The following is a 115,343-nucleotide window of genomic DNA, read 5'->3' as shown; positions in this document are numbered from 1 at the left end:
GGCAGTGCCACATCCTTGATCTCCACCCGATCGATGTGCACGCCCCAGCCGAGCGCCGGGCTGTCGATCATCAGCTCCAGACCCTTGTTCAGCTCCTCGCGATTGGACAGCAGGCTGTCCAGGTCGCTCTTGCCGATGATCGAACGCAGCGACGTCTGCGCCACCTGCCCGACGGCGAACAGGTAGTTCTGCACCTCCACCACCGCGAGCACCGGGTCGAACACCCGGAAGTAGACGACGGCGTCCACCCGCACCGTCACGTTGTCCCGGGTGATGCCCTCCTGCGCGGGCACCGGCATGGTGACGATCTGCGTCGACACCTTGCGCATCCGGTCCACGAACGGAATCAGCAGGCGCAGCCCCGGTTCCCGGGTGGAGACCACCCGGCCGAACCGGAAGATCAACCCCTTCTCGTACTGCGCGACCACCCGCGCGCCGGCGGCGGTCAGCACACCGCCGACGACCGCGCCCACCCCCAATATGCTGCCGAGAACGGCGAGTAGGTCCATGCCTGGCCCCCAAGCGCGCCCGAGTGCGGCAGAGGCGGGCGCCTGGGCGCTCCGGCCCCGCGGCTACCTCCATGATGGCACCGCGGAACCGGTTGTGGCAGAAGATCAGACTGCCATTATTTCAATGTCAGCCGCTTGACGGCGGTGCCGCTCTCCAGGCTCTGCTGATTGTCGCCGGTCACCAAAGTGCTGAACACCCGGACGGTTTCGCCCGCCGCGGGACTGAACGGCTCGGCGTCCGGGATCTTCGTGGCCGTGACGGACACGGTCTGGCGTTCGGTGTTGCACGTCGCCTTGGCGGTCGCGCCGATCGTCTGCTGCGCGCCCTCCCCCGTGCTGCGGACGAACACCTGCAACGTCACCGTCTTGCCGGGCGCTTCGCACTTGTAGGCCACCGAGACATCCACGCCACCGCCGCTCAGTTCGGCGCCGGTGATGTCGACGTTGGTCGTAGGGGGCTTCGCCGGGGTGGTGGTGGTCGGTTCCGCGCCCGCGAAACCGGCGCAGACGACGGTGGCCAGAGCAGCCGCCGACGCGAGGACCCCCGCGCGACGCAGCATGGTGTGAACGTTGATGACGATCTCCTAGCAGTCGATCCCGCGGCGGCCCCGAATCGGGCACACCGCACAAAACCTCGACCGACAATGTACTGGTATCCGATGCGTCCCGGTTGTCCCAATCATCTGGCCACAGAGTCGATCTCGGCTGTTAACCCGGAGTTCGCCGGGAGAGCCCCGGCGGGCGGACGAGTTGGCCTGTAAGCCGGATCCTGTCCCCGGTTCGCACCGGGGGGCGACCATCCATCTGGACACACCGTTGCCGGGTGCCTCGAGCGGTCCACCCGCAGGCTCGGGCGAGCAGCCCTCGAACACCTGCGCAGCCGCACCGCGAACGGTGCGACCTTTGACCTTGCTCCGGGCGGGGTTTACCTAGCCGCCCCGGTCACCCGGGGCGCTGGTGCGCTCTTACCGCACCGTTTCACCCTCACCACACGACCCGAGGGTCGTGGGCGGTCTGTTCTCTGTGGCACTGTCCCGCGGGTTGCCCCGGGTTGCCGTTAGCAACCGCCCTGCTCTGTGGAGTCCGGACTTTCCTCGGCGCCGGGCGGCGGCACACATGTGCCCGTTCCCGATGCCGCGGTCGCCCGGCCAACTCGTCCGCCGTATCAGAGTACTGGTCACCACCCACGCCACCAGGGTGCGACCCCCGCCAACACAGTACGGTTGGGTTCCATGGAACGTGTCGAGGTCGGCTTCCCTTCCGGAAGCGAGCAGTGCGCCGCCTGGCTCTACCGTCCGGATGGTGCGCCCAAGCCCCGTCCGCTCGTCATCATGGGGCACGGCCTAGGGGCGAATCGGGAGATGGGGCTCGACCGGTACGCGCGGCGCTTCGCCGCCGCGGGCATGGCGGTCCTGGTGTTCGACTACCGGCATTTCGGCGCGAGCCAGGGTGAGCCGCGGCAGGTGATCCGGATCGGGCGCCAGCGCGAGGACTGGCAGTCCGCCATCGCCTACGCGCGCACCATCCGCGGCATCGACGCGACCCGGATCGCGTTGTGGGGCACCTCGTTCAGTGGCGGACACGTGCTCGCCGTCGCCCCGCACGACGACTACCTGGCCGCGGTCGTCGCACAGGTTCCGTTCACCAGCGGTTGGTCCTGCGCGATGGCCAAGGGCCCGATCAGCATGACCAAGGTGACCGCCATCGCCGCCACCGACCTGCTCATCGGCCCCTTGCGCCGCAAGCACGTCGGCATCCGGTTGGCCGGACGCAAGCGCTCCGCGGCCCTGATGAGCGCGGCCGACGTGCCCGAAGGCAACGGCAGGCTGGCCGAGGAAAGCGAGCACTACAAGCCGAAAGTAGCTGCCCGCATAGCCTTCTCGGCCCTGTTCGACTCCCCCGGCAAACGCGCTAAATCCCTCAAGATGCCCGTCCTCTACGCACTATGCGACAACGACTCCATCACCCCGATCAAATCCGCCCTGCGGGCCGCCGAACGCACCAAGCACGCCGTCGTAAAGCGCTACCAAGCAGGCCATTTCGACATCTACTTCGACGACGTCTTCGAAAAAGCCGTCTGGGACCAAACCGAATTCCTGGTCTCCATCCTGCGCCCGTAGGTATCCCGCTCACTCGCGTCGAAACATCATTGGCCTTTTGTAGGTGACGCGGCAGTGCGGGGCGCGATCGACCTTTCGGCGAAAGGACCGGGGGCTCATCGCGGTTCGGCGAGGAGTTCGCGGGTGAGCGCGCGCTCCCACCATTTTTCGACGCGGGCCGGGGGCCAGTGGCGTTCGACGGTGAGTTCGGTGTAGACGTCGATGTTGCAGAGGGCGGCGTAGATGTCGAGGGCGGTTTCGAGGTCTATGTCGGGGTGGAGGGTGTGGGGTGGCCAGGTCGAGAGGACCTGGCGGTGGGCGTCGTCGGCGCGGATGCGGGCGTCGCGGTAGGCCTGGGCCAGTTCGGGTTCCGTGCGGCAGGCCTCGCGCAGTAGGACGATCACCTCGCCGGCGCGTTCGAACAGGCGGCGGTCGTAGGCGATCATCACGGCGAGTTGCCGGGGTGGTTCGGGGGTTGCTTCGAGTTCGGTGAGTAGGCGTGCGACGTCCGCGGACAGGTCTGCCGAGTCGGCCAGTGCCCAGGTCAGTCCGTTCTTGTTGCCGTAGGCCGCGTAGACGGTCGGCACCGAGACGCCGGCTTCGCGGGCCACGTCACGCACGGTGGTCGCGGCCCAGCCCTTCGCGACGAACAAAGTGCGCGCGGCGCGGGCGATGTCGGCGCTGGTCTGCTGCGCCTGGGCCGTGCGGCGCAGCGAGTCATAGCGGCGACGCGCCGGTTCCTCGGTCACAGGGGTTCCTCTTTCAGTTTTCGCTACTTATATTCAATATATGACAGATAAGACAGAGCGGGTGACCGCCTGGCCGTTCGCCCGGATCGGTGGGCTTGCCGCCCTTGGTTTCGCCGTCGGTATCGTCGGCGCGAATCTGATCCTGCAACCGGCGGGGCTGCCCGTGGTCGGCGCGGACATCGGCGAGGTCGATACCTTCTTCACCGCGAAATCCGGTCCCGCGGGGTTCGCCGCCGGTTTCATGCCGTTCGCTTGGGTGTGTGCGATCGTGTTCGGGGCCGCCGCGGTCGCCGTCATCTGGCCGCGTGAACGGGCCGAAGGTTCGGCCTGGTCGCTGGTCGGCCTCGCCGGACTGCTGCTGCAAAACGCAATCTTCGTCGGGGTCGGCGCGGTTCGCCTGGCTCTCAGCGCCACGTCCGACCACACACCCGCCGGTACCGCCGGACTCTGGGCGTTCCACAACGCGCTGTTCTCGCTCAACGGCGCCTTCCTCGCCACCGCCCTGGTCGGATTGTCCATCGGCGGCCTGCGTACCGGGCTCATCCGCCGCTGGCATGCCATCATCGGGTTGGTCGCGGCCGCAGGCCAATTCGTGGCCGCCACCATCACCCCGTTGATCATCGACCACGCGAACCCGCTTGCTTTGATCAGCCTGGTCAGCTGGCTGTTGTGGGTGGTCTGGATCGTCACCTACGGCGTCACCCTCCTCCGTCTGCAACCTGATCGCCGGATCGTCGCCGCCTGAACCACACACCCTTTGCGTAAGCCGCACACCTTGTTCGAAGGATGTGCGGCTTACGCAAGGGGTGTGCGGGGTCTACCCGCGTGCGACAACCAGAACGGGTGCGCGACAAGGTGTTCACGGCGCACGTAGATTGTGGGAAACCCTCCGGAATCGAGGAGCCCGCGATGATCGATCCGCTGATCCTGGAAGCCCGGCGCGCCCACCTACTCGACCAACTGCGCGAACTTCGGCGCGGCGTGACCGAGCTGGCCGAGGGCTACGGCACGCTACAAACCTCGGGCCTGCTCATCGACACCGAAGGTATCGGCGCACTCACCACCCCCGCCTACTGCGTGGCCGGCGCCCGAGAAGTCTTCGAGGAGACCACGATCGAACTCGACGCCGCCGTCGACGCGCTCGACCGTGCGGGCATGTACACGACCCGACTCCGCGCGGTCGTTCTCGACTGAAACGCCGGCACAGCGGCCGAGTTCTCCCGCAGCGGCAGCCTGTCGGTGCCCGCCGCTACAGTCTCCGGCTATGAACCCCGCGACTGCCGTCGTCGCCGAGATCGTGAGTGGCATCGATCCCTTCGATGCGCTCGAACAGGAGCACCTCGACGAGACCCTGGCCTGGCTGGCCGCCACCGATGACGTGTACCGCCGCGTCAAACCGGCAACGCCGCCACGACATCTGGTCGCCTACGTCGTGCTCGTCGACCCGGACGCCCGAGCGGTGCTCCTAGGTCACCACCGCCTCGCCGAACTGTGGCTGCCGACGGGCGGCCACGTCGACCCCGGCGAACACCCGCTCGACGCGGCCCGCCGCGAGGCCACGGAGGAAATCGGCATCCAACCCGACTTCACCGTCACCGGCCCCGTCCCCTTCTTCCTCACCATCACCACCACCAAAGGCACCGACAGTCACGAAGACGTCAGCCTCTGGTACCTCATCCACGGCACCCGAACCCAGCCCTACACCCTCGACCCCCGCGAGTTCAGCGCCGAACACTGGTGGGACATAGACAAATTCGCCCTCCCGGACTCCGACCCCCACTTCCCCCGCTTCCTGGCCAAGCTGGACACCGCACTCGCCTGACCCCTGTCGGCGGCCACCCCGCAACACTGATTGCACACGGGCAGTCAGATCTGCGAGAAACCGCGATTCGGCAAATCTCGCTTGCTGGTCAGCCCGCGACGGGTGCGGCTACTCGCCACACGATCGGTCGATGTCAGAGCTAATCGGTCGATCTGCCAGTCGAATACCAGCCTCTCGCGGTCGCGGTCGAAACTTGCCGCGTCGCGCAGTCGGCGCCGGTAGACCGTCCGGGCTGGCTGCGGCAAGATATAAGTCATATCGTTCGTGATGGGGGTGGGTATGCGCGAGCAATTGGCGCGGGTAGTCGGTGTTCTGCGGTTAGCGGCCGTCGCATCGGTGGTGCTGGCCGGGACCGCTTGCGCGGGAACCGATGACAGGCAGGAAACCGGGCTGGACAAGTTCTATCGGCAGACTTTGCAGTGGAGTTCGTGCGCGGAGTTTCCAGGCGGGGGTGAAATCGCCGAGGCGGGGTTCCAGTGCACGCGTGTGCAGGTGCCGTTGGATTACACCAAACCCGATGGTGCTACCGCGCAGATCGCGATCTCGCGACGTCCGGCCAGTGGTGAGCGGGTCGGATCGCTGCTCACCAATCCCGGCGGCCCGGGATCCCCTGGTCTGGGATTCGCCGCCTACTTGGCGAAAACGTCGATCGCGCAACGCTTCGACCTGATCGGCGTCGACGTGCGTGGGCTCGGCGCGTCCACGCCGAAGGTGACCTGTTTGACAAAGCAGGAATTCCAAGCCGAACGCAACGATCTCGACGTCGACATGTCCCCCGCCGGCATCGCGCAGACCGAACAGGAGAACCGGGACTACGTCGCCAAATGCGTCGAACGCACCGGCCTCGAGGTGCTCGGCCACGTCGGAACCGCCGATGTCGCACGGGATTTCGATGTCATCCGCGCGGTACTAGGTGACCCGAAGCTGAACTACCTCGGCGGGTCCTACGGCACGCGACTCGGCTCGACCATCGCCGAGCTGTTCCCGGATCGCATCCGCGCGATGGTGCTCGACGGTGGCGTCGACCCGGCGACGAACATGATCGATCCGATCGGCATGTCGATCGGATTCCAGCACGCGTTCGAGGCGTACGCCGCCAATTGTGCTGCGGCACCTGACTGTCCGCTCGGCGCCGATCCCGCGCAGGCGCGCAAAGCGTTCCGGGCGCTGATCGATCCGCTGATCGATCACCCGGCCGCCACCGCCGACCAACGCGGACTCGGCTACAACGACGCGCTGAGCGGAGTGATCAATTCGCTGTACAGCCCGCTCTCCTGGCCGGGCATCACCCAGGGACTCACCGAACTGACCCAGGGACGCGGCGACACCCTGCTGGCCATCGCGGACATCATCGCCTCGCCGCAGGTGGTCGAACGGGACGTGCAGGCTGCCGTGCTCTGCGGCGAAGAGATCCGGGTGACCGATCGCGCCGTCGCGGCCGATCTCGACCGCCGAACCCGCGCTGCCGCACCGGTATTCGACGACGGCCGGGCGACCGGGCAGGCACCGCTGGACGTGTGCGCCTTCTGGCCGCTGCCCACCGCGTCGCAACCGCACACACCCGACGTGCCCGGATTGCCGCCGGTGGTAGTCGTTTCCACCACCGGCGATCCCGCCACGCCCCATCAGGGCGGGATGAACCTGGCTCGCGACCTGCACGCCTCGCTGATCACCTACGAGGGCGTGCAGCACGGCGTGGTCGGCCAGGGTGTGGCCTGTGTAGACGAACCGGTGCTCCGGTATCTGACCGATCTGACACCGCCCGCAGCAGATCTGCGGTGCGTCGCCGCGGGGTAACGCACGCCGGCAAACGCAAGCGGAAAAGCGGTGATTTCGCTGATAGCGCAACCAATTCCCGGAACGCCGCCGCAGACCTACGGTTAGCGCATGCAGTCACCGATCATAGGCACCGCGGCCGGCGTTCCGTTCACGGCATTGCCACCGGCGGGCGACGGACCCGCGCCGTTGATCATCACCTGGCACATGCTGGACGCGCCGCGCACGGACACCGCGTTCGCCGCCGCGCTGCCGATGCACGACCTGCCCGCGTGGCGGGTGCATCTCGGCATGCCGATGTGCGGGGCGCGCATGGTCAACGGGACCACGGACGCCGTCGTAGAGCTGATCACCAAGGATCCGCTGATGCTGTTCCTGTCCCCGTTCGTCCGCCAGGCGACCGAGGAATTCCCGGCCGCGCTCGCCTCGATTCGCGAGCAATTGCCCATCGACGACGGCCCGATCGGCATCCTCGGCGCCTCCTTGGGCGGTGCGGTCGCGCTGCGCGTCCTCGCCGAAACCGACACCCCCCTCTTCGCCGCCGCCCTCGTGAACGCCGCCGTCCGCACCCGCTCGGTCGTAGACCTGTTCCCCGGCCCCTACCCCTACGACGCCGAATCCGAGCGAGCCGTCAACGACCTCGACTTCGTCGCCAAGGCAGACGCCATCACCGGCCGAGCACCACTCCTGGTCATCAGCGGCGAACTGGACCACCCCGCCCTGCGCGCCGACGCATCCGACCTCGTAGCCGCGGTAGGCGAAGGTGCCGAACTACTGACCATCCCCGACCTGGCACACCCGCTCGCCGACGAACCCGGCCTCGAGCCCGCACCTCAGTCACCCCAGGCCCGCGCGGTAGACGCCGAACTCACCGCATGGTTCAGCCGTCAGCTCACCGCCGCGAGCAGCTAACGCTCTGCATGCCCCTGTCTCACGCCGATTCAGCGGCAACGTAACGCCCACCGCTGACACAACCGACGATGCGCCACAACAACACGTCCTGACAAGCGGGCCCGCCACCCCACCGGACCGAATGTTGTTGCCGCCAAACTCAGAACCTTCCAACCTGTCCGCCAGCCAGCGAACTCGCCTCAACAACCGAACCGACCAGCACACCGACTCACGAACATCGCAGCCGGGTCCAAGCCACACCTGACGCACGAACCGTCCTCTCGACTGATGTTGCAGCATTCGTCAGGAGGGTGTTTCGTACGTCAAGTCAGTTGAACAACCGTTGCCGGGGCGCGGCATGTGCTGTGTCGCCTGAGTACGCGCCGCGCCGACACGACGTGGGTGCTGCTGTTCTGGGCAGGGTGCCGCACAGCGGGAGTGCGGATTCGGCCTCGGTGGATTGAACCGTGTCGGGAATAGCGTGACCGCTCATTCCCTCGTCTGGATACCGTTGGCAGGCAGTCGATGTGGGCATCGACTGTGTCTTCGCCGCACACGCCGGACCCTACTAGCGGCGACGCACAACCCGCCACAGGATGAACGCGCCCAGGACGGCGAGCGCAGTGGCGGGCACTGGCTGGCGGCGGGCGGCTCCGATGAGTGAGTGCACTTGTCCAGCAACGGGTTCGGGTGCGGCAGATCCAACGCGTTCGGTGGCGGCGCGGGCATTCGCTGTTGCCTGGCCGGTTCGTTCGGCGGCCCGGCGGATCGCTTCGGCAGCCTTTTCCCTTGCTGCTGAAGTCTTTTCCTCGACTTCGTACGGCGTCTCGGCCGCGTTACGCGATTCCTCGGCGGCTTTAGCTTCCGCACGGCGGGCAACGTCGGCGGCCTTTTCCTCGGCGATCCGGCGCACTTCCACGATCTTCTCCTCCGCGCGATGTTCGGCCTCGGCTGCCTTTTCACGGGCAGCGTCGGCTACCTCGTTGAATCTGTCGCGCTCCGGACGTCCTGTCTGACTCATCATTTCCTCCTGTCTGCTGCGGCGTCGTCGGCCAGTGTTGCGCCGTGTTCTTCAGCGCCACTGTGCTTTTCGGCTTCCTCATCGGACATCCAGCGAGTGTCACGGGGTGGCAGGAACGGTTCCTCGTCCTCGGGCCAGCCTTGTTCGATGCGCCGGCCGCGGGCGAGTTCGGCGTCGAACTCCGCGCCGAGCAGGACCGCGACGTTGGAGATCCACAGCCACACCAGGAAGACGGCAACGCCGCCGAGGGATCCGTAGACCTTGTTGTAGGAGCCGAAATTGGCCACGTAGACGGCGAATCCGGCGGACGCGGCGATCCACAGCAGCACGGCGAGCACGCTGCCGGGACTCAGCCAGCGGAAGCCGGGTTGCTGCGCGTTGGGTGCGGCCCAATACAGCAGCGCGAATGCCAAGCTGACCAGCACCGCGAGCACCGGCCATTTCGCGATGTCCCACACCATCACCCCGGCCGACCCGACACCGATCCACCGGCCGAGACGTTCGGCGATCGAACCCGTGGCCACAACACCGATGGCGCACAACGCAAGTAGCACCACCATCGTCGCGGTCAAACCGACGCGCACCGGAATGGTCTTCCAGATCGGCCGTCCCTCTTCGATGTCGTAGATGGCGTTGGCGGCCCGCATGAATGCGCCGATGTATCCCGACGCCGTCCACAAAGCGGTGCAGAGACCGATGATCGCGAACGGACCGGCCAGTTGCGGCGAATCGTGCAGCTGGTTGATCGCGTCGACGAGAAAGGCTGTGCCACTGCCGGGTCCGATCTCCCGGATGGTGTCGACCAGCGACTCGGTGGCGGACGGACCGAGCGCCCCCAGGATCGCGGTGAGCACGATGAGCCCGGGGAAGATCGACAGCACGCTGTAATAGGTAAGTGCCGCAGCCCAATCCATGAGGTTGTCGTCCAGGAACTCCGTCACGGTCCGCCGCAGGACACCCCACCAGGAGCGCCAGCGCAGCACCGACGGACCCTTCGACCAATCGATCAAACGGTGTACGCGCCGCCCCGCGGCCTGCTTCGGCATGCCCGTCACCTCCCGATCGGGGAGCGGATACCCGGGTGCCGGGCAGGCAAACTCGACGCGCTACAGGTTGTGCACCATCTCGAATTCCAGTCCCGGTTCGCCCGGCCGGACGAACCCGCTCACCCCGGTGCGCACGAATCCGTGCCGCAGATATAGCCGTTCGGCCACGGCGTTCCCGTCGGCGACCTCCAGCCGTACCACCTGGTGCCCGCCCGCGACGGCCCAGTCGAGGACCGCGCGGACGAGCAGGTCCGAAACCCCGGTGCCCCGCGCCTCCGGCGCGACCCACATCGAAATCAGGTGCACACCATCACGTTCGAAGTCCGGCATACCGGCGACCGTGCCGAGTTCGACTCCCTCGGCGCTGGCGACGAACTGCGCCCGATCCAGCAGCGCCGCCCGCCAATCCGCCTCGGTGCGCGCCTGCGCTTCGGCCAACGTCGACCCGAAGAACTGCGGGGTGTCGGCCAGCGCCCGCAACCGGACCCGCCGGAACACTTCCCACTCGTCGGCGGTCAACAGCCGGAGGTCGATCGTCGAGATGTTCACCCAATTTTTGTACGTGCCGGGCCCCTGCCAGCGCAAACTGTTTTGGCGAGGGTCAGTCCCGCCTGCCCGGCACGGTCAGGGCGACAGCGGGTATCAGCGTGAGCAATCCGATGCCGATCGGAATTGCCGGATCGTCGTAGGCGGGGGTCAGCGCGGCGGAAACGTTGACCATGGCGTGCAGCAGGATGGGCGCGAGCACACCGCGATCGGTCCGGTTGTGCAGGCTGACGATGATCATCCGGGCGGCCACCGTGCCGAGGAACCACCCGGCGATCCAACCGACGCTGTGACCCACTTGCAGTAGCGGCACCAGATGCCATACCGCCCAACAGATTCCGAGAAACACCCCGGTCGCGGTCGCGCCCCGCCGCGCTTGCAGCGGATCGGTGGCGTAAGCGGTCCAGCCCAATTCCTCGCAGGCAGCGGCAATCAGCGTTGCTACCAACAGCACTGGCAGCAACGCGAGCGAGGTCGAGAAGTCCGCGTCGACCCAGCCGGAGACCCGGGCGATGACATACGCGAGTGCCGCGACAGCCGACGGAATCACTAGCGCCGCCAGATACCAGACACGTTGTGCCGCTGAATAATCCAACGCGCTACGGAGCAACCTGCGCAGGCCGCCCCGGCCCGCTTCTCGATAGGTGAGGATCGCGGCGGCGATACCGGGCAGCACGAACATCACCGCACTGGCCGGCAAGTCGACCGCCCCGACGCGGATCGCCCCGAACACCGCTCCCAGCACGAAGAACGGCAGCGAAAGTACCGCGAGCAGAATCAGGAATGCCAGCGGAGTTCGCGTCTGAATCGCCGGAGGATTCACGATCATGGCTCTCCCAGTGCCGATGAACTTGATACTTGAGACACGATATCCCAAGTTTGTTAACCTCGACAACGTGAGTTCCCCGCCCCCGAGCACCGGCTTGACCCGTCGCCGCCAACGCATTTCCGACCAGGAAACCGAGCAGCGCATGCTGCAAGCCGCACTCGCCATGGTCAACCGCGCCGGATTGACGGTCAGCCTCGACCACATCAGCTTCGAAGACGTGATCCGCGAGGCAGGCGTCGCCCGCAGCGCGGTCTACCGCAAATGGCCGTACAAAGACCTGTTCTTCAGCGACCTGCTGAAGGAACTCGCCACCGGGGCAACCCCCGCCATCGCAGGCAACAACCCGGAGTCGACCGCGGCAACCACCCGCGCCCTGCTCGACCACCTCGACTGGCTACGCACCCCCGATCTGCGCCGCGCCCTCGCCGCCGAAGCATTACGCCAAGGCGCACTCACCGAGTTCCAGACCTTCGACCAATCCCCCGAGTGGCGAACCTATTTCGCGCTGCAAGCCACCTTCCGCAGCCTCCCCGAAAGCGAATTACGCGACGAGATCCAGCACGCGTTGACCGAGGCGGATCACGCCCTCATCACTCGGCTCGCCGCGACCTACCAAGCGGTGAGCCATCTCCTCGGTCTACGCCTGCGACCCGAAATCGACACCGGCTTCGACACTCTCGCCACCCTGGCCAGCGCCACCATCCGCGGCCTGATCCTGATGGCCCCGACCCACCCCGCCATCGCGTCAGATCGCTTCCAAGCCAACCCTTTCGGCGCACCAGCTCCCGCCGAATGGACCCAGCCCGCCCTCGGCATCGCCACCATGATCCTCAGTTTCCTAGAGGTAGACCCGGACGTCGAGTGGACCGACAAGCGGATAGCCGACATCCGATCGACCCTCCACTCCGGCAACTGGGCACCGCGATAACCGAAGCCGCGCAATCTGATCAGTACCCCGCGCGCCGCAGACCGCTGAACTCGACCGCGGCGAAGGTCGCGACCACCGCCGCTCCGATGAGCATGAACGCGACGCCGAGACCGGTCAGATCGATCAGCCCGGACAGCGTGAGCACGACCATCCCGACCGCCGACAGCGCGTTCACCGCGACCACCCCGCCCGCCTGGCGGAACGGGATCTCCGGCGAACCCGCGATGAGCAACAACGCGAGCGCCCCACCGAGCATGGCCACACCGAACGGAATCGACCAGGCCGTGGGCAGGCCGAGCGGGTCACGCAGCACCACCGCGCCGGCCAGCATGACCACTCCGAAGGCACCGGTGCTCCAACCGTCGACCCGCAGCGCAGCGCGCAGGAAATCGGTGCTCAGCGCGGGTTGAGTGGCTTGGCAGGTCGTGCTCATGTCCAGCTCCTGGTCTCGAGTCGGCGGGGCCGATCGGCTCCCGGCACCCACCTTGCCGACGTGAGGTGAGCGTCTCAATAACCTCTGAGGTCATGGCCGCGCGACACGGCCGGTGATTAGCCTGCTCAGGTGGCACAACCTCGACTGGAAACCCGTTCGCACGCTGGCCGGCTGCTCCGCGAGTGGCGGCAGCGGCGCAGGCTCAGCCAGCTCGACCTGGCCTTGCTGGCGAATACCTCGGCCCGGCATCTGTCGTACCTGGAGACCGGCCGCGCCAAGCCGAGCCGAGCGATGGTGCTGCGCCTGTGCGAAGCGCTGGAAGTGCCACTGCGCGAACGCAATACGCTGCTGCTGGCCGCCGACTACGCACCGGCGTATCGGGAGAGCAGCCTCGACGACGCGAACCTGATCTCGGTGCGAAGCGCACTGGAGACGATGCTGACCGCGCACGAGCCGTACCCGGCGGTGGTCGTCGATCGGCTGTGGAATGTGGTCACCGGCAATGCGGCGATGGGCGTGCTCATGCACGGTGTCCCGGAGCATCTCCTGCTACCGCAACCGAATGTGTATCGCCTGGTGCTACACCCGGAAGGACTTGCCGCGCGACTGGCGAATCTGAGCCAGGTCCGAGAGTTGTTCTTGGAGCGCCTGGTCCGGCAGGTCAGCGCGAGCGGCGACCCGCAGCTGACCGCGCTCTACGACGAGGTGAGCCGCTATCCGCTGCCACCCGGTCCCCCGGACGAACCGAAAACCGAAGCCGCGCAACCGAGCCCGTTCGAGGTCCCGATCCGCATCCGCACCCCGATGGGCGAGATGTCGATGTTCAGCACGATGGCCACCTTCGGCGCACCCGCCGACGTCACCCTCTCCGAGCTGGCGATCGAATTGTTCTACCCCCTGGACGAATTCACCGCGGCCGCCCTGCGTGAGCTGGCGGCCGCGGCGAATCCCCGATCCGACTAGATGGGCCGGAAGCCCGCCCCGACGCCACCCTGGGCGTTGATCGCGGCGAGGATGACCACGATCGGCTGGAAGAACGCGGGCGAGTGCAGCGGGTTGGCGGCCGTGGTGCACGGCACGTCGAAACCGACCGGGCCGATGCCGGTGAGCCGGCCCTGGTTCATCCCGACCAGCCGATCGCCGACGACGACCGGACCACCGGAATCGCCCGGCTTCGAGCAGTATTGGTTGATGCTGGTGCCGTCGAGCTGACCCCACACGACGCCGCAGTCGGTGCCGCTGGTGCGGCCGCTCGAGCACACGGTGGCGCCGGCGCCCGGAGCGTCGGCGACGCCCGCGATAGTGGTCGGGCCGACGGTGCGCACCGGGGTGATCTTCGCCGGATCCAGTTCCAGCACCGCGTAATCCAGGGTGTTGCCGTCATCGGAGAACGCGACCTTGCCGAGCACGCCGGCCTCGGGCGTGCGCTCGGACACCAGCCGGGAACCGGTGGGCGCGCAGTGGCCGGCGGTGATGCCGACGAGCCGGCCCGCGCTGTCGTGACCGATCGTGGTCAGCGAGCACACGGAGTTGTTCTCGAAGGCGATGCCGGAGCTGCCGCCGAGCACGGCCGTCGGTGCTGCCGACGCGGTGCCCGCGGCACCGACGACCACGGATGCGATGGCCGCCGTCGCGAGCGCCATCGACCTGAATCTTGTTGTCACTTCTCTCCTTTTCGAAAAAGCGAGCACGGCACTGACTGCCCTGCTCGCCAGGACCGGGGAGGGAACCGCCCCCGACACAATCTGCGGTCGCCGGATCAGCAAGCGAATTCGCCTGCGCAGAGGAATTTCATCAACGCTGGTTACCTACTGGCTAACTCAGCATTGACGTGCGGCAGGCGGGTTCGCAACAGACCTGTGCGCTGCGCCACAATCGATCCCCGAGTGAGACCCGAGCCACACGATGGCAGATCGGCTCTGAAAAACGTTCGCCCGAACTGACTTTCACCCTCACCCAACCCCAGCTGCGGCCGAATTGCCCGGCCGACGAGACTCAACTGTTATACGCTGCGCACCGCCGCACCGCGAATCCGGACGCAAACCTCCAGGCCGACCGGAGCTCGCGAGTCGCGACCACCTCATCCTCGGCAGATGCTGGCACAGCAGGATGACCGTTGCCGAGCTTGCGGCGACGGGTAGGTGAACACGGATCGTCGAGCACGTGGCGCGACCCGAATATGTTGGAACAACGGACAATTCGCCCAGCGACTACAGGTAGGAAGTGTCGTTCACCAGACGCACCGACGAGCCGCCGTCCGGATAGAACTCCGCGATCGACAGCGACGCCAGATCCAGATGCAACCGGTACAGCAACGACGGCCCGACCCCGAGCGCCAGCTGCAACAGCGTCTTGATCGGCGTCACATGGCTGACCACCACCAGGTTCGCGCCCGGATACAGCCCGACCAGGTCGCGCCGGGCCGCGTCCACTCGCTCTCGGACCTGGTCGAAGCTCTCCCCGCCCGGGGCGGGCAGCGACGGATCGCCGAGCCAGCGACCGTGCAGTTCCGGATCGCGCTCGGCGGCCTCGAGGAAGCTGAGGCCCTCCCAGTCACCGAAGTCGGTCTCGATCAAGCCGTCCATCACGGTGAGCGGCGCGCCCAGGGCGGTGGCCGCGGCCTCGGCGGTGTCGCGAGCACGGCTCAGCGGCGAGGTCACCACGGCGGAGATATCGCCCTTGGCGGCAAGCATTTTCGCGGCGCGCGCGGACTGTTCCCGGCCGAGTTCGGTCAGCGGCGGGTTGCCGCGGCCCGAATAGCGGCGCTGCACAGAGAGTTCGGTCTGGCCATGGCGCAGGAGCAGCAACCGGGTCGGGCGACCCGTGGCTCCGGTCCAGCCGGGCGCGGGTTGCGCGGCGACGGCCGAGACAACCGGATCCGCTGCGGGCTTGGGCTTTTCGGCCTCGCGGGCGGTGCGCACCTCGTCGACCAGGGTGCCGTCGTCCATCGCCTCGTTCGCGAGCCGGTCGGCGTGCGAGTTCTCGGCGCGCGGAATCCAGGTGAAACTCACGCGTTCGAACCCGGCGACGAGCCTGCGGGCCCGGTCGGCGAGCGGAATCATGGCCGCGTGCTTGACCTTCCAGCGGCCGGACATCTGCTCGACGACCAGCTTGGAATCCATCCGCACCGCGACGATCTCGGCTCCGAGTTCGGCCGCCGCCTCCAGACCGGCGATGAGGCCGCGATATTCGGCGACATTGTTGGTCGCGATGCCGATGAACTCGCGCCGTTCCGCGAGCACCCGCACATGGTCGGCGGCGAAGACGACCGAGCCGTAACCCGCCGGTCCCGGATTGCCGCGCGAACCACCGTCGGCCTCGACGATCACCTCGCGTTCGGTCACCGCAGGGCCCGCCCCGCGCGGGCGATCACAGCCCCGATTCCTTGGTGCGCACGAGGATCGCCCCGCACTCCGGGCACCGCACGACCAGCTCGGGAGCGGTCTTGGCGATTCTGGCGATCTCGCCGCGATCCAGTTCGATCCGGCACGCGCCGCACCGGCGGGCCTGCAACAGCGCCGCGCCGACACCGTGCTGGGCACTCTGCCGGTCGTAGATCGCCATCAGGTCGGCCGGGAACAGCGAGATCAGCTTGGACCGGTCCGCGTCGCAACGCCCCTGGGCCACCTCGAGATCGGCGAGGGCCTCGTTGCGCTGGGTCAGCGCGTCGGCCAGCTCCTGCTCGGTCTTGTCCAGCCGGGCGCCCGCGTGCTGGTAGTCGTCGGCCGAGGCCTCGCGCTTCTCCATCACCTCGAGCAGCTCGTCCTCGAGCACCGAGCGCCTGCGCTCCAGGCTGCCGAGTTCGTGCTGGATCTCCGAAAGCTGTTTGGCGTTCACCGATCCGGCGGTCAGCATGCCCTTGTCGCGCTCCTCGCGCTTACGGACGGCGTCCACCTCGCCTTCCAGCTTGCGGATGTCCCGATCGAGGTCGTCCAGCATGATCTGCACGGCGACGGCGGCATCCTTGTGTGCGTTGCGCTCGGCCTCCAGCCGGGCCACCTCCTGCTGTTCGGGCAGCACGGTGCGGCGGTGCGCGATCCGCGTCAGCTCGGCGTCGACAGCGGCGAGCTGTAGCAGCTTGGCCTGGATCGGTGGGTCAACATTCAACGCGGACAAACTCCTGGACGCTGTGGATGGGTCGGTGTTCAACCGTACCCCGCCGACCCGGCCCCGCTGACCGACGCCGCACCAATCGGTGCGGCCGGCGCGGTTGCCCGGGCGTGGCCGCGGTCACGGGCAATGTCGCGGCTACGCGCGGGCCCGGTTAAGCGGGCGCGCGGGTCTTGATCGCGTCCCTGGAGACGAAGACGTCGTATTCACCGGGGACGGCGATCACCGCGTTGCCGTACGCGGAGCGCACGAACGGCTCGGTCCACCAGCGGCCCTCCCGCATGTCGGTGAAGAAGTCCTGGTCACCGTCGTTGAGGAAGATCTGATGCTGGGTGGGCGACACGCCGTCCAGGCGCTGGCCGTAGAGCCGGCTGATCTTGTAGCCGGAGTGGAAGCCGAGCGCGTTCACCCAGGGTTCCAGCTCGACGATGCCCGACTGCAACACCCACATGTCGCCCTCGACCTGGTACTTCAGGTGCTGGTCGTCGTGTTGGTCGTCGCCGTAGAGGGTGAGGTCGACGTCGAGCAGGTGTTCCTGGCCCGGTACCTGCTTGGCCACCACGTGCGCCGCCTTGATTTCGCCGGTCAATCCGAGATAGGTCTGCATCAGCGTGGCCAGCCACAGCAGCAGCACCGCGACCAGCAACAGCACCAGCCCGCTGCCGCCGCGCGCGACCAGCGCCCGCATCCCGACCCGGCGCGCCCGCAGCAGCCCGGACACGAGCAGCGCGACGCCGACCAGAAGGATCAGGATCAATCCGACCTGAACGATGCCGAAGTTCACCGGGAAATTCATGCGGTAGTTGTACCCCCGGAACGCCGGTCGACTCGCGGAAACCACCCTCCGCGCAGCCCAATCCGGCAGACACGCCACGACACGCCGTAGCGCGGTATGGTCTGCTGGGTCACAATTCGAATGTTCGGGGGTTTTGCATGTTGATCTGGGGTTGGCGTCGGTACGTCACGCGGCTGGCCGTACTCACCTTGGTGTGCGGGAATTGTGGCAACCCGGCCGCGCACACGCTGCACAAGCTGGTCACCAAGTTCACGCTGTTCTTCATCCCGCTGATTCCGTTGAGCCGCAAGTATTCATTGCAGTGCACCTGGTGCGGCGTCGAGTCGAATCTGGTGCAGCAGCAAGCCACCGAGTTGCAGGCGCAAGCACAGACACAGCACATGCAGGGTGCGCAGCAGCCCGCGGATCCGTCCTGGCAGGGGCAGCCGCCGCGTAACTACTAGACCGATCGCTCGGCGCGCGATTGGCCGACACCAGATCAGCCGAACGCGGTCCGCCGTGAGGTGATCAGCCCGGCGCGATCACCCGAAAGGTGATCAACTCAGCACACCGACCGTCCACGGGTCAGTGCGCTGGGTCGATACGCGCGTTTCCAGATCGGGCAGGGCGGTTTGGACGACGCGTTCGGCCTGTGCGCACCAAGGGAATTCGGTGGCCCAGTGGGCGGCGTCGATGAGAGCGGGGCCGCCCTTGCGGAGGTGTTCGTCGACCGGGTGGTGGCGCAGGTCCGAGGTGACGTAGGCGTCTACGCCGTGGCGGGTTACCGCGTTCAGGTAGGAATCGCCTGCGCCGCCGCAGACGGCGACCTTGTAGATGGAGCGGTCCGGGTCGCCGGCCGCGCGGACGCCCCACACGGTCGGCGGCAGGGCGGCGGCTACTCGATCGGTGAAGGCGCGCAATGATTCTGGGGCGGGCAGGGTGCCGATGCGGCCGATGCCGACGGCCGAGGGCAGCGTGGCACGTTCGGTGATGTGGTAGGCCGGGTCCTCGTAGGGGTGGTCGGCGCGCAGGGCGGCGAGGATGGCGGAGCGGGCGGCGGGTGGGGCGATCAGCTCGAGGCGGTCCTCGTCGATCTGCTGGAGTTCCCCGATCGTGCCGATGGATGGATTCGCTTGGGCGACGGGGCGGAACTGTCCAACCGCGGGGACGCGGAGGGCGCAGTCGCGGTAGTCGCCGCTGCCGCCTGCCCCGGCGGCGAACAAAGCGGCGAGAACCTCTTCGGTGTGCGAGCGCGGCACTTGCACGACCCAGTTATCCACGGAGGCTTCGGGTTTCGCGTCGATCGGGCCGGTAACGGTGAGGCCGATGGCGGCCGCCAGCGCATCCGAGACGCCCGGGTCGGCCGAATCCGCGTTGGTGTGCGCGGAGAACAGAGCACAGCCGGAGCGGATGAGCCGGTGCAGCAGTGCGCCTTTCGGCGTATCCGCCGCGACGGTGTCGACCCCGCGCAGCAACAGCGGGTGATGCACCACCAATGCCTGTGCCCGCCAGTCGATTGCCTCGTCGACCACGTCGGCCGTCGCGTCGACCGCGAACAACACTCTGGTGACCTCGTCCCCCGGATCACCCGCGACAAGCCCGACCGAATCCCATGACTCGGCCAGTTTCGGCGGGTAAGCCGCGTCGAGCACCTCGATGAGATCCGCCAGCGTGGTCATCGTTCGCTCTCCTCTGTTCCAGGCACCACGGGTCGTGATCGGGACTACCACAGCGCCGCCGTTCGAATCGCGGCGATCAGTTGATCCACTTCGGCGGCGCCGCGCACCGCTACCCGCAGGTGGTTCGGGCCTAGACCGGGGAACGTATCGGCGCGACGGACGGCGATGCCCTTGTCTGCCAGGTGTTTTCGGAGTAGGTCGCCGTCGGGGACATGGAGCAGCAGGAAGGGGGCCTCGGCCGGGGTGTGGACATGCACACCGAGTTCCGTGAGGCGGTCGATCATCGCGTGGCGTTCGGCGGCGATGGCCTGGGCGCGCTGTTGTTCTTCCGCGATGGCGGCTGGTTCGGCGGTGGCGGTAATCGCTTCGAGTTGCAGGGTGCCGAGGGGCCAGTGCGGGCGGCCCTGGTTCAGGCGGGCCAGGAGTTCGGGGGTGCCGAGGAAGTAGCCGCAGCGGAGTCCGGCGAGGGCCCAGGTTTTGGTGAGGCTGCGCAGGACCAGTAGGTCGGGGCCGGCAGAGCCGGCGAGTGATTCGGGTTCGCCGGGGACCGCGTCGGCGAACGCCTCGTCCACGACGATGATCCGGCCGGGGGCGCGCAGTGCGCGGATGGCTTCGGCGGGGTGCAGGACCGAGGTGGGGTTGGTCGGGTTGCCGAGCACGACCAGGTCGGCTTCGGCGGGGATCGCGGTCGGGTCGAGGATGTACGGGGGTTCGAGCAGCACCCTGGTCACCTCGATGCCGGCCTCGCGCAGCGCGAGTTCCGGTTCGGTGAAGGACGGGTGGATCACCGCGGCCAGGCGTGGTGCGAGACGGGGCAGCATGGCGAAGCCCTCGGCGGCGCCGGCCAGCAGGAGGACCTCGTCCGGACGGCGGCCGTGTCGGGCCGCGACCGCGCACCGGGCGGTGTGATCTTCCTCCGTGCTCGGGTAGCGGCCGAGGGTGTCCAGCCGGGCCGCGAGTCGTCGCCGCAACCAGGCCGGCGGGGCGCTGCCCTGCACGTTCACCGCGAAATCGAGCATGCCGGGGCGGGCGTCCACGTCGCCGTGGTGGCGCAGTTTCGCGTGATCGACGCTGTCCTCGGGCACGAGATCACACCCTACGTGGCGGGCCCGTAGGTCGACCGGCCAGAATGGCAGTCGTGGGTGAGCTGCATGTGTCGTTCGTCTGTACCGGCAACATCTGCCGTTCGCCGATGGCGGAGAAGATCTTCGCCACGCATCTCCTCCGCGCGGGACTGGCCGATCGGGTGCGGGTGAGCAGCGCGGGCACCGATTCGTGGCACGTCGGCGACGAGGCGGATTCGCGCACGAACGCGACATTGCTGAAGTACGGCTATCCGACCGGGCATGCGGCCGCCGCCCTCGGCGCCGATCATCGCGACGCGGATCTGTTGATCGCGCTGGACACCGGGCACGAGCGGGAGCTGGCCCGGCGCGGTGTGCCGTCGGATCGACGCAGGTTGCTGCGCAGTTTCGACCCGGCCGCCGACGGGGCCGATGTGCCGGATCCCTACTACGGCGACATCGCGGACTTCGAACTGGTCCGGGATCAGCTCGAAGCGGCGATGCCCGGCCTGCTCGACTGGGTGCGCGACGCGCTCGGCGAGCCCCGGCCCGACGGGCGCGGCTGATGCGCAAGCTGACCTTTCTGCTGCGGCCGAGCTGGGTGATCCTCGCCGCGGTGGTCGCGGTGTTCGCGTATCTGTGCTTCACGGTGCTCGCGCCGTGGCAGCTCGGTAAGAACACGACCACCTCGCATCGCAACCAGTTGATCGCCGACTCGGTCGGGGCCGCGCCGATCGACATCACCACCGTCCTCGGGAGTTCGCCCGACGACGACTCGCATACCGAATGGCGCAAGGTCACCGCCGCCGGCACTTTCGTTCCCGACTCCACGGTGCTGGTCCGGTTGCGTCATCTCGACGGTGCTCCCGGCTATTCCGTACTTACCACGTTCCGGTTGGACGACGGACGCGTCCTGCTCATCGATCGCGGACTGGTCGCGGCGGTGGACGGGTCCCGCCCGCCGCCGATCCCCGACCCGCCCACCGGACCGCAACGGCTCGAGGCCAGAGTCCGGATGTCCGAAGGGATCACGCCCGGCAAGGACCCCTCCGTCCAAGACGGCTACCGGCAGGTCTACTCGATCGACACCACCCAGGAAGCCGCCTTCCTGCAGCAGCCCCTCACCCCCATCCCCACCGGTGAACGCGGCGGCTACCTCCAACTCGACGAAAACCAGCCCGGAGTCTTCACCCCCACCCCGCTCCCCCAGCTAGACGCAGGCCCCTACCTGTCCTACGGTCTGCAATGGCTCGCCTTCGGCATCATGGCTCCACTCGGTCTCGGCTACTTCCTCTATGCCGAGCTGCGCGAGCGTCGCCGGGAAAAGGGAAGCCCCGCAACCCAACCGGCCGAAGTTGTCGCCGCCACCGCCCCGCCTACTCCGGCGGGCACCGAATCCCCCACCACCGCACCAACTCCGGCCGCTCCGCCGACAACCGAAGCGCGCCTGGCCGACCGGTACGGTCGCGGACGCGACTGACCCGGCTCGATTTCTTTGAGCGCAACCGCAACCCGATAACCACGCCGGAACTCGCGCGTTGCCCAAACCGACTGCAAGAGCAGGTCGGGTACGGCACACCTGACGTGCTTGAGCACTACTCCAGTGAAAACCTGGGTAGGTCTTCAGAACCATCGCCCAGTTCCCACTAAACATTGCCCGGACAGGCGCACCTACCTAGCCCTAGTAGGGGCCCAGCGCGGAATCTGGGTGTAGCGCGGGGTTTCCCGGCTCGCGGCGCGACCGGCGACCGGGGCACGGCGGGGAGGTACCCCGAAGGGACTTCCCAACAGGACCTGGCACTCGAAAACTGAATACCTACCCAGGTTTTCACTGGAGTAGTGCTGAGCACGTCGTGCCGTACCCGGCTACCTCCGCAGTCAGGCGCGCGGTCTCGCGTTCCAGCGTGGTCATTGGGCTGTGGTTGCGTCACAAACGCTTTGGACAAGAGATGGTCGGTCAGCGGCGGCTTTCGTGATAGTTCGGGCAGTCTCCACGGTGAACCTGCCTGCGAAGGTGACCCACCAGCCGGTCTCCCCGAATCCGCACTCCCTCTCGGGATCCGCACCGAGAATAGGGCCCTATTCTCGGTGCGGATCCCGAGTTAGGGTGCGGATTCTATTGTCAGATGGGATATCGGACCTGCCTCCCGCAGTCGGTATGGGCAGCGCATGGTCGACCGCTATGGTCGCGGGCGGGAGTGACTCGGCTCGACCAGCTGTCCTTTTGGTCAAGGCGGTCTCGACACGCGAAGTGCGCCAAACGTCGTGACTGTGAGGCCTAGCGGCGGAGGGCTGACCAGAGGGCGGCGATTAGGACTGAGGCGAGTTGTACGGACTCTGACATGTGTACGGCGCGATGGAGATCCGCGACGGTGGGGGCGGGGCCGTCGCCGAGGGTGGGGCGGAGTTCGGTGCCGTGGCGGTATTGGGTGCGGCCGCCGAGGCGGACGCCGAGGGCGCCGGCCATGGAGGCTTCGACTACGCCGGCGTTGGGGCTGGGGTGTTTCGCGGCGTCAGTGCGCCAGGCGTGCAGGGCGGCGGCGCGGCGGCCACCGACGACCGGGGCGAGGGCGACGGTGAGCAAGCCGGTGAGGCGGGCGGAGAGGAGGTTGGCCAGGTCGTCGGTGCGGGCCGCGGCCCAGCCGAAGCGGTTGTAGCGGTCGTTGCGGTAGCCGATCATGGCGTCGAGGGTGTTGATCGCGCGGTAGCCGAGCAGGCCGGGGACGCCGGCGATGGCGCCCCACACCAGCGGCGCGACCGTGGCGTCGGAGGTGTTCTCGGCGATGGATTCCAGTGCGGCGCGGGCCAATCCGTCGGCGTCGAGCACCTCGGGATCGCGGCCGCACAGCGACGGCAGCAGCGCCCGCGCGCCGTCCAGATCGCCCGCCTCGAGCCGATCGGCCATCGCACTACCCGCCCGCGCCAAGCTGCGACCACCGAGCACCGTCCAGGTCGCCAGCGCGGTCACCGGCAGTCCGAGCCCTCGAACCCCGACCCCCAACCCGACCACACCGCCCACCAACAACACCTCGTGCAACACCCCCGCACTACGCCGATCCGCATACGTCACCGATTCGAGCGCACTTGCCGCCGACCCGAACCCAGCCACCGGATGCCACCGCCGCGGATCCCCCAACACCCGATCCAGCACAAACCCAAGCACCAGCCCAGCCGCCGTAGAGGTCCCCTTCTGCACCCGCCGAGCGTATCCGGTCCAGTCCCCCACCCACCCCTGATCCCCAACGGGACATGATCGCGCTCCCTCTCGCACAACGCCACCACCATGTCCCGCTCGCGACGAGATGCTCTGCCGGGCGACAAGCCGACGCCAGTCCAGCGGCCCGAACAACCCTCGAGCGGTCCACCGAACTCTGTCGACTCGTGTAGTGGCCACCGCGCACGCTTGTTCGGCTGCGCGCGAAACTACCCGCTGCTTCGTGCACCAAGCTGATCCATTCGCGGCGAACGAAGCAGCCAACTTTCATGGGTGGTCGACCACGCTAGTGACGCGGGCCTCGCTGGTGGTTGGGGGTGGCGTGTCGGCGGTGATCGGCGTGTCACACTCTGGTTCTCTGCGTCGTCAACCTGGTGACGCACTCATAGGACTCACGCCCCGGCGGGGCGGAACGATCGAACGGCGAACAGCAGTGACTTCGGAACAGCCTTCTACTCCGGAACCCCTCGACCAGGCCGAACTGGCTCGGCGGTTCGAGGAGCACCGGTCGTATCTGCGCAGGCTCGCCTACAGCACGCTCGGCAGTCTCACCGATGCCGACGACGTGGTGCAGGAGGCGTGGCTGCGGTTGCAACGCCAGTACGAGGCGGGCACCGCGGGGCAGATCGAGAACCTGCGCGCCTGGCTCAGCACCGTCACCGGGCGGCTCGCGCTGGATCAGCTCGGGTCGGCCCGTGCGCGTCGCGAGCAGTATGTCGGCGAGTGGCTGCCGGAGCCCGAGGTCACCAGCTGGGACGATCCGGCGGACCGGATCACCCAGGACGAGCGGGTGACCACGGCGCTGCTGGTCGTCCTCGAATCGCTGTCGCCGGCCGAGCGCACCGCGTTCGTCTTGCAGGACGTGTTCGGTATGACCGGTCCGGAGGTCGCCGAGGTGGTCGGCCGCACCCCGGCCGCCGTGCGGCAGCTCGCCTCCCGCGCCCGCAAGCGGGTCGAGGACGGCACGCCGCGCTTCCCCGCCTCGGCCGACGAACAGGAGAAGGTCGTCTCCGCGTTCGCGGTCGCCTGGCGTTCGGGTGATCTCAGCGCGCTGCTCGGCGTGCTCGACGCCAACGTCAGCCTGACCGCCGACGGCGGCGGCAAGGTTCCCGCGATCCGGCAGCCGGTGCACGGCGCCGAGCTCATCGCGAAGATGCTGCTCGGTTGGTACCACGCACCGTCCGCGGCCAACGGCTGGGGACGCGCGGTGCTGGTCAACGGCGCGCCCGGCCTCGTCGTCTTCGACGGCAACCACACCGGCGTGTTCGCCTTCGTCATCGACAACGGCCGCATCGTCGCGATCAACGTCGTCCGCAACCCCGACAAGCTGCGCGACCTCCCCACCACCGGCGAGCCCGACTGGTACCTCGGCGCCAGTGCCAACGAGGACGAATAGTCCACGCACACAACGCTTGTGTCAGCCGCTCAGCAACTGGCTGTGCGGCTGACACAACGGGCTCAGCCAGACAATGCCGTTCGCGGCCGTCGGTGTCCGAGCGGTCCACGGACGAGCCGCACGGGTCTTGATTTCCCGCACCTGGAATTGCATGCGGATTCAGGTGCGGGAAATCAGAGGGCGTGCGGCGCGGTGCGGGCGCATCGTAGGGTGCCGTGCGGTTGGTAGGTCAGCCTGCTAATCCGACGGGGTGGGATGTTGTGTATCCATGTGCCGCAGCGACTTCCGCGGATAGCAACCGGCCCGAGTCGGCGGTCAACCCGTGGGCTAGATCGGGGTGCGTGGTGCAGGCTGCTTTCCAGCCGAGGTCTGCGATGGCGCGGACGTATGGCAATGTGGCGTTGGTGAGGGCGACCGTGGCGGTGTGGGGTACGGCTCCTGGCATGTTCGCGACGCAGTAGAACAGCGAATTGTGCACGTGGAAGGTGGGATTCGCGTGGGTGGTGGGGTGGGAGCCGGCGAAGCAACCACCTTGATCGATGGCGATGTCGACGAGTACCGAGCCGGGACGCATCTGCGCGACGAGGTCGTCGGAGACGAGTTTCGGAGCGCGGGCACCGGGCACCAGGACCGAGCCGATGACCAAATCGGCGGACGAGACCGCGCGCTCGATCTCGGCGGTGTTCGACGCGACGGTGGCGATCCGCCCGTCGAACCGCGCATCCAAGTCGCGCAGTCGAGGCAAGTTGGTGTCCAGCACCGTGACTCGCGCCCCCATACCGGCGGCGACCGAGGCCGAATTCGACCCAGCAACACCTCCGCCGAGCACCACCACATCGGCCGCCCGCACCCCCGGCACACCGCCGAGCAACATCCCTCCACCACCCAACGGCGCCATCAGGTGATAGGCGCCGACCTGACTGCCGAGCTTGCCGGCCACCTCGCTCATCGGCGCGAGCAACGGCAGTGAACCGTCCGCGGCACGCACGGTTTCGTATGCGATAGCGGTGATCCCGGAACGCAGGATGGCATCGGTGCACTCCCGCGACGCCGCCAGATGCAGATACGTGAACAGCACCTGTTCCCGCCGCATCCGCGGATACTCCTCGGCGATCGGCTCCTTCACCTTCAACACCAGATCCGCCTCCCACCAGACCTGATCGACGGGCACCAACCGCGCCCCCACGCCGGCATAATCGGCGTCCGCAAAGCCCGACCCGACGCCCGCCCCCACCTCGATCAGCACCTGATGCCCCAGCGCGGCCAGCTCCCCGGCCCCCGCCGGCGTGAGGGCAACCCGGAACTCCTGCGCCTTGACCTCGCGCGGCACTCCGATCTTCATAACGCCATCGTGAACCCCGCACCGGCCGCACGCCACGAACGACGCGCGGATATCACACGATGATCACGAGACGGCCCGGTCACCGACCCTTTCTGCGCAAGTTGATCAGCACGCCGACGGCGGCCTGGACAATCGGTACTTTCCAGCCGGTTGCGACGAGTGCCCTGCGCGTTATGATCTTCGGTTCCGCGCGAGTGCGCGGGTGCTCGAGGGCTGAGCGTTCAGCTGGTGGGGGAAGATCGTGCAAGACCAGTGGTACAACCATGTCGATCCGGCCGCGGGCGGCGGCCCCGGCGATCGGCAAGCTCCGAATGTCGGAGCGCAAACCGGCGAGTCGTGGCCGGACAACCAATGGGCAGCGCAGGAAGTGCCTGCCGCACAACCGATCCCCGAAACCACCGCCGGAGAATTCGGTGCGCACACCGGCGGACCTTCGACGAGTGCTCACTGGGTGTCGCCGGCAATGCCTGGCGCGCAACCGGATTCGATGCCCGAAGGGCGATCGCGCCGGAAGTGGGTGTGGCTCGCGCTGACCTCGGTACTGGTGTTGATCGGGTCACTGCTGACTGGCGGTTACTTTCTGCTCCGCCCGGAGCCGATCGCCTTGGCGGTCGGCGACTGCGTCTCGCTCGACGTATCGGGACCGATCGAATACGGCTGCGCGGACGGAAAAGCGTTGTACCGCATAACCGCTCGTGAGTCGGTGGTGTGGCCTTTGGAGTCGGCGTGCATGAAGTATTCGGACGTGACCAAGGCTGTCGGCGACGTCCCGAGCACGAATCCCGGCATCGTGCTCTGCCTGACCCCGACCCGATTCAACACCTCCGACCCGGGCGCGCTGCAAACCGGCGACTGCATCGAGGTCACCGGCGCGGGTGACACGGTGAATCGAATTCCCTGTGCGGTCAACAAGGGAACCAAGGTGCTCAGCACCGAGTTGCATCGCCAGGTTCCGGTCACCGACCAGGCGTGCCGCGATCAACCGCAAGCCCGGCAGGCGTTCGCGCAGGCCTCGCTCGGCGGACGCGCCATCGTGCTGTGCACGTTCATCACCGACCCGCAGAACATCGACTCGGCACAGGTCAACGACTGCACCAACAAGGACCTGCGCAAAATCGTGCGGTGCGACTCCGCTGAAGCCAACCTGCGCGTGCTGACCATCCGCGCACTGCATCAACGGCCGGCGAAGCCACAGTGCCCAGATGTGTTCGGCGCGAACGCCTTTTCGATGACCCACAACGAGAAGACAGATCTGGTACTGGCGATCTGCCTGGGCCCGTCGGACGACAGCTCCGTCATCTACGCGAAGGTCGGCGACTGCGTCGTCTCCGGCGGCAACGGCCCCGCCGGCCGCTCACGCCGCACCGACTGCTCCGACCCCGCCGCCACCCACGAGGTGATCGACCGTCACGAGTCCAACGACGGCAACTGCCCGGCAACGTCACCCGCCTGGATCACCTTCGATCCAGGCGTCACCAACGGAGCGACCATCTGCCTCGCCCGCCGGTAGCGCGGGCGAGGTCGCCGGTGGATGCGATCACACCACCCGCCGCGTCGCGATTGCGAACGGCGTCCTACGCTCCCGCAGTTGCGGCGGTTGCGGCACTCCCCGCGGTTGCGGCACTCCCGAGGTTGCGGCGCGGCGATTTTCACCGGTGTCGACGCGGGAATCGTTGACGCCGTAGTTCATTCACCGCCGCGAACAGGCGCTCGAGTGAAGACCAGCGCGGACGTGTCCGCCTGGTCTCAGCCCAGCGTGACCACCTTGGCGGTGCCGGAGATCACGGTGTCGGCGTGGTCGACGAGAGCGGCACGGACCTGGACTGTCTGGCCGGGGCCCAAGGGTGCGCCGTTCAGGGTGACCACGGTGGTTTGCTGGTCACCGGTGCAGGCGACCTCGGTCTGCTCCCCGATAGCTGAGGGGCCATCAGCTTCAGGTGCACCGACCATCACCTTGACGGCAGCTACTTCGGCACGGTCGTCGCAGCTGTAGTTGACCTGCACGTTCACCGGGCCGAGGCCGCCGACGTCGATGGAGTTGGCGGCGAGCGCGGGGGCTGCGGTCGAGACAACGGCCAGCGTCATTGCGCCGAGGGCGGCTGCGACGAGGGCTGGGCGGCGGTAGTTCCGGGTGGTGACCATGGATCTTCATCCTCCTGAGTAGTGGAAGCAGATCGCGGAACACAATCGGTGGGGATCTCGTACCGGATGCCCATGTTGCCGTATGGCTAACCATCAGCAAAGGGTTTCGGGGTGAATACACCCGGTTCTGCCGTCCGGCGGTCTTGATCAGCCCCGGTCAGGCAGTCATCGAGGGGCCACTTCGGCGGGGAGATTCCGGAAGCTATCGAGGTTCTCGGTCAGAAACGATTCGAGGGTCCGTGGGGGTTTGCCGAGGATGTCGGCCACGGTGTCGATCGGGTGTTCTGGTTGGGCGATTGCCAGTTGCTGGATTTCGACGATGTGGGTGGCCAGCCAGGGCGGGAGGCCGGATTGTTCGGTGAGGTGTCGACGGAAGTCAGCGGGTGATAGGTCGGTGTAGTGGATCCGGGTGTTGAGCAAGGAAGTCAAGAGGGCTGCCAGTTGTGGGTAGCTGTGAGTTTCGGAACCGGTGAGAAAGTATGTGCCACCGACGATTTCGGCTCGGGTCAGAGCTGCGGCGGCGACTTCGGCGATGTCCCGGCAGTCGATGTAGTTACAGGCCGCCGCACCCATGGTGCCGACGATGGTGCGCCGGGTTGCCACCTCAGGAGCTAGGCGGAGCAGCTTCTGCATGAATGCATAAGGGCGCAGGATCGTTTGGTTCAGGTCGGCGGCACGTAGGGCCTCTTCGATGGTGTGATGCCAGCGTGCGATGGCCACCGGGGAGTTCGAGGCGACCGCCGGGGCGGAGAGTTTGACGATGTGTTCGATACCGCACTCTGCCGCGATTTCGATTGCCCGCGTTTCGAGTTCGACCTGGGCAGGACTGTTCGTCATGGTGAGGAAGAGTTGAGTCACGCCTTGGAACGCGGCCCGCAGTGACCCCGGGTCTGCTGCATCGGCGTACCGAACCTCGGCTTCCCGCAAATGCTCCTTGGCGCGCAAGCGATTCGGATCTCGGCTCAAGGCCCGGCAGGGCACTCCGAGGTCGATGAGGTGGGTCAGGAGTGCGTTACCGGTCGCGCCAGTGGCTCCCATAATGACGATCATGCGTGCACCTTTCGTTGGACCGCGCACCAACGCCACGTGGTGATCGTGGCGGCCAGTGCGGCGGCGACCGGGAAGTCGAGCTGAATTCGATCGGGTAATGACGTTGTGGTGGTGAGGATTTGAGCGACCACGGCGGCACCTGCGGCCGCACCCAGCCCGAATGCTGTAGCACGGAAGACAGAAGACGCTCGCCGCACACGATGAATCCGAATTCCGCCGTACCGCAACCACATCCCCAGCAGAAGCGCTACGAGCGCGGATGTCCCGGCGATCGACGTCACCGCGGCGAGCAGCAGATCCGCTCGCCCGGTTACCAATCCGCCCGCACCCGCACACACCGCCGGGGCCAGGTAGGCGAACAGCACCTCTTGCCACAGCACGAATCGAGGAGGCGCGACAGTCGTGTTCATCTAATTAGGTCCCTAACCATATGGTCATACTTGAACCGCCGACCAGAGATCGGCGGTCAGTCTTCCGTCAGCGCACCCATGCCGTGGCCGATACGCTCGAGCAGATCGAGGAAGACCGCACGTTCGTCACGGGTCAACCCCCCGACCATCGACTGCAACCGCCCGAAATGGTCGGCCGCCATATCGCGCAGCTTCTGCACGCCGCGAGCGGTGAGCACCACCACCACGGCGCGACCGTCCTCCGCCGAAGCCCGTCGAACCACCAGCCCCTGCTGCTCCAAGCCATCGATCAGCCCGGAAATCGTTGCGCGCGTTACCCCCATACTCGCCGCCAATTGCGAAGGCGACTTCTCCCCGTCCGCGTCTTCGAGGTCGGCCAGCAACCGATACCGCCCGGTGGACAGCCCGAACCGCGCGAAATGCGTCTCGGTCGCCTGCCCCAGCCGCGCCCCCACCGCCAGCAGCCGCACCGCGACGAGCACCGCCTGCGGATCGACTTCGGACTCCAGCCCATAGCGCCGCAACTGCGTCCGCGCTTGACCCAGAGTGGGAGCCTCCAGGCCTTCCGGATCCGTCGTCATGAAACTAATATGGCACCTAACTACCTAGCCGTCAACGTCGCCCGGTCACGATTGGCCGCTTGGCACATCCGGTCCGAGAATGCGGTCGAGGAGGTGGTCTACGAGGACCAGGGCGGAGTCGGCGGTGCCGTAACCCTGGAGCATGCCTTGGGCGAGGCCGCCGATGGCCATGGTGATGAGTTGGGCGTCGAGTTCTGGGTCACCGGGGGGCGCGGGGTGAGTTCGGCGGAGTTGATGGGCGACGATGGTGACCAAAGCTCTTGGGGCGGCGAAGGTTTCCTCGGCGGCGATGCCTTGGCCGGTGATCGCGGCCCAGCCGAAGGCGCCGAGGACGATTGCTTCGGCTCGGCGTCGGTCGTCGAGGGGTAGCAGTTCGGTCAGGACGGCGCGGATGGCTTCGCGTGGAGTCGGGTCGATACCTAGGGCTGTCCAGCGTTGAGTGAAACGAGCGCCGGCATCCTCCATGACCGAACGATGGGTGGCCAGCAGGAAGTCCTTTTTGGTACCGAAGTAGTACTGCACCAGGCGGACCGAGATCCCGGCTTCCGCGGCGACGGTTTGGAAGGTGACGGCTTCGAGTCCACCGCTGACGATGACCTTCCTGACGGCGTCGGTGATCTGCCGTCGCCGAACCTCATGATCGACCAATCGTGGCACGAGACCTGCGCCTTCCCTTCCTGCCGGAGAACCTCCAGGCCTAGATGGTACGCACGTATCGCTTCCGTGATACGGACATATCACTTTATGTGATACGGTCATATCGTAAAGACGAAGTAAAGGGGAGGCTCATGCCGAAGATCGGGAAATTCACCAACGACGAGGCGAAAGCCACGTTCACGCGCGTCTACGACACCATGGCCGCACAATGGCCGGTGCCGTCGGAAGACATCGATGTCGAAACCTCGTTCGGGACAACGCGAGTGCGCAAATCCGGGGCGGGGTCGGGCGCGCCGATCGTGCTACTGCCGGGCATCGGGGGCAACGGCATGATTTGGTCTCGATTCATTGGGGACCTATCGCGCGATCGAGTCGTGTACACGCCGGACGTCATGGGCTGGGCAGGGCGCTGCCGGCAGACCGCGCCGCTGCGCGATGCGGAAGACGTCGCGAAATGGATGGTCGAGACGCTCGACGGCCTCGGCGAGGATCGGGTGCACCTCGCCGGAAACTCCTACGGCTCCTGGCTGGCCGGAACGGTCGCGGTCTTCCACCCCCAGCGCCTGGCGAGCCTGACCATGTTCGAGCCGAGTGGAGCGACCTTCGCCAAGCCCAGCTGGGGGCTGCTGTTCAAATTCCTGAAGGCGGGCATACGTCCGACCCCTGAGCGAATGCGAAAGCTCTCCAAGTGGCTGATGCCCGGTTTCGAGATGACCGCCGAAGAATTCGCGGTCGCCGCGGCGACCGTGAGGTTCCGATCGGGAGTGCCATGGGACCGTCCGTTCACCGACGAACAACTGGCCTGCATCACCGCACCGAGCTTGATAATGTTCGGCGCCGAAACGGTCGTCAACGATCCCGAGCGCTGCGCGGTCCGCGCCCGCAAGCACATCCCGACGGTCGAGGTCGAGATCTATCCGGGCATCGGCCACGATCTGCTGTGGGCCAATCCCGACCAGATAATTCCGCGCTTCCTGGACTTCACCGGCACCCACGATCAAGTCCGGGCGTGAACCACCAACCGCTCACGAGTGGAATCGAGTGGTCTCGCTGAGATCGGCGCGCGGCACCGTGACGGAGTTGGCCGCAGCCGAGGGGTCTGCGTAGCCAAAAGATATGCCGAGCAGGATCTTTCGGTCCTCGATGCCTAGCTCGGCACGAATGGTGTCAGCGAAGAAACTCAGGAGTCCTTGGGGACAGCTGGCGATGCCGTACGCGGTCATCGCCAGCATGAGCGTTTGGGCGTAGATGCCCACGTCGGCGGCCATCCGCACCTCAGCGTTGGGGGCGGTGAACAGCAGCGCGACGTGCGGAGCGCCATAGAAGCGCAGGCTTTGGGCGTTGTAGGCGTCGCGTCCGGCGTGGTCGTCGCGGGCGATGCCGACGGCCGAGTACAGCCGCTCCCCCGCGTGCTGCCGTCGCTGCTGGTAGGTGCCGCGATAGAGATCGTCGCTGTAGGGGAAGTCGAGCGAGAGGTGGTTGCGCGCGTGCGCGGCCACCAACGCTTCGGCGAGGCGATCGCGGGCCGCGCCGCTGACCACCTCGACATGCCAGGGCTGGGTATTGGAGTTGGACGGCGCCGCGCCGGCCAGCGAAAAGACGGCCCGCAGCGTGTCCTCGGACACCGGATCGGCACGAAACGCGCGGGTGGCGCGTCGCCCGCGGATCAGATGTTCGGCGTATTCGGGCTGGTAGTCGGTGATCATCGCCTCACGTCCCTGAAGTGCTTAAGTAAACGAGTTCGTTTACCTAACGAGGAATCCTAGCGGAGAATCCAACGTAGGTAAACGCCGACGTATACTTAAGCCGTGACCGAACAACACGCAACCACCCGACGGCGCGGACGCGGCGGACACGAGCGCATCCTGACGGCGGCCACAGCGCTGTTCGAGACGCAAGGAATCAACACCACCAGCATGGAGCAAGTCGCAGCGCAGGCCCCGGTCTCCAAACGCACTCTCTACCAACACTTCCCGACCAAGGATCAGCTGGTAGTGGCGTACCTGGGCCACCTCATCGAGGCCGGCCGCACGATGGACGGCGTGCTGGACCGCGAGGATCTGCCACCCAGGCAGCGACTCCTGGCGTTGTTCGCCGTCCCCGAAACCGAGGGCCCGATCCGGGGCTGCCCGTTCATCGACGCCGCGGCCGAGTTCCCCGATCCCGAAAGCCCGGTGCACGCCTACACGAAGCAGCAGAAACTGCGCTTCGCCCAGCGCATCACCGAACTCGTCCGCCAACTCGGCGCGACCCACCCCGAAGTGCTCGGCGAGCAACTCGCGATCCTCGCCGACGGCGCCGCCAGCAGATCGATGGTGCTCAACGACCCCGCGTCCGGCCGCCACGCCCGAGCCGCCGCCGAGGCCCTGCTCGACGCCGCCGCCTGAACCAGATCCGTGGCGACGCAGAACACCCGATTCCGCGACTTGACCCTCCCGCGACGTGAGGCAGCACAGTGCCAGACATGGAACCCATCGAACACACCGTCGGCGGAGTCGCCCAGTTGACCGGGGTATCGGTCCGCACCCTGCACCACTACGACGAGATCGGCCTGCTGCAACCCAACGGCAGAAGCGCGACCGGATACCGCCGCTACGACGCCACCGATCTCGAACGGCTGCAACGCATTCTGTTCTATCGCGAACTCGACTTCGGCCTCGACGACATCGCCGCCCTGCTGAACGACCCGGACCTGTCCGACGAAGACCATCTCCGCCGCCAGCACGACCTGCTGAACGACCGGATCACCCGGCATCGGTCCATGCTCGCCGTGATCGACAAGGAATTGACCGCCCGCAAGGCCGGAATCGCCCTCACGCCCGCCGAACGCCTGGAGGTCTTCGGCGGCGACCGCCTCATCGACGCCGTCGACGAGGCCGAACGCCGCTGGGGCCACACCCCCGATTTCACCCAGCGCCGGGAACGCAACGCGCAGTACAGCAAGCAGGACTGGCTCGACCTGCGCGCCGAACAGCGCGATATCCACCAGCGCCTCGCCGACGCGATGCACGCGGGCACGCCGGCCGACGACGAGACGGTCTGTGACCTCGCGGAGCGACAGCGCCGCCATCTCGAAAAGTGGTTCCACGACTGCGATTACGACACTCACCGCCGCTTGGCCGAGGACTATCGGGCCAATCGCCGGCTCGGTCTCAACTTTGACGACATGGCGCCGGGACTTTCCCAATACATCCATGACGCGATCCTGGCGAACTGCCGACGGCACGAATCCAGCGTGTGAGGTCGACCGACCCCGCGCCGGCCGACTTCGCGCCCAGGACCGGTCCAGCTGTGTCGGCCGGACCGGTCCTGGCGGACAATATTCGCGCCGCCACGCCCCATAGACCCCGAACCCGGGCGAAATTGTCCGCCCAGACCGGACCCGTCAGACAGTGATCTCCTCGCCCAGCGGCGGAATCCGCAGCTGCTTCTCCCGTCCGGCGTACGCGAACAGCAGACTCAGCCGCTCGAGCGTCTCGCTGAAATGCACCCACCCTTCGCCGTGCACCGGCACGATCACCGCATCGCCGAGCAGTTCCGACGCCTGCACCGCGGTGCGCGCGTTCAGCGTGAGGTCGATATCGCCGAAGTGCCCGACGTTCGCCGCGCCGACGAACAGCACCGCGGCGTCGATCTGCCCGATCCGCTCGACGATCTGAGCGACCCGGTCGACCGAGGCGTTGTCCCCCGAGACGTACACGGTCGGCTGACCGTCGGCCTGCAACACGAAGCCGGTGACGATCCCGGTCAGCGATTCGCACCCTTCCGGCCCGTGCAGCGCGGGCACCCCGGTGATCCGGACGTCGCCGATCGTCACCGTCTCCCAATTCTCCAGTCCCCGAACGCCATTGATCCGCTCGGCGGCGCCGGGCGTGGACAGCACGGTCCCGGCCGTTTGCAGGAATTCGCGCCCGGCGTTGTCCAGGTTGTCGGCATGCTCGTCGTGCGAGAGCAGCACCACGTCCACTGCGCCGACCTGATCCGCGGACACCGCCGGGCCGACGAGCTTGTGCAGGGTGACCGGCCCCGACGGGTAGTCGCCCGGCTCGTCGAAGGTGGGGTCGGTGAGGAAGGTGAGGCCGGCGTAGCGCAGGCGCACGGTGGGTCCGCCGATGTGCAGGACGTCGAGCTGGTTGGTGGTTTCGATCGTGTCGGTCATGGCTTCGAGCTTGTCAACCGGTTGGCGTACCCAACAGTGGCCCGAGAGCCTCCTACCGCTAAAATCGGGCCATGCATACCGTGGCTGTTCTCGCCTATGACGGCATGAGCCCGTTCCATCTGTCCGTGCCGAGCCTCGTCTTCGGCCGGGTCGGCATCGGCGGGAAGGCGCCGTATCAGGTCGACGTGTGCGCCGAGAGGCCCGGAATCCTGCGCACCCCAGCGGGTTTCGATATCGAGGTGCGGCACGGGCTGGACCGGCTGGTCCGCGCGGACACGGTGATCATCCCCAGCTGGGAACGCGACATGCCGCTGTCCGCGGAGCTGCGCGCCGCCCTGCACCACGCGCACACGGCCGGCGCGCGGATCGTCGGCCTGTGCCTCGGCTCCTGGGCGATCGCGGTCAGCGGCCTGGCCGACGGGCGCGAGGTGACCACCCACTGGGCCGGCGCCGCCGCCCTGGCCCGCGCCTGCCCGAAGGTCCGGGTGCGAGCCGACACGCTCTGGTCCGACCTGGGCGACGTGATCACCTCGGCGGGCGTCGCCGCGGCCCTGGACTGCTGCCTGCACCTGGTCCGCAACGACCTGGGCAGCCGCGCGGCCACCGAACTGGCCAGAGAGCTGGTCACCGCGCCACACCGCAGCGGCTCCCAGGCCCAGTACATCCCGATCGCGGTCCCCGACGCCACCGACGACGACCCGATCGAACGCGCAATGGTCTGGGCCAGAACACATCTCGGCGAACCGATCGATCTCGACGGCTGGGCCAGGGTGGCGCTCATGTCCCGGCGCACGTTCACCCGCCGCTTCCGCGACCGCACCGGCAACAGCCCGCAGCAGTGGCTGCTGCACCAGCGCGCCGACCGGGCCAGGCTGCTGCTGGAAACCACCGACGACACCATGGAACGCATCGCCACCGACACCGGCTTCGGCACCGCGGTCAGCCTGCGCCACCACTTCCACCGCATCCTCGGTACCAGCCCGGCCGCCCACCGCGCGTTGTTCCAGGGCGCACGGCTAGGTTCGTCGGCATGAGGATTCAGATCGGCGAGTTCGCCCCGGAGATCGACGACGCGGCGTGGGTCGCGCCCAACGCCACGGTGATCGGCCGGGTGCGGCTCGCGGCCGAGGTGAGTGTTTGGTACAACGCCGTGCTGCGCGGCGACCTCGAGCAGATCAGCGTCGGCGAGCGGACCAATATCCAGGACGGCTGCGTGCTGCACGCAGATCCGGGCTTCCCGCTCACCGTCGGCAGCGGAGTGTCGGTGGGGCACAACGCGATCCTGCACGGCTGCACGGTGGGCGACGATGTGCTGGTCGGCATGGGCGCCACCGTGCTCAACGGCGCGGTGATCGGCGCGGGCAGCCTGATCGCGGCCAATGCGCTGATTCCGGAGGGCGCGCAGATTCCGCCGGGGTCGCTCGTCGCCGGCGTGCCGGGCAAGGTCCGGCGCGAACTCAGCGAGGCCGAACAGGACGGCATTCGACTGAATGGGGCTGCGTACCTACACAACACGGCGAATCACCGGGCCGCAAAAGAGGTGTGAGGCAGAGCACACTGATCAAGCGACCAGTAGGAATCGCTGATAACATTTTGCCAGCGTGCCCGGTGACTCGGGGTCTCCTGCCGATACGGTAGTCGTGGCGGCTTGTAGCGCAGTGGATAACCCACGCGGGTCGGTGGGTCCGGAAGCGTGCAAGGCAGGAGGTATCGGTGATGGTCTACGTGCAGTCGAGTATGCACCGGTCCATGGGGCGGATCAGCCTGGCCGACATCGCGGCCCAGCCGGGCGGCATCGAGGCATTACAGCGACGAGTCCATGAATTACGTTCCAGCGGAGTCGATTTCGCCGCGAACGCGATCGAGCAGGAAATGGCGGCGCTGGACTTACCCCGTCAGTGACCTCCATCCCACGGTCATCGCCGGCTATTCGGCGGCGGTGACCGTGGCCAGTCCGGCCGTGGTGTGCTGATCCAGCACCATCAGCGCGGCCCGCACCCGCACCGCTTGCCAGCCGCCGTCGATCCGGCGCAGCCGCAGCGTGCCCTCGGCCCGATGCCGGGCCAATTCCCGCGACATCTCCAGCGCGGCCGCCAGATCGTCCGGATGAATCTGCGGCGGCGGCTGACCGGGCAGGTCCGCCCAGGCGATGCCGGGCATCGGCGCGCCGATCCAGCGAATCAGTTGCAGCGAGCGCAGATTCACGATCGCCCGGTACTCCCCCGGCGCCGTAGACGCTTCCAGCAGTTGATATTCCAGGATCATCGGCGGCGGCGCGGCGGGCACCGCGATCGCCTCCCCGATGTCCTGGGTCACCCCGCGGAACAGCACCTCGCGGCGGCCGTCGGCATCGACCTCGATGATGATCCGGCAGGCGAAATGTCCTGCGCGCAAAGCCTCGTCGTCACGGCGGACGGTCCACACCGCCTGATGCTCGGTGCCCGGCGCGGAGTTCACGATCTTCGCCAGCGCCTCGCTCTCGTCGCGGTTGGTGACCAGCCGGGTGAACGCGCCCGCGATGGCGAGTTCGGCCTCCCGGTTCGCCGGCGCGACGCCGTACAGGTCGAGCAGGTCCACGCTGCGCACCGACCGATTGGTGGTGAGGTTGAAGTACCACGCCCCCACCGGTTCTCGCGGCGGTAGCGGCTCCTTGACCGGCCCGACCCATAGTCGGACGGCGTGCGCCCGCTCCGGCGCGATCAGCAGCGGCTCGGCGCGCACGGTGCGGCGGCCGTCGGCCGAGACTCGGTCCACCAGGGTTCGAGTCAGACAGGCTTGTGCCAGAGCGGCTTCCGCGTCCGCGAGGGAGAGCGGGTTACGCAGGATATTGTTCAGCGGCACGAACGATTTGGGCGCGGCGCCGAACGCGATCACCCTGCCCGGTATGCCCGAAAAGCATTCGACCAGGATCCATTTCGCCATCACTCGCGCCCGATCGATCGCGCAAGATCGTTTGCCGTCGCGAGAAGCGTTCGACCAGTTGACATTTCAACAACACCCGTTCCTGATCGCGCACGGTTACGCGGTCAGGAACGAAATACCATGTCCAGCACTCGTTCGTGGTACGAGCCCGCGAACCTTGTGATCAGGTCCACAAGAAGGGCGTCCAGTCCGACCAGCACCTTGGCCTCACCCCGGGCGGCTCCGCGCAGGATCGTCCTGGCCGCCGCAGCCGGGCTGGTGCGCGCGACGTGCCCCTCGAACCGCCGCGCCACCGCCTCGGCGTCGATGCCGGGCGCGACCAGCGCCGAGCGCGCGATGGAGGTGAGCACCCCGCCGGGATACACCGCGGTCACCCGAACCTTGCCGCCCGCGGCGCGCATGTCCTGGCGCAGCGAGTCGGTGAATCCGCGCACTGCGAACTTCGCCGCGTTGTACGGCGCGTGCTGCGCCATCCCGACCAGCCCGAACGCCGAGGACGTGTTCACCACGTGCGCCTGCTCGGCGGCCAGCAGGTACGGCAGAAACGCCTTGGTGCCGTTGACCACGCCCCAGAAATCCACGTCCATCACCTGCTCGAAATCGCTGAACGGCGACTCCGCCACCCCGCCGACGTGCAGGATTCCGGCATTGTTGAACAGCGCCTCGACCCGCCCGTAATGCGCGACAGTCGCCGCCGCGTGGGCGAGCACCGCGGGCCGATCGGTGACGTCGAGGGTGGTCACCGCCGGTTTCGCACCGAGTTCGGCACACAGTTGCCCGGTCTCGGCGACCGCGGCGGCCGATTTGTCCGACAGCGCGAGCAGCGCGCCGTCTCGGGCCAGCGCCAGGGCCAGTTCGCGGCCGATGCCGGAGCCGGCTCCGGTGATCGCCACCACTCGGTCCGCGAAATATGCCACCGCTCAACCCTTTCCAGCACGCAACATCCAAATCGGATATCCATGAAGGCTAACCAGACAACGCTGGACGCGCGACCTAGGCCGCATTCCGGCGATCCGCGACCGGCCCCCCGCACGCCGGTGAAATAATGAAGGTCCATCACCCGCACCGTCGCGACGCCTTTACGCACGCCCGGCTCTCGCACGAATCGACTGGAGACCAGATGCCAACTGTCCCGCCCATGCTGCAGCGCATCCTGGACAAGCCCGTCGCCGACGGCGAGAAACTCCTGGAAAGCGCGCTCTCGGCCTTCCTGGACTTCGGCATCAAACGGACCAGCATGGGCGAGATCGCCCGCCGGGCAGGCATCAGCCCGGCCACCCTCTACCGGCGCTTCGAATCGAAGAACGAGCTGGTCGAGGCGGTGAGCGTGCGCGAGGCGCAGCGGTTCGTGGCGATGATCGACAAGCAGGTGCGGGCCGTCACCGGTTCCGAGGACCAGCTGATCGAGATCTTCGTCGCGTTCATCACCGCCATCGCCAACAACGAGCTGCTGCGCCGCCTGCTGCGCACCGAGCCGGACCTGATCCTGCCCCGGCTGACCACCGACGCCGGCCCGATCCTCACCGTCGGCCGCAGCTACCTGGCGGAGAAGCTGCGCGAGCTGCGGGACACCGAGAACACCTACGACTTCGACGCCGACCTGGTCGCCGAGATCATGGCCCGGCTCGCGCTGTCGCTGGCGCTCACGCCGGACGGGCTCATTCCGGTCGCCGACCGGGACGCCGCCCGGGAGTTCGCCCGGCGGACGTTGATGCCCATGGTGGGCGTGCACGTCACCGCGTAGTCAGAGGACGGGCAACGATACTTCGAAAGCCGCCGCCACCCGCTCGTCCAGTTCGGCTCGCGCCCCCGCGTCCGGCAGCCTGCCGTCGACGAACTCACGGGCCAGCTCGATGATGGCCGCCGAACCCGCCGAGCCTGGATTCGGTAGCGGTAGTCGGGAGACGTACTGAGTGATCCATCGTCGTCGGCCCGAGTACAGGCGGTTGCCGCAGACCGCATCGTAGAAACGTAGTCCGAGCGCCGAATTCGCCACGCCCATCAGTAGATACGCGAGACGGTCGGCGTCGGCCCGGTTCGCAGCCAGGTCTGGGAGCGAAATCCAATAGCAGTCACCGTTCACCACCGCGCCCGATCGATCGAGGGCGAATCGGGGGCGGTCGCTGATGTCCGGGAAGACCAGCTTCGGTTCACGCCACAGGTGTGGGCGCTGAGGTACCCAGATCTCGAACCACTCGCGGCCGCTCGGGGCCAGATAGTGGCGGGCGGCGAGGGTGTCCTTGTGCGCGCGCAGATATTCAGCGGCGCAGGGGAATTCGTTCAGGTCGATCGGGGTGCGGTTCGGGCGGGTCAAGTCGTAGGGATACAGCACACGGGCGTCGTGGGCTCTGTCGATCCGCCACGGTTCGAGATCGTGGTGGGTGATCAGCTGGAGCAACAGTTCCGCTTCGGGGGGCGGCTCTATGTCGGACCAACGGTCGGAGATGAAGACCTTGTCGGCAGTTGTCTTGATGCCCACCCGGATTCGAGCGACCTCACCGAAGGTCCGCCAAGTCGCCGCGGCGATACCTGCGAGCCAGGAGTCGACCTCGGCGTTCGACATGCGCCACGCAGCGTCGGCCTGCGCCGCTCCCTTGGCCCGCGGATTCAACCTCGGTCCGTCAGCTTGCGCCGGATCCTCGGCGCGCCGATTCACCGTCGACCCGTCAGGTCGCGCCGAATCCTCGGCCCGCAGATTCACACTCGGCCTCTCGGTTTGCCGCGGATCCTCGGTCTGAAGATCGACACTCGGCTTGTCGTGATCGTCCGCCCGGTCCCCCGCAGAAACCTCTTGTAGCCCTGACACTTTCGTTGCCGGTGCGGGAACGCGGCCGGTCACCAATGTGCCGACTTCGATCGCGAACGTCCGCCCTTGGTGCACGACGAGGCAACCATGCTCACCGGTCAGCGCATCGAAAAGGCCAGTCTCCGAGGCGATTCGGCCGGCCTGAACCTCATACGCGGAGACATAACGGCATTCGGCACCGCACTGGTCCCGAGTGGCGATGGTGATCGCGGGGAGTACCGCCGCCTCGAACAGCTTCGTGTCCCCCAGGTCGTACAGCTCTACCGGTGTGAGCTCGGCGAGCAACAACTGCCGAATGTTCGCGCCGGCCTTGGTCGTCAGAAACCGATTGGCACACAGCAATCCGAGTACCCCACCAGGACATAGCAATCGCGGCAGCGTCGCGACAAACGGATGCGTCAGATCTATTCGCCCGCGCAATCCGAACTGCTTGCTGAGCAGCTGCGCGGTTTCGCCACCCAGCTGCTGGGTTCGCACGTAGGGCGGGTTCGTGATCACGGCATCGAACGAACCCGCCGCGAGCTCCGCGGACGCCGTCAGGAAGTCGCCGACATGCCAATAGACCCCACTGCCCGCGGTCCGCGTCCGTGCCACCGCGAGCGCCGCCGCGTCCAGGTCGTACCCGGTCAACTCGACCCGGACCCCCGGCAGCCGGATCGCGGCCTCGTCGCGCAACGCGAACAGCAGCTCCCCGTCGCCGCACGCCGGATCGAGCACCCGCAGCACTCCGGATTCCGGCCGCGGCACGTGCGTGAGCAGCCGTCCGGCCAGGAAGCGCGCGAGCTCGGGCGGCGTGTAGTGCCTGCCGTGCCGCTTGCGATCCCGTGCGGCGGGGGCTCCGGACGCCATGCGCTGGATTCTGCCCTGTCAGCGCCCGGCATTCAGGGCAATGCGCGCACTGGCCCTCGCCGCACGCGACAACGACCGGCTTCCGCTGCTAACGTTCGGTCTCATAATGGGACCACATGAAGGAGCGGGGATGACCACAGCCGATGCGGCCACCGACCAGTACACAGCGTTGGCCAGGGTGCTCGACGAACGCTGGACCTGCCGCCAGTTCCGGCCCGACCCGGTGCCGCGGGACGTCATCGAGACGCTGCTGCGGCTGGCGCAGCGCACCGCCTCGTGGTGCAACACCCAGCCGTGGCAGGTCGTGCTGACCGAGGGCGCGGGCACCGATCGGTTCCGCGCCGAACTGCTCGCGCACGTCCAAACCGCAACGCCGGAACCGGATTTCCCGTTTCCCGCGCAGTACACCGGGGCGTTCCGGGATCGCAGGCGCGAGTGCGGCATGCAGTTGTACAACAGCGTCGGCATCAGCAAGGGCGAGCACGAGCAGACGATGCGGCAGGCGGTGCGCAACTTCGAATTGTTCGACGCGCCGCATGTGGCGATCGTGACGACCGAGGCGGATCTCGGCGTCTACGGCGCCGTCGATTGCGGTCTCTATCTCGGCAACTTCCTGCTCGGTGCGCAGAGCCTCGGGCTCGGCGCGGCACCGCAGGCGGCGCTCGCGTCGTATTCGCCGTTCATCCGCGGGTATTTCGGCATCCCGGACAACCGCAAGGTCGTCGCGGAGATCTCCTTCGGTTACCCGGACACCGAGCACCCGATCAACGGATTCCGGACCGCGCGCGCGGACCTGGATCAGGTAGCGACCTGGTTCACCGGCTGATCGGCTTCGCTCGCCGGCGCGAGCAGGCCCGGTCCGGGCTCGGGCAGCACGTCGCGTGCGGTCAGCTCGTTGCCGCACTCGTCGCAGCCGAGGGTCACGTGTGCCTCGCCCGTGCAGCCCTGGTGGGTGTAGCGCACGGGCGGGCCGTCGGGGGCCAGGTAGGTGTCGCCCCAGTCCCGGATGGCCATGAGAATCGGATAGATGTCATGGCCCTTTTGGGTGAGCCGGTACTCCTCGTGCGCGCCGACCTCGGCCTTGCGCTTGACCAGGATCTCGTGCTCGATCAGCCGGTCCAGGCGGTCCTGTAGCCGACTGCGGGAGATGCCGAGCGCGCTCTGGAAGGCGTTGAAGCGGCGGATGCCGGAGAACGCGAACTTCAAGATCAGCAGGGTCCAGCGGTCGCCGAAGATCACGAGCGGGCGCGTGATCGAGCACGGCACGTCGGCAAGTTCTTCGTAGCGCACTTCTCGATGCTACCGAGCGGGGGTCCGGTCGTAGCGGTCATGGCGCAGCCGGCGGCGATCACGGTGTGGCCTTCTCCAGTGCGTACTCCGACATCGGGTCGGCGTCTTCCAGTGGCGCGACGTCTTCGCCGTCGAGCACCTTGCGCATCCGCTCGGTGTCCAGCTGGCCCTCCCATTTCGCGACGACGAAGGTGGCGACGCAGTTGCCGAGCAGGTTCACCGTGACGCGCATCGAGTCCATGATGCGGTCGGCGCCGAGGAGTAAGGCCACCGCGGCAACCGGGATGGAACCGTGGCCGATGGCGGTGATGGTGGCGGAGAGGGCCAGGAACGACGAACCCGGTACGCCCGCCATGCCTTTCGAGGTCAGCATGAGCACGCCGACCGCGGTGAGCTGCTCCCACAGGCTGAGGTCCACGCCGAGCGCCTGGGCCAGAAACAGTACGCAGATGGACAGATACAGCGTCGCGCCGTCGAGATTGAACGAATACCCGGTCGGCACAACGAGTCCCGTGGTCGCCTTGGAGCAGCCGGCCTCGGTGAGCTTGATCATGATGCGCGGCAACACGACTTCGGTCGACGCGGTGCCGAGCGCGAGGAACAGTTCATCCTTGATGTACCTGACGAACTTCCACAGATTCACCCCCGCGAACACCCGCGCAACCACCGCCAGGATCGCCAGAAACAGCAGTGCCGCAAGGTAACAGCAGGCGATGAGCTTGCCGTAACTGCCGAGCGAGGACAGCCCGTACTGGCCGACGATGTAGGCCATCGCGCCGAACGCCCCGAGCGGAGCCAGCCGCATGATCCAGCCGATGATGGTGAAGAAGATCCTGCCGATGTGATCGATGCCCTCGAGGATCACCGGTGGCGCTTGCTTACCCACCCCGTCGGCTCCGCCGCCTGCCGTCCCCGAGCGCTCCCCGAACTTCGCCAGCGCCAACCCGAACAGCACCGCGAAGAACAGCACCTGCAACAGCGCGTTCTCCGCGAACGCCGAAACCACCGACGCCGGAATGATATTCAGCAGGAAGTCGACCGTGTGCGGCAGTTCACAGTTACTGGTCTTCTTCGCGATCAGCTCCGCGCCGGTCGCCAGCGTCTGCGGATCGATATCGAACCCGGACCCCGGCTTCACGAGATTGCCGACCACCAACCCGAACAGCAGCGCGAACGTGGTGACGACTTCGAAGTAGATCAGCGCCTTCACCCCGATCCGCCCCACCGCCTTCATGTCCCCCACATGCGCGATCCCGAGCACCACGGTGCAGAAGATGATCGGCGCGATCACCATCTTGATCAACTTGATGAACCCGTCCGCCAACGGTTTCAGATCCGCCCCCAGCCCCGGCCAGCACGCGCCGACCACGACCCCCGCCACGATCGCCACCACCAACTGCACGAACAACGACCGATACCACGGCGGCTTCCGCACGGTCGGCGCTGCGGTTGCGGAGTCGATGGTGACGCTCATCCGCGAACCGTACGAACCTCACGTATCCAACCTGTGTCCCCAACGTTGCCACCCCAATTCCCCGCAGATATATCCCCCCTGCCCACCAGACATCCGCACCGTCGCGAGACCCACAGACCCTCTATACCCCTCACAGACCCTCTACTACCTGTGAAACGTGTGCACGCTCTGTGACTCCCCCTCACCCTGTCGCGAGCATCGACGGCTGGCGCAGGTGTGCGTTATGGGTTGTCCGGGTCGGGCAGACCTGTTTGCACAACTGGTTGTTTCTTCGCACATCGCTCAACCTGCTGATCGGTGTGCGAGGGGACAAGCAAGTGCGCGGAGGGACCGGTGGGGCCGAGAAGTTGTTGCTGCACAACGAAAATGGGCCCCGGCGTGCCGGGGCCCATTGTTCGACGCTCAGGTCAGAGCGGGATGTTCTTCAGGTGGCTGGCCCGCGCGGGGGCGGCGGCCAGGGCGGCGGCGATGATGCTGCGTGTTTTTGCTGGGTCGATGACCTCGTCGACCACGCCGATCGCGACGGCGCGCTCGACGCCGCCGGCGATGCGTTCGTGCTCGGCAGTCAGCCGCTCGTGCAACGCTTCACGCTCTTCTTCGGGAGCGGCGGCCAGCGCCTTCTTGTGCAGGATCCCGACGGCAGCCTTGGCGCCCATGACCGCGACCTCGGAACCCGGCCACGCGTACACCGCGGTCGCCCCGAGTGCACGGGCGTTCATCGCGATGTAGGCACCGCCGTAGATCTTGCGCGTAACCAGGGTGACCCGCGGAACGCGAGCTTCAGCGAAGGCGTGCAGCAGCTTCGCCCCGCGACGCACCACACCTTCCCACTCCATGCTCACGCCCGGCAGATACCCCGGAACGTCGGTGAGCACGATCAACGGGATACCGAACGAATTGCACAGGCGCACGAAACGCGCTGCCTTCTCGGCACTTTCGGAGTTCAAGCAGCCACCGAGGCGAATCGGATTGTTCGCCAGCACACCCACCGTGCGGCCGGCCAACCGGCCGAGACCGGTGACGATGCTGCGCGCGTAACCGCCCTGCAGCTCCTCGAACGAACTCTCCCCATCCACGTTGTCGAGCAGTTCGTGGATGATCGGCTTCACGTCGTAGGCGCGCTTGGCCGACTCCGGCAGCATCGCCTTCAGATCGACATCACCGTGTTCGGCCGCGACCAGATCGAACTCGCCCTGCTCAGCGAACATCGACACCAGACGACGGGCACGATGCACCGCATCGGCCTCGTCGTCGGCGACGATGTGCGAGACACCGGACTTCTTGCCGTGGGTGACGGGTCCGCCGAGGGTCGCCATATCGACCTGCTCGCCGGTCACACTGCGCACCACATCGGGGCCGGTGACGAAGATGCGGCCCTCCGGGGCCATGATCACGATGTCGGTCAGCGCGGGGCCATACGCGGCGCCACCGGCGGCGAAACCGACAACTACGGAAATCTGCGGAACCAGCCCGGACGCGCGGACCATGGCCTCGAAGACCAGTCCGACCGCGTGCAGAGCCTCGACGCCCTCGGCGAGACGGGCCCCGCCGGAATGCCAGATACCCACGATCGGCACACCGGATTCGATCGCGGTGTCGATCGCGTCGACGATGTGCTTGCAGCCCTCCACACCCATCGCACCACCCATCACGGTGGCATCCGAGCAGTAGGCCACGGTGCGCACGCCATCGACCTCACCGATGGCCGCGAGCACACCGGACTTGTCGCGCGGGTGCAACGGAAGCAGTGTGCCGGGATCGAAGAACCGCTGTAGTCGGCCCAGCGGATCACGCGGATCCAGGTCCGTCCCTTGTTGCAACGCGGGAGCGATAATCGTCATCGCGTTCTCTCCTCACCTCGATGAGTGCACCGCCAGGCGGCTGCAAAATGTGGAAACCCCGGCGGGTTCGGACCTGCTGGCCCGATCCCGCCGGGGTCGTCGTGCAGTCGATACAGGCGGTTATGCCCGACCGAAGGCGAGCGCCACGTTGTGCCCACCGAAACCGAAGGAGTTGTTGATCGCGTACTCGATCTCCTGACGGCGAGCCTCGCCGTGAACCACATCCAGATCGATCGCCGGATCCTGGTTCTCCAGGTTCAGCGTCGGCGGGACAATGCCGTCCCGGATGCTGAGCACCGTGAGTACCGACTCGAGGGCGCCGACAGCGCCGATCGAGTGTCCCAGTGCGGATTTCGGGGCGTAAACCGAAGCGTGCTTGCCAATCGCCAGGCTGATCGCGTTCGCCTCGGCAGTATCACCGATCGGCGTCGCGGTCGCGTGCGCGTTGACGTGCGTGATGTCCTTCGCGGTGAGACCAGCGGTCTGCAGCGCTCGGGTCATCGCGCGAGCCGCGCCGACACCATCGGGGGCGGGAGCGACCAGATGGAAACCGTCGGACGTGATACCGGCACCCAGCAGACGAGCATGGATGGTGGCACCGCGCGCCTTGGCGTGCTCCTCGGTCTCGACGACCATCAGCGCGCCCGCCTCACCGAAGACGAAACCGTCGCGATCCTTGTCGAACGGACGCGAGGCACCCTTCGGATCGTCGTTGCGGGTGCTCATGGCGCGCATCATGCTGAACGCCGCGATCGGCACCGCGTCGATGTAACCCTCGACACCACCGGTGACGACCATGTCGGCATCGCCCATGACGATCATCCGCCATGCGTTGGCGATGGCCTCCGAACCGGACGAGCATGCCGAGACCGGAGTGACCACTCCTGCCCTGGCCTTCAATTCGAGGCCGACAACGGCCGAAGGGCCGTTCGGCATGACCATCTGCACTGCCAACGGCGAAATCTTGCGATAGCCACCGCTCTTCAGCTTGTCCACCGAGTCGATGAGGGCGTCGCCGCCACCCAACCCGGTGCCGATGGCCACACCCAGCCGTTCCGGGTCGACCTCCGGGCTGCCTGCGTTACGCCAGACTTCGCGACCGAGCACGGTCGCGAGCTGCTCGACGTACGCCATGCGCCGGCACTCGACTCGGGTCAGCAGGGTCTCGGGCCGAACCTTCAGGTGACCGCCGATGCGGACCGGAAGGTCGTATTCCTCGACGAAGGAATCCTCGAGAACGTCGATACCGCTCTCGCCGTTGAGGAGTCCCTTCCACGTCGCATCGACATCACCAGCGATCGACGTGGTCGCCGCCAGGCTAGTGACGACGACGTTGGGGAAGTTCCCGTTCAAGGTGGAAGGAGTGGTCACAGTGTCAGCCCTACTCGGCGTCGAACTTGGCCTTGAGCTCCGCGGCGGCTTCGCTGTTCTCCGCCTCGAGCTTCTGGATGTAGCCGACAGCGTCGCCGACCGTCTTCAGGCTGGCCAGATCCTCGTCCGGGATCTTCACGCCGTACTTGTCCTCGGTCTGTACCGCGATCTCGACCATGGACAGCGAGTCGATGTCCAGGTCATCGACGAAGGACTTCTCGATCGTCACCTCGGAGGGTTCGATACCCGTCACCTCTTCGATGATCTTGCCGAGTTCCTCGACGATTTGTTCCTGGGTCAGAGCGGCCACTTCGTGGCTCCCTTCTTGTTCTTTGTAGGGCGTGTACTGGTTTTTCGGATCGAGACGGCCGAAGGTTACGTCCGCTCGGTCACAACCGTGCATATCGATGCATGGCTGCGCAGGAAAGCTAGCCGGAGATGCTTACCCCGGCCAACGCGGGGAGGTCTTCCGGGGTCTTCAAGGCCACTGTGCGTGTGCCCTTCAGCTCCCGTTTCGCAATGCCGACGAGGGTGCCCGCCGGTGGCAACTCTGCCACCATGGAAACCTCTGCCCGCCTTACGGTTTCGGTGCACAGATCCCATCGGACGGGCCGGGTGACCTGGGCAGCAAGCTTGTTGATCGCGTCGCGACCCGAGGTGACCGGCTTGCCGTCGAAGTTCGACAGCAACGTCCTGGTCGGGTTGTTCGGCACGATCTGCGATATGGCATCGGTCACAGCCTCCTGTGCCGGCGCCATGAACGCCGTGTGGAAAGCACCCGCGACGGGCAGCGCGCGAATCCTTGCCTTCTCCGGCGGGTTCGCGGCGAGTTCCGCCAGCGCGTCCAACCTGCCCGCGGCCACAATCTGGCCCGCCGCGTTGCGGTTGGCCGGAATGAGGTCGAGCTCTGCGAGCCGTGCGAGCACGGTGGCCTCATCGCCACCGAGCACCGCGGACATGCCGGTCGGTTCCAACGCGCACGCCTTGGCCATCTCCGAACCACGGATGGCGGCCAATCGCACCGCGTCATCCGGGGAGATGACCCCGGCGACCGCGGCGGCGGCGAGTTCACCGACCGAGTGCCCGGCGACGATGGTAGCGGCCGGAAGCGCATCCGTGGGGATTTCCGCATAGGCGAGCAACGCGGCGGCCACGACGAGTGGCTGGGTCACTGCGGTATCGGTTATCTCCTCCGCCGTCGCGGTGGTGCCGAGGCGAACCAGGTCCAGGCCGGAAGCCATGGACCAGAGGATAAGCCGGTCACGCGCGCCAGGGAGATCGAGCCAAGGCGCGAGCATGCCGGGAGTCTGGGACCCCTGTCCAGGGGCGAACAACGCGATCACTCCCTAAGAGAACACTGTGAGGTGCCTCGCCGGAGATGTCGACGCGAATGAAGCTTGCCCTCGCGTTTTGTGGGAGTCCCACAAAAGGCCACGTGGGTCGATCGGATCGAACGTCCCACGAATTCCGTTACAGGCCCTCTTCGCCCAATGTGAAATGAGTGGCCTCTGGGGTTGGTGTTGACGTTTCGTTACGGGTTCGTGTCAAACGACCCACGGTGGCGGCGATTCTGAGCACATACGCGTCCCGCGGATTCATCGGATCACGTCCCGTGATTTCGGCAATCCGCTTGAGGCGGTAGCGAACGGTATTTGGATGGACGTACAACTGACGCGCGCACGTCTCGACGGCTCCACCGCAATCCAGATAGGCCTCGAGCGTGTCCGCCAGTGACGATCCCGCCGAGGCCAACGGAAGGACAAGATACTCGTTCAACGCGTCGATCGCAGCTCGATCGCCGAGCAATGCGCGTTCCGGCAGCAATTCGGTCGCATGCACCGGGCGTGGCGCGCCGCGCCAGCCCACCACGGCCTCCATGCCGGCCAGCGCTTCGACCGCGCTGGCGTGCGCGGCGCCCAGCGTGCGGGTGGTCGGGCCGATCACCACCGGGCCGTCGGAGAAGACGTCGGCGAGCAGGTCGGCCAGAAACGGAGATATATAAGAGGAGTCGCCGAGATGGCCGCTCACGACCATCACCAGACGAGTGCCCTGTACTACAGCCAATGCGGCGCGGCCGTGCCGTGCGGCGATCGCGTGCACCGCGCCCACCGACGACACACCTTGCTCGCCGGGCGGGGTGCCGACCAGCACCGTTGCCGGTGCGGTGGCATCCCAGTTCAACGTGGCGGCCCGGGACAACATGTCCGGCCCGGTGTCACCACGCACCACGGCGTCGACGACCAGCGCCTCCAGCCGGGTGTCCCACGCGCCCCGCGATTCCGCGGCGCTGGCGTACACCGAGGCGGCGGCGAAACCGAGCTCACGCCCGTATCGCAACACCGCCTCGGTGAGCGCGACCAGCTGCCGGTCGTTGCGCGCCAGCGCGGGCAGCCACTGTTCGAAGAACTCCATGGCCACCCGGACCATGTCCACGGTCTGGCGCAGCGTCAACCGCCGCGCCAGATCCTGCGGGATCACCTGGAACGCGTCGAGGCTGAACCGGATATCGCTGTCCGGGTCCTGTAGCCATTCCAGGAAGTTCACCACCGCGGTCTGCACCAGCATCTGGACGCCGGCGCGCTGCGCGGCGTCCAGATCGGCGAAGAACGGCAACCGATCCTGCATCGACCCGACCGCCTCGGTAGAAAGACGGCCTGAGAACTGCTTCACGCGTTTGAGCAGCGTGTCCGGTAGTGGGTCGCGGGTTTGCCGGTTCGGGGAGAGCGCGCCCGTCGGCAGATACACCTCGTGCTCGGAAGAGCCCTCGGAGATCCGTCGCGGCCGCGGCGGTTTACGGTCCACCATCCAATCGTCCGCTACTCGCCGTCCCCGTCGGAACTCGAGGCGTTCTTCGGCGCGGCGTCGACGTCATCGATGCGGTACTTGCCCGCGGCCTCGATCACCTTGGCATTGTCGATCTTTCCCGCCTTCGCGAGCCCCGACAACGCCGCTACCACGATCGATTGCGCGTCCACATTGAACACCCGGCGGGCCGCGGCCCTGGTGTCGGAGAAGCCGAAGCCGTCCGTGCCGAGTGTGATGAAGTCGCCAGGAACCCACTTGCGCACCTGGTCCGGAACCGCACGCATCCAGTCCGTCGCGGCGACGAACGGGCCCTCGGCGCCGGAGAGCGCCTCGGTGATGTAGGCGGTGCCGTGATCCTCGTCCGGGTAACGCAGTGCGGCGATCTCGCGCTGCAACGCCTCCTTGCGGAGTTCACCCCACGAGGTCACCGACCAGACATCGGCCTGCACGCCCCACTCCTCGGCGAGCAGCGCCTGCGCGCGCAGGCCGTCCGGCACGGTGACGCCGGAGACCAGGATCTGCGCCCGCACCTCGCCTTCGCCACCGGCCTTGTACCGGTAGATGCCCTTGAGCAGGCCGGCGATGTCGACGCCTTCCGGCTCGGCCGGCTGCTGGTACGGCTCGTTGTAGAGGGTGATGTAGTAGAAGATGTCCTCGCCGCCGAAACCGCCGTCCGCCTTGCGAGTGTCGGTGCCGGGCACCGCGTACGGACCCGGTTCCGGGGTGCCGCCGCCGTACATCCGGCGCAGGCCGTCGCGAATGATGTGCGCGATCTCGAAGGAGAACGCCGGATCATAGGTGACCACAGCCGGATTGGTGGATGCGAGCAACAGCGAATGGCCGTCGTTGTGCTGCAGGCCCTCACCGGTCAGCGTGGTTCGCCCGGCGGTTGCTCCGAGCACGAATCCGCGCGCGAGTTGGTCCGCCGCGGCCCACAGACCGTCGCCGGTGCGCTGGAAACCGAACATCGAGTAGAAGATGTACAGCGGGATCATCGGCTCGCCGTGGGTGGAGTACGAGGTACCCACCGCGGTGAACGACGCCGTCGATCCGGCCTCGTTGATGCCCTCGTGCAGGATCTGCCCGACCGAGCTCTCTTTGTAGGCAAGCATCAACTCGGCGTCGACCGATGTGTACAACTGGCCGTTGCGGTTGTAGATCTTCAACGAAGGGAACCACGAGTCCATACCGAAGGTACGGGCCTCGTCCGGGATGATCGGGACGATCCGCTTGCCGATCTCCTTGTCCCGCAGCAGCTCCTTCATCAGCCGCACCAGCGCCATGGTGGTGGCGACGGCCTGCTTGCCCGAGCCCTTGCGCACCGACTTGTACGCCTCGTCGCCCGGAAGTTGCAGCGGCTTAGCTGTGGTGCGTCGTTCGGGCAGGTACCCGCCGAGCGACTTGCGCCGATCGAGCATGTACTGGATCTCGCGCGACTCCATGCCCGGGTGGTAGTACGGGGGCAGGTACGGATCCTTCTCCAACTCGGCGTCGGTGATCGGAATCCGTTGCAGGTCACGGAAGTCCTTGAGGTCCTGCAGGGTCAGCTTCTTCATCTGGTGCGTGGCGTTGCGGCCCTCGAAGTGCTTGCCGAGGGTGTAGCCCTTGATCGTCTTGGCCAGGATCACCGTCGGCTGGCCCTTGTGCGCCATCGCGGCCGCGTAGGCGGCGTACACCTTGCGGTAGTCGTGGCCGCCGCGCTTGAGGTTCCAGATGTCCTGATCGGACAGGTCCTGCACGAGCGCCTTGGTCCGCGGGTCACGACCGAAGAAGTGGTCGCGCACGTAGGCGCCGTCGTTGGCCTTGTAAGTCTGGTAGTCGCCGTCGGCGGTGGTGTTCATCAGATTCACCAGTGCGCCATCGCGATCCGCGCCGAGCAGCGCGTCCCACTCGCGGCCCCAGATCACCTTGATGACGTTCCAGCCCGCGCCGCGGAAGAACGACTCCAGCTCCTGGATGATCTTGCCGTTGCCGCGCACCGGGCCGTCGAGCCGCTGCAGGTTGCAGTTGACCACGAAGGTCAGGTTGTCCAGGCCCTCCAGCGCCGCGACGTGCGCGAGACCGCGCGACTCCGGCTCGTCCATCTCGCCGTCGCCCAGGAACGCCCACACGTGCTGATCGGAGGTGTCCTTGATGCCGCGGTCGTGCAGGTAGTGGTTGAACCGCGCCTGGTAGATGGCGTTCATCGGGCCGAGACCCATGGACACCGTGGGGAATTCCCAGAAGTCCGACATCAACCGCGGGTGCGGGTACGACGGCACGCCGTGTCCCGGACCGCCGTGGCTGTATTCCTGCCGGAAGCCGTCGAGCCGGTCGGTGCCGAGCCTGCCCTCCAGGAACGCGCGCGCGTAGATGCCCGGCGAGGCGTGCCCCTGGATGAAGATCGAATCGCCGCCGCCGGAGTGATCCTTGCCGCGGAAGAAGTGGTTGAAGCCGACCTCGTACAGCGCTGCCGAGGAGGCGTAGGTCGAAATATGGCCGCCGACACCGATGCCGGGGCGCTGGGCGCGATGCACCATGATCGCGGCGTTCCAGCGGATCCAGGCACGGAAGCGCCGCTCCACCTCTTCGTCGCCGGGGAACCACGGCTCGTTCTCGGTGGGAATGGTGTTGACGTAGTCGGTCGACGTCAACGCGGGGATGGCGACACGGCGTTCACCGGCCCGCTCCAACAGACGGAGCATGAGGTAACGCGCTCGGCCGGGGCCCTCACGGTCGAGCATTTCATCGAACGACTCGAGCCATTCGCTGGTTTCCTCCGGGTCGATGTCCGGTAGGTAGGACGCCACCCCTTCGCGAATAACCCGAACACGCTCGGTCGGCTGGACTTGCGATCCGTTCGGATCGCGGCCGGCCGTGGCGGCGGGATCGGATCCAGCGGGTTGCGCTGGAGCGGAAGAGTGGATCAGGTCGGTCAAATCTGCTCCTCGTACAGGGGTGGACATGCGGATAGCGTCGGTATCCCCGAGTGATGGCGCGTGGGTTTGCGTACCACTCGTTTACGTAAGGTCGGGGCGCACCCTCCATCCTTGCCGATGGTGTGCCCCAGGTCATCATGTCAGCAGGAAATCCAGTACCGTGCGCTGGGCAACATGAGCCGAGGCCGCGATAGTTTTCCAGCGCCAGCGAGGCGCACGTCATACGGGAGGACGATGAAGACGCTGGACCCGCGCGGGTTCGGATTGGTGTGCGCGACCGGAGCGGTCGTTGTCGGCTTGGTCGTGGCCGGCTGCGCGAACCGGGTCGAGGGCACGGCCAACCCCAATACCGCTGATCTAGCGGCCTATAAGACCGAGGCTGCCGCCTCGTCGGCCGCGGCGACCTCGTCCAAGCGCGCTGCGGCGCAGGACAAGGCGATCACCGACAACTGTGCGCAGTTCCCGACCACCACCGGTGTCGGGGTCTCCAAGTACAACGAGTTCATCGATGCGCACGACGCCAACGCCGGCGACTACGCCGCCAAACGCGAACTCGCCGCGTCAACCCTCGATGACGCCGCGAACAAGGTGGAGACCGGAGTCAACACCGGCAAGGACGCCCTGCCGCCGGATCTGGCGACAAAATTCACCGATTACGTCACAGCGGCGCGCGCGCTCTCCGCGGAGACCCGCAAGATGACCTACACCGCACCTGTCGGGCCGCTCAACGACGCAAGTAGGCGGGTCAACGACGCGCGCAACGCCGTCCGCGACGCTTGCCCGAAGCGCTGAAACGGTCCATGACACAACATTGGCACGCGACATTCCGGGCCATTTTCTGCGGATCGGCTTGCGCTGGCGGCCATAACCATGTTCGCTTGCAACTACCTATTGTCGGGAGTTGAGGAGGACACCACCGTGGTCGCCGCGGCGGACGCGCAGAACTACGCTCAGAAGCTTGGCATTACACACGGCTTGGTTGTCCAGGAATTGGGCTGGGACGAGGACGTCGACGACGACTTGAGAGCCGACGTCGAGGAGTCCATCGGCAGCGATCTTGTCGATGAGGATTCCGATGAAGTAGTCGACGTCGTGCTGCTCTGGTGGCGTGACGGGGACGGTGATCTGGTCGACGCACTGATGGATGCGATCGGTCCACTCGCCGACGAAGGCTTCGTCTGGGTACTCACGCCCAAAACCGGACATCCGGGACATGTAGAACCGAGCGAAATCGCAGAATCCGCACCGACCGCCGGTCTGACTCAGACCTCGGCGATCGCTCTGGGTAGCTGGGCGGGTAGCCGCCTGGTGCAACCGAAGGCGCCCTCGAAGCAGCGCTGACCCACCTTTCGCTATGGTGTCGCCGGGCGGTGATCGCGCCGCCCGGCGGAAACCCGACACGATGGAGGATTTGCGATGCCGCTCGAAGTTGGCACTGTCGCGCCGGATTTCACGCTCAAGGATCAGAACAACCAGGACGTCAGCCTGTCGGACTACCACGGCAAGAAGAACGTCCTGATCGTCTTCTACCCCCTCGCCTTCACCGGCATCTGCCAAGGCGAGCTGTGCAAGGTGCGAGACGAACTGCCCAAGTTCCAGAACGACAACGCGGAGATCCTCGCCATCTCCGTCGGCCCACCCCCGACCCACAAGATCTGGGCGGCCGAGCAAGGCTACGTCTTCCCGTTGCTCTCCGACTTCTGGCCGCACGGTGCCGTCGCGCAGGCCTACCAAGTCTTCAACGAGAAATCCGGCTACCCCAACCGCGGCACCTTCGTCGTAGACCGCGAAGGATTCATCCGATTCTCCGAGATGAACGGCCCCGGAGAGCCCCGTGACCAGGCGGCTTGGGAGAAAGCGCTCACCGCGCTAGATTCATAACCCGGTCGGCAACGATCAAGGGCGTATAGCTCAGCGGTAGAGCTCTGGTTTTACACACCAGCGGTCGGGGGTTCGAACCCCTCTGCGCCCACCATGACAGCCTTATTCAAACCGCAGGCCTTTGGTGCGTTTCGGTCTGCACGTGCACGCTTCGACCGGGGGCTTTGCGCGCTTCGACAAGCGTGAGCGGTCTTGTGGAGGTCCGCGAAGACCGGGTTCATGTCATCTGTCACCCGCGGCACCACCGAGCCCGCGAGGTCATCGATGTAGAAGCGACGGTAGAACGTCTCGTTCAGGCGCCTGCGAACCTCGGGGCCGGCATCGCGATAGAGAGCGTAGGGGTCGGCGATCAAATCCAGTGCATGACGCAACACGCCTGTACCAATCGAAAGCTCCTCAGATGTGTTGACCAATCCTGCCTCGAGTCGGGTGCGCTGGCGCTTGATCTCCATCAGCTTCGTACGAATCTTCGCCTTGGGCATCGACCCGTCGGCCAAGAGGTCGACCAGACGGCTCTCCTTCTGGTCCAGTTCCTTCAGCTGACGATTCAGATTCGTGTGCATCTCACGCGTGGCCGTCTGCTCGTCAGCGACGACCTCTTCCAGCAGTGCCCGGGTCGATGAGGTGAAATCGCTTGGCAGCTGGAGGGTGCGGTAGTGGCTCGCAACGGCTTCCTCGACCGCCTCGACTGGTAGCGCCGGAAGATCGCACAGGCCTTCTTTGCTTCGTCGGCAGATGAAGTACGGGTACCGAGTGCCGTTCCGGCCGGTGGACTCGCTGTACACCAGGCGGGAAACTTCCTCCCTACCGCGACAGCGTGGGCAGAACAGGAACCCCTTCAGGTAGTGATCGTGGACCCGGTCGCGGTTGCCGTTCGCGCTCCGCCGACGAAGCACATCCTGCACCCGGTCGAAGAGCTCATGCTCGATGAGCGGCTCATGGCGGCCCGGATACGTCTCCCCCTTCCACACCACGTAACCGATGTAGTACGGATCGCTCAGCATCTTGTGCAAGGTGTTGGCCGACACCGGCTTTTCGACCGGCCAACGGCCGGTTGGCCGGCAAGTCAACCCGAGATCGGCCATGGTCGCTTCGAGGTCCTCGATCGAGTAGTCACCGGTCGCATAGAGCTCCCAGGCACGAACAACCAACGGGGCACGTCCCTCGTCAACCCTGATGGTGTTGACCTGATGACCCTCGACGAGGACTCGCGCGTTGACGTACCCGAGCTTCGCTCGGCCGCAAGTACCGCCATTCATGGCCTTGTTCAGCATCTTGATGCTGATGTCCTGACCCGACAGCTTGTTCTGCGTGTCGTTCCAGATATCGGTGATGGCAGCCATCATGTCCGCGTAGATACCGTCACCGAAGTCCTCGCGCGCCGAAATCAACTTCACGCCCATGAGGTCGAGCTGCCGCTTGGTGACGGCAGCATCGATGTAGTTGCGGAAGGCGCGGGACCGGGCATACACGATGACGTACTTGATCTGCGGGTTGTCGCGCAGATAAGCCATCATCGCCTGGAACGCAGGCCGCTTCTCGACGGTCTGCGCAGAGATCCCCGGCTCAACGAACTCCTTGATGATCCGGGCGGGCAGCGCCTCCGCGCGATGGTCGACGACACTGCGCTGAGTGGCGATCGAATTGCCGTCTGGATCGATGTCGCTTGCTGTGTTCAGCTGCTTCTTGTCCGAGACACGCAGGTATGCGACCGCCAGTTCAAGGACACCTGCAATTCCCACTACTGCTCCTCCACATTGCTCTGCTCCAGCACCAGCGCGATGACGGCACGGCTCAGCTTGCGCAAGTCTGGCGAATCGCGTTGCTCGCTCTCGATTACGAGTCGATGCTCGCGAGCCTCCCCGATCTGGGTGTGGCGGCGGTCACGCATCGTGCGATTCCAGATGGCCGTCCGTGCTGTCGCCGGATCGGAATTCATTGGCATTAGGCAGCATTGAACCTCCTCTATACCGAGACCAAACGCAAGCCCTCGCTGATTGCCAATAGATAGCTATAACGTCCGGGCAGGGCGCGGCTGTGGACCGCACTAAGCGAGGTCGCACTCGTGCATGCCGCCCACCCTGAGCAGATCCCACGACTGCGACCCTCGACATGCACCAACCAGTAGCGGCTGCTTAGCATGGTGTGGGCTCATTTCAGTTCGCCTCTACCCGCGCGAATTACTCAGAGATTGAGCGAATCGAGCAACCTCCGCGAGGAGCGGAAAGAATATGTCTTCGGGTTCTGTCGTCACAGTTACCCGGAATTATCGCTGCTCCGGTCTCGGCCTGCCGGCCACAACCCCCGGAGTACAACCAGATTAAGCCCGCGTATGGAGCGAGCGCAACAAGATCTCCAAGAACCACGGTCAACAACGCCGCGGTCTCCAACGACGGCTGACGAGTCAGCCAATCGGGCCGATCGGCCCTCGGCACAGGGCCATCAGTCTCTGGCTCGGCCATGCGGATGCCATGATGATCATGCAGGTGGGGCGCATAACGTGCCATACACGGTCAGCAGCATTGAACCGAGTGATACCACGCTGATCGCTGTTTCGAGCCGAGCACTGGCGAAGGGCGACACCACATGACATTGGCAGCCTCCGAGGCGGTAAACGGAAATCCCGCTCCATTCACCTGGCTCACAGCAGCCTCGATGCTCATTTTCTGCGCCGTCCTCTGGGCAATCGTTCGCTACATGCAACTGCATCCGCGAGCCGCGATGTGGGTATGGGCTGTGTCGATACTCAGTTTTCCACTGTGGATCTGGGGGCCGGGCCGCGATATCGGGCTGATCAACTGGTTCTCTTGGGCCAAGATCCTGTCCGTACTCATTCCGCTCATCGTCGTCGGAGCAATGCGCATCGCCGCCGCCGAGCAGCGCGAGGGTCGGATCTGGCGCCTGCTGCGGAATCCGAAATTCCTTTGGTTCCCCTATGCCATCCTCTTCCTGAACATCGCGGAAGCGACGCTGCGTGATGCACAGATCGGCAATTACTGGAACGCGGCAGTCGGTCTCGGGTTATGCCTGACCATTCCGTACAGCCCTCGCTTCTGGGAGATCCTGCCTGGCCGCAATGCTGAACTCGTCGCCTACACGACCATGGCGTGGAATTTCATCTACACCACCTGGAACCTGTGCTTCACATATGGCGGATACCCGCCCCAGGAGGAGCATTTCGCAGCCAGTATCTGTATTCTCGGCGTCGCCGAGATCTACCCGTTGGTCATGCGCAGGCCCGAGCTCTACATCATGGCGCGCATCTACACGCTGCCCGTGCTGATGCTAGTAATCGCCAACTACAACATCTTCCCGAAAATCATGCCGTCCGACGGGTGGTTCAACAACAACGTGTGGATCGTCTGGGGCGTGGTCAACTTCGTCCTGATGGTCCCCTACTTATTCTGGTACACATCGCAATTGGAGACCAGCAAGGCATTCGTCTCCTTCCGCCGCGGCGCAGCACGCGAGAAATTCATCCAGCGCCACGGAGACACCGTCGAGGCGCTGATGAAGCTCAACCGGTCTCTGGACGCGGGTGTCGCCGACCGGGTCGGGCCTGCGACAGCCGAGGTCGAACAGCACGGATCAGCAGCACACCGGAAGTAGGTATGGCGGCCGAGGAACGTGGCTACGGCTTCCGCACGCGGCCGAATCGCGGCCGAATCGCAGCCGGGAGGTCCCGTACCTGCAGCTTCTGAACTGAGAACCCGACGACAACGGTAAATGCTCCCTTGGGGTCGGCCCGCAGTCCCGTAACAAGGCTTTGGAGTCGTTGGGCGGCGGCCGGGCGCACTCTACGCCGGTGGCGACGGGGTCAAGGCGCGAAGGGCGTGCGCCTTGACACCCGTCTGGCGCCACCGGCGTAGCTGGAGTGCGCCCACCGCCCAACGACTCCATTGCGAGGCCTGGGGTGGGTTGATCGCTCGCCGCCCGGTGAGCGGCGACGAACCGACAGGTTTTCGGTTTGTTCGCGCCAATCCTGTTCCCAGTAAAGGAGTTACCGTGTCCTCCTCGCACGCCTATATCGAGGATCCTGGCGATCTCATCGCCGCGATTCCGGCCATGCTCGGTTTTGTTCCCGAACGTTCCCTGCTCATAGTGGTGTTGGCAGATTCGGAGTGTCATCCCCCGTCCGATTCGGCGCAGGTGTTCGCGATCATGCGCTTCGACCTCGAAATGCCCCCTGGCCATTGCGGCGAGCCCGCCGAAATCATTGCCGCCGCCGTCGACAGGGTATGCGCCTCCGCTGACTCGACCGAAGTCCTGGCCGTCGTGGTCGATGACAACGCCACCGCTACTGATAGCGGTCCCCATCCCGCGCTGATCACTGATCTCGTGGAACGTCTCGCCGATGACCGGATCGGCCTGGAGGGCGCGTGGGCGGTGACGGCCATCGAGCCGGGCTCGCGATGGTGGAGTCTGCTCGATCCTTCCTCCCAGGGCGTGGTTCCAGATCCGCAATCCTCGGACGTGACCGCAGCGATGAACGAGGAGGGGAAACCGGTGTACGCCTCCCGATCCGAGCTTGTTGCCTTGATACAACCGGATTTCCAGGCAGTGGAACGGGTCGAACGGTTGCTGCCGACGGCGCACGCCGAGGTCCGGCGCCGTGCCGCAGTGCTACGGCGTGACGACAATCCTGATGGTGGTCTCCGCTGGGGCATCGAGCGTGTACTCGGGCTGATCGCCGCACACGATGCCGGTGCACTGCCGACCGATGCTGAATCCGCGCAGTTCGCTGCCCTGGTGGTCGATGACCGTGTCCGCGACGCCTTGATGGCGACGGCGCTGAGCAACTACGCACAGGCAGCGCAATCGTTGTGGACCTATCTCACTCGTAGCCTGCCTTTACCAGAACGCGCGCAGGCCGCAGTCTTGCTCGCCTACAGTGCCTACGTTCGCCGAGACGGCGTCCTGGCCGGTATCGCGGTGCAGACGGCCCTGGATGCAGTTCCCTACCATCGCTTCGCGATCCTGCTCGAGGGCGCATTGGAAATCGGACTCGATCCGCACAGCATGCGGCGACTCGGGCGCAGCGGTGCCGAGATCGTGCGAGGAGTCGGCATCGAGATCGACCTGCCCGAGGATCGGTCATGACTCGGGTGCCGAACTATGAGCAGTGGTGGCAGACGATTGAGAATCGCCAAGCCCACCTGATGTGTTTCGAAGCCATCGGCTACGCGCGCGGATATTGCGATGCCGCAGCCATCAGCTCTAGCGATGCCATCGACTTCGGACGCGCCTACGCGGTCGTGGTCGCCTCAAACAGGTCACGACCATCGATCGAGGGTGCGTGGCGCGACTGGCAAGCCGGCCGCGACATCGACACCCTGTCCCATGACGTCGAGCCTCCCGAACAGTGCGAAAGCGGTTCGACTGAACCGTAATTCGCAAGTCGAGCGTGTTTGGGTTCGCGCGGACGGGCCGTGGGTCGGTGGGCGGGCGCACTCTACACCGGCGGGCGCGGTCTCAAGCTTCGCTTGATCCCGCTACAGCACCGCCGGTGTCTGTTGAGTGCGCCCACCGCCCCACGGCCCGCACCACAGCGGTTCGTCAGTCGCACTCTCCGCCGCGCAGTCGTTCTGCACCAACCGATTCCAGCTTTCAACCTCTCGACGTCCGGGCCGGATCGGACGCCTACAACGACGGCTACTCGGCGGCGTTCGCACGAGCTCAGCATCTCCGTGACGCCACCCCGTGTTCGGCACCTCACCCTGGCCCGATCGTCGTCCTATCCCGTGAAGGAGTTAGGTCATGAATCACCTTTTTTTCGTTGATATTTCGGTGACCGCCAAGTTCGGTCTGACACACGCACTCGACCGGCGGAGGTCCGTCGATAGTCGAGTCCAACACCGATTCGGTGGTGCTTTCCGTGCGAGGCAGCGTTGCCGTACGTCGTTATTCGCGAAGGTGTGGCGATGAGCGCCGATGCGCGGCGCCACGCGCGGGCGTTGCTGTCGCGGGCGGCGTCGGGCCCGTGTCGTCCGCTGCAGGCCTTGATCGCGGAGTTGGGTGTGGAGGATGCCGCGGCCGCGGTGGTCGCTGGTGATGTCCCGGTCGCGCTGGACCGTCGTGTGCTCGAGCGGGGCAGCAGCTTCGAGGTCGCCGCGCGGGATCTCGATCGCGTGCATCGTCTCGGTGGTCGTCTGATCACGCCCGAGGATGACGAGTGGCCGGCCGATCTGCTGCGCGCATTCGACACCGACTCCGACAACCCGGAATTTGTTGCCCCGCTGGCATTGTGGGCTCGCGGCCCGCTGTCACTGCGTGTCGCGACCGATCAGGCGATCGCAGTGACCGGGGCTCGGGCGAGCACCGAGTACGGCAACCGCATCGCTCACGACTTCACCAGCGAATTAGCGGTCGACGGCCACACGATCGTCTCCGGTGCCGCGTTCGGTATCGACGCCGCCGCGCATCGTGCCGCGCTCACGATTGATGCCGCGACGATCGCGGTCCTTGCGTGTGGGGTCGATCGGGCTTATCCCGCCGCTCATGAGCGGCTCCTTGCCCAGATCGCCGAGTCCGGGCTGATCGTGAGCGAATACCCGCCGGGGACAGTCCCCTACAAGAACCAATTTCTGGAGCGCAATCGACTGACCGCTGGCCTATCGGCCGCGGTGATCGCGGTCGAAGCGGGACTGCGCAGCGGCACCGCCAACACCATCGGCTGGGCGAACCGGTTACGGCGCCCGGCCTGGGCGGTGCCAGGGCCGGTGACCTCGGCGGCCTCGATGGGTTGCCATCGTATGATCGCCGACCGACGCGCCCGTGTGATGACCTGCGCCGACGATGTCCTCTTCGCGCTACCGGCCCCACCGTCGACCGCGTATCAATCAGCCAGGGCCACTGGAGCTCTGGCTGTTGAGCGAGGTCTGCGATGAACCCGGCGGTGGCATGGTCGGTCACGTTGGGTGCTCAGAGCGCAGACCCGTTGCCGGTGACAGCCACCATCAGTGGCTGCTCGCCTACCGGTTCACCGTGCGCGAACGTGACTGCGCAGTGCCGCGATCGCGTGCGCGCCGCGCTACTCAACAGCGGCGAGCGGTGGCCGGATGCCGTGGTGGAGTTGTCGATACCGAATCCACCTCAGCCTGGCGGGATCGCTGATCTGGCCGTGGGCGTAGCGGTCCTAGCGGCCGATGGGACGCTGGCGTCGATGCCGTTGGGCAAGGTCATGTTCGCTGCCGAGCTCGGGCTCGACGGCTCGCTGCGCTCGGTCGCGGGACCTGGGCGGCGTTCGATCCGGCTCCGGCGCTGGGCATCACCCACGCGGTCGTACCGCAGGCTCTGCTGCCCGAGTTCGGCGGGTGCAGCGGAATTACCGTTGTCGGCGCACCCACGCTGACGGCGGTGCTGGCCTGGCTGCGCGGCACCCGCGCACTCCCCTGCGCTGGCACCCACCGGTGGGCCCCGTAGAAGGCCCGTACGGACCCTCCTCCCCGGAAACGCGAGCACCGCGATTCGCCGCTGGCCGGTTGAACAAGGTTGCTCTGCAACAGGTTTCGAATCCATTGATGTCTCTGCCACCTCTACTCTTCTGGAAGGCCTTCTCATGTCGAATCCACAGTTTGTTCGTCATGCCGATTTCGGTGACATGGTCGCGTTGCTGCAACAGCAGCAGGCGAGCAAGGTCGATGTCGTCGCACCGGCCGCGTCCATGCGTGCCCGCGACGGCATGCTCGAACTCCTCGATATCGCACCGGTCATCGACGACAACGGCGTCACCGACGTCGCCGGGCTCTATCTGCCCACCCTGGCTGCTGATTCCCAGATCGGCACCAAACTCAAGATCCCCGCAGGCTATCTGCGCTGGCTGCGCGAGCAAAACCGCCTCGACCTCTACGACACCAACATCAACGGCCTGCTCCACGGCCCCCTCGGCCGCAACACCGCACCCGATCCCGATGACAAACCATTTCTGTTGCGGCTGTTCACTTCCGGGCACCCGAACCGGCCCGGCGTGCTGCGTGCGTGTCTGTCGAATCGCTACGGCATCGTCGACAACCTCGACCTGCTGACCGCGGTCATGGACGGTATCCGCCAAGTCGATGTCGAGGTCGATATCCGTTCGTGTGATCTGAGCGATTCGGCGATGCGGTGCAAGGTCTACTCCCCGCAGGTCCGCGCGTTGGCGCCGCATTTCCTGGCCAACTATCGCAACCCCTTCACCAACCCCGACCTCGACGCCGACCGCCGCCGCGTGGCCGGTGAGTTGGAGCGGTGGCGCCCGATCGCCGCTCGCGAAGGCCTGGGCTACACCCCCGGTAGCGAGCCGGTCATTGCCGCCGGGTTCCGGTTCTCCAACTCCGAAACCGGCCACCACGCCATCACCTTGAAACCGGAACTGGTGATCCAGATCTGCGGCAACGGCCTCTCACTCCCCTTGTTCTCGTACCGCAAGAACCACATCGGCGAAAAACTCGGCACCGGCGCCATCTCCTGGTCCCAAGACACCTACCGCAAAGAACTCGCCGTCATCACCGCCAAGACCCGCGACAAGGTCAGCGAATGGTTATCGACGGATTTCCTCAACGCCCGCGTCGACGAACTCGAAGCCCACGCCGGAACGCCAGTCACCCAGCCGGACAAGACGATCGAGGTCCTGGGCAAGAAGCTCGGCTTCACCGAGGCCGAACGCAGCGGCGTCCTGTCCCACTTCATCGCCGGTGGGCAACTCACCGCGGCCGGAATCGCCAACGCGGTCACCAGCTACAGCCAGACCGTCGCCGACCCCGACCGCGCCGACTCCCTCGACGACCTCGCCCTCAACGCCATGCACCTGGTGTGAAAACCATTGCCACATATCAGTTTCAACCATCACCACACAGGAGGTAATACCAATGACCGACACCATCAACCGGGAAGAATTCGATCGCCGCGCCCACTTCGGCGGCGCCGGGCCCGCCTCGGCGCTCGATGAAGCCGACCTGACCCGCTGGCGCAAGCAGCATCGGGACTGGAAAGCCAAATACTGGACCTACGTCCCCGTCGACGGTGACGAACACCTCTTACGCGTGGAGCCGATCAACGTCGCGGCCCGCGCGAAGGCTCGGCGATGAACCGCGGTTCGCGCCTGCTCGCCCACGAGCGCCGAGCGCGACGGCGCCGACGTGCACGCCACCCCTCCGGCAGGGCGCGACTACCCAGCGCGGCCCAGGTGATCACGGTCAGCTCCCATGCCCGCGACATACCCACTCGATCCGGTGATCCCGAAATATTGCGCCTGATAAGGGATCTGGCAGCCGTTTCCTGGCACAGTCACTACTTCGACTACCCAGGTGCGGGCCCGGACCTCGAGGTCGTTGCGACTGAATCGGAACTCTCGCACGATGCCTTGCTGGTCGGACTCGACCGTCGCATCCGCCACCGGCTTCCCCATCGCCGGCGGCGCCGGGTGAAGGTGCACACCGAACCCTTGGCGATGGTTATCGACCGGCTGGTTTCCCTGGCCATCACCCACAGTGTCCTCGCGGTCGCTGGTGATCGTCGCGGTGGTGTGCGCGAGCTCGACACCGCGCTGGCGGATCTGGCCCTGGGCTATGACCAGCTCGTTGCCGAGCTCACCACCGGACGACGACGGCAACCGCGTTTCGCCATCAGTCGCGCCATCTGAACATCTCACCCCCGAGGTAGGCACCGGACAGCTGCTATCTGCCCGGTGCCTACCTGTTTCACGATAGGAGCACCTCGCAATGACCACCACTATCGACACCCCGAAGGGCACCGACCCCTCCGACAACACAGAGCTTCCTCCCGAAACCGCGCAGCCCCACACCACGGATTCGACCGTGCCCGAGGCCCATCCGGAAGCCGAAGCCGCGTTCATGAATCCGCGCGACCTCATCATCGCCGAGAACGTCCGTCGCACCTTCGACCTCAGCGACCACCCCCAATACAGCGCCTCGATCGGCGAACACGGCGTTTTGACCCCGATCAAGGCCGACCGGATGCCTGATGGCTCCATCGAGGTCCGCGATGGCCAGCTGCGCACCCTGATCGCGCTGGAAATCGGACTGACACAAGTGCCGGTCTGGATCACCACCGCAGTCGATCCCGGCACCGCCGAAGCCGACATCACCCGCATCAGCGATCAGATCACCGTCAACCACCACCGCATCCCGATCACCGCTGGCGATCGCGCCGCCGGCATCGCCCAGATGCTCGACCTCGGCGCCCCGGTCACCCGCGTCGCCCGGGAACTGCAAACCGACCGCGACGAGGTCAAACTCGCCGGAAGAATCGGCCAATCCCCCACCGCACGACACATTATCGACGAGGACCAACTCGGCTTCGAGGAAGCCGCCATCATCGCCGACTACGACCTCGTCGGCGACACAGCCGCAGTCCAGCACCTACTCAACACCCCACGCAGCATGTTCACCTACGAGGCTCGGCGCATCGCCAACCAACGCGAAGAACGCCGCCAATTACTGCTGGCAGCCCTGCCCTACGCCGCAGCCGGATTCACCATCCTCACCCAGGACCCCGACACCGACAGCGTGGACGCCGCGTTCATCCCGGCAGCCCGACTGGTGACTGCCGAGAATCAGCCAGTCGATTTGGCGCAGATTCAGGCCGCGCCACAGCGGTGGGCGGTCTATTGCGATCTGCTGGAAGATGTCGCAACCCTCGACCGCGAAACCGGCGAGCCAGTCGATCCCGACACCGTCGATTGGGCTACCCACCGCTATCCCGATGCCACACCAGCTGAGGGCATGCGGCATGCCCGCGAGGTCGAGCAACACGACCTGTGGGACGCCCTCTACTACCTACCCGCCGACCAACTCGAGGCCGCCGGTCTGCACGAGTTCGTCGCAACCGCCGAACCCGTGGACACGGCCCCCGAAGTAGAGCAGCGGGATGGCTCCGACTCTGTCGACATCGGCCAGACCGAGCCGGATCCTGCTGCTGCCGAGCGCGCCGCGGCGCTAGCGCGTCAACGTACCGAAGCCCGAGAGCGTGCCGAGCAGGAACGGCGCCAGCGTGAGCTCGCTGAGCAGCGCGCGAGCGAGCTCGACAAGCTGGGCAAAGCGGCGATGGAAGCGCGACGGGAGTTCCTGCAGAAGCTGCTCTCCCGCAACAACGACCCTCCGCAGCAAGCCTCAGCGTTCGTGGTCAAGGCTGTCATCCTCGAGCCCGGCATGCTCGACAGCCACGACGCCACCGCGCTGGCCTTGGAACTGCTCGGTGTGAACGGATGGCGTTCAGAGCTGCTCACCAGCATCGAGAACGCTCGAGCACCGCGCTGCAGGGTCGTGCTCCTCGCGCTCGTGCTCGCTGCTCATGAGCAGCGCACCGGCAAGAAGGCCTGGCGCTACAACGACCCCAGAGTCCAGCGCTACCTGCGCTTCCTCGCCGAGATCGGACACACCCTCACTCCCATCGAACAAGTCGCCGTCGGCGACCGCGACGCCGACACCATCGAAATCTGACCCACCCCTTACCTATCCGCAGCGGCGCGCACCTATCCACGGTGTGCGCCGCTGCTTCTCATTCCACCCAACAACCCGAGGAGGAATCCCGTGTCCGCGGCCAACCCGTTGCGAGACAGTGCGTTGCAGGCGGCCGAACGCGGCTGGCATGTCTTCCCGCTGCGTCGCAATGCCAAAACTCCCGCCCTCGAAGGCGACTGGACCATTCATGCGACCACCGATCCCGACCAGATCCGCAACTGGTGGAACACCAACCCCCACCGCAACATCGCCATCGCCACCGGCCTCAGCGGCCTACTGGTCATCGACATTGACATCGAGCACCGCCGACCTGGCTCACCATCGAAGCCACCCACATCTCAGCAACTACTCGCCCGCCTAGCCGCAGTCACTGGTGATGGGGACGACCTGCGCACCTTTGCCGTGCGGACCCCTTCCGTTATCAACGGGTTGGTTCGGGCTCTCTTCAACGTCATCAACGAATGGAGCCGGTGCGTCTTTGCCTCGTTGAATCATTGTTATCAGGAAGGGTGCAACAACGACCAGAACCCATCGCGCCGCCCGGATCGGAGGATCGATGATCAGGAATTCCGCTCTGCTCCGCACGGCTTTGGCTACGGCAGGCCGTGGTTGGAGCGTTATCCCTTTGATCGCCCTAGGGAAGACGCCCGCGGTACGTGGTTGGGAAGAGTGGGCCACCACCGATCCCGATCGCATCCGCCGGTATTGGGCCGTCGGCGCCCGCAACAACATCGGCATCGTGACCGGAAAGTCGGGCCTTGTTGTCATCGATCTCGATGACAACCACGGCGCTCACGCGCCGACGAGGTTCGCCGGTGCGCACCACGGTCGAGATGTTTTGGCGCAGTTGGCAGCTCGTGCTGGCGAAGCAGTGCCGACAGACACCTTCACTGTCGCCACACCGACAGGGCTTCACCTGTATTTCCGGGCACCGACCGGGATTGCCCTACGCAACACGACGGCCAAGCTGGGTTGGCGCATCGACACCCGCGCCCATGGCGGCTATGTCGTGGCGGCCGGTTCGATCGTCCATAACGGCAACTACCGAGTCGTTCGCCCCCAGCCAGTCGCTGAGCTCCCCGGGTGGCTCGCCGAGGCGCTGACACCGCCCGCTCCATGCGATCCCAGGCCGCCGCTGTGGCTGCCCAGCACCCGGGCCGATGCCTATGTCAGCGCGATCGTCGAGGGCGAAACACGAGCGGTGACCGCTGCCGAAGTCGGCACGCGCCACATCATCCTATTGAAGGCCGCCCGCACACTTGGCCGATTAGTGGGCGGCGGAGAGTTGACTGAGCACGACGCCCGCAACGCGCTGATCGCGGCGTCAGCACCCCATCTCGGCACCGCTGGCTACACCGCCGGTGAGGTGGTGCGCACGATCGATGACGCCATCGCCTATGGCAAGCGGCTACCGCGGACAATTAGGTCGAACATCTGAGTGATGCCGTCGCTGGCTAAGCAGGGGGCCAACAATGAGGCGGCGGTACTGGTGGCCAGCCATGACAGCGTGGGGTACGGCTGCGCGGAGCTGAGTGTGTCAGCCAAGGGGGTGTATTTGTTGTGCGACTGTGGCGTCATCGCCGCCGAGAAGATCATGCACGCGGTTGTCTGCGACGCAGCGAGCACGTGTCGAAGCCTGATCGAATTCTGCGACGGGTACTTGGGTCCGGTTGGGTGTCAGCTGTGCCGCAGGGGCAGCGGGTCCAGTGGGTCATTCGCCCAGATTTGCTCCGAGGCGAGCTCGAGGTAAGGGCCGGTGGTGGAGCTGGCGTCGAAGCTTCGCGCCTGCTGGGTGTCGGGGCGGTAGGCGGGCCAGCCGGGGTCGCCGGTGGTGGCGAAGGCCAGCCAGTCGGCTTGCATCTGTTGGCCGAGTGTGACGGCGTCGGCGGCGGGCGGGTTGCCGTAGGTCCGGGTGCCTTCGGTGTCGATCAGGCCGAAAACCAGCGGGATCTCGTTGCCGTGGGCGGCGCCGATGGGAGTTTTGTCGTAGCGGAACTCATACAGGTAGGACCGGCCGCCGCCGGCGGTATGCGCTTGGGCCAGGCGCAGACTCGGCATGCGGAACAGGAAATCCGAGCACACGATCTGGTAGAGCTGCTTGTCGTCGGCCTCGGGGTAGGCCGCCCGATACGCTTGCGGGCCGTCGGGGACCGGCGGCAACAGCCGCAGGGCTTTGTCGATCTGCTCGGTGGTGATCTTGTCGGGCCCGCCGGCCATTGCGATCATGAAGTTGTACTCGTCTTTGGTGTGGCCGACCATGAGCGTGACGTCCTTGCTGACCCCGCGTGCCAGCGCCGGGTAGGGGCCCTCGGGCAAGGAGTCCGGGTCGATGACGGGACCGAATTCGGGTCCGGCCACCACCAGCCCGTACCCCCAGCGGTCCTGGTATTGCGCGATGTTCTTCGACACCGCCGCAGCCGCGTCGGCCAGGGTCTGCGGGTCGAGGGCGGTCAAGTCGGCCACGGTGGGCTGTTTGCCGACTCGGGCGGCGACCACTGTGGCGACGTCGGCGGCGAGCTCGGGAGTTTGCAGGGCGGTGGGCACACTTTGGGCGATGGCGCGCTGGAACAGTCCGCGTGCTGCGGGTGCGGCCAGCAGCATCGCGGTCGAGCCCGCGCCCGCGGATTGGCCGAAGATCGTGACCCGGCCGGGGTCACCGCCGAAGGCGGCGATGTTGTCGCGCACCCAGCTCAGGGCGGCGATCTGGTCGAGCAGGCCGCGGTTGGCGGGAGCGCCGGTGATCAGGCCGTAGCCTTCCATCGAGACCCGGTAGTTCAGCGAGACGACCACCACGCCTTTGGTGGCGAGGTTTGCGCCGTTGTAGGACGGCATCGCCGAGGATCCCATCATGAACCCGCCGCCGTAGATCCACACCATCACCGGCAGGCCGGAGGCTTTCACGTCCGGAGACCAGACATTGACCGTGAGCCACTCGTTCGAATCATTCGCGGTGTTCGCGGTGGTGCCCGGCATCACGGCTTGGGGCGGTTGTGGTCCGAAGTCGAATGCCTCGCGCACTCCGCTCCAGGGCGTGTGCCGCACCGGAGCTTGCAGGCGCAGTGTCCCGACGGGGGCTTCGGCGTAGGGGATGCCACGAAACACCGCGATATTGTTCTCGAGCTTGCCGCGGACCGTGCCCTCGGTGGTGCGCACCTCGGGCGTGCTGGAGTTGTTGCTCGTGGGGTTGGTGTCGGTGGCGCAGGCCGAGACGACCAGGGCTGCGGCACTCAACGCGGCACCTGCGCTGAACTGGCGTCGGCCGAAAGACTTGTCTGACATCGCATCTCCTTGTACGCGGGTCGCGAGACAGGTGTGCCGCGCGAGGATGAGTCCCTAGGGGTAGGAGAGGTTCAACTCGGGGGCGTAGGGGCGGGGATCGACGTCGAGGAACTGGGCGCGTTCGAAGGTTTCGCGCAGGTGGTAGGGGGCGGTGGCGTCGAAGATGGTTTTGGCGGTGGTGCCTTTGGCAGGCAGGGCGGGGTTGTAGTCGGGGTGCTGGCTGGGGTCCAGGACGTGTCCGGCGACGCCGGGGATCGTGATGATGTCGATATCGCCCTGCATGCGGGTTTGCATGGCCCACAGCACGTCGTCGGTGTCGAAGATGTCGACATCGGTATCGACCAGGATGATGTTCTTCAGCTCGGAGTAGACCCCGAACGCGATGAGGGCGGCTTGGTGGGCGCGGCCGTCGTCGAAGGCGGATTTCTTGTCACACGCCAGGATCGCGAGGAATTTACCGCCACCCGCGGTGTGGGCGTAGACCTCGGGGACGAAGCCGGGCATGGCCGCGTGCAACGCGTGGTAAATGCTTGCCTCGGTAGGGATCCCGGCCAGGCTGGTGTGTTCTTCCCCGGGGCCGACGAGGGTTTGCAGGATCGGATCGCGGCGGGTGGTGACGGCGGTGACCTTGATGACTGGCAGGGCCGGGTTGGCGGGGCCGTCGTAGCCGGGGAACTCCGGCATGGCGTGGCCGGTGTGGGTGTTGCGGTCCTCGGCCATCCGCACCCCGGGCAGGATGTAGCCCTCGATGACGATCTCGGCGCGCGCGATCGCCTTCTGCTCGACGGTGACGCAGTCGGCCAACTCCACCGGGCGCCCGCGCAGGCCGCCGGCGATGGCGAGTTCGTCGTAACCCAAAGGCGTAGTGGGGGCTTCGAAGGTCGCACCGATCGGGATGGCCGGGTCCAACCCCATGTTCACCGAAATCGGAAACGGGCGCCCGGCTTCCTCGGCACGACGACGGAACTCATCGATATGACGGCCGGGAGCGAAGAAGATCGAGATCTCGTCGCGGCCCTGCACACACAGCCGGTGGATGGTGACGTCGGTGCCGAGTTCGGGATCGCTGCCCAGCACCAAACCCAGACAGAAGTACGGTCCCGCGTCCTGCGGAGTGTTGGTGGGCGCGGGCAGCAGAGTGCGCAGGTCGAAATCGGGGTCGTCGGCGCGATGCACGACCTCTTGACAGGGAGCCTGGTCGGGGCCGACGAAGACCGGTCCCTGAGCGGCGCCGATCGCGTCGGCCATCCGCTGAGTCAACCGACGAGCGGGCGTATCGAGCAGGATGCCGACCCGCTCGCGACTTGCCATGAGCCCCACCAGGACTCGTGACCCTGGATAGCCGGTGAGGTTGTTGAAGATCATCGCCGGACCCAGCCGGGTGGGCCGCTGCACGGTTCCACCGGCGCCGATGCGCTTGTACACACCCGCGAGCTGGGCTGCGGGATCGACCGGATGATCGGTCTCGAGCAGCTGTCCGGGCACGCACCGCAACCGATCCAACGCCGAACGCAGATCGGTGATCGGTGGCAGAGCTGTCGTTGTATCGGCTGGGGCGGCGGTCTGCTCGACGGTCATCGACAATTCCTTTCTCGGGTCTGGCACGGTTGGACAAAGCTCATTCAGCGGGCGCGGTCGCGCCGTCGGACAGCGCGTGGCGCGCGTCGTGGAATCCGGTCCACTCCTGGCGATGCTCGGACTCCAGGCCGAAATGGCCGAGCAGGCGGCCGACGAATCCGTTCACGACCTCCGCCACGGTGACCGGGTGCTGGTAGAAGGCGGGCATCGGCGGGATGATCATCACTCCGAGCCGGGCCAGGGCGAGCATGTTCTCCAAATGGATTGCGCTCAAAGGCACTTCGCGGGGAACGATGATCAGCTTGCGCTGTTCCTTGAGCGTGACATCGGCCGCCCGGGCAATCAGACCCTCGGCGTAACCGTGCCGGATCGCGGCCACGGTTTTCATACTCGCCGGGACAACGACCATGCCGTCAGTGCGGAAAGACCCCGACGAGATCGCCGCCGCCTGATCATCAGGGCTGTAACTGACATCGGCCAGCGCGGCGACCTCACGCACGCTGCGCCCGGTCTCCCACTCGATAGTGCTACGAGCCCATCGGCTGATCACCAGATGGGTCTCGACATCGTCGCGCTCACGCAGTTCCTCGAGCAGTCGCACCCCCAGCGCCGCACCCGTAGCACCGGTCATAGCCACAATCAGTCGCATGAAGATCCTCCTCGATGATGGACGCGAGCAGAACTTAGTACGTATACGCACTATCAGTGTAGGTACCAACCTGAAGAAGCAGCTATGGAAGATGCGAATGTGTCCCAGATCATCTGCTACTTACGCTACGTTATCGAGGAGCAGGCAGCTCGCATTTGGTTGGTAGTCGAACCGTTTGTACAGGTCCTAATATGTGGATATGGCACATCCCGAGGACGCGGCGTTGCACCACATGCGACGCATCCTGCAAGACCACGGCGCGAGCTGGCAGGGACGGCTACCGGACCTGACCAGACCGCAGTTCGCCGCGTTGAGCGTGCTCGCGGCCCACCCAGGCATCGACCAGGTCACCCTCGGCGCGCGAGCGGCGATCGACAAATCGACCCTCGCCGGCATGCTGCGCCGACTCGAAGAACGTAGATGGGTCGACCGGACCCCAGACCGCCTCGATCGACGCCGCCAACTGCTGCGCCTGACAGCCAAAGGCAAAGCCATCGTCCGCGCCGCGACCCCCATCGCCGACGAACTCGACGCCAACACTCTCGCATCCCTGAACGCCACCGAACAACGGCGACTGATCGCCCTGCTGACCAAACTGACCGACGCCATCACCCCCACACGCCCGCACGCCGACTGAAACCTCGACGCGCACCAGACCTCACCCGAGGACCTCGTCGTCCAATACCTCACCGACGCGGGCATGCAGATAGTTGCGCGCAACTGGCGCTGCAACTACGGCGAGATCAGTCTCATCGCCGAGGACGCGGGCACCACGGTTTTCATCCATCTGCGCACCCGGGCCAGTCAACCGTTTCAAACGCCAGTTGAGGCGGTCTCCTTCGCAAAACAGCAACGCCTGCGCCGTCTGTCGTTGCTGTGGCTGGACGAACAAACCGGTCCATGGTGGCGAGTCCGCTTCGACGTCGCCGCAGTGATCCTCGAACCCGACCGCGAACCCGAAGTCCGTTATTTCCGCTCTGCGTTTTGAGCGGTGTCCGAGGTGCTGTCGATCAGCCCCCACAGGGGATCAGAGCCGGGTCGGATGAACCGGCGATGAACCGGCGCCGCACCGGGTGGCGGACAAGCCTTCGCTGCGCTCAGGTCGCCTCCGGCGATCCCCCACCCGCACGGCGCAGAACCCTCGCCGGCCCTGCGGGCCCGACCCGTCCCTGATGGCCACGGCCGCAGATCGACAGCCCCTCCGGTCACCGACCGGGTGTGGGCTTGGCGGTCCATCCATTTTCCGAATCCCTATCTGTCAGGAGATCTGTCATGGCTGGAGACCTTTTCATCACCGTCATCGGGAACGTCACCGAGGACCCTGAGCAGCGCTTCACTCGCAGCGGTAAGTCGGTGACCACTATCTCGGTAGCGCAGAACACCCGCGTCTTCGACCGTCAGAGCAATGAATGGAAAGACGGCGACGTGGTCTTCATGCGCTGCGTGATCTGGGAGGACATGGCCGAAAATGCGGTCGACAGCCTCCGGCGGGGTATGCGGGTGATCGTCTACGGCAAGTTGAAGCAGCGCACCTACGACACCGCCGACGGTGAGAAGCGCTGGGTCAACGAGCTACTCGTCGACAGCATCGGCCCCGACCTGCGCTACGCCGTCGCCAAGGTCGCCAAGCTCGATCGCCGAGCCGTCGACCCCCGCGACAACGACGCCGTCGCGCAACCATCTGCCCAGACCGACGACGCACCGACCGAGGACCGAGAACTCGTCGGTGTCGGCACCGACGACCAACCGCCCTTCTGATGACCTACCGGGCGGGGCACCACGGTGCCCCGCCCGGTCCCCGGCTTGTCGCGAAACAGTGCCCCCGACTCGCCTGTTCGCATCCCACCTCTTCCCCCAGGGGGTGACTGATCATGTCCGCCCAGAACACCGTCCCATTCCCGCGCCCGCGCATGCACGATGAGGTGCGCGACCTCGCAGTGCCTGTGCCCCGCGATGAGGCTCCGACCTACATCTCACCGATCGGCTACCCAACGACAGCGGCCATCGCCCAGTTCACGCTGATCGGCATGCTCGAGTCGCGCATCTGCACTTTGGCTTCCGATATTCGCCTACTGCGCCATCACGTTCATCAGCTCACCGTCGCGCTCGATGATTCCCTTGACCGAGAATCCGCTCACGCCCTGTGCCCGCACCACGAATGTCTCGTACCCGGCCAATTCGTCCCGCGCTAACCCCTGGCATACCGGCCGGTGTCGCGTTGCAATGGATTGAGCACACCCTCCAGGGCTGCCACGCGATCGGAGGTTCCATCGATGTCCCTGATCTGGCTCGTAGCACTTATCGCTGTCGTCCTGCTGATGATCTGGTGGCTGTTCCCCATGCTCGCCCGCATCCTCGGGTTCCTCATCGTCCTCGACGCGCTATTGGGGATCGTGCTGTTTCCCGCCTACGCCCTACCCGCCCGCTTGCCGTGGCTGGCCGGAGGTTTCCTGCTGTGGCTGGCCGGGAACTGGGCGTGGGCCGCCAAACACGGTGCGTGGGGATCCCGACTGGCTCGCACGTTCTTCCGGCTCCCGGGGTTGCGGCACCTGGTTCCGCGCTCGGTCCTGATCGACTAGCTGACGCTGTGACCGCGATGGCGAGCGTCGCATCGTCCGCGGTGGCGCTGGACAGTTCTGCCTCGGGGTCGCGACAGCCGCGCCGGTGCGACGCAGCCTCTTCAGTTCCGCCGTATCAAGTCCGGTCACCTCCTCCAGCTGTGCTTCGTCCATGCCACGTTGTTCCAGCCTGTTCAACACCGCGGCCTGCGCCGCGTCGGCTTCCGCCGCGATCGCCTCGTATCGATTGACCGCACTGCCGATCACCGCGTCGCGGCGCTGCGCCGCCCGTCGCAGTCGGCCCGCGTGTTTGTGGAACTCGACCAGGTCCGCCTCAGCCGCCTTCGCCGCACGCATTTGCGCTTCCAACAACCCAGCCATCGCCCGGCGCGCCCACTTACGCGCCGACACCTCCTGTGCACCCATAACGCACCTCCCTTTTCACTCCCGTCGCCTTGCGGCGCGCTGCGCGCGGCAGGCGCACGGGATTCTTCTCACCAATCTCTCCATCCATCCCACAATCTCATCGAATTGTTATCAGTACAACCGTTGCCATCATTCCTACCTACTTCCCATATGGGTTCCATTTCTCCACACTGGCACACCTCTTGCATCGTGATGCTACCGGCCGGTAATGTTTTATTCAGCGTAGATTTTCGCGCTATCTTCGATACGTGATGACGATCCATCGACTACATGCCGGCGATGGCTACCAGTACCTTACGAGCCAGGTAGCCAGCGGCGATCGCCTGCGGGATCGAACCCGAGACCTCACCGACTATTACCTCGAGAGCGGCACTCCGCCCGGTATATGGCTCGGTACCGGTGCCGCCCGATTGGATGTTTCAGGAAATGTCACCGAGGCGCAAATGCAAGCGTTGTTCGGTGAAGGATTACATCCGCAAGCGGACGCGATCATCGCCGCTGAAATCGCCGCCAGCAGAACCTCCAAGCAGGCGATCGAGGCCACTAAACTCGGTACCAGCTTCTACGAATTCACCAATCCATCCTCACCGATCACCGATCTCCTCGCCCGCAACATCGACACCTTCACCAACGTCCACCAGCGTCGTCCGACCTGGGATGAACGCTCCGTGCTACGGACCGATGCCGCCCGCGAGCACCTCACCGCCACCCTCGGTCTCGAGCCCGAACGCCGCGAAATCGAGGCTGCTCTAGCACAGGAGAAGTCGGACAGCCGCAAGGCCGTGGCCGGGTTCGATCTGGTCTTCACCCCACCCAAGTCGATCTCGCTCTTGTGGGGCTTGGGCGACGACATGCTCCGGAACGCGATCTGGCGGTGTCACACCGAGGCCGTGCGCGAGGTCTTAGCGTGGGCCGAATCCCAGAGCGCGGTGACCCGGCGCGGTCACAACGGCCTCCGCCAGATCGATGCCGAAGGGTTCGTGATCGCCGCGTTCGATCACTTCGACAACCGATCTGGAGACCCGAACCTGCACACTCACGCAGTCGTATCCGGACGGGTTCTGGGTTCAGACGGCAAGTGGTCTGCGCTGGACGCGCGACCGTTGTATGCCTCGGCGGTGTCGTTTTCCTCCCGCTATAACGCGACCATCGTCGGCAAGGTCCGGCGCCAGATCGGGTTCCGTTGCGAGGAACGCAGTCGCGGCCGTGGCAAACAACCCGTCCTCGAAGTCATCGGCGTCACCGAGGAGATGATCGAGGAATTCTCCCGCACGCCCGACATCATCGCCCGCACCGAACAACTCGTCGCCGACTACCGCAATCGCCACGGCCGCAACCCGAGCACCACAGTCCAATACCGGCTCGCCCAGCAAGCAACCTTGCAGACCCGCGCCGCTAAACCGCTCCCGAAAACATTGCGGGACATGATCACCGAATGGGATACCCGCTTCCACCGGTTCCTCAGCCAAGGCCGTAACGGAGCCAGCTTCACCCGCGAGCTGCTCCACGCTCACACCCACCCTGCCATCCGTGCTTGCGCCGATCCAGTACAGATCGTCGTTGCAGTCGGCCTCGACCTCGGCGGTCCCCGTGCCCTCATCGAGGGCACGCCCGAGCAACTCGATCGCTGCGTCGACCACCATCTCAAACGCACGGCCTTCGCCACACCCGCCGCCCGGGCGCAAGCCGCTCGGGATGTCCGAGGGCTGCTATCCCCGCATCCGGATCTCGAGCTCCTGGACCGCATTCACACCGCACACACCGCGCGCCTGCGCGCGATCTGGGCACCAACCCGCATCGCACAGGACGTCCTCGACACGGTCGCGCGACGCCGAGCCACCTGGACCGAAGCAAACATCCGCTCCGCGGTCGAAGACCGCCTCGCCGTCATCGATTTCCCCACCGACACCGACCACCGCGCCACCGTCGAACACATCACCACCACGGTCCGCGACCAGCACAGCATCCAACTCACCCTCCACCCCGACCCCATCCCCCGCGCGCTCGCTCGTCGCGACGGCCACAGCGTGTACACCATCACCGGTGCCACCCGCTACACCTCCCACGCCGTCCTCAACGCCGAAACCCGCCTCCTCGAATCCGCACGCAACCCCAGTCCCGAAACAATCTCACCCGAACTCGTCGACACCGCCGTCACCCAGATCAGGAAGCAAGATCGGCTCGTCCTCAACGAGGGACAACACGACATCGCGCGCTACTTATGCTGCTGCGCAACCGAACTCGCGGTCGCGGTCGGGCCCGCCGGCACCGGCAAAACCACCGCCATGAAAGCCGTAGCCACCGCCTGGCACGCCTCCGGACGCAACGTCATCGCCCTCGCCCCCTCCGCCTCCGCGGCCCGTGAACTCTCCACCACCCTCGCCATTCCGGCACACACCATCGACCGGCTCCTCACCCAAGCCGCCTACGGCCTGCCCACCGGAATCACCCGCGGAACCATGCTGCTCATCGACGAAGCATCCATGGCCGCCACAGCAGACTTCGACGCAGTGCGCGCCCTGGCCCACACCCACGGGGCGGTCGTGCGTGGAATCGGTGACCCCGAACAACTACCCGCTGTCGAAGCCGGCGGCATCTTCCGCACCCTCGCCCGCGACACCCGCGCACCCCAACTCCGTGAGGTCGTCCGCTTCACCGACCCCGAAGAAGCCAACGCCACCCTCGCCGTCCGCAACGGCAAACTCGAACACGCATGGGAGTTCTACGACAGCCACGGCCGCGTCACCTCCGGTATGAGCGACGAACTCCGGGCAGCCATTCTGACCGCACATCTCGAGGACACCGCGGCAGGGATCTCCTCGATCATGATCGCCGCCACCCTCGACGACGTTTCTGCGCTCAACACCGCTACTCAAGCTCGGCACGCTCTCACCGGCCGGGTCGATACCGGCAAAGGCCGTGTCCGGTTGTCGGACAACCACACCGGTTATGTCGGTGACACCGTCGTCACCCGCCTCAACAACCCATTCCTGCGCATCGCCGGCGGCCTCCGCCACGGCACCCACATCGACAACGGCGACCTCTGGACCATCCACACCATCCATCCCGACGGCAGCCTCACCGCGATCGGCACCAACCACCGCGGCAGCGTCCACCTCCCCGCTCACTACGTCCACCACCACGTCGAACTCGGCTACGCCACCACCGTCCACCGCGCCCAAGGCATCACCGTCCGCCGCGGGTACGTACTCATGAACGACACCCTCGGACGCGCACTCGCCTATGTCGGCCTCACCCGCGGATCCGAAACCAACCAGATCTTCCTCGCCACCGACACCCTCATCGACCCCACCGGCAACCAACAACCCGACGACCCCATTGAGCCCCTCCAGATGTTCGCCCGCGTCCTCGCCCGAGAAGACGACAACCTTTCCGCAATCGACGTCATGCGCGCCGAACAAGCCGCTGTCGACCGCCGAACCCGCATCGCCTACAACCACGCCTACCAGCTACTCGCCGACGCACGCGGCGCCTACCTTCTCAACCGCGCACTACCGGTGGTGCTCTACCGCGACGCCGCCCGATCACCGAAATATCAGCAACTACTCGACACCATCACTCTCGCCGATGCTCACGGTCTCGACTCCTGCGAGCTCGTTGCCGCGATCGCAACCAACAACTATCGAGACCTCGGCCAATCCCTCGCCAGCGCGCGCGACACCGCCGCCGTCCTGCGCTCCAGAGCCGACATTTGGATCGACAACCATCGCCAATTCACGCCGCCAGCAATGGCTACAGCCGACCTCGACACGCTCACCGACCTATCCCCGCAAACAACGGCAGCATCCGCCACAAGGACCAACACCGACCCCGATACCGTTGTGCAACAACATAACTCCCGCGCCTTTCATGACACCCGCCACGCCGATAAAGCTCCACCCGTACCCACGCACCATCCCGGAATGGACCTCGAACTCGCCGACTTCGCTAAGCAACTTCGGCTCCGCATCCTCGCTGCCGGATCGACGACACTTTCGCCGCACAGCACTCCCAAACCTCCCACCGACGCCGAATCGAACCGCCCGCCGACTCCGATACAACGCCGGCGACGCCGCCAACTCCCGAGCCCGGCGCCCAACCGAATCCGACGCGGGCGCTAACCGACGACCGCCCCGCCGGCGACTCGAACTCAGATCGTGATCGCCTCGGTGATAGCGCCGAATCACTACCAGTTGCCAGCTACCTCGATGTGCGCTTACACGAACAGATTCTGGTGAGAGTTGTCCATGGACTGGCTAAGGTGCAGTTGGTGACGACGTCGAACTCCGCTCCCCGATCGACCGCTGGTGTTTTGCCCGTTGAGCAGTATGTGGCGGGCTTGGCGCGCAAGCGAATGGCCGCCGGGGTGTTGTTTCGAGACAGTGCGAATCGAGTGTTGTTGGTGCGGCCCTCCTACAAACCGAACTTCGAGATTCCTGGCGGTGCGGTCGAGGAGGACGAGTCGCCCTGGGCAGCGGCGCAACGCGAGGTCCGTGAGGAGATCGGCTCTGACCAGCCTCTTGAGCGGATACTCGTGGTCGACTATGTGCGCCCCCAGGATTCGCGCCCGGAAGGCGTTATCTTCGTCTTCGACGGAGGATTGCTCACCGACAACGACGTTGCCGCAATGAAGTTCGCCGAGTCGGAGATCCTGTCCGCGGACTTCCACACGATGGAACAAGCCCGCACCAGGGTGAAGCCATTGTTGGCAGACCGGCTCGAGGCAGCCCTCGACGCGGTTCGCCTGGGCGTGACCGTGCTCTGCGAGCAAGGGCGCCGAATCGCTTAACTGGCGTCCCACTCATGCCATCCCGGAGCCCTCGGATCGAGCGCGACGTCAAACCCAGAGCATCGCATGGCCCGGGAAAAATCTCTAAGCACAGACGAGGAGGATCGCCGTATGGGTATCAAACAGGATCTGCTGGAAGCCGCTGCGCGCCAACTTCCGACGATGCAAGAACGACTTGAGACGCTCGTAAACTGCGAATCACCGTCGAGTTCTCCCGCCCACCTGGACGTATGCGCGTCGTTGCTGCAACCGTGGCTGTCTGAGGCGCTTGGCCGGCCGGTCCATCAAATCCGCGTCGGCGAGAATATCCACCTTCTATCTGAGGCTGAGCACCCGAAGGTGCTTGTGCTGGGCCACTTCGACACCGTATGGCCAGTCGGGACCACTGCGGAATGGCCGTTCACGGTCACCGACGGTATCGCCAGCGGACCCGGCACATTCGACATGAAGGCCGGAATCGTGCAAGCCATCACCGCAATCGAACTGCTCACCGACTCATCGCACGTCAGCGTGCTGCTGACCAGCGACGAAGAGGTCGGCTCGACAACATCGCGGAAGCTCATCGAGGAACAAGCACGCAAAGCTGGCGCGGTCCTCGTCTGCGAGCCCAGTGCCGACGGCGGAGCCGTGAAATCAAGTCGAAAAGGTATCGCCAACTATCGGATCGAAATCACCGGCAGAGCGGCCCACGCTGGACTTGAACCGGAGCTTGGAATCAACGCCGGGGTAGAGCTTGCTCACCAAATCATCGCCATCGCGACCCTTACGACAAGCGAAACCTCCGTGACACCAACAGTGATCTCAGCGGGAACGACGGTCAACACGGTTCCGGAGTATGCGGTGTGCCATGTCGATGCTCGCTCCTGGACGACTGCTGGCTTGGAGGAGGTCGACCGTGCCATGTCAACACTGTCGCCACATCATTCCGAGTCTGTCGTAACTGTGACTGGCGGTATCGAGAGGCCGCCCTTTGAGGAACCGATGGCACGCTTGCTCGTGGCTGAGGCCGAAGAGGCCGCCAAAGGATTGGGGTGGCCCGGACTGACCGCGGTTCGCTCCGGCGGTGGCTCGGACGGCAACCTCACTGCGGCAATCGGCGTCCCCACGCTGGATGGACTCGGCGCAATCGGTGGGCACCCTCACGCTCGCAATGAACACGTCGACGTAACCGCGATGCCCGAACGCGCCGCATTGCTGTCTGTGCTACTGGCCCGGCTCGGGAAGCGCTCGCCTATCGAGTGATCGGTGGTAACAATGGCAAGGGTGCGAGTTCTCATCTTGGGCGGTAGTTGGTTTCTCGGCCGGACGATCGCTGAGCAAGCGGTGAGCCGAGGCGACGAAGTCACTACCTTTAGGCGAGGTCGAAGCGGTTCGGACGTCGACGGCGTGACCACCATCCGCGGTGACCGAACAAACTCCGATGACTTGGCTCGGTTAGCTGAGGCCGACGCCTGGGATCTCGTGATCGACACGTCGAGCTTTGTCCCCCGCGAAACACTCCAGCTGGCACGCGCCCTGGAACCGGTCGCGGCCCGCTATCTATTGATATCGACCGTTTCCGTGTACGAAGGATGGCCAGTCGAGCCACTGACGGAGGCGTCAACCGTCCTGGAATGCCCCTCAGACGCAGGTCCCGACTACGGGTATGACGGTGATCCTGGCCCGTCGACCTACGGTTTCGGCAAGGCCGGGTGCGAGCGAGCGGTGTTAGAGGTCTTCGGAGACGACCGTGTCACGATTCTTCGGCCCGGCGTCATCTTGGGGCCGACGGAGTACGTAGGTCGGTTGGAGTGGTGGCTTCGCCGAATGCAGCGGGGTGGTCGAGTTCTGGCGCCGGGACGTCCCGAACGTTCGATCCAGCCAGTAGATGTACGCGACGTCGCGAAATTTGCGCTCAGCCCTGACCTGACGGGGATCTTCAACGTGACCGCGCCCGGTCGCGAGACGATGGGCGACCTGCTGAACGCCTGTCGGGCCGTGACCGGATCAACGGCCGCATTGGAGTGGGTGACCGACGAAGAATGGCTTGCTGCGCAAGGCATTCGGCAATGGACTGAACTACCACTCTGGCGCACCTATAAGGGTGTGTGGAAGGTTGACTCCCAGCACGCCCGTGCCGCAGGGTTCAGTGCTCGCCCGGTCCGCGAGACGGCGGCGGACACCTGGGCGTGGCTCGCCAGCGGAGGCGCCGCGATCGATCACGAGCGGGCGAGCGAACTCGGCATTTCCCCAGAACTGGAGCAATCCATCCTCGGTCTGTGGGATGCCGCCCAACTCGACCACTGCGGAGCCGAATAGCTGTCGCCTACGAGGATGGCGGAAGAGCACGCATTGACGTGCGCGACAACGAAATCGACGTGAAGTCCTCAATCGTCCCGCCAAGCGCGACCGCCTCGCTGGCGCCTCGATATCTGGTGGTACCCAACACCTGCGCCAGCGTGAGGAGCCGCTGCGCGATCGCCTCGGTCCGACGCGCAGGCTTGAGCAAAAAGACCGACTCGAGCGCTGCAGCCGCTCCCGCCAGGTCGCCGCGAAGGGTGCGCGCAGCGCCGAGGTCAACTTGCGCGCTCAGCGCGCCGGCTTCCCACCGCTGGTCGTCAGGGATAGAGGCGAACAGCTGAACTGCGGCCTCAGCTTCCTGCTGCGCTTGGTCACCGTCTCCGAGTGCTACGTAGGACGCACCCGCGCACAGAGCGCGCCTTGCTCGGTCGAAGGCGAGCTCTCCCCCGATCTCGTCCAAGAAGGGGTCATTGCCCGCCCGGTCGAGTTCGGTTGCGGCGGCATCGAGTTCGTGACGGACCTCTCCGCGAGCACCAATGAGCGCCAGCGCGCGTGCATTCACGCTGTGCAACCGGACTCGCGCCGTTCCCACCGGCGCTTGGTCCAGCGCTGCTGCGGCAATCTTCGCGGCACGTCGCGGATAGCCGGACCAGAACGCGGCGGTTACTTGGAGCGCTCGTGCCCACGCCTGCAACGACAGATGGTCGATCACATTGCCGTAGGTATACGCCGCCCGTGCCTGCTCCTCCGCCGCATTGAGCAAACCCAGGTCCCACGAGACCGACGACAAAAGCCCGCACACCTGGCCTGCCAGCAGATACAGCTCAGCTTGCTGCAGAGGCTTGTGCGTTCTATCGAGCTGTACGTAGATGGTGTCTCGCAACGCGACGAGGTCCGTCAGCATCTCTAACGGCGGTGTGATGCAGTACGCCCGCGCCGCAGCCCCCGCCGCTGCGTGCAAGTGCTCTAGTGCTGAGGGATCCAACGCTGAGGCCGCTTCGATGGCGTGGCTCACCGAGTCATGTGCTGCGTTCACCGCGAGCTCCTGTTCAGTGACTGGTCGACATTGGTACAAGGGTGGTCCGGCCAGAACAGCGATCGTCTCGCCGAACCACGCCTCTAGGACTTGTCGAGAAGCGTCGCGAGGCTTACCCGAATCGCCTTTCATCCATCGTTTCGCAGCGCTTAGCGACACGTCGAGGTCGAGCCCCAGGGCATGTGCCTGACGCTTGAACTCCCGGACGAAATCGATCGGTCCGAGGCTGTTCTGTATCGCGAGCTGTTCCAAGCGGGTACGCGGTTGTGCGTTCATGCCTACCTCCACCCACGGCCAACGGTATGCCTATTTCACCGCGCGGTGGCAGGTGCGGATACGAAATGGGCCGAATATGAGCCGAAACGGGCCGGTTGTGGGCCGGTCATGGACCGGCTGTGCGAGCCATCGTGAGACAGCACCCGGTGCCGGGTATTGGCGATTCCCTCATCTCGGTATGCGAATCCGGCGCACCAAAAGTTCGGCTGGGTTGATTGCGCGTAACCGATCCGGCATCGGGTGTTCCTACCGCCGCACGGGGAGGCACGTCATGCCAACACAGCAGATTGGCGCAGACCAGGAGTCGTTGCCTGGTTGGCATCAGCTTCTAGCCGCGTTCCGCGGAGAGGTTGGCTCGTCGCCGAGCGACCACCAGATCATCAAGTGGGCGAAAGCTTTCGCGGACTTGCATCGAAAACGGCACCCCTCCGTAAAGCGGGCTGCCGAAATCGACGGCCGCCGTGCGGAAATCGCGACCCTGATCGACAACTGGATCGAAATCTACGTAATAGCACCAAGCCACAGGCGCTCACCAGCGCAGTCGGTCGGGGCGGCCCTCGATGCAGTGGCGGCCGCTTACGTCGCTGCCGAGTACTGCTTCTTGGCGGCAGAGGACGTGTCTGCCCCTGCGGTCCACGCAGCCTGGCAGCGAGTAGGTGACCTGACATGCAGCTGGAACGATCTGGTTGCCCAGAACCCCGGACCGTGGCGTCCCCGCATCCCTGATGGCGGGGATTAGCGATGGCGTCGGCACTGCTGGTTGGCCTGGCGGTCTTCTTGGGCGGAATCGCGTTGGTGGCGACCCTATTTGGGTTCGCGTGGACCGTTCTGAACCTACTAGAACGGCGATCGAAGAAAGTCACCGTCTCCGACATTCAACGACGTCTCTCGCATGAGAAGCCGATCTGCCCGCTGTCCGTCAAGCAGGCGATGGCCGAGGAGCCGGAGCACCGCGAGTGCAGCGTGGCGCGGTGTCACAAGAAGCGCGCGATCAATCGAACGCTCGCCGCGCAGCGGCGCCGGGAGGCCGATGCGCGGTCGAACTCCTCTGACCAAACACCTTTGACCGAAGTCTCCCCGATTGAAAGGTGGCCATAATGGCCGATCAGGAGCAGTTAATGCCCCCACCCCACGCCGGTCGAAAGCTGCCTATCCTCACCGCCGCACAGCAGGAAGCGTTGCGACCCGAGCTGCGCGACGTGATCGAATACCGCAAGTCCGGTCTGAGCGTGAACCACATCGTCGGCTGCCCGCTCGACTGCGGCTACTGCATCCGACATGTGTTCGACAATTTCGGAATGAAAGTGCCGCGCGCCCTTATGACGGATGCGGAAGCGGCCATGATGCTGTTCGAGCATCGCTACTTCCAGCCGCACGTCACGCCGATCCAGCTGTTCAACCGGGCAACCGACCCGATGCTGCCGCCGGTGAAGCCGCATACGTTCGAGATGCTGCGTCTACTCGACCAGCGACAACTTACCAACCATGTCCTTGTCATCACCCGGTGGCGCATCGAGCCGGAGGATTGCGCGATCCTCAACTCCTTCAACAACATTCGGCTCACTGTGCTGGTTACCCATTCCGGTATCGACGACGACCGCATCGAGCCGGTCGACTCCAATATCGCCGCAACTTCATTGCGCACAGCCTTCGAGCACGCACAGCGGTACCGGGTCATCCTTTACTGGCGGCCGATCGTGCCCGTGCTCAACGACTCCGACGAACACCTCCAGCGTGCGTTCGAATTGAGCTACCACGCACACGCAACAGTCTTTACCGGCTTGTTCTACAAGAATCAGATCCGCGACTACTACCAGGCACAAGGTCTTCCCGAGCCGTACTTCGAGGGCGCTCGACGCAAGGTCTTCCCCGAAGACCTCGAAAAGCGAATCCTCACCGCGGCCACTGAACACGGGACCGGCTCACCACTGTTCCGCAAGACGAGCTGCGCGATCACGTACGCCCACAGTGTCGCCGACTACAACCGCCACTACGGTATCCGCGAACTGTGCGACATCTGCCCTGCCGTACAGATCAACCGCTGCGCGAACACCTGGCACCGTCCCGACATCGACCGGGTTACCGCGCTCACTGCACAGCTCGGCGGGGACCTGGTCGAGATCAACGACCGCGCCATCGTTGTCGCCGGCCTGACCGAACAGCCGCGCTATCTACTGCAACACAGCCTGGGCTACCAGGTGCACGATGCGAGCAAACCACACCACCCCAACCGGCACGGCCGCGCAGACCTCGGCTGGCCCACCACGAAGGAGACGTTGTGACCGATATTCCGAACACGCTGCGCGGCAAAGAAATCGCTGTCGTCGACGTTGAAGGCAACGGTCAGACGCCACCAGAGATCATCGAGATCGCCATTCTCTCCGCTTCCGGTAAGTCGGTCAGCATCGATGACATGCGGTCGTGGCTGATCAAACCGCAGCAGCCGATCACCCAGATCGTGACTCGTAAGGTGCACGGCATCAAGAACTCCGACGTCGAGAGCAGTCCACTGTGGGTCGAGGTCGCGCCGGATGTGGATGCGGCCCTGGCCGGGCGAACCTTGGTGGCGCACAACGCGGGAGTGGAGCAACGAGTACTCGCGTCGCACCTGCCGTACTGGAACCCGCCGATGGTTCTGGACACCTTGCGCCTGGCGAAGGCGGTTTGGCGCGATCTGCGTAGCTACAGCCTCGATAAGCTCATCGAGCACGCACAGCTCGACACCTCCGCGGTCACCGAGCAGGGATATCACAGGGCGGGTTATGACGCGTGGGCTGCGTGGCAACTGCTGTGCAGGCTGGTCGAGGACGGCGGCCTGGACTGGACCGGACTGGTGAGTGCAGCGGCACCAAAAGAGTTCGTGCCCAAGGCGGAACCCGAGGGTGGTCTGTGGTGAGCGAGACCCGCCCCGAAGTCATACGCCCGGTCACGATCGCTCTGACCGGCACCCATTCCACCGGCAAGACAACATGGCTCGAACGCCTCGCAACTGAGCTGCGCCGTGACCGGATCGAGGTTGCGACGGTCGCGGACCTCGGCCTCCAAGCGCAACAGATCGGGCTGCCGATCCTGTACCGCCACACCTGGGCGTCGACCCTGTGGATCGTCACCCGCGGCATCAGCAACGAGATCGAAGCATGGACCAACGCCGACGTTGTCCTGATCGACCGCAGCGTGCCCGATGCGCTCGCTTACTACGAAGCAGCACTGGAATATCGTGGAGAACCGGCTGACCCGCATCGCATCGAGCACCTCGAAGACCTGGTTGCAAACCACTGCTTCAACTACGACCTGACCCTACGAACCGTTCTCGACCCACTGCTTCCCCTCGGCGTCTCGAAGCCGCGAGACACCGACATCGAGTTCCGTGCACTTGCCGACCGGCATGTGGAGAAGGTGCTCAACAGGTTGGACATCGACCACGACGCTCTCCCTGCCGACGGGCATCAGCGTGCGCTCATCGAAACGGTGGCCTTCATCAAAGGACGGCTGTCCGACGCCGACCAGAACAGCTCCGAGGCCGAACTGCCGATGATCAGAGATGGGCATCCATCGGCCCACGAATAGTTGAACGGGACTTCCGGGCAAGGATGCTGGCTTGGCCGCCACCAGGGGCTTCCCGCCGATCGAAGTCGTCGCACTATTGGACGCGGCTGGCGAGCTTGCCGCGCTGCATCAAACGCGGGAGAACTCACCCCTTTGTGTGCTCGAACCGACCGACTGGCATCGCGATCGTTTGCAGACCTCGCCGCCAATGCGTTTGCGCTGCAGAAACTTTCCTCGAAACGCCGGACAGAAGAGAACGGAGCTAAGCCGCGACAAACCCCGCCGATGCACGAAAGGAATCTGCCATGACCACCACCGGACCTACCCTCGCCCGCCGCATGCTGGCACGTCAACTGCGCGAGCTTCGGGAGAAATCAGGCGTCAGCGTGGAACTCGCCCGCCAAGCGATCAATGTTGCCAAGCAAACGCTGTGGCGAATGGAAACCGGGCGAACCACACGGCTGAATCCACTGTTCATAGAGCGACTATGCGACGTGTACGGAGCGTACGAGGCTACGACGAGCATGCTGCTCGAATTCACTGAGGAGGCTCGTCAGAAGGGATGGTGGAGCGAATTTCGAGACGTGATTCCTGAGCACTTCGAACTTTTCGTAGGACTGGAAGACGCTGCGAAACGAGTCATTTCGTATCAGACGATACTTCTGCCTGGACTACTGCAAACTGATGAATACCGCCGAGCTCTGATCTGGCTGAGGACACCTCAGATGCCTGCCGCTGAGGTCGAACGGCGCATCGAGGTGCTCAACCATCGAAGAGCTCACCTCTATGACCCCACCAAACCGTTGTCGCTGCATGCTGTCATCGACGAGGCTGCGCTGCGTAGGGCCGTCGGCGGGCGCTCTGCCATGGCAGAGCAACTGAACCACCTGGCGGCAGCCGGGGATCTGCCGAACATCTCTGTCCAGGTCATACCACTGAGCGCCGAGGCGTATGCAGGACTCGACATCGGTCCGTTCCAGCTGCTGGAGTTCCCGAGGCATCCAACGGCACGTCTCACTGAACCGCCCGTCGTATGCCTAGAGAGCAGCTATACCGACACCGTGTATCTCGACACGATCGACGAGGTACAGCGGTATCAGGACGCGTACGCCGAACTGCAACGCGCCGCACTGGATGAAGTTCGCAGTCGCTCGCTGATCCACAAGATTGCGAAGGAGTCTGCGACTTGAGCATTGACCCACCCGAAGTGCATCGTCGTGAAATCGCCACACGTGGTGCGACCGAACCTTGCGTGTGACCGCACCACTCATATCCGCCGAGTTCGCCTGGTCGTCGCGGCCGTCGCATGGTTGCGAAGTTGTTGACGTCGTCGAAGCCCCGGCTCTTTAGACGGCTTGGTCACTGCATTTATTGCACCGTTGGATGGCGCCGCTGCAGCTCTTTCGTTGTGCTGCTTTGCATCCCGTGCCGACGTTTCGGAGTTCTTGTCGGTCCGGCTTGCGGGGTTCGATCGCAGTGCCGGCGACTCTCGTCCCTGGCGGTCAGTCATAGCTCCAGTAGAACCATGGCCCGCCGGCTTCACTGCCGCAGGGCTGTTCTCAGGTCCACCGGCTTCGAGTCGTTGAATGAATTCTTCTAGATAGCCGGCCTTGCCAGCTTGGCCAATACCGCTAACCATGATCGCCTGTTCTCCGATCGCGGCATCGTCATTGATGTCTTTGGTGAATAGCCCTTTGATCGTGAGAGGGTCCAGCGTTCCAGCGATGACTACGTCTCCGTTCAAGCCTTTGTGGCAGTCCACGCACAAGTCGTCGCGCAGTTGTCTCCAGTCACCGCATTCGGTGCATTCGCCGTTGAAGTCGATCGATTTGGTTGTCGCGGTTTGTCTTACAACCCCATTCGGGTTGTGCTGTTTGACCCAGGCCTCAGTGACGGACTTGGTGAGTCGGTCCCCGTAGCGCCACTCGTGGCGGAACAGCTCAGGATTGTGACTGTCGAAGTTCGTGGCGATGGTGTCGAGGCGAGCACGAATGGCCTGAGAATGACTGTGCCCCAGCGGAAGTCGGGGGATACCTGGGCGTCCTTCTTCGCGGCAGGTCCCGCACAGGCCGTCGTCACCGTGTCCTGTGGTGATCTGGCCGCTCCAGCGGTCGATGCAGGCGCGTTCGAGTCGGCATGACACGCAAAGCGGTTCGGTAACCTCGGCGGCGGCGTCGCGGTCGTAGTCACGGCGATCGACGATCAGCTCAGAGCGGGGTGTCCCTGGTTCTTTGCGTTCCTCGGTGGTCAGTTGGTCTTCATAGGCATCTACGCGGGTGGTGCCCCCGCTGCCCGTGCGTTGGCGCGGGTCGGTGCGCTTGGTCTCATCGACTCGGCGCGCGACGCGTCCGGGTCGACGCCACGATGGGTCGCTCCGTCGTGTCGCAGCCGGTTGGGTGTCGGGGATGTATTGGTGCTGATCGGTTTTCGGCACGCAGGCTTCGATGAGGGCGCGGTGTTGTTCGTTGTCTCGCCAGAGTTTGCGGAGTTTGGTGAGGGCGACGTCGTGGGTTTTGTAGCGCAGGGTGTTGGCGATTTCGCCTACGAGGGCCCAGGTGTCGTCGTCGAAACCGGTTCGGGTTCGTCGGAGTTCCTGCTTGGCGGCACGAAGGTCACGGGCATCTATCAAGACCCGAATGGCTTGGATTGCCTCGCTGGCAGCGTTCGTGGGGACCCGCGCGGCAGTGTTGTCGTGGTGTGGTTGCGCCATTGAGACCTCCTCGACAGTGGGTCACGGACGGCGGCGAGGCCGGGTTCGATTGGGTTGGCGTGCTATTCGTTCGCGGCGTTTCCTCGCGGCATCACGGGTTGGACTGGTCCCCGATGGTGATGTTTGTGCCTTCTCACTTCCGGTGCTCTGGCGCTGGTTGTCAGTGGCGGCCGGCTCGACGAGTCTTTGGGCCGGGTCTCGCTCGCCCGGTGAGGTTAATCCTGTTGTGTTCGACTGTTTTCCGAATCGAGTCCACTGGATCGGTTGTCCGGATCGGATCGCGTTCCGGACGATTCTGCTTGTGGCCAAATTGGTGTCGAGTTCACGTAGTTGCTGGTCGAATTTGCGGAGCCGTCTCGCTACCTCAACGGGCACCACGCCAGGGGGGCCAGGATCCATTGCGCTGGTGTGGTTTTGCAGTGCGGTGAGCAGTTCTTCGCAAGAGCCGTATCGCCCGATCTCGTGGAGCTCGCCGGTGTGTTCGTCGCCCAGTTGCGTCAGCCGGAGCTGTCGGCCGTACCAAGGATCGAGATTTTGCACGGGGCTGTGCCCGGCCTGAATGATCCGGGTTGAGTCGTCGGCGTGGGGGAAGTGGACATCGATACCCTGCCGACTCGCCTGTTCACGGGCTTGTTCGCTGTGGTCGGCGATCTGATCGAGCCAGCTGAAGCTCGGCGCCGTCCAGAAGGCGACGTCTTGGCGGGCGGTGCGGTCGATGTCTGCCAGTTCGGCCACAGTGTCCTGCCTGCCGAGACTCGTAGCGAAGTCGAGGATTCGGTCGCGCAGGTCATCGGCACACAATTTGTGCTCGAATCGGCGGGTTCCTGCGCCGGGATGGCGGGCGGCGATCATCGCGGCCTGGTAGTCGTCACACAGGACGTCGTAGTGCAGGTCGTCTACGAACTCTTTTCCGTCGCGTTCGCAGGCACCGCCGAGCACCATCGTGAGGCGGTCGAGCTCGGTCACCACCTCAGCGGCGGGGATCGCCGTAGCGGTGTTCAACAGACGTCGTTTCCCACTCACCACGTCATGGGCGGCCACGCTCAGGTCGACGGGGGTGTCGTCGTCGGCTACCGCGCGTTCGCGCACCCATTCTCGGGCCTTCCACCAGCTGGTGTGCACACCGAGGTCGCCGGTAGCGCTTGCGGCGCGGCTGTAGGTGGCCATATAGACCAGTGAGCTGGTGTCGGTGGGTTCGCCCATTGTGCCGCGGCGGACCAGCTGTGCGGCTTGCTGCAGGCTCTCCCGCACAGTCGGGGTGAGGTTGGGGGGACTGTGCTGGGTGCCGTGTACGGCTTCGTCGAGGTTCTGACGCGCCACGTCCGGGTCGTTTGCCCAGTCCTCAACTGCGGCGTCGAGGTAGCGCCACCGCAGTGCCCATCGAGGTGGACCGGTCAGCCAGTCCCGTTCCAGTTGAGTCGCTTCCGTAGCGAGCGCCAGGTATTCGGTGGCGGACTCGGTCTTGATGGCGCGTTGACGAAGCTGGTAGATGCCCTCATACGCCCTCCGCATACCGGATTCACTGAAGTCGCGTTCCTGCGGTCGGGCCTCCCCGTCGTCGTCCATACAATCGCCTCCTTCTCGGTCACGAAATATGCTTCCTACCAGCTCCTTTCACTGTTCATCTCGGTTCACTCAATGGCTCATTGTTGATGGCGATCAGCTCCCGCCGCCGTGTGCGTCGTCGCTGTAGTGGTCCAGGTCGGCGGCGATGTATTCGGCAAGCCCGGCTTGGGTGGGCTGGGGTTGACGGGTGTAGCGGCAGTGGTTGGGTTGGCACGCGGAGAAGTCCGAAATTTTGGTGAGGCGTTCGACGGTGGGCCATAGCCATTGGGTGTGCCACGCCGTCGGGTCTTCGCGCGGCAGCTCGGTGGCTTCCTGCTCGCACCGGTAGGCCGCAGTGTGGGCGGCCATCAGAGCGGTGAGTTCCTCGCGCACGCCGTCGTGCTGGAACCAGCAGGAGGGGACACGGGAGCCGAGTTGGTAGGTGTGGCGTAGCCAGCCGACCCAGTCGATCAGTTCCTCCCACAACGTCGCAGCGTCTTTCTGGTCGAGGTGGCGCCAGCTGTAGCGGCACGGGTAGTACTGCGGCACTGAAGCTTTCGAAGCTGATGAGGCCGGTGTGTTCATTGCGGGTCTCCGTGTTCGTCAGTCGGGCGCAGGTAGTCGGGAACGACGCCGCTGGCGATGACTTGATCGAACAAGGCAGTGGAGGCGATTGCTTGTTCGCGCAAGCGGCCGACCTCCCACACGCTGGGAAGCCGCAGCAGGCACGCGGGTGCGTTGCGATATAGCAGCAGCCCGTGATCGCTGGGCAGTTCACGGATTTCGTCAGCACGGAGGACGGTGTCGTCGTGGAGTTGGTAGGTACGTCCGCCTTGGTGCAGGCTGGCTTCCCAGCTGCGGCGTTCCCCGATCAGCCGTGAGATGGCGGCGAGTTCGTCGGTGCCGCGCAGGCCGGGCAGGATCAGCATGGCCGGTGCGGACTGTGCCAGGACGCGTCCGCCTTCGCTCCCCCAACGCAATTCGTTCTGGTCCTGGTTGTGGGCGAAGGCCCACACGCAGATCCCTTTGCCGCCAGAGTCTGTCATGATCTGCGGCAGATCAGGGATCGGGGCCACGTTGTTTGTTTCGTCCAAGACGAGCCGGACCGGTGGATCCAGGCGTTTGCCTGGCATCCGTTGGGAGGCGCGGTCGGCGACGTGATGGACTTCGGCGGCCAGCGCGGCAACAAACGGTGCCATGGATCGGCTGCTGCCCCGCGACACCAGATACAGAGTGTTCGCCCCCGAGAGCACGAACGGTTCGACATCGAAGGACTTCGACAGCTCAACGTCGATGGCAGCCAGTAGTTTCGGTGACGCCAGGGGCTCGAGCAATCGTGCGGCGGCGGCCAAAACGTCGTCGGTGGATTCACTGCTCGATCCGAGGATCTGCTCGAGTTCGCTGGCCCAGTCCGGCAGGGTCTGGCTCAAAATGTCTACGGGAGTGCGGTTGGTGCGGGCCGATATCCACACTCGGACGTCGCGGATCGAGTAGTTCGCCGTCGCCGCGGCGTGCAGGCAGCATCGCAGCACCGTGGAGGCTTTCTGCTCGAAATAGGCGCCGTTTCGGGTGCCCTCGAGGGGCATCGCCCGTGCTGCGGCGTCGGCGCGGCGTATCGCGGTGTCGGGATCGGTGCAGCCGGCCAGGAATGACCAGCGCACCCCGGCGGGCCAGCCGGTCAACTCTTCCGGATCGAACACCGCCACCTTGCCTCGTTGAGCCCGGTGGGTGATGGTCGCGGCGACGAGGTCGGCTTTGGTGGTGGTGACCAGGGCGAATCCTGGTGCGTCGCAAACGCGTTGGTAGGCCACTCGCCAAGTCTTGCCTGCGCCGGTGGGTCCGTGCACGATCACCCCGTCGCGGTGTTGGAGGTAGACGTGCTCACGTGGCCGGTCGGCGAGAACACCGAGGTCGACTGCAGCCAGTGAAACGTCTGTGCTGCGGGCGCATAGCAAGTGCCGACTCCTCATCGCCGCCACCTCCTGAGCCATGATCGACTGACCAGACTGGGAAATTCGTGCCGAGCACGTTGGAGAGCTCCGTACCGGTTCAGGCCGACCCGTTGCAGGTCTGATCTGTTTGCCAGGCCGGGCCGGTGGCGGCTGCGGCGTCGGCTATCGATCTCATCGCTGCAGATGACCGCGGCCGAACACCACACCGTGCCGATCACGACGATGCATGTCCAGGTCAACCAGGCCGGTCCCGGTCGTGGCTCATTAGGCCACGCTGCGGCGGGGTCACCGGGGTTGCGGACCAGTCGACCCAGCGTCGGGACTATCTGCTCGGATGCGGGCAGACCGATCCCATGCCCAGCGAGCGCGGCGGAAACTACGCCGCCGCCGAAGACGCCGGCCACGATCGTGGTCACGGCATAGATCGCCAGGACGGCTCCTGCGGGTAGGACCGGTTCGCCGCGAACCGGATTCGGCAGTCGGCGCCCGGTCATGACGCGATTTCCTCGACGACGGCGTTGGTCTCATCGGGCGCTTGCCGTCCGGTGATCGCGGCGTCGGTGTCGGTGAGCAGGACCTCCTGGGGTGAGCGAATGTGGTTGAGCAGGAATGGATCTCGGGTACCGATCTTGACCAGGCACTGCCCGCGCCCCAACCGCATCAGCGTCTCTTCGGTACCCGCGGGCAGCCGGTACAGGCGCACCGTCTCCGCGGCGTCGTCGGCACGGGATTGCCCGAACAGCACCACGATGCTCGCCTCGCTCATCAACGCCCGCGCCGGAGAGTCAGCCGGCTGATCAGCGGGATGATGGAACGCGGCGATGGTCGAAAGGCCAAGTCCGCGGGAGAGTTTGACGTTGCCCCGGAACACCTCGCCGGTCGATCCAGCGGCGACGTGCCAGCCTTCCTCCACCACGAGGATCGTTTGCTCGTAGCGCGAGGAGCGTGCGGCCAGCTTGTTGGCCAACCAGGTGTTGGCGGTGGTCATCACCACCCGCAATGCGGGGCCTTCGGTAGGTAGGGCGCTGAGATCGAAATGCACCAGCGGATGGCTCTCCAGCGCGGTCCGCACGGCGGGGCTGGTGGGCGAATCGACCAGCCCGCGCAGGTCACGCTCGGCCAGGCGCAGCAGCGCCAGCCCAGGCTCGAGACCCCACTCCAGGGCCCGTTCGCCCCACCGTGGCCCAAATCCGTTGCCGTCTTCCACATTCGGGTCCAGCAGCCGCAGGGCCAAGTCTCGGATGACGGGATCCCTGCCTGCCTGGCGGGCTCGAGTGGTGACAGCCGACAGCGCCGCACCGACGGCGGCTTTCTCCTTCTCGTCCAGTTCGCGGGCCATGGCGTCGGTGAGGACTGCGATCACGAGTGCTTCTTGCCCGGCCGGGACGACTCCGTCGATACCGCCACGATGGTCACCGCGGGCGCTGATGGCCGGATCCAGCAGGTTCAGGCACGCGCCGTTACCACCGACTCGGAATCGGATGCTCTCTGCGCCCAGCGTCCGGGCCAGTGGGGTGTACTCGCCAACGCCGGCTTGGGGTTTCTTGTCCAGGATGACGACTTGGCGGTTGGCCACCAATTGTCTTAGGACACAGACGGTTTTGATCCACGAACTTTTCCCGCGCCCGATGTCACCGATGACCACGACGTTGATGCCGCTGGTTTCGCTGCCATAGGCCGCGAAGGCGTCGACGATTTCCAATTCCTGGGAGATCGTGTTCAGACCGGCGAGCACGCCGTCCTGGCGCGAGCGGCGCCGGCTGGTGGCCAGGTTCCAGGCCTCGGCTTGGCGCGTGGTCGTCCACGCGCCTTCCAACCGCGGCTCGTACCAGCCGTACCGGTCCAGCCTACGACGCCGCTTCGGCGCCGGGCACCGCACGAGTCCGCGCTCCGCAACATTTTCCAGCGTGATTGATCCACCGCCCTCATCCCCGTCGCCCGGCGCGTGTGGCTGGCGATGTCGATGTTTTAGATTCACGAAACCGAGTCGATGCCAACGAGATTCAGTCTTGCCGCGCTTCTCGCTGCGGGTACGAGGGTTTAATTGCATGGTTGCTCGTCTCCTTATCGCGTGTAGGGAGTGGCGGCGAGGCCACGTCCCAGGGGCAGGGTTGTGAACATCGCGACGTCGTGATCGTCAGTGGCCCAGTCGATGGCGGCGATGGCCGAATCGTTGGCGGCCTCTTCGACACGCATGCAGGCGCGATCTAAGTCATCGGGATCACGGCCGGTTACTGCGATCGCCGCGGCGTACACGGCACCGTGGTGTCCGGAGCCGGGCACCAGATCTCGTCGGCGACGACTGGAGGCGTTGGTCAAGACCTCGGTCGAACCGTCATCGAGCTTGCCGCGCTTGGCCTCCTTGTCTTTTCGCGCCTGATCGGCCGTGAAGTCACCGCGTGCGGCCGCGCGGGCCCGGTGCGCGGGCACAAAATCCAGCCGGACGCTGACGGTGCGGATGGTGGGCATCGGCGCTGTCTCGTCGTCACCGGGATCGGCTTCCACGCCGGTCAGCAACGGCGCCAACCACAACGGTCCAAGTTCGACGGGTTCGATCGAGCGTGGCCGGATGTAGCCGACGCGGGTCCGCCAGCAGCCCGTGGCTCCCACGGCGACGCTCTCGGGTCCGCCGATGTAGCTGGGCCAGCAGGTGGACCAGGTGGCGTCGCGATGGCGATCAATCTTGAAGCTGGGGTCCAGGAACGCCCGGATGATCGCGCACGCTCGCCGTTCACCGAGCACGTCTACGCGACCCATGCCAGCGATCGCGAGAAGCCTTGTGGCGCGTTCGGTTTCGTCACGAACCAGTTGAGCGATCGCCCCGGCGGTACTGGCGTGTTTGGTTCGGGCCAGCCGCGCGGTCTCGGCCATGAACGCCTCGCTCTGCGGAATACGCAGCACCACAAACGATCTGTGCTCCTCGGCCAACGGTGCGGTGAGGTCGATCAGTGCGCCATAGGATTCGACTGCGGGCCCCAGCCGCGGGTCGGTCAATTGTTGGACCCGGGCGTGTGCCCATCGGGTATGGCGGGTCATGTCGTGCGGGACGCTGCGGTGCAGCAGTTGGATGCCCCGGATGTGAGAGCCACTGCGCGCTAATTGCGCGAGGAACGTCCCGAACGATGCCGACGAGGCCGCGTAGGCACTGTCACCGCGTAAGCCGTCAGCGACTCCTTCCACCGCGACAATCACCGAATACGTTGTGCGTTCACCAGGATTGGCGATCCGCACGATGAACATGTCATCCAACCCTGTTCCCGTGACTGGAAGCGGTGCGGTGTTACCCAACGGCGGTGGGAATGCCCAGCCTGGGTCAAGCTCCGGGTCACCGTAGTGGGGGTCACTGGGATGGCGGTAGATGTGCACACCACGCCGGCGCCGCAACCGAGTGCGTGCGGTGTGGAAACGGCGGGCAGCCCAGGAGGGTTTGTCGCGCCATTCCATCGTGGCCGCGAACACCGACACCAGCTTGATGATCGCGGTCGCGATCGCCCAGACCTGCCCGCCACCGAGCACATAGATCGCAACCGCGGCGGCGAGGGCAACGGCCCAACTGATCAGGACCGGTCGTGACAGGCCCAGCCACGAGCGACGTGCGATCTCCCCGCCGAGGATCGAAGTCCGCGCCTCGGTACTCATGACGACTCCGACTCGGCGTCACCAGGCGCAGCTTCCGCGGTCGAGCGTGCTTTGCTCAGCGCGCCGCTGGCCGCCTGCGCCGCGATCGGCGCGGCAACCATTCCCGCCGACAACGCCGCCGAACCCACTCGCTGAACCGGCTTGGTCGCGGACCGTCCGGCCTCGCCAAGGCGACGCTTGCCGCCGCCCGAACCCGTGCGGTCGCTGGTGTTGCGGGCCAGCGTTTGTCCGAACTGTGATTCGGTCGCAGATCGGCCGTCGCTACTGCCCACCGTACGCCACCCCGGATCCACACCACCACCACCGTGACCGGCGGCCCCGGTGTCAGCGGGCCCGCTCTCGCGCCCACCGCGTCCTCTGCCTCCAGAGCCTCGGCTGCTCCACCACATCGCGGTACCCGCGCCGCCGACAGCGCCGGCCATCAGCGAGGGTGATTGTCCGAACCCGGCCGCGTCCGAGCGGGACGGCAGTAGTGGCGCGTAGCGCAGCAAGGACCACGGCGCGAGACCTGCCACTCCGAAAGCGACCACCACCAGGCACAGCTGCCCTAGTGTGCCGAGCGGTTGTTGTTCGGCGGTGTCGGTGAGGCCAGAGTCGATGACTCCGGTCAGTGTCGCTAGCAGCAGAAACAGCAGTGGCTTGGACACCACGATCGCGATGAACACCAGCACCGGCCGCAACGCTTTCTTGCGCCATTGCGGGTGCACCCACATCCCGAACCCGATCCCCGCGGCCACCGCCAGACACGGCAACGCCACCTGATGCATCAACAACCCCGCGAACACCGACAACGCACACACGATCAACAGCAGAAACAAGAACAACCCGACCAGAACACCACCAGCGATATCGGTCGCGGTCAGTTCGCCGGTGAATCGCTTGAGGTGGTCAATCATCTCGCCCATATCCGGGCCGACCATCCGAGCAATAGATTCCGAGGCCAGGTTCGCCGCCTCGACCAGCATCGCGGCGAGCATCGGCGCGAACAGCATCATCAGCACACCGGCGGGCATATACCCGAACAGGTCTCCGGCTATGGTTTTGACTGTTTCTCCGCGAGAGGCGGTGCGCCACAACGCCATCAGCGTCATCAACCCCATCACCATGACCCCGATCCCAGTGCTGAAGGCGTACCAGCGCAGAAACCACGCCGCGCCGGGGTCGAAGCGTCCGGTCGCGGCCAGCCCGTCGAGGACCTTCGCGCTCAGTTCCGAGGCACTGGCTTTCGAGGAATTGGCCCAGTCATCGATCACCGACTGCGGATCATCAACAAACCGCACCACTTTGCCGGTGAGATCCACTAGCCAGGCGAACGCCTGGGTGAAGGCTCCTCCGGCGGATTGCCCGGCGGCCCCGAACATCGCTTTGCCGAAACGGTCACTGAAGGAGGTGTTGCGGTCGCGCCACTGCGCGGTCCCGACGAACAACTTGCCGACGGCACGGTTCCAGTCCAGACATCGCACCAGATCCCCGGTAGCGGTGTCGGCGTGGGTGCAGTCGACGAAAAACGCGTGCACACAGTAGGACTGATGTACACCGCATGGATCCGTCCACGCCCGCCCCGGCACAGCAGAGAAATCTTCGCCCGTGGTTTTGGTGATCTCGTGCATCGATTGCCGGTCCGGGGTCTTGGCCCAGTCGAATCCCCACGCGTTCCATGCCGGGTTCGCCCAGCGTTTCGCATCCTCCGCACACACCGGAGAGGGCAGATGGAACGTTGCATCTCCGGCCGGAAACACCTTGGGCAGTAGCCCTTTCGGTGGCTCGATACCCTCCTGAATCCAACGTTCTACGTCCGGATTTGCGCTCGCCCCACCTAGCAACGTCTTCTTCTGCTCGTCGCTGGCCGACCAGTACGCCAGCCTGTCTTCGACGTCCATCACGGCGTTGACGTAGCCGCCGATATCACCTCCGCGGTTCGCACAAGTACCGGAAAACCATGGCGCGGTGCGGAATTCGTCGGTACCGCCGACGAACTGGCGCAAATCGGGCGGAAATCCATGCGGCAACGACTTCGTCGCCGGCGCCTGAGTATCGGGTTGAGCGGTCGCGGTCGCTACGCCGGTACCAGCCCCGATCGCTAACGCGCACAACACGGTCGCGATTACGGTGATCACCTGGTGTCGGTTCATCGCGTTCACCCCCAGCTAGTTGACGTAGACGGTGTAGTAGCCCGATTGCAACGGCTGGGTCAGCGGGGAGCCGGGGCCCGGCGCGACGACTTCGTCCGGCGATGGGCCGACGCGGCCGATCGCATCTTTGGCCTTCCAGTCCCCGCGCTCCCACACCAACTCCACCGTGTGAGTCGCCCACGCCGTCACCACCGAGGCGGGCGCACCCTCTGTGATCGCCGAGCGCGACACCGCGACCGTCCACACCATCACCTGCGCCGACGACGAGTTGAACACGGTGACGCTCACTGCTGCCGGAACAAGATTGACCACATCCGGACCTGTGGGACGGTCCCGCCCGATCTGCATCGAGCCCCGCAGGTGCGGGCCAGGATCTCGTGCCAGCAACGCGGCCCCGACCGCGTCCATCGTGATCCGGCCTTGCCCGGCCTGGGTCAAGGCCTGGACCGTGTTCACCGCCGCGGTCGCCGCGCCTTCGCGGTCTCGCGCGTACCCCACCGGGACACCATCACGCACGCCGGTCGGTCCGTGCGCGACCCGCACGCTCACAGCCGATCCGCGCCCATCCGCGCTATTAACACCGCACGAGCCCAGGCCCACCAGCCCGACAACACCTACCGACAGCGCGACGACACCACCGAACACGGCCACACGTGGCACTCGCGCCCAGCCTCGGCGACCTTTTCCCTCGCTGGCCTTGCTGGGGCGTTTCTGTGGGATCGACCCGTCGGCTGATTCCGGTGACAGATCAGCGAATCTGCTTGTGCTCCATCGCATATGCCTCACCTCCTGTCCATGCTGCGCACGGCGATTGCCTGTTCATGGGGTCCTCATCCGCCGACGACGAACAAGATGGTCGCCACCAGCGGCGAGGCCGCCGCGACGAGGCCGACCGAGATCAGCGCGTCTTGCAGCTCTTCCGACCCTTCGGACAGGTCGTTGGCATAGCCGCGGCTCTTGGCTCGCTTGACCTTGAACGCACCCACGATCACCCGCACCGAGGCGCCGATGATCACCAGCGCCCACACAAACGCCACGATCCGTTTCCAGGTGGCGTCCAAGGCTCCACCGAACAATCCGAAATCCGGGCTCACCCCACCTAGCGGGTTTTGAATGCCCTGCGCCGACGCCGGCGACACCCCGGCCAACGCCACCATCACTACGCTCGTCACCACCACCAACGCGCTACGACAAACCGTCGATAGCCGTTGTGGCCCATAGCATTTACCAACCATCGCGTCACCTCCTACCCAGAAACAGCCGACACACTCGCGGACCGCTCTACTGGTTTGCTCGACCCCCGTTGCTCCGCTACCGCTGATGTCTCTCACCAGTCCGAAGCCTGTTCATGACTGGACTGCACCCATGTGGGTGCCTGGTAGCGGCTGGTCCGCGATCCTGCACCTTCGTGCAACGCGTAAGCCAGCAGACGCCGATGAGCCAGCGATTCGTGGCTCTCACCCAGGTGGCGTGAGTCGGGAACAAAGGCTGTTCCGATCGGTATGTGTTGTGCAGCAAGGGTTTCCGCAACACCATCGGCGACCGCTGCGGCAACCTGTGACCATGCCCGAAGCGCCGGACGGGGCAACCGCGACACCACGATCCGCTCCCCTCCCGCCAGCATCGGGTCGAATGGCACACGCAGCACCCGCCCGACACCGGCACGACCCAAAGCCTCCGTGACCTCAGCCTGCTGATGAGTGCTCCCGCACTCGGCGAGCACGATGATCGCGTTGGCAGCCAATGTTTCGTACCCGGCATCGGCGATTCCATCGAGTAGTCGAAGAGCTGCTACCACGACATCGCGGCGGTTCACGACCGGCACCACGAGTTGGGTGGCGTACTCGACGCACCAGCGAAACGCGGGTGCGCGTTCGTTGTTGCCGGTATCGATCAGGATCATCGAGCGATGCCGCCGCAGAACAGCCAGGATCGCCGCACATTCCTCACGACCGACATTCACACTGCCGCTAGGGGTTTGGTCCGAAGCCAGTACCTCATCCAGGCTCGGCTGACGCTGTAACATCCGCCCCAAAGCAGAAGCATCTCCGTTGGCCGAGCACAACTCTCGCGCGTGCGCCAACACATCCCACACCGATTCCGGACCACTGCACGTTGCCGCACGTGCGCCCAGGGTCCCGCACGATTCGTTCGCGTCCCAGGCCACCACCTGCCCGCCCCGCAGTCTGCCGAACAACGCTGACAGCACCACTGTCGCCGGTGTCACTCCCGACCCACCCTTCGGGTTGGCCACAACGACCACCGGAGTCCCGGGAAGCGGCTGCCGGATCCGTTCCACTGCACGCCGATACGCCACCTCCGGACTCGACCGCGCAGGCTTGAGCCGCAACCCCGCGGCATTGAGAATTCCCCGCCAACCCCACTGAGCCGCAACGGTTTCCGCTCCTGGCGTCGGTCGCAGCAGCATCGACAACCGGACCTCCCGTGCCGCCACAACCTCCTGTACTGAAGGCGGGGCCGGCACCAGGTTTGCTTCCCCGACGCCATAGGGATCATCCGATGCCAGCGGCACATCAATCTCCCCCTCCGTCAGCACCCCGACCCCCTCGTCCCCGGCTTCCGCGGGTTCGGGTCGGCGAAGCCGTTGCCGCCGCAAGTCCACCGGCCCCTCCGCGGTGTATTCCGCCTCGCTATCCGTAGCGGGAACTCTGGTTTCGTCCATATCCGCCTCCTTCATCCGGTGATCCGCTGCCGTTACGGGAGGGTTGACCTCTGCCTCGGTGTTCGGACCGCTCATCGGCGCGCACCCCCTGCCACGCTCACCGCGGCCTGCCCGCTCTTGCCAGGCCGGTTTTCGGCGTCGAGTGCGGTCTGTGCTGCGGCGTATTCGGCGGCCATCCGGGGGATGGCTTTCACATATCCCAGGGTTTCGGAGTTCTGACACACACCGCCTTGGGCGAGCGTGCCTTCGGGTCCGCAGTTGTACATGCTCAGCCACAGCTCGGTCAGCTCACCTTGCAGCTTTCCGTGCGTCACAGCGTCTTTGGCGATTTGAACTAGTGAGCAGTCATAGGCTGCCTGCGACATCACCGCGTCGGGAATCGAGTAGATGTCGATGCGTCCGTCACCGTCACCGTCGATCCCGTGCCGGGCCCAGGTATCCGGCATGAACTGCGCCGGGCCCTGCGCACCGGCGGGGGAACCGGCGAACCGGTTGAATCCCGATTCCTGCCGCAACTGGGCCGCCACCAAGGGCGCCGACACCTCCGGGCAGGTACCCGCAGCCTTGCCGATCCAGGGTTCGTACTCACTGGGCACCGAACCCGGCCGTAACGAAACACCCTCCACTACAGCAGGACTCGGATTGCACCCCACCCTGGCTTTGGCCGATCCGAGCTCCCAGCGCGATCGCGAACTCTTGTGGGAACCATCCGATGTACCTGCGTGCACCGCCGGTATCACCTGTACACCGGTCGAGGATTGGCTCGCATGCTCGAGCCATGGCATCGGGTCGATCTGTTGCCCACCCTGGAGCCGCCCGCCGGGAACGACCTCGAAATGCAGGTGTGGTCCGGTGGATTCACCATCGCTGCCCACGGCACCGATCGGCTGTCCAGCACGGACGTCATCGCCTGGCTTGACGAATACGCCACCAGCACTCGTATGCCCGTACACCGTCGAGAGCGGGACACCATCCTCGGCGGTGTCGATGATGATCCAATGCCCGAACCCTTCCGCTGGCCCTGCCGCGACCACCCGGCCATCAGTCGCCGCGAGAATTGGTGTCCCCAACGGCGCCGCGAGGTCGACACCCTGGTGCACTGCGCCCTCGCGCATCCCGAACGGAGACGACACGGTGTAGGTACCTTCCGTCAGCGGCACCACCACCTGGCCGACCGCGACCCGCTGATAGGTACGGGGAATGTCAGGCAGGCAGTTCGGGTTCGGCGGCTTCCGGTCCCCTGACCCCAGCAGCAACACGACCGCGGCCACTAGCGCCACACCACCGACACCGAGCAAGCCGATCAACGGGACGGCCATCACACCACCCCCGCGACGTTGCGGATACGGGCGGAGAACCAATCAGTCAGCCAGTCAACGGCATTGCGCTGCCCATCGACGAGATAGTGCTCGTAGCCCTGATGAACACCGGAGGCGAAGAAGTTCGCCGCGGTGACCCCGTCAGATGCCAGCTGCGCAAGGGCACCTCCTCCTTCCCCACTGAGGCTGTCGCTCACCTGCCGCCCGGCTACGCTCAGTCTCTCGGTGCCACTCGCTATCTGTTCAGACCCGTCGCCGCGGCTGGCTGTGCCAGTGAGCGTGTCCACCGCCAGGCTCGCGAATCCCAGCATCGTCGGCACCAGTCCAACCAGTCGAGTCCCGACCTCTATCGGGTTGGCACCCTTGGTGATCGCCTCGGCGATTCCCCACAGGTCCTCCTGCAGCCGTCCGACCTGACGGGCCAGCGCTACGACGTTCAGGTTGTCCAACAGCCCGACGAGGACCGAGGCGGTCTGTGCGGTACCGGAGGTGTCCGAGATCATCGCGACCAGCTGTGACACTGTCCGCAGATCAACGCCGTCGGCGAGCACAACTAGCGGCTTGAACAGGGTATTCAATTCACCGAACAGTGCGTGCAGGGCCGTCACCTTGGCCACGGCGTCGTTCGCCTCATTGATTGCCGCACCGATCCGCGAGACCGTGTCCATGATCGCGGGCACGTTCGCCGCGAACTTCAACCCGTTGGTGGCGACATTGCTCACTTGCCCGACCACGACGGATGGCTTCAGAATGCCCAGCGCTCGCGACGCTTGCGCTAGCGCCTCCGGTGAGGACGAGCCCATCGATTCGGTCAACGGCGCAGTCGCCGAAGCCAACCGGCTCGTGGCGGCCGTCCCGTCATCGCCCCTCGGTGTGCCCGCGGACGATCCGCCAACGCGGCCGGCGAGTTCGGACAGCGACTCCATCGCAGTCGGCAGGTCCGACCGAGTCAGGCCGCCCACCACCTCGCCGGCGATCCGTTGTGGTGACCCCGCAGCATCATTCGCCAAACCCGCTGTTGCGCCGGGGTTCGCCTTCGCCCACGAAGCAAGCTCACCCAGCGGCCCCAACGCAGTCTGCAGCTCGTGCACCGCCGCCGACACACTGCCGGAATCGACACCTCCCTGTCCGGCCGACGCAACGACCTTCTCGACGCTGGCCCGCAAACCCCGCAGGTCAATGTTGCCGACCTCGGAGACCAATGACTCGATCAGTTGCGGCGCCGAGCCAGTGCCATCGTCGATCACCGGCGGTGCAGTGCCAGTAGGTTGTGTCAGGAGCCGGCCCAGTCCCGCCAGGATGGGGTTGGTTGAGGCGTTGGTCGCGCAGTATTTGTCTTGCTGCGCACAAATTTCGGCCGTCACCGCCGACAAGGCGCAGAACCCACCCGCGCGCGGACCAGCGATACCTTCGCCATCGACCTGCGGACCAACCAGCTTCCCGCCGTTGGTCCCCTGCCGCGGGTCAGCGATCAATCCCACCGCCAGGACCCGCTCCGCGCTGACCGGATCCCCGGAGCAACCGATCGACGCCGCGATATCTCCGAGCGCATCAGCACCCTGCGAGTAGCCAGCCAGCACGAATTTCGTTGCGCCACAGTGCTGCCCGAAGTCCTCGATGATCCGACGCGCTGCGGCGACGCCGGTCGCTTTGCTGTTCCCGTACGCCATCCCGTCGAACGCCGCAGCCGCATACGCCGGGAATCGGAAGGCGAACTTGTCGCCGAACTGTTCCGACAAGCGGGTCGCCACCGGACCTAGCAGGCCAACCGGCCTTGTCTCATCGGCCCGAGCATTCGTTTCCCACGTGCCAGGCAGGAACACGCCAGCCACCACAGGACAGTCGGCACCCGCCAATCCTGTACCAGGCCAAGGACTTCCCACGGCCGGTTCCGCAGCTGTCAAGCCGATCCCTACCAGGCACACGGTTCCGCCGATCAGCAACCGCATCACCATGGGACACCAGCGGGCCCGGACCCCGGCACTGACGGCGCCCTTCACGACGCATCCCGACTGGTTGACCGCTTCCGCGCCGCCACCCAGGCATCGACTGTCGACGCCTCGAGTTGCAGCGGGGAATTCTTCGCAAGTCCCGATTTCCAAGCCCGCGAATACAACTCGTGCCCAACTACACGCAGATGACGGATACGATCTGGCGAATCCCCCGTTCGAGCACTGATTTCCCGGATCCGCAGAATCCGCTCAGTCGACGCTTTACCTGCACCTCCGGAAGCGCAATCATTCATTTGCCCACCTCCACCGATCATGTCTCGCAACGTATTTCACGCGTCGAGCAGCCGGGCGATCGAACGCCCCATACAGGCCAGCCCAGGTCCGCGAATCTGCCCCGCAGAAGCAGGCACCAGCAACGCCGCCGTCGCATCGAGCCGGAATTCCGTCTACGGCCCGACGAATTGCCCGAAAGCCCTCATTCCCCGTTTGGAATTGCGATCCGATGCTGACGCAATCCACAACCGCATGAGCGCTCCGTACCGCCCTGGAGTCGTCGGCGTTCGTTGACCAGTCTTCGCAGACGCCGGTCGTCATCGACCAGTGCGTCGTAAAGCCGCTCCAGGCGTTCACTGAGTCCCGCATCTCGAAGGACAACCGGGCGCCGTTGAAAACGTTGAGCCGCTGGTTGATCCACACTCCGATTGTCGGCATTCACCACCGCAGCAGGTTGCCGAGAGAAATTCTTCATAGCGACCGCCTCCTCCGCCCGGTGCCAGGGAGTCGAAACTTCCTACTTGGGAAGAAAATTGGCCCCTGGTCGAGCACAGAGCTGCCATGCCGGTCGAAAGCGCTTGTCTCGCGTGGAAGATGCAGTCCCACCCGTATAGGTCGACAGCGAAATTCGCGTCAGAATCGTCCAGCCCTCGTCCGGTTCCGCTCTGCGGTTACCGGGAAACCCCTCAGAACAGGGCAATCACGAATGTAACTCACATCACAATCGTCCGCAACCTTCGCGCAATCCGCGAGCACGAAGCCCCGACGATGAGGGACGGCGGGAGGGGCACCCCATCCGAGCGATCGCTCGCCTATGCAACTCATCGGCGGTGTCACCACGGCGACCACAGTCGAACGCTCGAATCGGCAACCGGACAGCACCCGTCACGGCGCTCAGGTCCGCAGGCCTGTACCCCGGGAATCCGACACTGGCCATGCCAGACGTAGCCGAAGTGCAATCCAAAGCGATAGCCCGTATCGCCCACGCACACCGCATCCTGACCTATCGTCGAGATTATGGTCGCCAGCTGGATTCTGGTCGAAACACTTGGAGGCGGACCGCCGCGCGTGATCACGATCGGGCGACACGTTCGACCGATGCGGCCGCTGGAAAGCGAGCTTCGCGGAGCCCACCGCGAAGCAATCATCGATGCGATCGCCGGAGCCTACGAATCGAAAAAGCCCTACCGCGCCACGGCCAGATCCAGGGGCGTCCAAGTCATCTCGGAACCGTTTCTATCTCCCCTAGACATAGTCAACGCCGTCCAAGTGTGGGCAGGGCCGGAGTCCTCGGAGCCACCCGAACGCCTGCCCACCGGCGCATGGGTATGGGATGTCGATCGCGGCACATGCCTAGCCAGTCCGGACGTTCACGCGGTGTACCGAATGCCGCCAGAGAAGGCCCTTACCGAGATCTCCCGGGTGCAGTCGATGTTCGGTGTAACGACCGCGGCGCGACACCAAGAAGTCGCGCTGGCCCGGGTGATGGCCGGCCAGGTCGGAACCCAAGTCCACGAAGTATGGAAGATATGGCGCTACGACGACGTACTGCGCGATTTCCACTTCGCCGCCCGATTGTCCGTCGATAACGACGGCAAGCGCTGGCTCCACGGCGTCACCCAGGACATCACCGAAGGACCGTCCGCGATCGCGGACCCACTGACCTTCGCCGACAGCCTCATGGAAGCCGAAATGGCTTCACAAGCAGGCGCGCACGCAGCACTCGTCGACCTACGAACACTCACCGCGATCCGCTGGCTATCTGCCCCGATGCCAAGTGTGCAATGCGAGATGACCGGACATCCCGAACGCGATCCAGCGATACATCCCGAGGATGTCGCCACTGCGAAAGCCCTGGCCGAGGCGGTGCGGACGGCACCCGCCGAGGGCTGCATCCGAGTACGCAGCAGTGATGGCGGCTGGATCAGGATCAACATCGTCGCGTCCCTGGTCATTCTGGACGAAACCGTGACTCCCACCGCAGCACTGGTAAAGGTTCGTGCGGATAGTTCGTAACCCAACCGCCTATTTCACTGGACATTTTCCGGCAAACTTACTACTCTGCCGTATAGCATCCAGCTATCAATACTCGCTGGAGACGGCGGTTGCTTGTCCCTCTCGGCAGCGCACGTCCCGCTGACACCTGGTGGCGCTTTCGCTTAGGCGAAGGCCAGAACCAGCATCGTGTTTACGCGAGGAGACGGCGCTCATGTCTATTCCGATACACGCCATCACCACGGAGCTGGCTATCTGCCCGATCCCGCCCGCCACATATGCGTGCTCCCGATGCCTCTCCAAACGCTCCTCCGTGTCAGCGTGCTGCACCGCGATCGACAGCGCTAGCCCAATTCAGGTCTTAGCCCCTCCCACAGCCCCAGCATTCGAGGCTCCGACAACCAACCAGCGTTCGCGGAGAACGTCAATGTCAGGGGGTTCCCGATGACCACCGCCGACGACGCGAGGCTACCCTCGGACCGAAACCTACCGATCCATCGTTCACGTCGACTCGACCCCCTCCATGCGCCGCCATCATTCGGAGTCCAACACCGAAGAGCCCATGACTTCGCGGGTAAATCCAATCCCTCTCCTGCCGACATGCCGCGCCATAGATCCGATATACGCGACCAGCAACAGCGAAGCTCTATCAGCCGGCGACAATGGGTCGTAGTAGAAAAGCTCTCCGACAACGAACGTCCGTCAGTGATCATCGACGGTAGCTATCAACGACACTTCGCCAAACTCACCCGGGTCAGCCTAGCTACCAGCGCCGCAGTGGCCCGTCAGCTACAACCCGTCGTCGATCACTGTGCGATCAGTCGACAGTCCCAACTCGACACCGTGCAACTGCCTTCAGGATCCGTCCTACGAATCGTGGCGGTTCCGGTAATCGGACCCGGCGGCCGCACGTACGGAGTGGGGCTATGGACCGGGGCAAAGCACGAGGCGACACCCCCCATGCCACTCATCGGTGCCATCGAATGGACTGCTGAAACCGGCACTGCCAGAACATCTCCGATGCTCGAGCACCTGCTCGGCGTATCCGCGACGAAGCGAGTACCCGAACGCGTCCTTCCCGACCTGATGGCTTGTTTCGATCGTTGGGACGACCGGCTCAACTTCTTGGCACTGTTTGACAGTTCACGGTCCAGTGACAGCTGGATCGGTACTGCCACAACTAGATTCACCAACGAACGGCGACATCATCTGTACATCGCCGCTCGAACCGATCCGCAGCAAAGTCCCACTCGAACCATCCGTGGCATCGCATGCGATATCTCCAACTTCATGCCTGCCCCCGCAGCCGATCTCGGTTCCATGACTTGGCGCCATGTCCCCACCAAACCAGGTCATGCAGTCGGAATTGTCGATATCAACACCTGGCTCATCCACGAATGGATCACCGTCGATCACCCACTGTTGAATCCGTGGCTCCATCAGAACCCGGAGATACATCACGACGACACCGCCAGTCTCACCAGCGCCCGGAGCCAAGTCTTGGATGCTGGGCGGGCGACAAGTACATTCCGCATCCGATTCAGCGAGCAGTTGCACTGGATCCCCATTCGAGCTGAATGGACGCGCATGTCGAACGACGACCGCCCCCAAGCCTTGATGGACGCCTGCCCATGCCACTGACGAACGTGCCGCCACTCGCTGCATACATCAGCGCTGGCGGACGACGATCATCGGTACCTCGACCGAATGCAGCAAGGCATTTCTGGTGGAGCCGAGGACCGTGCTTCGGAATCCGCCGCGGCCGTGGCGGCCGACAACGACCAGTTGGGCATTGGCCGACTCATCCAGCAGTGAGCGAACCAGCCTGTCTGCCAACATGATTCGGCGTACCGCGCCATCGGGATAGCGCTCGGTGTGGCTGGCGAGGCTCTCGGCCAGGATGGCCCGGGCGGACTCCTGTGCGCCGCCCCAACAGCCGGCGGGCAGATCGAGTCCGCTGACGTCGCTCCACGCGTGTAACGCAGTCAGGCCGACTTTGCGCCATGATGCTTCCTCGAAGACCGCTGCTGAACTGCCATGGTTCTCGAGGGCAGAAGAGCGCAACGAGCGCACACCGGACCGGATTGTCCGCGCGGGCTCGACGTCCGGCGGGCTCGGCTACCGTGTTTGGAGGTGGCAGGCAAAATCGGCCGCCTCTGGCTCAGCGCACAGTCGTCACCGTCGATCCCGCTCTCCCAGAGGGGAGCAGCCGCTGTAGGACATCGGTGATGGTGAGCAGTCCGACCAGTTCGTCTGTGCCGGGAGTGATCACCAGGGCGAGATGATTACGAGCTTCGCGCATGGTGCGCAGCGCTTCATAGACGGGCACGCTGGTGCTCAGTCGCAGCACCGGCCGCATGAGCGCGGCGGCGGTGGTGCCGGAATCTGCCGCGAGGCTGTCGCGCACATGCACCACACCGCGCACGCCGTTCTCGTCGCGCACGAGTAGGCGCAGGTGCCCGGTAACGCGCGCGATCTGCTTGATGGCGTCGACGTCGGCGTCGAGGGTGACGGAGCTCGGGTCGGTGTTGGGGTGCACGAGGTCGCCGACGGTGAGCTGTTCCAATTCCAGTGCGCTGGTGAGGTTTCCGTGATAGCGCTCGTCGAGGGTGCCGACGGTCGCGGAGTGCTCGACGAGATGGCGCAGTGCCGCAGAGTCTTGCCCGGCGTCGACCTCGTCGACCGGGTTCACCCCGACTTTGCGCAGGAACCAGTTGGCGGCGTTGTTCAGCGCGACCAGCAATGGCCGAGTCGACCACATGAAGCCGCGCATCGGGATCGCCAGCATGGTGGCCGACCGTTCCGGATGTGCGATGGCCCACGACTTGGGCGCCATCTCTCCGACCACCAGATGCAGGAACGTCACGATGATCAACGCCAGCACGAATCCGGCGATATCGGCGCCCAGCAGCGGAACACCCCAATGTTCGAACCACGGCGTCAACCATTGGTGCACAGCAGGTTTGGTGACCGCACCCAATGCCAGGGTGCAGACGGTGATGCCCAGTTGAGAACCGGCCAGCAGTACCGGTAGCTCGGCGGAGCTGCGCAGTGCCGCGCGTGCTGCCCGGCTGGTGACCGCGACGTCTTCGAGGCGGTGCCGGCGCGCGGCGATGAGCGCGAATTCCACCGCGACGAAGAAGGCGCTCGCCGCGATCAACGCGATCGTCACCGCGATCACTACTAGTGCGTTACTCATCGGCGCCGCCTTCCGGCGCGGAATGCACCCGCAGCGCAACGATCGACGGCACGTGCTTGTCGACCGCTCTGACTTCCGCGATCAGTGTGCGCACGTTCCGTGGAGCATCGATGAGGAAGTCGGACCCGATGGGTGGCAACCGGATCTGCACCTGATCCCCCACGGCAGGCAAGCCGCCGAATACTGCGATGACCAGGCCGGCGATCGTTTCGTAGTCCCCGGCGGAGACGTTCTGGTCGAGCAGTCGTTCGACCTCGTCGACATGCAGATCACCAGGGACCACCCAGCCATCGTCTTCGGCGACGACCCCGTCGGTCAGATCGGTGTCGTGTTCGTCGGCGATCTCCCCGACCAGCTCTTCGGCGATGTCCTCGATCGTGACGATGCCGGCGAAGCCGCCGTACTCGTCGACGACCAGCGCCATCTCCGACTTCGCGGCACCGAGGCACGCCACAACCTCGGGCAGCGGCAACGACTCGGGGACCAGCACCGCCGGGCGTAACCGCAGCTCCACGCTGCCGTCGGCGGGGCCGATCAGCAGGTCGTGCAAATTGATGATCCCCCGCAGGTCGTCGCTGGAGGTGCCGACTACGGGATAGCGGGTGTGCCCAGAACCCATGCGCGCCAATACTTCTTCGATCGGGTCGTCCACGTGCACGAGGTCGACGTGGGCGCGGGGAATCATCGCGTGTTCCGCGGTCGCGGTCGGGAAGTCGAGAATGCGATCCAGCAAGGTCGACAGCTCGCGCGGCAATTCGCCGGTGTCGCGGGAGGCGGCCACGATGTGCTCGAGGTCGCGCGGGGTCGCCGAGTGTTCGACATCGTGGACCGGCTCGATCCGCAACGCCCGTAACAGCAGGTTCGAGGATTGGTCGAACAGCCAGATCAGCCAGCCGAACACCCGTAGATACACCGTGGTCGACGACGCCAACCAGCGGGCCACCGGCTCCGGCCGGGCGATCGCCAGGTTCTTCGGGAACAACTCACCGAAGAGCATCTGCACGACGGTCGACAGCGCGATCGCCAGCACCGTGCCGACAGCGATACCGACAGCGGGAGGGATCCCGATCCCGCCGAGTAGCTCCCCGAGACCTTTCCCGACCAGTGGCTCGGCGACGTAGCCGACCAGCAGACCGGTCACCGTGATGCCCAGCTGGGCGCCCGACAGCATGAACGACGTGCGTCGAGTGACGGCCAATGCTCGGCTCGCGGCGTGATCGCCTGATTCGGCACGAGATTTGAGGCGAGAGCGATCCACCGCCATGAATGCGAATTCCTGGGCGACGAAGTACCCGGTCACCGCGGTGATGAGCAGAATCACAGCGACACCGAGCACAACGCTCAGCACGGTCACCACGGCGAACTCCGATGGCTAGATCGCGGAGGTTGATCATCCTGGGGTCGGCCGGGTTTTCGATGTTTGCGCGATGCGCGTCTCATGAGCTCACTTCGATAGTCGACAAATCTAGGACCGAGAATAGGACAATGCGGGCCGCCCGGCATCAAGCGGCACTCGGCTGATGAACACAGCCGCGAGGGCGACCATACGACCGATCTCCGGCCGGCAGTGTTGCCCGGAGGAGATGAACACGACTGAGCAGGCTGATCCGATGCTCGCTGCATTCATGCCGCGTATGCTCGCTGAGCATCGGTGTTGTGTCGCTCAGACAGCAAACCATGCTCTGCCATGGGAGGCTGGACAGTTGCCATGAGGTCGGTACGGGTAGTGGATGAGCAGTAGCGGCAGGGGGCGACGATGGTCGAGGCGAACTACACCTCGGATCGCCTCGAGGCCGACGCGATCGCGGCGCGGCTGCGTGCGGCGGTAGCGGCGGCCAACGCAATGTCAGCGCGTGCCGTATCCGATGCTCGCACAGTGGGATTGCCCTTGACCAGAGACCTCATCGAGCTCATCGAGCTACGGCGCCGCGTACTCGCCATCGCTGATCAACTCGATCCCGGTCACGCGGTTACCGCCTCCGGGCCGAACGTTCCGGATAGCGCAGCTCAGGCCAAACCACCTGGTGCGCAGGCACTCCACATCGGCCCGGTGCTCATCGACAGGCTCGACCGGATCGAACCGTTCCCGTCCACGACCGCTGAGAACCCGCGCGACGCCAGCACATCCAGACGGCTACGCTCGAATTCGGCGGCCGATTCGGGCCGGTGGCAGAAACGGTTTCACCAGCAGAAGGAAGGTTTGCTCATGGGCGTCACGCTGGCCAAGGGCGGCAACGTATCACTGTCGAAGCAAGCACCGAACCTGACCGCGGTAGCGGTGGGTTTGGGTTGGGATGTGCGTTCGACCACCGGCACCGATTTCGACCTCGACGCCAGCGCGCTGGCGACAGGGCAGGATCGGAAAGTGTTGTCCGACGGCCATTTCGTGTTCTACAACAACTTGCGCTCACCGGAAGGCAGTATCGAACACACCGGGGACAACCTGACCGGTGAAGGCGAGGGTGATGACGAGGTGATCAATGTTGATCTCTCCGCCACACCGCCGACGATCACCAATATCTTCTTCCCCGTGTCGATTCACGACGCCGAAGCGCGGCAGCAGTCCTTCGGGCAAGTACGCAACGCCTTCATCCGCGTTGTCGATCGCGCGACCGGCGCGGAATTGGCCCGCTACGACCTGACCGAGGACGCCTCCAGCGAGACCGCGATGGTCTTCGGCGAACTCTACCGCCACGGTGCGGAGTGGAAGTTCCGTGCCATCGGCCAGGGTTACGCGTCGGGGCTGGCCGGCATCGCCCGCGACTATGGCGTCAACATCTGATCCGCAATCATCCCTACGCACTACCGAAGATCTCGACGGCCCAGCAAGTGAGATCTGGAACACCTATCGTCGCGCGGCCTTGCAAACCCACCCGTACGGGAGAGTAGGGTTTTCCCCGCTGAGCGTTAGCTGAAGTTCCTCACCAGAAGCGTGGCCGGTGACATCCAGTGTCCGCTAGCCGCCGTCTACGGCCGCTCAGTTCCCCGGACTCGTTCCTTGACGCGCTGTCGTAGCTCGACTGCGTGTCCAGCATCGGCGCTTCGGAGTCCACGGTTGCCGTCGAGCCTGCCGACTCTGCTGATCCCGCACGTGCCGTTCACGCTGCACACGCTCGGGATCATCGCTCCGTACGCGCTGGCGATGGCGCTGGTCGGGCTGCTGGAATCGTTGATGACCGCCAAGCTTGTCGACGACATCACCGACAGCCATTCCGACAAGACCCGCGAAGGCTGGGGCCAAGGTGTGGCCAACATTGTGACCGGATTCTTCGGCGGCATGGGTGGCTGCGCGATGATCGGCCAGACCATGATCAACGTCAAAGCCTCCGGCGCACGCACCCGGATCTCGACGTTCCTGGCCGGTGTGTTCCTGCTGATCCTGGTCGTCGGCCTCGGCGACGTGGTCGCCTTGATCCCGATGGCCGCCCTGGTCGCAGTCATGATCATGGTGTCGGTCGGCACCTTCGACTGGCACCCGATCTCCCAGCCCTCGACATCACACGCAGCCGCGCAAGGCCGCACCGGTCCCTCACGCCGACCTGCGGCGGCACAGGCCCACCGTACATCGGCAATACGGACGTTCGTAGAGCCGACCAAGGAGCGTGTTGCCCACGTCAACTCGGATTGCCATCCGGTTGCTGAGCACCTATCCCCGCAGGAACGTACCCGAGCCGGGACTACATGAAGGCATCGATGCCACCTGCGAGCGCGCGGGCCAGTGCCAGTGCATTCGATTCGACGTCCGACTCCTGTTGCGGGGACGGGCTTTGCAGGTAGCTACGGTTCAGTCGAACATGCAGCACCGCGTTGCCGACACGGAAGTCCACTTCCGCGCTGGCATCGGTGTCCGTGATCTCCTTCGAGGTATACGCGTCGTCGCCGAGGCCTCCGACGATCTTGGCTGATTTGGCATGTTCATCGCGGTAACTCGTGAAGCTTCGCTTCGTGTCTTCCACGGCATCACTGCCACTCCAGGTATCTGCGTACGTCACCGTGATCGTGACGAATACGGTGTTGACTCGCGGATCGGTACCGCCAGCAGTGTGCTGTCCGTCTGTGGTGTAGGCGCCGTAGCAGGTCAACACCTTGGCGGACGCGTGTTCAGGCCGCTCACTCCGAAACTCGACTTTCGGGTCGTAAAGGTTGCCCGCAAAACTCGACACCGCAGTCTTACCGGCGTCCTGGACCGGGACACAATCCGCGGGCGGGCTGCTGAACGGCGGCGCCGGTTTCTCCGATGTCGTTGTCCCACAACCTACGACAGCCAGACAGCACGCCGATGCCGTGACGAGCGCTCGCGACCAGACCCTCTCGCGCATCACGACGGCGCCCCCCAACCGGGGCCACCATCGACGATGGTGTTGCTCTCCGGCTCACCCGACTGGAGGGTGCCGTTCGGGTATGGGGGGCCGAGGCTGCCCGCGCCGCCGGTGATGGTGATGGTGTCCGATCCTGGCCCGCCCTCGACGGTGCCGGAGTTGCCCGGTACACCGTCGGAGTTGCAGGTGTTGGGGCTCCCGCCCCAAATGACGATCTCGTCGTTGCCAGGTCCACCCAGGATTCTGCCCTTGTTTCCGATGCTGGTGATGTTGCGGTTGGAGCGGTTGCCTCCGACATATATCTTGTCATCGCCGCCACGTCCGTCGACGGTCGTGGAGTAGTCCAGTCCGGCCAGGCAGGTGA

The 115,343-nt window shown here is 65.4% G+C and carries 108 protein-coding genes, 1 tRNA gene, 1 other RNA gene and 2 pseudogenes (2 of these 112 only partly in view); 55 read left to right on the top strand and 57 right to left on the bottom strand.

Annotation, left to right across the window (positions count from 1 at the left end; genetic code table 11):
• The 3 genes from AB0M22_RS21920 to rnpB all read right to left on the bottom strand — a co-directional run.
• Nucleotides 1-509, bottom strand: partial view of a slipin family protein gene (locus tag AB0M22_RS21920; protein ID WP_364729583.1) — the 5' portion only. The gene continues 496 nt to the left of window position 1, outside the view; the window shows 509 of its 1,005 coding nt (coding positions 1-509); it begins with the start codon at nt 507-509; the stop codon falls past the left edge of the window.
• 116 nt (nt 510-625) lie between these two features.
• Nucleotides 626-1,069, bottom strand: coding sequence for a hypothetical protein (locus AB0M22_RS21915; protein WP_364729580.1), 444 nt, complete (start codon nt 1,067-1,069; stop codon nt 626-628).
• 182 nt (nt 1,070-1,251) lie between these two features.
• An RNA gene (gene rnpB, locus AB0M22_RS21910) (RNase P RNA component class A) lies at nt 1,252-1,665 on the bottom strand.
• A 76-nt stretch (nt 1,666-1,741) separates the two neighbouring features.
• On the opposite strand from rnpB, the gene AB0M22_RS21905 reads away from it, so the two are divergent.
• Nucleotides 1,742-2,629, top strand: a complete 888-nt coding sequence (locus AB0M22_RS21905) for an alpha/beta fold hydrolase (RefSeq protein ID WP_364729577.1) — start codon at nt 1,742-1,744, stop codon at nt 2,627-2,629.
• Nucleotides 2,630-2,724: 95 nt separating this feature from the next.
• Here the strand turns inward: AB0M22_RS21905 and AB0M22_RS21900 are convergent, their stop codons facing one another.
• Nucleotides 2,725-3,357, bottom strand: coding sequence for a helix-turn-helix domain-containing protein (locus tag AB0M22_RS21900; protein WP_364729574.1), 633 nt, complete (start codon nt 3,355-3,357; stop codon nt 2,725-2,727).
• Between the two features lie 40 nt (nt 3,358-3,397).
• On the opposite strand from AB0M22_RS21900, the gene AB0M22_RS21895 reads away from it, so the two are divergent.
• The 5 genes from AB0M22_RS21895 to AB0M22_RS21875 all read left to right on the top strand — a co-directional run bounded on the left by AB0M22_RS21895 (nt 3,398) and on the right by AB0M22_RS21875 (nt 7,867).
• A complete protein-coding gene (locus tag AB0M22_RS21895) occupies nt 3,398-4,102 on the top strand; it encodes a hypothetical protein (RefSeq protein WP_364729571.1) in 705 nt (234 codons plus the stop codon).
• A gap of 164 nt (nt 4,103-4,266) precedes the next feature.
• A complete protein-coding gene (locus AB0M22_RS21890; protein WP_364729568.1) occupies nt 4,267-4,551 on the top strand; it encodes a hypothetical protein in 285 nt (94 codons plus the stop codon).
• Between the two features lie 70 nt (nt 4,552-4,621).
• Entirely contained in the window at nt 4,622-5,179 is a 558-nt protein-coding gene (locus AB0M22_RS21885) for an NUDIX domain-containing protein (RefSeq protein WP_364729565.1), read from the top strand.
• A gap of 279 nt (nt 5,180-5,458) precedes the next feature.
• On the top strand, nt 5,459-6,976 hold the full coding sequence (locus tag AB0M22_RS21880; RefSeq protein WP_364729562.1) for an alpha/beta hydrolase: 1,518 nt from the start codon (nt 5,459-5,461) through the stop codon (nt 6,974-6,976).
• 90 nt (nt 6,977-7,066) lie between these two features.
• On the top strand, nt 7,067-7,867 hold the full coding sequence (locus tag AB0M22_RS21875; protein ID WP_364729559.1) for a prolyl oligopeptidase family serine peptidase: 801 nt from the start codon (nt 7,067-7,069) through the stop codon (nt 7,865-7,867).
• Between the two features lie 547 nt (nt 7,868-8,414).
• Here AB0M22_RS21875 and AB0M22_RS21870 read toward each other — a convergent pair.
• From AB0M22_RS21870 to AB0M22_RS21855, 4 genes are read right to left on the bottom strand one after another with little or no spacing between them, the layout of a single operon-like run.
• Nucleotides 8,415-8,867 (bottom strand): hypothetical protein, encoded by a 453-nt coding sequence (locus AB0M22_RS21870; protein WP_364729556.1) that lies wholly within the window; start codon nt 8,865-8,867, stop codon nt 8,415-8,417.
• A complete protein-coding gene (locus tag AB0M22_RS21865; RefSeq protein ID WP_364729553.1) occupies nt 8,867-9,913 on the bottom strand; it encodes a YihY/virulence factor BrkB family protein in 1,047 nt (348 codons plus the stop codon). The genes AB0M22_RS21870 and AB0M22_RS21865 overlap by 1 nt, the downstream gene beginning before the upstream one ends.
• A 60-nt stretch (nt 9,914-9,973) precedes the next feature.
• The gene (locus tag AB0M22_RS21860; protein WP_364729550.1) at nt 9,974-10,462 is read right to left on the bottom strand and encodes a GNAT family N-acetyltransferase; all 489 of its coding nucleotides are present in this window, start codon (nt 10,460-10,462) and stop codon (nt 9,974-9,976) included.
• A gap of 52 nt (nt 10,463-10,514) precedes the next feature.
• Nucleotides 10,515-11,288, bottom strand: a complete 774-nt coding sequence (locus AB0M22_RS21855; RefSeq protein ID WP_364729547.1) for a CPBP family glutamic-type intramembrane protease — start codon at nt 11,286-11,288, stop codon at nt 10,515-10,517.
• Between the two features lie 67 nt (nt 11,289-11,355).
• Here AB0M22_RS21855 and AB0M22_RS21850 point away from each other — a divergent pair, with 67 nt between their 5' ends.
• The gene (locus AB0M22_RS21850) at nt 11,356-12,216 is read left to right on the top strand and encodes a TetR/AcrR family transcriptional regulator (RefSeq protein WP_364729544.1); all 861 of its coding nucleotides are present in this window, start codon (nt 11,356-11,358) and stop codon (nt 12,214-12,216) included.
• A gap of 19 nt (nt 12,217-12,235) precedes the next feature.
• On the opposite strand, the gene AB0M22_RS21845 is transcribed toward AB0M22_RS21850, so the two are convergent.
• Nucleotides 12,236-12,649, bottom strand: coding sequence for a hypothetical protein (locus AB0M22_RS21845; protein WP_364729541.1), 414 nt, complete (start codon nt 12,647-12,649; stop codon nt 12,236-12,238).
• Between the two features lie 129 nt (nt 12,650-12,778).
• On the opposite strand from AB0M22_RS21845, the gene AB0M22_RS21840 reads away from it, so the two are divergent.
• The gene (locus AB0M22_RS21840; RefSeq protein ID WP_364729538.1) at nt 12,779-13,612 is read left to right on the top strand and encodes a helix-turn-helix transcriptional regulator; all 834 of its coding nucleotides are present in this window, start codon (nt 12,779-12,781) and stop codon (nt 13,610-13,612) included.
• On the opposite strand, the gene AB0M22_RS21835 is transcribed toward AB0M22_RS21840, so the two are convergent.
• The 4 genes from AB0M22_RS21835 to AB0M22_RS21820 form a co-directional block, all read right to left on the bottom strand.
• On the bottom strand, nt 13,609-14,313 hold the full coding sequence (locus tag AB0M22_RS21835; RefSeq protein ID WP_364729535.1) for a S1 family peptidase: 705 nt from the start codon (nt 14,311-14,313) through the stop codon (nt 13,609-13,611). The two genes, AB0M22_RS21840 and AB0M22_RS21835, sit on opposite strands and share 4 nt — an antisense overlap.
• Nucleotides 14,314-14,859: 546 nt before the next feature.
• Nucleotides 14,860-15,993, bottom strand: coding sequence for a bifunctional RNase H/acid phosphatase (locus AB0M22_RS21830; RefSeq protein ID WP_364729532.1), 1,134 nt, complete (start codon nt 15,991-15,993; stop codon nt 14,860-14,862).
• Nucleotides 15,994-16,018: 25 nt separating this feature from the next.
• Nucleotides 16,019-16,756, bottom strand: a complete 738-nt coding sequence (locus AB0M22_RS21825) for a C4-type zinc ribbon domain-containing protein (RefSeq protein ID WP_364729529.1) — start codon at nt 16,754-16,756, stop codon at nt 16,019-16,021.
• 157 nt (nt 16,757-16,913) lie between these two features.
• A complete protein-coding gene (locus tag AB0M22_RS21820; RefSeq protein WP_364729526.1) occupies nt 16,914-17,555 on the bottom strand; it encodes a hypothetical protein in 642 nt (213 codons plus the stop codon).
• Between the two features lie 137 nt (nt 17,556-17,692).
• Here AB0M22_RS21820 and AB0M22_RS21815 point away from each other — a divergent pair, with 137 nt between their 5' ends.
• Nucleotides 17,693-17,998, top strand: a complete 306-nt coding sequence (locus AB0M22_RS21815) for a zinc-ribbon domain-containing protein (RefSeq protein WP_364729523.1) — start codon at nt 17,693-17,695, stop codon at nt 17,996-17,998.
• 93 nt (nt 17,999-18,091) lie between these two features.
• Here AB0M22_RS21815 and AB0M22_RS21810 read toward each other — a convergent pair whose 3' ends face one another.
• Both AB0M22_RS21810 and cobC read right to left on the bottom strand, forming a co-directional pair.
• On the bottom strand, nt 18,092-19,213 hold the full coding sequence (locus AB0M22_RS21810) for a Nif3-like dinuclear metal center hexameric protein (protein WP_364729520.1): 1,122 nt from the start codon (nt 19,211-19,213) through the stop codon (nt 18,092-18,094).
• A gap of 44 nt (nt 19,214-19,257) precedes the next feature.
• The gene (gene cobC / locus AB0M22_RS21805) at nt 19,258-20,298 is read right to left on the bottom strand and encodes an Rv2231c family pyridoxal phosphate-dependent protein CobC (RefSeq protein WP_364729517.1); all 1,041 of its coding nucleotides are present in this window, start codon (nt 20,296-20,298) and stop codon (nt 19,258-19,260) included.
• Nucleotides 20,299-20,342: 44 nt separating this feature from the next.
• Here cobC and AB0M22_RS21800 point away from each other — a divergent pair, with 44 nt between their 5' ends.
• Both AB0M22_RS21800 and AB0M22_RS21795 read left to right on the top strand, forming a co-directional pair.
• Nucleotides 20,343-20,843, top strand: a complete 501-nt coding sequence (locus AB0M22_RS21800; RefSeq protein ID WP_364729514.1) for a low molecular weight protein-tyrosine-phosphatase — start codon at nt 20,343-20,345, stop codon at nt 20,841-20,843.
• Entirely contained in the window at nt 20,843-21,757 is a 915-nt protein-coding gene (locus tag AB0M22_RS21795; protein WP_364729511.1) for an SURF1 family cytochrome oxidase biogenesis protein, read from the top strand. Before AB0M22_RS21800 ends, AB0M22_RS21795 begins: the two co-directional genes overlap by 1 nt.
• A gap of 798 nt (nt 21,758-22,555) precedes the next feature.
• Here the strand turns inward: AB0M22_RS21795 and AB0M22_RS21790 are convergent.
• Nucleotides 22,556-23,473 (bottom strand): cobalamin biosynthesis protein, encoded by a 918-nt coding sequence (locus AB0M22_RS21790; RefSeq protein WP_364729508.1) that lies wholly within the window; start codon nt 23,471-23,473, stop codon nt 22,556-22,558.
• Between the two features lie 451 nt (nt 23,474-23,924).
• Here AB0M22_RS21790 and sigJ point away from each other — a divergent pair, with 451 nt between their 5' ends.
• Nucleotides 23,925-24,887, top strand: a complete 963-nt coding sequence (gene sigJ, locus AB0M22_RS21785; RefSeq protein WP_364729505.1) for an RNA polymerase sigma factor SigJ — start codon at nt 23,925-23,927, stop codon at nt 24,885-24,887.
• A 229-nt stretch (nt 24,888-25,116) separates the two neighbouring features.
• Here sigJ and ald read toward each other — a convergent pair whose 3' ends face one another.
• Entirely contained in the window at nt 25,117-26,229 is a 1,113-nt protein-coding gene (ald, locus tag AB0M22_RS21780; RefSeq protein ID WP_364729502.1) for an alanine dehydrogenase, read from the bottom strand.
• A 241-nt stretch (nt 26,230-26,470) separates the two neighbouring features.
• On the opposite strand from ald, the gene AB0M22_RS21775 reads away from it, so the two are divergent.
• A complete protein-coding gene (locus AB0M22_RS21775; RefSeq protein WP_364729499.1) occupies nt 26,471-27,739 on the top strand; it encodes a hypothetical protein in 1,269 nt (422 codons plus the stop codon).
• A gap of 236 nt (nt 27,740-27,975) precedes the next feature.
• Here AB0M22_RS21775 and AB0M22_RS21770 read toward each other — a convergent pair whose 3' ends face one another.
• The 5 genes from AB0M22_RS21770 to AB0M22_RS21750 form a co-directional block, all read right to left on the bottom strand.
• Nucleotides 27,976-28,371: a hypothetical protein gene (locus tag AB0M22_RS21770; RefSeq protein WP_364729496.1), complete on the bottom strand. Its 396-nt coding sequence runs from the start codon at nt 28,369-28,371 to the stop codon at nt 27,976-27,978.
• 165 nt (nt 28,372-28,536) lie between these two features.
• Nucleotides 28,537-29,421: an NmrA family NAD(P)-binding protein gene (locus AB0M22_RS21765; RefSeq protein ID WP_364729493.1), complete on the bottom strand. Its 885-nt coding sequence runs from the start codon at nt 29,419-29,421 to the stop codon at nt 28,537-28,539.
• Nucleotides 29,418-29,831, bottom strand: a complete 414-nt coding sequence (locus AB0M22_RS21760) for a hypothetical protein (protein WP_364729490.1) — start codon at nt 29,829-29,831, stop codon at nt 29,418-29,420. Before AB0M22_RS21760 ends, AB0M22_RS21765 begins: the two co-directional genes overlap by 4 nt.
• Before the next feature lie 56 nt (nt 29,832-29,887).
• Nucleotides 29,888-30,412 carry a MarR family transcriptional regulator gene (locus tag AB0M22_RS21755; protein ID WP_364729487.1) on the bottom strand — a complete coding sequence of 175 codons (525 nt, stop codon included), beginning with the start codon at nt 30,410-30,412 and terminating at the stop codon, nt 29,888-29,890.
• Nucleotides 30,413-30,457: 45 nt separating this feature from the next.
• A complete protein-coding gene (locus AB0M22_RS21750; RefSeq protein WP_364729484.1) occupies nt 30,458-31,069 on the bottom strand; it encodes a TetR/AcrR family transcriptional regulator in 612 nt (203 codons plus the stop codon).
• A gap of 131 nt (nt 31,070-31,200) precedes the next feature.
• Between AB0M22_RS21750 and AB0M22_RS21745 the strand changes: the two genes are divergently transcribed.
• Nucleotides 31,201-32,082 (top strand): alpha/beta hydrolase, encoded by an 882-nt coding sequence (locus tag AB0M22_RS21745; RefSeq protein WP_364729481.1) that lies wholly within the window; start codon nt 31,201-31,203, stop codon nt 32,080-32,082.
• A gap of 12 nt (nt 32,083-32,094) precedes the next feature.
• Here the strand turns inward: AB0M22_RS21745 and AB0M22_RS21740 are convergent, their stop codons facing one another.
• Nucleotides 32,095-32,775: a nitroreductase gene (locus AB0M22_RS21740; protein ID WP_364729478.1), complete on the bottom strand. Its 681-nt coding sequence runs from the start codon at nt 32,773-32,775 to the stop codon at nt 32,095-32,097.
• Nucleotides 32,776-32,877: 102 nt separating this feature from the next.
• Here AB0M22_RS21740 and AB0M22_RS21735 point away from each other — a divergent pair, with 102 nt between their 5' ends.
• Both AB0M22_RS21735 and AB0M22_RS21730 read left to right on the top strand, forming a co-directional pair.
• Nucleotides 32,878-33,456, top strand: a complete 579-nt coding sequence (locus AB0M22_RS21735) for a TetR family transcriptional regulator (RefSeq protein ID WP_364729475.1) — start codon at nt 32,878-32,880, stop codon at nt 33,454-33,456.
• A 77-nt stretch (nt 33,457-33,533) separates the two neighbouring features.
• The gene (locus AB0M22_RS21730) at nt 33,534-34,310 is read left to right on the top strand and encodes a MerR family transcriptional regulator (protein ID WP_364729472.1); all 777 of its coding nucleotides are present in this window, start codon (nt 33,534-33,536) and stop codon (nt 34,308-34,310) included.
• A 144-nt stretch (nt 34,311-34,454) separates the two neighbouring features.
• Here the strand turns inward: AB0M22_RS21730 and AB0M22_RS21725 are convergent, their stop codons facing one another.
• A complete protein-coding gene (locus AB0M22_RS21725; RefSeq protein WP_364729469.1) occupies nt 34,455-35,228 on the bottom strand; it encodes an MBL fold metallo-hydrolase in 774 nt (257 codons plus the stop codon).
• A 71-nt stretch (nt 35,229-35,299) separates the two neighbouring features.
• Here AB0M22_RS21725 and AB0M22_RS21720 point away from each other — a divergent pair, with 71 nt between their 5' ends.
• From AB0M22_RS21720 to AB0M22_RS21710, 3 genes are all read left to right on the top strand, one after another.
• On the top strand, nt 35,300-36,262 hold the full coding sequence (locus tag AB0M22_RS21720; RefSeq protein ID WP_364729466.1) for a helix-turn-helix domain-containing protein: 963 nt from the start codon (nt 35,300-35,302) through the stop codon (nt 36,260-36,262).
• The gene (locus AB0M22_RS21715) at nt 36,259-36,774 is read left to right on the top strand and encodes a gamma carbonic anhydrase family protein (protein WP_364729463.1); all 516 of its coding nucleotides are present in this window, start codon (nt 36,259-36,261) and stop codon (nt 36,772-36,774) included. Before AB0M22_RS21720 ends, AB0M22_RS21715 begins: the two co-directional genes overlap by 4 nt.
• Nucleotides 36,775-36,944: 170 nt before the next feature.
• On the top strand, nt 36,945-37,130 hold the full coding sequence (locus tag AB0M22_RS21710) for a hypothetical protein (RefSeq protein WP_364729883.1): 186 nt from the start codon (nt 36,945-36,947) through the stop codon (nt 37,128-37,130).
• A gap of 24 nt (nt 37,131-37,154) precedes the next feature.
• Here the strand turns inward: AB0M22_RS21710 and AB0M22_RS21705 are convergent, their stop codons facing one another.
• Both AB0M22_RS21705 and AB0M22_RS21700 read right to left on the bottom strand, forming a co-directional pair.
• Nucleotides 37,155-38,150 carry a GAF domain-containing protein gene (locus AB0M22_RS21705; protein WP_364729459.1) on the bottom strand — a complete coding sequence of 332 codons (996 nt, stop codon included), beginning with the start codon at nt 38,148-38,150 and terminating at the stop codon, nt 37,155-37,157.
• A 104-nt stretch (nt 38,151-38,254) separates the two neighbouring features.
• Entirely contained in the window at nt 38,255-39,067 is an 813-nt protein-coding gene (locus AB0M22_RS21700) for an SDR family oxidoreductase (protein ID WP_364729456.1), read from the bottom strand.
• A 221-nt stretch (nt 39,068-39,288) separates the two neighbouring features.
• Here AB0M22_RS21700 and AB0M22_RS21695 point away from each other — a divergent pair, with 221 nt between their 5' ends.
• Nucleotides 39,289-39,894: a TetR family transcriptional regulator gene (locus AB0M22_RS21695; protein ID WP_364729453.1), complete on the top strand. Its 606-nt coding sequence runs from the start codon at nt 39,289-39,291 to the stop codon at nt 39,892-39,894.
• Here the strand turns inward: AB0M22_RS21695 and AB0M22_RS21690 are convergent, their stop codons facing one another.
• Nucleotides 39,895-41,805, bottom strand: coding sequence for an N-6 DNA methylase (locus AB0M22_RS21690; RefSeq protein WP_364729450.1), 1,911 nt, complete (start codon nt 41,803-41,805; stop codon nt 39,895-39,897).
• A gap of 130 nt (nt 41,806-41,935) precedes the next feature.
• Here AB0M22_RS21690 and AB0M22_RS21685 point away from each other — a divergent pair, with 130 nt between their 5' ends.
• Complete coding sequence (locus AB0M22_RS21685) at nt 41,936-42,631, top strand: nitroreductase (RefSeq protein ID WP_364729447.1); 696 nt, start codon at nt 41,936-41,938, stop codon at nt 42,629-42,631.
• On the opposite strand, the gene AB0M22_RS21680 is transcribed toward AB0M22_RS21685, so the two are convergent.
• From AB0M22_RS21680 to aceE, 8 genes are all read right to left on the bottom strand, one after another.
• Nucleotides 42,604-43,095 (bottom strand): helix-turn-helix domain-containing protein, encoded by a 492-nt coding sequence (locus tag AB0M22_RS21680; protein ID WP_364729444.1) that lies wholly within the window; start codon nt 43,093-43,095, stop codon nt 42,604-42,606. The two genes, AB0M22_RS21685 and AB0M22_RS21680, sit on opposite strands and share 28 nt — an antisense overlap.
• Before the next feature lie 58 nt (nt 43,096-43,153).
• Entirely contained in the window at nt 43,154-44,569 is a 1,416-nt protein-coding gene (dctA, locus tag AB0M22_RS21675; RefSeq protein WP_364729441.1) for a C4-dicarboxylate transporter DctA, read from the bottom strand.
• Nucleotides 44,570-44,976: 407 nt separating this feature from the next.
• Nucleotides 44,977-46,410, bottom strand: coding sequence for a carboxyl transferase domain-containing protein (locus tag AB0M22_RS21670; protein ID WP_364729438.1), 1,434 nt, complete (start codon nt 46,408-46,410; stop codon nt 44,977-44,979).
• A gap of 120 nt (nt 46,411-46,530) precedes the next feature.
• On the bottom strand, nt 46,531-47,781 hold the full coding sequence (locus tag AB0M22_RS21665) for a KasA/KasB family beta-ketoacyl-ACP synthase (RefSeq protein WP_364729435.1): 1,251 nt from the start codon (nt 47,779-47,781) through the stop codon (nt 46,531-46,533).
• Between the two features lie 10 nt (nt 47,782-47,791).
• Nucleotides 47,792-48,091, bottom strand: a complete 300-nt coding sequence (acpM, locus tag AB0M22_RS21660; protein WP_150408150.1) for a meromycolate extension acyl carrier protein AcpM — start codon at nt 48,089-48,091, stop codon at nt 47,792-47,794.
• Between the two features lie 118 nt (nt 48,092-48,209).
• A complete protein-coding gene (locus AB0M22_RS21655) occupies nt 48,210-49,124 on the bottom strand; it encodes an ACP S-malonyltransferase (protein ID WP_364729431.1) in 915 nt (304 codons plus the stop codon).
• A gap of 127 nt (nt 49,125-49,251) precedes the next feature.
• Nucleotides 49,252-50,586 (bottom strand): helix-turn-helix domain-containing protein, encoded by a 1,335-nt coding sequence (locus AB0M22_RS21650; RefSeq protein WP_364729428.1) that lies wholly within the window; start codon nt 50,584-50,586, stop codon nt 49,252-49,254.
• 11 nt (nt 50,587-50,597) lie between these two features.
• Nucleotides 50,598-53,531: a pyruvate dehydrogenase (acetyl-transferring), homodimeric type gene (gene aceE / locus AB0M22_RS21645; RefSeq protein WP_364729425.1), complete on the bottom strand. Its 2,934-nt coding sequence runs from the start codon at nt 53,529-53,531 to the stop codon at nt 50,598-50,600.
• A 207-nt stretch (nt 53,532-53,738) separates the two neighbouring features.
• On the opposite strand from aceE, the gene AB0M22_RS21640 reads away from it, so the two are divergent.
• The 4 genes from AB0M22_RS21640 to AB0M22_RS21625 all read left to right on the top strand — a co-directional run bounded on the left by AB0M22_RS21640 (nt 53,739) and on the right by AB0M22_RS21625 (nt 55,479).
• Complete coding sequence (locus tag AB0M22_RS21640; protein ID WP_364729422.1) at nt 53,739-54,296, top strand: hypothetical protein; 558 nt, start codon at nt 53,739-53,741, stop codon at nt 54,294-54,296.
• Nucleotides 54,297-54,422: 126 nt separating this feature from the next.
• A complete protein-coding gene (locus AB0M22_RS21635) occupies nt 54,423-54,845 on the top strand; it encodes a DUF3052 domain-containing protein (RefSeq protein ID WP_150408147.1) in 423 nt (140 codons plus the stop codon).
• A 75-nt stretch (nt 54,846-54,920) separates the two neighbouring features.
• Complete coding sequence (locus AB0M22_RS21630) at nt 54,921-55,385, top strand: peroxiredoxin (RefSeq protein WP_364729418.1); 465 nt, start codon at nt 54,921-54,923, stop codon at nt 55,383-55,385.
• Between the two features lie 19 nt (nt 55,386-55,404).
• Nucleotides 55,405-55,479, top strand: a tRNA-Val gene (locus AB0M22_RS21625).
• Here the strand turns inward: AB0M22_RS21625 and AB0M22_RS21620 are convergent.
• Nucleotides 55,436-57,127 carry a recombinase family protein gene (locus AB0M22_RS21620; RefSeq protein WP_364729880.1) on the bottom strand — a complete coding sequence of 564 codons (1,692 nt, stop codon included), beginning with the start codon at nt 57,125-57,127 and terminating at the stop codon, nt 55,436-55,438. The two genes, AB0M22_RS21625 and AB0M22_RS21620, sit on opposite strands and share 44 nt — an antisense overlap.
• A gap of 844 nt (nt 57,128-57,971) precedes the next feature.
• On the opposite strand from AB0M22_RS21620, the gene AB0M22_RS21615 reads away from it, so the two are divergent.
• From AB0M22_RS21615 to AB0M22_RS21565, 11 genes are all read left to right on the top strand, one after another.
• Nucleotides 57,972-58,994, top strand: coding sequence for a hypothetical protein (locus AB0M22_RS21615; protein WP_364729415.1), 1,023 nt, complete (start codon nt 57,972-57,974; stop codon nt 58,992-58,994).
• A gap of 396 nt (nt 58,995-59,390) precedes the next feature.
• Nucleotides 59,391-60,485: a DUF4192 domain-containing protein gene (locus tag AB0M22_RS21610; protein ID WP_364729412.1), complete on the top strand. Its 1,095-nt coding sequence runs from the start codon at nt 59,391-59,393 to the stop codon at nt 60,483-60,485.
• Nucleotides 60,482-60,775 (top strand): hypothetical protein, encoded by a 294-nt coding sequence (locus AB0M22_RS21605; protein ID WP_364729409.1) that lies wholly within the window; start codon nt 60,482-60,484, stop codon nt 60,773-60,775. The genes AB0M22_RS21610 and AB0M22_RS21605 overlap by 4 nt, the downstream gene beginning before the upstream one ends.
• Before the next feature lie 531 nt (nt 60,776-61,306).
• Nucleotides 61,307-62,272: a DNA-processing protein DprA gene (gene dprA, locus AB0M22_RS21600; RefSeq protein ID WP_364729406.1), complete on the top strand. Its 966-nt coding sequence runs from the start codon at nt 61,307-61,309 to the stop codon at nt 62,270-62,272.
• On the top strand, nt 62,269-62,736 hold the full coding sequence (locus AB0M22_RS21595; protein WP_364729403.1) for a magnesium chelatase domain-containing protein: 468 nt from the start codon (nt 62,269-62,271) through the stop codon (nt 62,734-62,736). The genes dprA and AB0M22_RS21595 overlap by 4 nt, the downstream gene beginning before the upstream one ends.
• Before the next feature lie 207 nt (nt 62,737-62,943).
• Entirely contained in the window at nt 62,944-64,179 is a 1,236-nt protein-coding gene (locus AB0M22_RS21590) for a hypothetical protein (RefSeq protein ID WP_364729400.1), read from the top strand.
• A 52-nt stretch (nt 64,180-64,231) separates the two neighbouring features.
• Nucleotides 64,232-64,450, top strand: coding sequence for a hypothetical protein (locus AB0M22_RS21585; RefSeq protein ID WP_364729397.1), 219 nt, complete (start codon nt 64,232-64,234; stop codon nt 64,448-64,450).
• Nucleotides 64,447-65,004, top strand: a complete 558-nt coding sequence (locus tag AB0M22_RS21580) for a hypothetical protein (protein WP_364729394.1) — start codon at nt 64,447-64,449, stop codon at nt 65,002-65,004. Before AB0M22_RS21585 ends, AB0M22_RS21580 begins: the two co-directional genes overlap by 4 nt.
• Before the next feature lie 79 nt (nt 65,005-65,083).
• Nucleotides 65,084-66,823: a ParB N-terminal domain-containing protein gene (locus AB0M22_RS21575; protein ID WP_364729391.1), complete on the top strand. Its 1,740-nt coding sequence runs from the start codon at nt 65,084-65,086 to the stop codon at nt 66,821-66,823.
• Between the two features lie 90 nt (nt 66,824-66,913).
• Nucleotides 66,914-67,624 (top strand): bifunctional DNA primase/polymerase, encoded by a 711-nt coding sequence (locus tag AB0M22_RS21570; RefSeq protein ID WP_364729388.1) that lies wholly within the window; start codon nt 66,914-66,916, stop codon nt 67,622-67,624.
• Nucleotides 67,584-68,282: a bifunctional DNA primase/polymerase gene (locus AB0M22_RS21565; RefSeq protein ID WP_364729385.1), complete on the top strand. Its 699-nt coding sequence runs from the start codon at nt 67,584-67,586 to the stop codon at nt 68,280-68,282. The genes AB0M22_RS21570 and AB0M22_RS21565 overlap by 41 nt, the downstream gene beginning before the upstream one ends.
• Nucleotides 68,283-68,521: 239 nt before the next feature.
• Here AB0M22_RS21565 and AB0M22_RS21560 read toward each other — a convergent pair whose 3' ends face one another.
• Genes AB0M22_RS21560 through AB0M22_RS21550 form a run of 3 tightly spaced genes read right to left on the bottom strand, consistent with a single transcriptional unit; the run spans nt 68,522 to nt 72,350 of the window.
• Nucleotides 68,522-70,123: a carboxylesterase family protein gene (locus AB0M22_RS21560; protein ID WP_364729382.1), complete on the bottom strand. Its 1,602-nt coding sequence runs from the start codon at nt 70,121-70,123 to the stop codon at nt 68,522-68,524.
• A gap of 54 nt (nt 70,124-70,177) precedes the next feature.
• Nucleotides 70,178-71,701: a UbiD family decarboxylase gene (locus tag AB0M22_RS21555; protein ID WP_364729379.1), complete on the bottom strand. Its 1,524-nt coding sequence runs from the start codon at nt 71,699-71,701 to the stop codon at nt 70,178-70,180.
• Nucleotides 71,702-71,741: 40 nt separating this feature from the next.
• Entirely contained in the window at nt 71,742-72,350 is a 609-nt protein-coding gene (locus tag AB0M22_RS21550) for a UbiX family flavin prenyltransferase (RefSeq protein ID WP_364729376.1), read from the bottom strand.
• Between the two features lie 199 nt (nt 72,351-72,549).
• On the opposite strand from AB0M22_RS21550, the gene AB0M22_RS21545 reads away from it, so the two are divergent.
• From AB0M22_RS21545 to AB0M22_RS21505, 9 genes and pseudogenes are all read left to right on the top strand, one after another.
• Entirely contained in the window at nt 72,550-72,987 is a 438-nt protein-coding gene (locus AB0M22_RS21545) for a MarR family winged helix-turn-helix transcriptional regulator (protein ID WP_364729373.1), read from the top strand.
• Nucleotides 72,988-73,023: 36 nt separating this feature from the next.
• Nucleotides 73,024-73,338: pseudogene (locus AB0M22_RS21540) on the top strand (YraN family protein); the annotation flags it as partial.
• Nucleotides 73,339-73,622: 284 nt separating this feature from the next.
• Complete coding sequence (gene ssb / locus AB0M22_RS21535) at nt 73,623-74,108, top strand: single-stranded DNA-binding protein (RefSeq protein WP_364729370.1); 486 nt, start codon at nt 73,623-73,625, stop codon at nt 74,106-74,108.
• A gap of 113 nt (nt 74,109-74,221) precedes the next feature.
• Complete coding sequence (locus AB0M22_RS21530; RefSeq protein ID WP_364729367.1) at nt 74,222-74,542, top strand: hypothetical protein; 321 nt, start codon at nt 74,222-74,224, stop codon at nt 74,540-74,542.
• 81 nt (nt 74,543-74,623) lie between these two features.
• On the top strand, nt 74,624-74,929 hold the full coding sequence (locus AB0M22_RS21525; protein ID WP_364729364.1) for a hypothetical protein: 306 nt from the start codon (nt 74,624-74,626) through the stop codon (nt 74,927-74,929).
• Nucleotides 74,930-75,585: 656 nt separating this feature from the next.
• Nucleotides 75,586-79,455: a MobF family relaxase gene (mobF, locus tag AB0M22_RS21520; RefSeq protein WP_364729877.1), complete on the top strand. Its 3,870-nt coding sequence runs from the start codon at nt 75,586-75,588 to the stop codon at nt 79,453-79,455.
• Between the two features lie 149 nt (nt 79,456-79,604).
• Nucleotides 79,605-80,123, top strand: coding sequence for an NUDIX hydrolase (locus AB0M22_RS21515; protein ID WP_364729361.1), 519 nt, complete (start codon nt 79,605-79,607; stop codon nt 80,121-80,123).
• Nucleotides 80,124-80,234: 111 nt separating this feature from the next.
• On the top strand, nt 80,235-81,365 hold the full coding sequence (locus tag AB0M22_RS21510) for a M20 family metallopeptidase (RefSeq protein ID WP_364729358.1): 1,131 nt from the start codon (nt 80,235-80,237) through the stop codon (nt 81,363-81,365).
• 12 nt (nt 81,366-81,377) lie between these two features.
• A complete protein-coding gene (locus tag AB0M22_RS21505) occupies nt 81,378-82,421 on the top strand; it encodes an NAD-dependent epimerase/dehydratase family protein (protein ID WP_364729355.1) in 1,044 nt (347 codons plus the stop codon).
• 7 nt (nt 82,422-82,428) lie between these two features.
• Here the strand turns inward: AB0M22_RS21505 and AB0M22_RS21500 are convergent, their stop codons facing one another.
• The gene (locus AB0M22_RS21500) at nt 82,429-83,715 is read right to left on the bottom strand and encodes a hypothetical protein (protein WP_364729352.1); all 1,287 of its coding nucleotides are present in this window, start codon (nt 83,713-83,715) and stop codon (nt 82,429-82,431) included.
• 271 nt (nt 83,716-83,986) lie between these two features.
• On the opposite strand from AB0M22_RS21500, the gene AB0M22_RS21495 reads away from it, so the two are divergent.
• From AB0M22_RS21495 to AB0M22_RS21470, 6 genes are all read left to right on the top strand, one after another.
• Nucleotides 83,987-84,454: a DUF4254 domain-containing protein gene (locus tag AB0M22_RS21495; RefSeq protein ID WP_364729349.1), complete on the top strand. Its 468-nt coding sequence runs from the start codon at nt 83,987-83,989 to the stop codon at nt 84,452-84,454.
• A gap of 2 nt (nt 84,455-84,456) precedes the next feature.
• The gene (locus AB0M22_RS21490; protein ID WP_364729346.1) at nt 84,457-84,813 is read left to right on the top strand and encodes a hypothetical protein; all 357 of its coding nucleotides are present in this window, start codon (nt 84,457-84,459) and stop codon (nt 84,811-84,813) included.
• The gene (locus AB0M22_RS21485; RefSeq protein ID WP_364729343.1) at nt 84,813-85,997 is read left to right on the top strand and encodes a radical SAM protein; all 1,185 of its coding nucleotides are present in this window, start codon (nt 84,813-84,815) and stop codon (nt 85,995-85,997) included. The genes AB0M22_RS21490 and AB0M22_RS21485 overlap by 1 nt, the downstream gene beginning before the upstream one ends.
• The gene (locus tag AB0M22_RS21480) at nt 85,994-86,611 is read left to right on the top strand and encodes a 3'-5' exonuclease (RefSeq protein ID WP_364729340.1); all 618 of its coding nucleotides are present in this window, start codon (nt 85,994-85,996) and stop codon (nt 86,609-86,611) included. Before AB0M22_RS21485 ends, AB0M22_RS21480 begins: the two co-directional genes overlap by 4 nt.
• Nucleotides 86,608-87,282 carry an AAA family ATPase gene (locus AB0M22_RS21475; RefSeq protein ID WP_364729337.1) on the top strand — a complete coding sequence of 225 codons (675 nt, stop codon included), beginning with the start codon at nt 86,608-86,610 and terminating at the stop codon, nt 87,280-87,282. Before AB0M22_RS21480 ends, AB0M22_RS21475 begins: the two co-directional genes overlap by 4 nt.
• Nucleotides 87,283-87,566: 284 nt before the next feature.
• Nucleotides 87,567-88,451 carry a helix-turn-helix transcriptional regulator gene (locus AB0M22_RS21470; protein WP_364729334.1) on the top strand — a complete coding sequence of 295 codons (885 nt, stop codon included), beginning with the start codon at nt 87,567-87,569 and terminating at the stop codon, nt 88,449-88,451.
• 77 nt (nt 88,452-88,528) lie between these two features.
• Here the strand turns inward: AB0M22_RS21470 and AB0M22_RS21465 are convergent, their stop codons facing one another.
• The 12 genes from AB0M22_RS21465 to AB0M22_RS21410 form a co-directional block, all read right to left on the bottom strand.
• Nucleotides 88,529-89,971, bottom strand: a complete 1,443-nt coding sequence (locus tag AB0M22_RS21465; RefSeq protein WP_364729331.1) for a hypothetical protein — start codon at nt 89,969-89,971, stop codon at nt 88,529-88,531.
• Between the two features lie 21 nt (nt 89,972-89,992).
• Nucleotides 89,993-91,537, bottom strand: a complete 1,545-nt coding sequence (locus AB0M22_RS21460; RefSeq protein WP_364729328.1) for a hypothetical protein — start codon at nt 91,535-91,537, stop codon at nt 89,993-89,995.
• Between the two features lie 93 nt (nt 91,538-91,630).
• On the bottom strand, nt 91,631-92,101 hold the full coding sequence (locus tag AB0M22_RS21455; RefSeq protein ID WP_364729325.1) for a hypothetical protein: 471 nt from the start codon (nt 92,099-92,101) through the stop codon (nt 91,631-91,633).
• On the bottom strand, nt 92,098-93,486 hold the full coding sequence (locus AB0M22_RS21450) for a TraM recognition domain-containing protein (protein ID WP_364729322.1): 1,389 nt from the start codon (nt 93,484-93,486) through the stop codon (nt 92,098-92,100). The genes AB0M22_RS21455 and AB0M22_RS21450 overlap by 4 nt, the downstream gene beginning before the upstream one ends.
• A 472-nt stretch (nt 93,487-93,958) precedes the next feature.
• Complete coding sequence (locus tag AB0M22_RS21445; RefSeq protein WP_364729319.1) at nt 93,959-95,284, bottom strand: ATP/GTP-binding protein; 1,326 nt, start codon at nt 95,282-95,284, stop codon at nt 93,959-93,961.
• Between the two features lie 248 nt (nt 95,285-95,532).
• On the bottom strand, nt 95,533-97,107 hold the full coding sequence (locus tag AB0M22_RS21440) for a hypothetical protein (RefSeq protein WP_364729316.1): 1,575 nt from the start codon (nt 97,105-97,107) through the stop codon (nt 95,533-95,535).
• Nucleotides 97,104-99,239: a hypothetical protein gene (locus AB0M22_RS21435; RefSeq protein ID WP_364729313.1), complete on the bottom strand. Its 2,136-nt coding sequence runs from the start codon at nt 99,237-99,239 to the stop codon at nt 97,104-97,106. Before AB0M22_RS21435 ends, AB0M22_RS21440 begins: the two co-directional genes overlap by 4 nt.
• Nucleotides 99,240-99,254: 15 nt before the next feature.
• Nucleotides 99,255-99,788 carry a hypothetical protein gene (locus AB0M22_RS21430; RefSeq protein WP_364729310.1) on the bottom strand — a complete coding sequence of 178 codons (534 nt, stop codon included), beginning with the start codon at nt 99,786-99,788 and terminating at the stop codon, nt 99,255-99,257.
• 281 nt (nt 99,789-100,069) lie between these two features.
• On the bottom strand, nt 100,070-100,420 hold the full coding sequence (locus AB0M22_RS21425; RefSeq protein WP_364729307.1) for a hypothetical protein: 351 nt from the start codon (nt 100,418-100,420) through the stop codon (nt 100,070-100,072).
• A gap of 146 nt (nt 100,421-100,566) precedes the next feature.
• Nucleotides 100,567-101,922, bottom strand: coding sequence for a ParA family protein (locus AB0M22_RS21420; RefSeq protein WP_364729304.1), 1,356 nt, complete (start codon nt 101,920-101,922; stop codon nt 100,567-100,569).
• Between the two features lie 71 nt (nt 101,923-101,993).
• Complete coding sequence (locus AB0M22_RS21415; protein WP_364729301.1) at nt 101,994-103,241, bottom strand: M23 family metallopeptidase; 1,248 nt, start codon at nt 103,239-103,241, stop codon at nt 101,994-101,996.
• Nucleotides 103,241-105,190 carry a cutinase family protein gene (locus AB0M22_RS21410; RefSeq protein WP_364729874.1) on the bottom strand — a complete coding sequence of 650 codons (1,950 nt, stop codon included), beginning with the start codon at nt 105,188-105,190 and terminating at the stop codon, nt 103,241-103,243. The genes AB0M22_RS21415 and AB0M22_RS21410 overlap by 1 nt, the downstream gene beginning before the upstream one ends.
• 1,293 nt (nt 105,191-106,483) lie before the next feature.
• Between AB0M22_RS21410 and AB0M22_RS21405 the strand changes: the two genes are divergently transcribed.
• Together AB0M22_RS21405 and AB0M22_RS21400 are read left to right on the top strand one after the other, a co-directional pair.
• Nucleotides 106,484-107,482 (top strand): GAF domain-containing protein, encoded by a 999-nt coding sequence (locus tag AB0M22_RS21405; RefSeq protein WP_364729298.1) that lies wholly within the window; start codon nt 106,484-106,486, stop codon nt 107,480-107,482.
• 423 nt (nt 107,483-107,905) lie between these two features.
• Nucleotides 107,906-109,102, top strand: coding sequence for a GAF domain-containing protein (locus tag AB0M22_RS21400; RefSeq protein WP_364729295.1), 1,197 nt, complete (start codon nt 107,906-107,908; stop codon nt 109,100-109,102).
• A gap of 27 nt (nt 109,103-109,129) precedes the next feature.
• Here the strand turns inward: AB0M22_RS21400 and AB0M22_RS21395 are convergent, their stop codons facing one another.
• The 3 genes from AB0M22_RS21395 to AB0M22_RS21385 form a co-directional block, all read right to left on the bottom strand.
• A complete protein-coding gene (locus AB0M22_RS21395) occupies nt 109,130-109,534 on the bottom strand; it encodes a universal stress protein (RefSeq protein WP_364729292.1) in 405 nt (134 codons plus the stop codon).
• 88 nt (nt 109,535-109,622) lie between these two features.
• Nucleotides 109,623-110,660, bottom strand: a complete 1,038-nt coding sequence (locus AB0M22_RS21390; RefSeq protein ID WP_364729289.1) for a hemolysin family protein — start codon at nt 110,658-110,660, stop codon at nt 109,623-109,625.
• Nucleotides 110,653-112,017 carry a hemolysin family protein gene (locus AB0M22_RS21385; protein WP_364729286.1) on the bottom strand — a complete coding sequence of 455 codons (1,365 nt, stop codon included), beginning with the start codon at nt 112,015-112,017 and terminating at the stop codon, nt 110,653-110,655. Before AB0M22_RS21385 ends, AB0M22_RS21390 begins: the two co-directional genes overlap by 8 nt.
• An 849-nt stretch (nt 112,018-112,866) precedes the next feature.
• On the opposite strand from AB0M22_RS21385, the gene AB0M22_RS21380 reads away from it, so the two are divergent.
• Together AB0M22_RS21380 and AB0M22_RS21375 are read left to right on the top strand one after the other, a co-directional pair.
• Nucleotides 112,867-113,442, top strand: a complete 576-nt coding sequence (locus AB0M22_RS21380) for a TerD family protein (protein WP_364729871.1) — start codon at nt 112,867-112,869, stop codon at nt 113,440-113,442.
• Between the two features lie 273 nt (nt 113,443-113,715).
• A pseudogene (locus AB0M22_RS21375) lies at nt 113,716-114,156 on the top strand (SulP family inorganic anion transporter); the annotation flags it as partial.
• Between the two features lie 181 nt (nt 114,157-114,337).
• Here the strand turns inward: AB0M22_RS21375 and AB0M22_RS21370 are convergent.
• Together AB0M22_RS21370 and AB0M22_RS21365 are read right to left on the bottom strand one after the other, a co-directional pair.
• Nucleotides 114,338-114,982, bottom strand: coding sequence for a hypothetical protein (locus tag AB0M22_RS21370; RefSeq protein ID WP_364729283.1), 645 nt, complete (start codon nt 114,980-114,982; stop codon nt 114,338-114,340).
• A protein-coding gene (locus AB0M22_RS21365; protein WP_364729280.1) for a hypothetical protein crosses the window boundary here: on the bottom strand, nt 114,979-115,343 show its 3' portion. Its footprint extends 172 nt past the window's final position; 365 of the gene's 537 nt are visible here — the last part of the coding sequence; its start codon lies beyond the right edge, outside the window — the gene reads right to left on this strand; its stop codon occupies nt 114,979-114,981. Before AB0M22_RS21365 ends, AB0M22_RS21370 begins: the two co-directional genes overlap by 4 nt.

The organism is Nocardia sp. NPDC051756 (assembly GCF_040681495.1).
In the GTDB taxonomy this organism is placed as follows: domain Bacteria; phylum Actinomycetota; class Actinomycetes; order Mycobacteriales; family Mycobacteriaceae; genus Nocardia.
This window is presented reverse-complemented; position numbering and strand designations above follow the sequence as displayed.

Coding starts and splice junctions, on each gene's coding strand:
- AB0M22_RS21715 (WP_364729463.1), top strand. CDS start 36,259: ATGAGGATTCAGATCGGCGAGTTCGCCCCGGAGATCGACGACGCGGCG.
- AB0M22_RS21745 (WP_364729481.1), top strand. CDS start 31,201: ATGCCGAAGATCGGGAAATTCACCAACGACGAGGCGAAAGCCACGTTC.
- AB0M22_RS21585 (WP_364729397.1), top strand. CDS start 64,232: ATGACCGACACCATCAACCGGGAAGAATTCGATCGCCGCGCCCACTTC.
- AB0M22_RS21740 (WP_364729478.1), bottom strand. CDS start 32,775: ATGATCACCGACTACCAGCCCGAATACGCCGAACATCTGATCCGCGGG.
- AB0M22_RS21695 (WP_364729453.1), top strand. CDS start 39,289: ATGCTGCAGCGCATCCTGGACAAGCCCGTCGCCGACGGCGAGAAACTC.
- AB0M22_RS21815 (WP_364729523.1), top strand. CDS start 17,693: ATGTTGATCTGGGGTTGGCGTCGGTACGTCACGCGGCTGGCCGTACTC.
- AB0M22_RS21670 (WP_364729438.1), bottom strand. CDS start 46,410: ATGACGATTATCGCTCCCGCGTTGCAACAAGGGACGGACCTGGATCCG.
- AB0M22_RS21640 (WP_364729422.1), top strand. CDS start 53,739: ATGAAGACGCTGGACCCGCGCGGGTTCGGATTGGTGTGCGCGACCGGA.
- AB0M22_RS21755 (WP_364729487.1), bottom strand. CDS start 30,412: ATGACGACGGATCCGGAAGGCCTGGAGGCTCCCACTCTGGGTCAAGCG.
- AB0M22_RS21440 (WP_364729316.1), bottom strand. CDS start 97,107: ATGAGTACCGAGGCGCGGACTTCGATCCTCGGCGGGGAGATCGCACGT.
- AB0M22_RS21495 (WP_364729349.1), top strand. CDS start 83,987: ATGCCAACACAGCAGATTGGCGCAGACCAGGAGTCGTTGCCTGGTTGG.
- AB0M22_RS21545 (WP_364729373.1), top strand. CDS start 72,550: ATGGCACATCCCGAGGACGCGGCGTTGCACCACATGCGACGCATCCTG.
- AB0M22_RS21710 (WP_364729883.1), top strand. CDS start 36,945: ATGGTCTACGTGCAGTCGAGTATGCACCGGTCCATGGGGCGGATCAGC.
- AB0M22_RS21590 (WP_364729400.1), top strand. CDS start 62,944: ATGTCGAATCCACAGTTTGTTCGTCATGCCGATTTCGGTGACATGGTC.
- AB0M22_RS21880 (WP_364729562.1), top strand. CDS start 5,459: ATGCGCGAGCAATTGGCGCGGGTAGTCGGTGTTCTGCGGTTAGCGGCC.
- AB0M22_RS21555 (WP_364729379.1), bottom strand. CDS start 71,701: ATGACCGTCGAGCAGACCGCCGCCCCAGCCGATACAACGACAGCTCTG.
- AB0M22_RS21400 (WP_364729295.1), top strand. CDS start 107,906: ATGACCACCGCCGACGACGCGAGGCTACCCTCGGACCGAAACCTACCG.
- AB0M22_RS21760 (WP_364729490.1), bottom strand. CDS start 29,831: ATGAACACGACTGTCGCGCCTCCTCGATTCGTGCTGTGGCAAGAGGTG.
- AB0M22_RS21855 (WP_364729547.1), bottom strand. CDS start 11,288: ATGATCGTGAATCCTCCGGCGATTCAGACGCGAACTCCGCTGGCATTC.
- AB0M22_RS21380 (WP_364729871.1), top strand. CDS start 112,867: ATGGGCGTCACGCTGGCCAAGGGCGGCAACGTATCACTGTCGAAGCAA.
- AB0M22_RS21810 (WP_364729520.1), bottom strand. CDS start 19,213: ATGACCACGCTGGCGGATCTCATCGAGGTGCTCGACGCGGCTTACCCG.
- AB0M22_RS21580 (WP_364729394.1), top strand. CDS start 64,447: ATGAACCGCGGTTCGCGCCTGCTCGCCCACGAGCGCCGAGCGCGACGG.
- AB0M22_RS21460 (WP_364729328.1), bottom strand. CDS start 91,537: ATGGACGACGACGGGGAGGCCCGACCGCAGGAACGCGACTTCAGTGAA.
- AB0M22_RS21605 (WP_364729409.1), top strand. CDS start 60,482: ATGACTCGGGTGCCGAACTATGAGCAGTGGTGGCAGACGATTGAGAAT.
- AB0M22_RS21885 (WP_364729565.1), top strand. CDS start 4,622: ATGAACCCCGCGACTGCCGTCGTCGCCGAGATCGTGAGTGGCATCGAT.
- AB0M22_RS21630 (WP_364729418.1), top strand. CDS start 54,921: ATGCCGCTCGAAGTTGGCACTGTCGCGCCGGATTTCACGCTCAAGGAT.
- aceE (WP_364729425.1), bottom strand. CDS start 53,531: ATGTCCACCCCTGTACGAGGAGCAGATTTGACCGACCTGATCCACTCT.
- AB0M22_RS21685 (WP_364729447.1), top strand. CDS start 41,936: ATGACCACAGCCGATGCGGCCACCGACCAGTACACAGCGTTGGCCAGG.
- AB0M22_RS21650 (WP_364729428.1), bottom strand. CDS start 50,586: ATGGTGGACCGTAAACCGCCGCGGCCGCGACGGATCTCCGAGGGCTCT.
- AB0M22_RS21730 (WP_364729472.1), top strand. CDS start 33,534: ATGGAACCCATCGAACACACCGTCGGCGGAGTCGCCCAGTTGACCGGG.
- AB0M22_RS21390 (WP_364729289.1), bottom strand. CDS start 110,660: ATGAGTAACGCACTAGTAGTGATCGCGGTGACGATCGCGTTGATCGCG.
- AB0M22_RS21560 (WP_364729382.1), bottom strand. CDS start 70,123: ATGTCAGACAAGTCTTTCGGCCGACGCCAGTTCAGCGCAGGTGCCGCG.
- AB0M22_RS21405 (WP_364729298.1), top strand. CDS start 106,484: ATGGTCGCCAGCTGGATTCTGGTCGAAACACTTGGAGGCGGACCGCCG.
- dprA (WP_364729406.1), top strand. CDS start 61,307: ATGAGCGCCGATGCGCGGCGCCACGCGCGGGCGTTGCTGTCGCGGGCG.
- AB0M22_RS21550 (WP_364729376.1), bottom strand. CDS start 72,350: ATGCGACTGATTGTGGCTATGACCGGTGCTACGGGTGCGGCGCTGGGG.
- AB0M22_RS21525 (WP_364729364.1), top strand. CDS start 74,624: ATGTCCCTGATCTGGCTCGTAGCACTTATCGCTGTCGTCCTGCTGATG.
- AB0M22_RS21890 (WP_364729568.1), top strand. CDS start 4,267: ATGATCGATCCGCTGATCCTGGAAGCCCGGCGCGCCCACCTACTCGAC.
- AB0M22_RS21725 (WP_364729469.1), bottom strand. CDS start 35,228: ATGACCGACACGATCGAAACCACCAACCAGCTCGACGTCCTGCACATC.
- AB0M22_RS21420 (WP_364729304.1), bottom strand. CDS start 101,922: ATGGACGAAACCAGAGTTCCCGCTACGGATAGCGAGGCGGAATACACC.
- AB0M22_RS21765 (WP_364729493.1), bottom strand. CDS start 29,421: ATGATCGTCATTATGGGAGCCACTGGCGCGACCGGTAACGCACTCCTG.
- AB0M22_RS21770 (WP_364729496.1), bottom strand. CDS start 28,371: ATGGTCACCACCCGGAACTACCGCCGCCCAGCCCTCGTCGCAGCCGCC.
- AB0M22_RS21870 (WP_364729556.1), bottom strand. CDS start 8,867: ATGAGTCAGACAGGACGTCCGGAGCGCGACAGATTCAACGAGGTAGCC.
- AB0M22_RS21905 (WP_364729577.1), top strand. CDS start 1,742: ATGGAACGTGTCGAGGTCGGCTTCCCTTCCGGAAGCGAGCAGTGCGCC.
- AB0M22_RS21410 (WP_364729874.1), bottom strand. CDS start 105,190: ATGCGGTTGCTGATCGGCGGAACCGTGTGCCTGGTAGGGATCGGCTTG.
- AB0M22_RS21505 (WP_364729355.1), top strand. CDS start 81,378: ATGGCAAGGGTGCGAGTTCTCATCTTGGGCGGTAGTTGGTTTCTCGGC.
- AB0M22_RS21795 (WP_364729511.1), top strand. CDS start 20,843: ATGCGCAAGCTGACCTTTCTGCTGCGGCCGAGCTGGGTGATCCTCGCC.
- AB0M22_RS21465 (WP_364729331.1), bottom strand. CDS start 89,971: ATGGCGCAACCACACCACGACAACACTGCCGCGCGGGTCCCCACGAAC.
- AB0M22_RS21455 (WP_364729325.1), bottom strand. CDS start 92,101: ATGAACACACCGGCCTCATCAGCTTCGAAAGCTTCAGTGCCGCAGTAC.
- mobF (WP_364729877.1), top strand. CDS start 75,586: ATGACGATCCATCGACTACATGCCGGCGATGGCTACCAGTACCTTACG.
- AB0M22_RS21615 (WP_364729415.1), top strand. CDS start 57,972: ATGACATTGGCAGCCTCCGAGGCGGTAAACGGAAATCCCGCTCCATTC.
- ald (WP_364729502.1), bottom strand. CDS start 26,229: ATGAAGATCGGAGTGCCGCGCGAGGTCAAGGCGCAGGAGTTCCGGGTT.
- AB0M22_RS21575 (WP_364729391.1), top strand. CDS start 65,084: ATGACCACCACTATCGACACCCCGAAGGGCACCGACCCCTCCGACAAC.
- AB0M22_RS21915 (WP_364729580.1), bottom strand. CDS start 1,069: ATGCTGCGTCGCGCGGGGGTCCTCGCGTCGGCGGCTGCTCTGGCCACC.
- dctA (WP_364729441.1), bottom strand. CDS start 44,569: ATGAGCGTCACCATCGACTCCGCAACCGCAGCGCCGACCGTGCGGAAG.
- AB0M22_RS21510 (WP_364729358.1), top strand. CDS start 80,235: ATGGGTATCAAACAGGATCTGCTGGAAGCCGCTGCGCGCCAACTTCCG.
- AB0M22_RS21485 (WP_364729343.1), top strand. CDS start 84,813: ATGGCCGATCAGGAGCAGTTAATGCCCCCACCCCACGCCGGTCGAAAG.
- AB0M22_RS21895 (WP_364729571.1), top strand. CDS start 3,398: ATGACAGATAAGACAGAGCGGGTGACCGCCTGGCCGTTCGCCCGGATC.
- AB0M22_RS21875 (WP_364729559.1), top strand. CDS start 7,067: ATGCAGTCACCGATCATAGGCACCGCGGCCGGCGTTCCGTTCACGGCA.
- AB0M22_RS21415 (WP_364729301.1), bottom strand. CDS start 103,241: ATGGCCGTCCCGTTGATCGGCTTGCTCGGTGTCGGTGGTGTGGCGCTA.
- AB0M22_RS21470 (WP_364729334.1), top strand. CDS start 87,567: ATGACCACCACCGGACCTACCCTCGCCCGCCGCATGCTGGCACGTCAA.
- ssb (WP_364729370.1), top strand. CDS start 73,623: ATGGCTGGAGACCTTTTCATCACCGTCATCGGGAACGTCACCGAGGAC.
- AB0M22_RS21530 (WP_364729367.1), top strand. CDS start 74,222: ATGTCCGCCCAGAACACCGTCCCATTCCCGCGCCCGCGCATGCACGAT.
- AB0M22_RS21720 (WP_364729466.1), top strand. CDS start 35,300: ATGCATACCGTGGCTGTTCTCGCCTATGACGGCATGAGCCCGTTCCAT.
- AB0M22_RS21490 (WP_364729346.1), top strand. CDS start 84,457: ATGGCGTCGGCACTGCTGGTTGGCCTGGCGGTCTTCTTGGGCGGAATC.
- AB0M22_RS21705 (WP_364729459.1), bottom strand. CDS start 38,150: ATGGCGAAATGGATCCTGGTCGAATGCTTTTCGGGCATACCGGGCAGG.
- AB0M22_RS21595 (WP_364729403.1), top strand. CDS start 62,269: ATGAACCCGGCGGTGGCATGGTCGGTCACGTTGGGTGCTCAGAGCGCA.
- AB0M22_RS21820 (WP_364729526.1), bottom strand. CDS start 17,555: ATGAATTTCCCGGTGAACTTCGGCATCGTTCAGGTCGGATTGATCCTG.
- AB0M22_RS21690 (WP_364729450.1), bottom strand. CDS start 41,805: ATGGCGTCCGGAGCCCCCGCCGCACGGGATCGCAAGCGGCACGGCAGG.
- AB0M22_RS21865 (WP_364729553.1), bottom strand. CDS start 9,913: ATGCCGAAGCAGGCCGCGGGGCGGCGCGTACACCGTTTGATCGATTGG.
- AB0M22_RS21435 (WP_364729313.1), bottom strand. CDS start 99,239: ATGAACCGACACCAGGTGATCACCGTAATCGCGACCGTGTTGTGCGCG.
- AB0M22_RS21845 (WP_364729541.1), bottom strand. CDS start 12,649: ATGAGCACGACCTGCCAAGCCACTCAACCCGCGCTGAGCACCGATTTC.
- AB0M22_RS21800 (WP_364729514.1), top strand. CDS start 20,343: ATGGCAGTCGTGGGTGAGCTGCATGTGTCGTTCGTCTGTACCGGCAAC.
- AB0M22_RS21450 (WP_364729322.1), bottom strand. CDS start 93,486: ATGAGGAGTCGGCACTTGCTATGCGCCCGCAGCACAGACGTTTCACTG.
- AB0M22_RS21500 (WP_364729352.1), bottom strand. CDS start 83,715: ATGAACGCACAACCGCGTACCCGCTTGGAACAGCTCGCGATACAGAAC.